The 115,343-nt window shown below is 65.3% G+C and carries 92 protein-coding genes and 1 pseudogene (2 of these 93 running past the window's edge); 54 read left to right on the top strand and 39 right to left on the bottom strand.

Translation table 11 applies throughout. The annotated features are described in order from the left end of the window. From ACX12F_RS01710 to ACX12F_RS01675, 8 genes are all read right to left on the bottom strand, one after another. A protein-coding gene (locus ACX12F_RS01710; RefSeq protein ID WP_138228299.1) for a WXG100 family type VII secretion target crosses the window boundary here: on the bottom strand, positions 1 to 139 show its 5' end (the start). 155 nt of this gene lie to the left of the window's left edge; only the first 139 of its 294 coding nucleotides appear in the window; its start codon is at positions 137 to 139; its stop codon lies beyond the left edge, outside the window. Between the two features lie 68 nt (positions 140 to 207). Beyond that, positions 208 to 1,788, bottom strand: coding sequence for a PPE family protein (locus ACX12F_RS01705; protein ID WP_459367993.1), 1,581 nt, complete (start codon positions 1,786 to 1,788; stop codon positions 208 to 210). 1 nt (position 1,789) lies between these two features. Next, positions 1,790 to 2,098 carry a PE family protein gene (locus ACX12F_RS01700; protein ID WP_459367992.1) on the bottom strand — a complete coding sequence of 103 codons (309 nt, stop codon included), beginning with the start codon at positions 2,096 to 2,098 and terminating at the stop codon, positions 1,790 to 1,792. Continuing rightward, positions 2,098 to 6,102 carry a type VII secretion protein EccCa gene (gene eccCa / locus ACX12F_RS01695; RefSeq protein ID WP_459367991.1) on the bottom strand — a complete coding sequence of 1,335 codons (4,005 nt, stop codon included), beginning with the start codon at positions 6,100 to 6,102 and terminating at the stop codon, positions 2,098 to 2,100. Before eccCa ends, ACX12F_RS01700 begins: the two co-directional genes overlap by 1 nt. Continuing rightward, positions 6,099 to 7,697: a type VII secretion protein EccB gene (gene eccB, locus ACX12F_RS01690; RefSeq protein WP_459367990.1), complete on the bottom strand. Its 1,599-nt coding sequence runs from the start codon at positions 7,695 to 7,697 to the stop codon at positions 6,099 to 6,101. Before eccB ends, eccCa begins: the two co-directional genes overlap by 4 nt. Beyond that, positions 7,694 to 9,565, bottom strand: a complete 1,872-nt coding sequence (gene eccA, locus ACX12F_RS01685; protein ID WP_459370211.1) for a type VII secretion AAA-ATPase EccA — start codon at positions 9,563 to 9,565, stop codon at positions 7,694 to 7,696. Before eccA ends, eccB begins: the two co-directional genes overlap by 4 nt. Positions 9,566 to 9,901: 336 nt before the next feature. Then, positions 9,902 to 10,789 (bottom strand): class I SAM-dependent methyltransferase, encoded by an 888-nt coding sequence (locus tag ACX12F_RS01680; RefSeq protein ID WP_459367989.1) that lies wholly within the window; start codon positions 10,787 to 10,789, stop codon positions 9,902 to 9,904. Positions 10,790 to 10,835: 46 nt separating this feature from the next. Then, a complete protein-coding gene (locus ACX12F_RS01675; RefSeq protein ID WP_459367988.1) occupies positions 10,836 to 11,714 on the bottom strand; it encodes an oxygenase MpaB family protein in 879 nt (292 codons plus the stop codon). Positions 11,715 to 11,791: 77 nt separating this feature from the next. Here ACX12F_RS01675 and ACX12F_RS01670 point away from each other — a divergent pair, with 77 nt between their 5' ends. The 3 genes from ACX12F_RS01670 (at position 11,792) to ACX12F_RS01660 (ending at position 14,119) form a co-directional block, all read left to right on the top strand. Next, the gene (locus ACX12F_RS01670) at positions 11,792 to 12,409 is read left to right on the top strand and encodes a TetR/AcrR family transcriptional regulator (RefSeq protein ID WP_459367987.1); all 618 of its coding nucleotides are present in this window, start codon (positions 11,792 to 11,794) and stop codon (positions 12,407 to 12,409) included. Continuing rightward, positions 12,406 to 13,215, top strand: coding sequence for a helix-turn-helix domain-containing protein (locus tag ACX12F_RS01665; RefSeq protein WP_459367986.1), 810 nt, complete (start codon positions 12,406 to 12,408; stop codon positions 13,213 to 13,215). Before ACX12F_RS01670 ends, ACX12F_RS01665 begins: the two co-directional genes overlap by 4 nt. 67 nt (positions 13,216 to 13,282) lie before the next feature. Beyond that, positions 13,283 to 14,119, top strand: a complete 837-nt coding sequence (locus tag ACX12F_RS01660) for an SAM-dependent methyltransferase (RefSeq protein WP_459367985.1) — start codon at positions 13,283 to 13,285, stop codon at positions 14,117 to 14,119. Between the two features lie 18 nt (positions 14,120 to 14,137). On the opposite strand, the gene ACX12F_RS01655 is transcribed toward ACX12F_RS01660, so the two are convergent. Both ACX12F_RS01655 and ACX12F_RS01650 read right to left on the bottom strand, forming a co-directional pair. Next, positions 14,138 to 14,749, bottom strand: coding sequence for a hypothetical protein (locus ACX12F_RS01655; RefSeq protein WP_459367984.1), 612 nt, complete (start codon positions 14,747 to 14,749; stop codon positions 14,138 to 14,140). Positions 14,750 to 14,858: 109 nt separating this feature from the next. Further along, positions 14,859 to 15,437 (bottom strand): VOC family protein, encoded by a 579-nt coding sequence (locus ACX12F_RS01650; RefSeq protein ID WP_459367983.1) that lies wholly within the window; start codon positions 15,435 to 15,437, stop codon positions 14,859 to 14,861. A 94-nt stretch (positions 15,438 to 15,531) separates the two neighbouring features. Here ACX12F_RS01650 and ACX12F_RS01645 point away from each other — a divergent pair, with 94 nt between their 5' ends. The 7 genes from ACX12F_RS01645 (at position 15,532) to ACX12F_RS01615 (ending at position 22,747) form a co-directional block, all read left to right on the top strand. Then, entirely contained in the window at positions 15,532 to 16,161 is a 630-nt protein-coding gene (locus tag ACX12F_RS01645) for a TetR/AcrR family transcriptional regulator (protein WP_459367982.1), read from the top strand. Beyond that, on the top strand, positions 16,158 to 17,297 hold the full coding sequence (locus tag ACX12F_RS01640; RefSeq protein WP_459367981.1) for an alpha/beta hydrolase family protein: 1,140 nt from the start codon (positions 16,158 to 16,160) through the stop codon (positions 17,295 to 17,297). Before ACX12F_RS01645 ends, ACX12F_RS01640 begins: the two co-directional genes overlap by 4 nt. After that, positions 17,288 to 18,256: a 2-hydroxyacid dehydrogenase gene (locus ACX12F_RS01635; RefSeq protein WP_459370210.1), complete on the top strand. Its 969-nt coding sequence runs from the start codon at positions 17,288 to 17,290 to the stop codon at positions 18,254 to 18,256. Before ACX12F_RS01640 ends, ACX12F_RS01635 begins: the two co-directional genes overlap by 10 nt. A gap of 93 nt (positions 18,257 to 18,349) precedes the next feature. Next, entirely contained in the window at positions 18,350 to 20,530 is a 2,181-nt protein-coding gene (locus ACX12F_RS01630) for an acyl-CoA dehydrogenase family protein (RefSeq protein WP_459367980.1), read from the top strand. A 121-nt stretch (positions 20,531 to 20,651) separates the two neighbouring features. Continuing rightward, positions 20,652 to 20,954, top strand: a complete 303-nt coding sequence (locus ACX12F_RS01625) for a hypothetical protein (protein WP_459370209.1) — start codon at positions 20,652 to 20,654, stop codon at positions 20,952 to 20,954. Between the two features lie 75 nt (positions 20,955 to 21,029). Continuing rightward, complete coding sequence (locus ACX12F_RS01620) at positions 21,030 to 21,779, top strand: SDR family oxidoreductase (protein ID WP_459367979.1); 750 nt, start codon at positions 21,030 to 21,032, stop codon at positions 21,777 to 21,779. After that, positions 21,779 to 22,747, top strand: coding sequence for a sigma-70 family RNA polymerase sigma factor (locus ACX12F_RS01615; protein WP_459367978.1), 969 nt, complete (start codon positions 21,779 to 21,781; stop codon positions 22,745 to 22,747). The genes ACX12F_RS01620 and ACX12F_RS01615 overlap by 1 nt, the downstream gene beginning before the upstream one ends. Before the next feature lie 2 nt (positions 22,748 to 22,749). Here the strand turns inward: ACX12F_RS01615 and fadD2 are convergent, their stop codons facing one another. Continuing rightward, positions 22,750 to 24,462, bottom strand: coding sequence for a long-chain-fatty-acid--CoA ligase FadD2 (fadD2, locus tag ACX12F_RS01610; protein WP_459367977.1), 1,713 nt, complete (start codon positions 24,460 to 24,462; stop codon positions 22,750 to 22,752). 76 nt (positions 24,463 to 24,538) lie between these two features. Here fadD2 and ligD point away from each other — a divergent pair, with 76 nt between their 5' ends. Then, complete coding sequence (ligD, locus tag ACX12F_RS01605; RefSeq protein WP_459367976.1) at positions 24,539 to 25,777, top strand: non-homologous end-joining DNA ligase; 1,239 nt, start codon at positions 24,539 to 24,541, stop codon at positions 25,775 to 25,777. A 165-nt stretch (positions 25,778 to 25,942) separates the two neighbouring features. Continuing rightward, positions 25,943 to 26,401, top strand: coding sequence for an STAS domain-containing protein (locus ACX12F_RS01600; protein WP_029120852.1), 459 nt, complete (start codon positions 25,943 to 25,945; stop codon positions 26,399 to 26,401). Between the two features lie 168 nt (positions 26,402 to 26,569). Here the strand turns inward: ACX12F_RS01600 and ACX12F_RS01595 are convergent, their stop codons facing one another. Next, positions 26,570 to 27,028 (bottom strand): PPOX class F420-dependent oxidoreductase, encoded by a 459-nt coding sequence (locus tag ACX12F_RS01595; RefSeq protein WP_459367975.1) that lies wholly within the window; start codon positions 27,026 to 27,028, stop codon positions 26,570 to 26,572. 55 nt (positions 27,029 to 27,083) lie between these two features. Between ACX12F_RS01595 and ACX12F_RS01590 the strand changes: the two genes are divergently transcribed. Together ACX12F_RS01590 and ACX12F_RS01585 are read left to right on the top strand one after the other, a co-directional pair. Then, entirely contained in the window at positions 27,084 to 27,461 is a 378-nt protein-coding gene (locus ACX12F_RS01590) for a MerR family transcriptional regulator (protein WP_459367974.1), read from the top strand. Between the two features lie 89 nt (positions 27,462 to 27,550). After that, positions 27,551 to 29,875, top strand: coding sequence for an amino acid permease (locus ACX12F_RS01585; protein WP_459367973.1), 2,325 nt, complete (start codon positions 27,551 to 27,553; stop codon positions 29,873 to 29,875). Positions 29,876 to 29,891: 16 nt separating this feature from the next. Here the strand turns inward: ACX12F_RS01585 and ACX12F_RS01580 are convergent, their stop codons facing one another. Beyond that, positions 29,892 to 30,509 carry a hypothetical protein gene (locus ACX12F_RS01580; protein WP_459367972.1) on the bottom strand — a complete coding sequence of 206 codons (618 nt, stop codon included), beginning with the start codon at positions 30,507 to 30,509 and terminating at the stop codon, positions 29,892 to 29,894. 333 nt (positions 30,510 to 30,842) lie between these two features. On the opposite strand from ACX12F_RS01580, the gene ACX12F_RS01575 reads away from it, so the two are divergent. Then, positions 30,843 to 32,030 (top strand): hypothetical protein, encoded by a 1,188-nt coding sequence (locus ACX12F_RS01575; RefSeq protein ID WP_459367971.1) that lies wholly within the window; start codon positions 30,843 to 30,845, stop codon positions 32,028 to 32,030. A gap of 91 nt (positions 32,031 to 32,121) precedes the next feature. On the opposite strand, the gene ACX12F_RS01570 is transcribed toward ACX12F_RS01575, so the two are convergent. Further along, a complete protein-coding gene (locus ACX12F_RS01570; RefSeq protein ID WP_459367970.1) occupies positions 32,122 to 32,925 on the bottom strand; it encodes a hypothetical protein in 804 nt (267 codons plus the stop codon). A gap of 423 nt (positions 32,926 to 33,348) precedes the next feature. On the opposite strand from ACX12F_RS01570, the gene ACX12F_RS01565 reads away from it, so the two are divergent. The 3 genes from ACX12F_RS01565 (at position 33,349) to ACX12F_RS01555 (ending at position 36,507) form a co-directional block, all read left to right on the top strand. Beyond that, positions 33,349 to 34,791: an LCP family protein gene (locus ACX12F_RS01565; protein WP_459367969.1), complete on the top strand. Its 1,443-nt coding sequence runs from the start codon at positions 33,349 to 33,351 to the stop codon at positions 34,789 to 34,791. A gap of 91 nt (positions 34,792 to 34,882) precedes the next feature. Further along, positions 34,883 to 36,049: a hypothetical protein gene (locus ACX12F_RS01560; protein ID WP_459367968.1), complete on the top strand. Its 1,167-nt coding sequence runs from the start codon at positions 34,883 to 34,885 to the stop codon at positions 36,047 to 36,049. A gap of 38 nt (positions 36,050 to 36,087) precedes the next feature. Then, on the top strand, positions 36,088 to 36,507 hold the full coding sequence (locus ACX12F_RS01555) for a nitroreductase family deazaflavin-dependent oxidoreductase (RefSeq protein ID WP_459367967.1): 420 nt from the start codon (positions 36,088 to 36,090) through the stop codon (positions 36,505 to 36,507). On the opposite strand, the gene ACX12F_RS01550 is transcribed toward ACX12F_RS01555, so the two are convergent. Beyond that, the gene (locus ACX12F_RS01550; RefSeq protein WP_459367966.1) at positions 36,494 to 37,075 is read right to left on the bottom strand and encodes a TetR/AcrR family transcriptional regulator; all 582 of its coding nucleotides are present in this window, start codon (positions 37,073 to 37,075) and stop codon (positions 36,494 to 36,496) included. The two genes, ACX12F_RS01555 and ACX12F_RS01550, sit on opposite strands and share 14 nt — an antisense overlap. Positions 37,076 to 37,381: 306 nt before the next feature. Between ACX12F_RS01550 and ACX12F_RS01545 the strand changes: the two genes are divergently transcribed. Both ACX12F_RS01545 and ACX12F_RS01540 read left to right on the top strand, forming a co-directional pair. Further along, positions 37,382 to 37,813 (top strand): MmpS family transport accessory protein, encoded by a 432-nt coding sequence (locus ACX12F_RS01545; protein WP_459367965.1) that lies wholly within the window; start codon positions 37,382 to 37,384, stop codon positions 37,811 to 37,813. Further along, the gene (locus tag ACX12F_RS01540; RefSeq protein ID WP_459367964.1) at positions 37,810 to 40,698 is read left to right on the top strand and encodes an MMPL/RND family transporter; all 2,889 of its coding nucleotides are present in this window, start codon (positions 37,810 to 37,812) and stop codon (positions 40,696 to 40,698) included. The genes ACX12F_RS01545 and ACX12F_RS01540 overlap by 4 nt, the downstream gene beginning before the upstream one ends. Positions 40,699 to 41,240: 542 nt before the next feature. On the opposite strand, the gene ACX12F_RS01535 is transcribed toward ACX12F_RS01540, so the two are convergent. Both ACX12F_RS01535 and ACX12F_RS01530 read right to left on the bottom strand, forming a co-directional pair. Further along, positions 41,241 to 41,456, bottom strand: coding sequence for a hypothetical protein (locus ACX12F_RS01535; RefSeq protein WP_459367963.1), 216 nt, complete (start codon positions 41,454 to 41,456; stop codon positions 41,241 to 41,243). A 163-nt stretch (positions 41,457 to 41,619) separates the two neighbouring features. Then, positions 41,620 to 42,375, bottom strand: a pseudogene (locus ACX12F_RS01530) (L,D-transpeptidase); the annotation flags it as partial. 308 nt (positions 42,376 to 42,683) lie between these two features. Here ACX12F_RS01530 and ACX12F_RS01525 point away from each other — a divergent pair. After that, on the top strand, positions 42,684 to 43,742 hold the full coding sequence (locus ACX12F_RS01525; protein ID WP_459367962.1) for a patatin-like phospholipase family protein: 1,059 nt from the start codon (positions 42,684 to 42,686) through the stop codon (positions 43,740 to 43,742). A 13-nt stretch (positions 43,743 to 43,755) separates the two neighbouring features. On the opposite strand, the gene ACX12F_RS01520 is transcribed toward ACX12F_RS01525, so the two are convergent. Next, positions 43,756 to 44,175 carry a DUF732 domain-containing protein gene (locus ACX12F_RS01520; protein ID WP_459367961.1) on the bottom strand — a complete coding sequence of 140 codons (420 nt, stop codon included), beginning with the start codon at positions 44,173 to 44,175 and terminating at the stop codon, positions 43,756 to 43,758. Positions 44,176 to 44,338: 163 nt separating this feature from the next. Continuing rightward, the gene (locus ACX12F_RS01515) at positions 44,339 to 44,941 is read right to left on the bottom strand and encodes a hypothetical protein (protein ID WP_459367960.1); all 603 of its coding nucleotides are present in this window, start codon (positions 44,939 to 44,941) and stop codon (positions 44,339 to 44,341) included. A gap of 550 nt (positions 44,942 to 45,491) precedes the next feature. On the opposite strand from ACX12F_RS01515, the gene ACX12F_RS01510 reads away from it, so the two are divergent. The 8 genes from ACX12F_RS01510 (at position 45,492) to ACX12F_RS01475 (ending at position 52,374) form a co-directional block, all read left to right on the top strand. Further along, on the top strand, positions 45,492 to 46,481 hold the full coding sequence (locus tag ACX12F_RS01510) for an ABC transporter substrate-binding protein (RefSeq protein WP_459367959.1): 990 nt from the start codon (positions 45,492 to 45,494) through the stop codon (positions 46,479 to 46,481). A 67-nt stretch (positions 46,482 to 46,548) separates the two neighbouring features. Then, positions 46,549 to 47,232, top strand: a complete 684-nt coding sequence (locus ACX12F_RS01505; protein ID WP_459370208.1) for a queuosine precursor transporter — start codon at positions 46,549 to 46,551, stop codon at positions 47,230 to 47,232. Between the two features lie 74 nt (positions 47,233 to 47,306). Beyond that, entirely contained in the window at positions 47,307 to 47,978 is a 672-nt protein-coding gene (locus ACX12F_RS01500) for a 5-oxoprolinase subunit B family protein (RefSeq protein ID WP_459367958.1), read from the top strand. A gap of 10 nt (positions 47,979 to 47,988) precedes the next feature. Continuing rightward, a complete protein-coding gene (locus ACX12F_RS01495; protein ID WP_459367957.1) occupies positions 47,989 to 48,882 on the top strand; it encodes a 5-oxoprolinase/urea amidolyase family protein in 894 nt (297 codons plus the stop codon). A 49-nt stretch (positions 48,883 to 48,931) separates the two neighbouring features. Next, positions 48,932 to 49,516, top strand: a complete 585-nt coding sequence (locus ACX12F_RS01490; protein ID WP_459367956.1) for a GNAT family N-acetyltransferase — start codon at positions 48,932 to 48,934, stop codon at positions 49,514 to 49,516. 135 nt (positions 49,517 to 49,651) lie between these two features. After that, a complete protein-coding gene (locus tag ACX12F_RS01485) occupies positions 49,652 to 50,800 on the top strand; it encodes a uroporphyrinogen-III synthase (RefSeq protein WP_459367955.1) in 1,149 nt (382 codons plus the stop codon). Then, complete coding sequence (locus tag ACX12F_RS01480; RefSeq protein WP_459367954.1) at positions 50,797 to 51,480, top strand: sirohydrochlorin chelatase; 684 nt, start codon at positions 50,797 to 50,799, stop codon at positions 51,478 to 51,480. The genes ACX12F_RS01485 and ACX12F_RS01480 overlap by 4 nt, the downstream gene beginning before the upstream one ends. Positions 51,481 to 51,561: 81 nt before the next feature. Next, complete coding sequence (locus tag ACX12F_RS01475) at positions 51,562 to 52,374, top strand: hypothetical protein (protein ID WP_459367953.1); 813 nt, start codon at positions 51,562 to 51,564, stop codon at positions 52,372 to 52,374. 73 nt (positions 52,375 to 52,447) lie between these two features. Here ACX12F_RS01475 and nirD read toward each other — a convergent pair whose 3' ends face one another. From nirD to ACX12F_RS01455, 4 genes are all read right to left on the bottom strand, one after another. Continuing rightward, a complete protein-coding gene (gene nirD / locus ACX12F_RS01470; protein ID WP_061001460.1) occupies positions 52,448 to 52,837 on the bottom strand; it encodes a nitrite reductase small subunit NirD in 390 nt (129 codons plus the stop codon). 13 nt (positions 52,838 to 52,850) lie between these two features. Then, positions 52,851 to 55,367, bottom strand: coding sequence for a nitrite reductase large subunit NirB (gene nirB / locus ACX12F_RS01465; protein ID WP_459367952.1), 2,517 nt, complete (start codon positions 55,365 to 55,367; stop codon positions 52,851 to 52,853). 127 nt (positions 55,368 to 55,494) lie between these two features. Further along, positions 55,495 to 55,908 (bottom strand): hypothetical protein, encoded by a 414-nt coding sequence (locus ACX12F_RS01460; RefSeq protein WP_459367951.1) that lies wholly within the window; start codon positions 55,906 to 55,908, stop codon positions 55,495 to 55,497. Then, positions 55,899 to 56,657, bottom strand: a complete 759-nt coding sequence (locus ACX12F_RS01455) for an isocitrate lyase/PEP mutase family protein (protein WP_459367950.1) — start codon at positions 56,655 to 56,657, stop codon at positions 55,899 to 55,901. The genes ACX12F_RS01460 and ACX12F_RS01455 overlap by 10 nt, the downstream gene beginning before the upstream one ends. 145 nt (positions 56,658 to 56,802) lie before the next feature. Here ACX12F_RS01455 and ACX12F_RS01450 point away from each other — a divergent pair, with 145 nt between their 5' ends. From ACX12F_RS01450 to ACX12F_RS01430, 5 genes are all read left to right on the top strand, one after another. Next, positions 56,803 to 57,090 carry an Rv0250c family protein gene (locus ACX12F_RS01450; RefSeq protein ID WP_459367949.1) on the top strand — a complete coding sequence of 96 codons (288 nt, stop codon included), beginning with the start codon at positions 56,803 to 56,805 and terminating at the stop codon, positions 57,088 to 57,090. A gap of 107 nt (positions 57,091 to 57,197) precedes the next feature. Next, the gene (locus ACX12F_RS01445; RefSeq protein ID WP_459367948.1) at positions 57,198 to 58,025 is read left to right on the top strand and encodes a succinate dehydrogenase subunit SdhC; all 828 of its coding nucleotides are present in this window, start codon (positions 57,198 to 57,200) and stop codon (positions 58,023 to 58,025) included. A 50-nt stretch (positions 58,026 to 58,075) separates the two neighbouring features. After that, on the top strand, positions 58,076 to 59,989 hold the full coding sequence (locus ACX12F_RS01440; protein WP_459367947.1) for a fumarate reductase/succinate dehydrogenase flavoprotein subunit: 1,914 nt from the start codon (positions 58,076 to 58,078) through the stop codon (positions 59,987 to 59,989). Positions 59,990 to 59,991: 2 nt separating this feature from the next. Beyond that, positions 59,992 to 60,744 (top strand): succinate dehydrogenase/fumarate reductase iron-sulfur subunit, encoded by a 753-nt coding sequence (locus ACX12F_RS01435; protein ID WP_459367946.1) that lies wholly within the window; start codon positions 59,992 to 59,994, stop codon positions 60,742 to 60,744. A gap of 164 nt (positions 60,745 to 60,908) precedes the next feature. After that, a complete protein-coding gene (locus ACX12F_RS01430; RefSeq protein ID WP_459367945.1) occupies positions 60,909 to 61,070 on the top strand; it encodes a hypothetical protein in 162 nt (53 codons plus the stop codon). A 175-nt stretch (positions 61,071 to 61,245) separates the two neighbouring features. Here ACX12F_RS01430 and ACX12F_RS01425 read toward each other — a convergent pair whose 3' ends face one another. From ACX12F_RS01425 to ACX12F_RS01400, 6 genes are all read right to left on the bottom strand, one after another. Beyond that, on the bottom strand, positions 61,246 to 61,731 hold the full coding sequence (locus tag ACX12F_RS01425; RefSeq protein WP_459367944.1) for a flavin reductase family protein: 486 nt from the start codon (positions 61,729 to 61,731) through the stop codon (positions 61,246 to 61,248). A gap of 70 nt (positions 61,732 to 61,801) precedes the next feature. After that, a complete protein-coding gene (locus ACX12F_RS01420) occupies positions 61,802 to 63,208 on the bottom strand; it encodes a sugar nucleotide-binding protein (RefSeq protein WP_459367943.1) in 1,407 nt (468 codons plus the stop codon). A gap of 14 nt (positions 63,209 to 63,222) precedes the next feature. Next, positions 63,223 to 64,221 carry a dTDP-glucose 4,6-dehydratase gene (gene rfbB / locus ACX12F_RS01415; protein ID WP_459367942.1) on the bottom strand — a complete coding sequence of 333 codons (999 nt, stop codon included), beginning with the start codon at positions 64,219 to 64,221 and terminating at the stop codon, positions 63,223 to 63,225. After that, positions 64,221 to 65,090, bottom strand: coding sequence for a glucose-1-phosphate thymidylyltransferase RfbA (gene rfbA / locus ACX12F_RS01410; RefSeq protein WP_459367941.1), 870 nt, complete (start codon positions 65,088 to 65,090; stop codon positions 64,221 to 64,223). The genes rfbB and rfbA overlap by 1 nt, the downstream gene beginning before the upstream one ends. A 36-nt stretch (positions 65,091 to 65,126) precedes the next feature. Continuing rightward, on the bottom strand, positions 65,127 to 66,632 hold the full coding sequence (locus ACX12F_RS01405) for a serine/threonine-protein kinase (RefSeq protein WP_459367940.1): 1,506 nt from the start codon (positions 66,630 to 66,632) through the stop codon (positions 65,127 to 65,129). Positions 66,633 to 66,800: 168 nt separating this feature from the next. Then, positions 66,801 to 67,664 carry a hypothetical protein gene (locus tag ACX12F_RS01400; RefSeq protein ID WP_459367939.1) on the bottom strand — a complete coding sequence of 288 codons (864 nt, stop codon included), beginning with the start codon at positions 67,662 to 67,664 and terminating at the stop codon, positions 66,801 to 66,803. A 262-nt stretch (positions 67,665 to 67,926) separates the two neighbouring features. On the opposite strand from ACX12F_RS01400, the gene ACX12F_RS01395 reads away from it, so the two are divergent. Together ACX12F_RS01395 and ACX12F_RS01390 are read left to right on the top strand one after the other, a co-directional pair. Continuing rightward, positions 67,927 to 69,651, top strand: coding sequence for an AMP-binding protein (locus ACX12F_RS01395; RefSeq protein ID WP_459367938.1), 1,725 nt, complete (start codon positions 67,927 to 67,929; stop codon positions 69,649 to 69,651). A 12-nt stretch (positions 69,652 to 69,663) separates the two neighbouring features. Further along, complete coding sequence (locus ACX12F_RS01390) at positions 69,664 to 70,305, top strand: GAP family protein (RefSeq protein WP_459367937.1); 642 nt, start codon at positions 69,664 to 69,666, stop codon at positions 70,303 to 70,305. 48 nt (positions 70,306 to 70,353) lie between these two features. On the opposite strand, the gene ACX12F_RS01385 is transcribed toward ACX12F_RS01390, so the two are convergent. From ACX12F_RS01385 to ACX12F_RS01370, 4 genes are all read right to left on the bottom strand, one after another. Next, positions 70,354 to 71,394: an alpha/beta hydrolase gene (locus ACX12F_RS01385; protein ID WP_459367936.1), complete on the bottom strand. Its 1,041-nt coding sequence runs from the start codon at positions 71,392 to 71,394 to the stop codon at positions 70,354 to 70,356. Positions 71,395 to 71,499: 105 nt separating this feature from the next. Continuing rightward, positions 71,500 to 72,657: an acyltransferase PE gene (gene pe / locus ACX12F_RS01380; RefSeq protein WP_459367935.1), complete on the bottom strand. Its 1,158-nt coding sequence runs from the start codon at positions 72,655 to 72,657 to the stop codon at positions 71,500 to 71,502. Next, complete coding sequence (locus tag ACX12F_RS01375; RefSeq protein WP_459367934.1) at positions 72,654 to 75,629, bottom strand: MMPL/RND family transporter; 2,976 nt, start codon at positions 75,627 to 75,629, stop codon at positions 72,654 to 72,656. Before ACX12F_RS01375 ends, pe begins: the two co-directional genes overlap by 4 nt. 31 nt (positions 75,630 to 75,660) lie before the next feature. After that, positions 75,661 to 77,100 carry a condensation domain-containing protein gene (locus ACX12F_RS01370; protein ID WP_459367933.1) on the bottom strand — a complete coding sequence of 480 codons (1,440 nt, stop codon included), beginning with the start codon at positions 77,098 to 77,100 and terminating at the stop codon, positions 75,661 to 75,663. Positions 77,101 to 77,460: 360 nt separating this feature from the next. Between ACX12F_RS01370 and ACX12F_RS01365 the strand changes: the two genes are divergently transcribed. The 11 genes from ACX12F_RS01365 (at position 77,461) to ACX12F_RS01315 (ending at position 102,677) form a co-directional block, all read left to right on the top strand. Beyond that, positions 77,461 to 88,542: a type I polyketide synthase gene (locus tag ACX12F_RS01365; RefSeq protein WP_459367932.1), complete on the top strand. Its 11,082-nt coding sequence runs from the start codon at positions 77,461 to 77,463 to the stop codon at positions 88,540 to 88,542. Positions 88,543 to 88,860: 318 nt separating this feature from the next. Continuing rightward, complete coding sequence (locus ACX12F_RS01360) at positions 88,861 to 89,787, top strand: hypothetical protein (RefSeq protein WP_459367931.1); 927 nt, start codon at positions 88,861 to 88,863, stop codon at positions 89,785 to 89,787. 111 nt (positions 89,788 to 89,898) lie between these two features. Then, positions 89,899 to 91,305: a glycoside hydrolase family 1 protein gene (locus ACX12F_RS01355; RefSeq protein WP_459367930.1), complete on the top strand. Its 1,407-nt coding sequence runs from the start codon at positions 89,899 to 89,901 to the stop codon at positions 91,303 to 91,305. 524 nt (positions 91,306 to 91,829) lie between these two features. Next, positions 91,830 to 92,798, top strand: coding sequence for a right-handed parallel beta-helix repeat-containing protein (locus tag ACX12F_RS01350; RefSeq protein ID WP_459367929.1), 969 nt, complete (start codon positions 91,830 to 91,832; stop codon positions 92,796 to 92,798). 535 nt (positions 92,799 to 93,333) lie between these two features. After that, on the top strand, positions 93,334 to 93,753 hold the full coding sequence (locus ACX12F_RS01345) for a hypothetical protein (protein ID WP_459367928.1): 420 nt from the start codon (positions 93,334 to 93,336) through the stop codon (positions 93,751 to 93,753). A gap of 443 nt (positions 93,754 to 94,196) precedes the next feature. Continuing rightward, positions 94,197 to 95,624: a DUF4012 domain-containing protein gene (locus ACX12F_RS01340; protein ID WP_459367927.1), complete on the top strand. Its 1,428-nt coding sequence runs from the start codon at positions 94,197 to 94,199 to the stop codon at positions 95,622 to 95,624. A 188-nt stretch (positions 95,625 to 95,812) separates the two neighbouring features. Further along, complete coding sequence (locus ACX12F_RS01335; RefSeq protein ID WP_459370207.1) at positions 95,813 to 97,153, top strand: tyrosine-protein kinase domain-containing protein; 1,341 nt, start codon at positions 95,813 to 95,815, stop codon at positions 97,151 to 97,153. 304 nt (positions 97,154 to 97,457) lie between these two features. Next, the gene (locus tag ACX12F_RS01330; protein ID WP_459367926.1) at positions 97,458 to 98,024 is read left to right on the top strand and encodes a hypothetical protein; all 567 of its coding nucleotides are present in this window, start codon (positions 97,458 to 97,460) and stop codon (positions 98,022 to 98,024) included. A 92-nt stretch (positions 98,025 to 98,116) separates the two neighbouring features. Next, positions 98,117 to 99,304 carry an O-antigen ligase family protein gene (locus tag ACX12F_RS01325; protein ID WP_459367925.1) on the top strand — a complete coding sequence of 396 codons (1,188 nt, stop codon included), beginning with the start codon at positions 98,117 to 98,119 and terminating at the stop codon, positions 99,302 to 99,304. A gap of 82 nt (positions 99,305 to 99,386) precedes the next feature. Next, positions 99,387 to 100,238: a hypothetical protein gene (locus ACX12F_RS01320; protein ID WP_459367924.1), complete on the top strand. Its 852-nt coding sequence runs from the start codon at positions 99,387 to 99,389 to the stop codon at positions 100,236 to 100,238. A gap of 354 nt (positions 100,239 to 100,592) precedes the next feature. Then, positions 100,593 to 102,677, top strand: a complete 2,085-nt coding sequence (locus tag ACX12F_RS01315; RefSeq protein WP_459367923.1) for an acyltransferase family protein — start codon at positions 100,593 to 100,595, stop codon at positions 102,675 to 102,677. A 191-nt stretch (positions 102,678 to 102,868) separates the two neighbouring features. Here ACX12F_RS01315 and ACX12F_RS01310 read toward each other — a convergent pair whose 3' ends face one another. The 3 genes from ACX12F_RS01310 to ACX12F_RS01300 all read right to left on the bottom strand — a co-directional run bounded on the left by ACX12F_RS01310 (position 102,869) and on the right by ACX12F_RS01300 (position 105,731). Further along, positions 102,869 to 103,633 (bottom strand): class I SAM-dependent methyltransferase, encoded by a 765-nt coding sequence (locus tag ACX12F_RS01310; protein WP_459367922.1) that lies wholly within the window; start codon positions 103,631 to 103,633, stop codon positions 102,869 to 102,871. 174 nt (positions 103,634 to 103,807) lie between these two features. After that, positions 103,808 to 104,737, bottom strand: coding sequence for a glycosyltransferase family protein (locus ACX12F_RS01305; protein WP_459367921.1), 930 nt, complete (start codon positions 104,735 to 104,737; stop codon positions 103,808 to 103,810). After that, a complete protein-coding gene (locus ACX12F_RS01300) occupies positions 104,730 to 105,731 on the bottom strand; it encodes a glycosyltransferase (RefSeq protein WP_459367920.1) in 1,002 nt (333 codons plus the stop codon). The genes ACX12F_RS01305 and ACX12F_RS01300 overlap by 8 nt, the downstream gene beginning before the upstream one ends. A 169-nt stretch (positions 105,732 to 105,900) precedes the next feature. On the opposite strand from ACX12F_RS01300, the gene ACX12F_RS01295 reads away from it, so the two are divergent. The 6 genes from ACX12F_RS01295 to ACX12F_RS01270 all read left to right on the top strand — a co-directional run bounded on the left by ACX12F_RS01295 (position 105,901) and on the right by ACX12F_RS01270 (position 111,165). Then, positions 105,901 to 106,491, top strand: coding sequence for a D-sedoheptulose 7-phosphate isomerase (locus tag ACX12F_RS01295; protein ID WP_459367919.1), 591 nt, complete (start codon positions 105,901 to 105,903; stop codon positions 106,489 to 106,491). Between the two features lie 19 nt (positions 106,492 to 106,510). Next, on the top strand, positions 106,511 to 107,089 hold the full coding sequence (locus tag ACX12F_RS01290; RefSeq protein ID WP_459370206.1) for a D-glycero-alpha-D-manno-heptose-1,7-bisphosphate 7-phosphatase: 579 nt from the start codon (positions 106,511 to 106,513) through the stop codon (positions 107,087 to 107,089). A gap of 15 nt (positions 107,090 to 107,104) precedes the next feature. After that, complete coding sequence (locus ACX12F_RS01285; RefSeq protein WP_459367918.1) at positions 107,105 to 108,148, top strand: GHMP family kinase ATP-binding protein; 1,044 nt, start codon at positions 107,105 to 107,107, stop codon at positions 108,146 to 108,148. A gap of 44 nt (positions 108,149 to 108,192) precedes the next feature. Beyond that, positions 108,193 to 108,864, top strand: coding sequence for a class I SAM-dependent methyltransferase (locus tag ACX12F_RS01280; protein WP_459367917.1), 672 nt, complete (start codon positions 108,193 to 108,195; stop codon positions 108,862 to 108,864). 381 nt (positions 108,865 to 109,245) lie between these two features. Continuing rightward, on the top strand, positions 109,246 to 110,145 hold the full coding sequence (locus tag ACX12F_RS01275; RefSeq protein ID WP_459367916.1) for a rhamnan synthesis F family protein: 900 nt from the start codon (positions 109,246 to 109,248) through the stop codon (positions 110,143 to 110,145). A gap of 159 nt (positions 110,146 to 110,304) precedes the next feature. Then, positions 110,305 to 111,165, top strand: coding sequence for a TylF/MycF/NovP-related O-methyltransferase (locus ACX12F_RS01270; protein ID WP_459367915.1), 861 nt, complete (start codon positions 110,305 to 110,307; stop codon positions 111,163 to 111,165). A gap of 187 nt (positions 111,166 to 111,352) precedes the next feature. Here the strand turns inward: ACX12F_RS01270 and ACX12F_RS01265 are convergent, their stop codons facing one another. After that, the gene (locus ACX12F_RS01265) at positions 111,353 to 112,813 is read right to left on the bottom strand and encodes a lipopolysaccharide biosynthesis protein (RefSeq protein ID WP_459367914.1); all 1,461 of its coding nucleotides are present in this window, start codon (positions 112,811 to 112,813) and stop codon (positions 111,353 to 111,355) included. Between the two features lie 141 nt (positions 112,814 to 112,954). Next, positions 112,955 to 113,827 carry a sulfotransferase family protein gene (locus ACX12F_RS01260; RefSeq protein ID WP_459367913.1) on the bottom strand — a complete coding sequence of 291 codons (873 nt, stop codon included), beginning with the start codon at positions 113,825 to 113,827 and terminating at the stop codon, positions 112,955 to 112,957. Between the two features lie 443 nt (positions 113,828 to 114,270). Between ACX12F_RS01260 and ACX12F_RS01255 the strand changes: the two genes are divergently transcribed. After that, on the top strand, positions 114,271 to 114,945 hold the full coding sequence (locus ACX12F_RS01255; RefSeq protein ID WP_459367912.1) for a class I SAM-dependent methyltransferase: 675 nt from the start codon (positions 114,271 to 114,273) through the stop codon (positions 114,943 to 114,945). Positions 114,946 to 115,292: 347 nt separating this feature from the next. Here the strand turns inward: ACX12F_RS01255 and ACX12F_RS01250 are convergent, their stop codons facing one another. Further along, a protein-coding gene (locus ACX12F_RS01250; protein WP_459367911.1) for a hypothetical protein crosses the window boundary here: on the bottom strand, positions 115,293 to 115,343 show its end. Its footprint extends 408 nt past the window's final position; 51 of the gene's 459 nt are visible here — the last part of the coding sequence; the start codon falls outside the window, past its right edge — the gene reads right to left on this strand; it ends in the stop codon at positions 115,293 to 115,295.

Raw genomic sequence — 115,343 nt, 5'->3', positions numbered from 1 at the left:
AGTCACCCTGGTGGAAGCCCTGGGCGGACTGTGCGGCCTGTTCGGCCTGGGCGATGGTGCTGCGCATCAGAGCAGCCTTGGCCGAGAAGGCCGACTCGGAAGCGACCAGCTGGGGGATGTGTGCGTCGAGCATGCTCATGGTGATTCCTCTCGGGGTTCTTCCAGATTTCTGTTGGTGGTCAGGCGTTTTGGTTCAAAGAGGCAGGTTCAGCGGTTGGCACCGCCTTCCGCTCCCCAGCTGCCCGGCAGCATGGGTTCGGTGACGCCGCTGCCGAATCCATTGCCGGCCAACCGGTTCAGGCCGGCGGCCTGCTGGTCCTGACGGGTCACCGTGCCGGTGTAGCCGATGGGTACGGCACCGCGGGCCGAGGCCAGAACGTCGGCGCGCGGGGCCCCGTCCGCTCCCAAGTCGTCCCCGAAGTCCGGATCCACTTCGGAGTTCATGTCCAGGTACTCGTCGCGGACGCCGTGCTCTCTGGCTGCGCGACGACGACGTGCGCGACGCCGCTCGGTGGCGGCCGCCGCGGCAGCCGCGGCGGCCGCAGCCGCGATGCCGGACGCGGGCGCCGGCGCGGTGGCGCCGTCCCGGAGCGTCGGTGTGAAGCCGCCGCCCGGGTCATCGACCGCGACCGCATACGCCATCAGTGGTGCGGGGGCCGCCGGTGCCGGTGCCGCGGCCGAAGCCGGAGCGGGCGCCGGCGCGCTCGCCGGGCTGGCCGGCGTGGCAGGCACTGTCGGCGCGACACTGACCACCGGCATCGGGTGATCGGCGGTCTGTAGTTGCGGCGGCGGCGGAAATGCCTCGGCGAGTTCGGGTTCCGGCACGAAGTCCGGCTCCAGCAGCGCCAGGAGACCGAGGCTGGACAGGCCGACGGCGATCAGGGCCGGACCCCACAGCGGTGCGGTCAAACCCACGCCCCACGTGGTCCAGCCGACGGGCTGGAAGAACGCCTGATAGCCCAGCGCGAAAAGCAGTGGACCCCAGGTGGTCAACGCCCCCGAGGGGTTGGTCAGGAAGTCGAAGAACATCTGCCGGATCTGGCCCAGCGGGTCCTGCAGGAACTTCCAGATCAGGTCGCCGCCGGGCAGCGTCTTGATGTAGTTGTACAGGTAGTCGGTGATCGCGTTCGACGAGTCGAGCGACGTGCCGGCATCCGCCGCCTGCACCTGGGCACCCGCCTGCGTCGCACCGGCCGTGGCTGTACCGGCCTCGCCCACGCCGGCCGCCAGCATCATCGGTGCCGGTGTGGTCGTCGGGGTTGCCGCCACCGCCGCGCCCGACACCGCCTGGTACGTACCCATGACGGTCGCGGCCTGCAACCACATACGGGCGTAGTCGGCTTCGTTCAGTGCGATCGGAATGGTGTTGATCCCGAAGAAGTTCGTCGCGATCAGCGCCGCGTTCACCACGTGATTGAGCGCCAGTTCGGGCAGCGTCGGCATCGCGGCCAGGGCCGTGCTGTAGGCCGCGGCGGCGGTCTCGTGCGCCGCGGCGTTCGCGGCGCTGTTGGCGCTGGCCTGGGCCAGCCAGGTGAGATACGGCGCGTGGGAGGCGAGGTACTGCTCGGCGCTCGGACCCTCCCAGGCCCCCGCCTGGACCTCACCCAATAGCGCGGTGAGTTCAGCTGCGGCCGAGGCATATTCGGCGCTCAGCGACTGCCAGGCCGCCGCCGCGGCCAGCAGCGTGCCCGGACCGGGTCCACTGGACAGCAGCGTCGAATGGACTTCGGGCGGCAGCGCCGCCCAGATTGGGCCGGTTGGCAGGACTGTCCCCATGGGGGCGGTCATCTCAGCCCAGCACCGTCACGTAGGTGGCGGCGGCTTCGGCATCGCCCGTCGCGTAGCTGATGCCGGCTTCGGTGACACCGCCTGCGGCACGGCTGAGTTCGGTGACGCCCTGAGTCGCGACGGCCTCGTGTTCGGCGCCGTGTGCGCTCAGGCTCATCGCCGTCTGCAGCGATACCGGATCCGCGGCGGGCGGGATCACCGCGGTGACCGCGGGCGCGGCCGCGGCGTGTGCGGCGGCGAGCCGAGCGGTGAGCGCCTCGACGGCGGCACCGGCTGCGGTCAGTCCTTCGGGAACAACACGCAAGGTCATCAGTGGAACTCCCCTCGTTGGTTGGGCCGGCCCTGGATTGGCTCGGCCACAAGTGGATTGATCAGCTGGACGTAGGTGGCTTCATCGCTGTCGCCGAGCACCATGGCGCGACCGGCGGGCAGGCGGTTGAACCGGTGGCCGCGGATGCGGCCGCTGTCCTGCGGGTTGCCGGACAGCATGATGGTGGTGGCCTGCAGTTCACTCAGCCTGCGCAGCAGCGGAGCGGTCATCACCGCGTGGGCGGAGCCGGCGGCGCGGGCGGTGACGATCACCCGCAGCCCCAATTCGGCTGCCTGGGACAGCAACCCCAGCAGTGCCGTCCACGGCCGCTGGCCGACGAACGGACCACTGACCGCGGGGGCATCCGGGATCTGGTCGACATCGTCGATGATCAGGTAGTGGACGTGGTTGCCCTCCCCGTTCCGGTAGGTCCATCCACTCAGCTCCGCAGCCGACAGACCGGCTGGGGGCCTGCGCTTTTCGAGCAGGGCAGCCAGTCCGAGCAGCGCCGGGGTGACCCGGTCGACGTTCGGGGTGTACTCGTTGTCCGCGAACAGCGGCTCGTCCACCAGATGCAGCCTGCGGTCGATCACGGTGAACGCCACCGACTCGTGCGTGGAGTTGTCCCGGATGGTGCGGATCAGGTGCCGTAGCAGCGTGGTCTTGCCGGACTTGGCGTCGCCCAGCACCATCAGCAGCGGATTGGTCGAGAAGTCGACCGCAACCGGTGCCAGGTCCTGTTCGCGCTGACCGATCACCACGGTCTCGGGGCTGTGATAGAGCGGCGCAAGGGTTTCCGGCACCAGGTCCGTCGGCAGCAGCCGCACGGGCGGCGCCGTCTGCCCCGGGTACCGGGCATTGACGGCCGGGATCGCGGCGAGATCCGGTTCGGCGAACAGGAAATGCTCGGCTGCCATGGTCAGACCGCGGCCGGGCTGGTCGGCCGGGACACCGTCCGCCGGACGGGACAGGGCCGCCACGCCGGGGGTACCCGGTGACCGCACATTGCTGTCGCGCGAGTCGGCCAGCTTGAGCTCGAGCCGCAGACCCAGGCCATCGCGCATCGCGAGCGGCACCTCGAGCCAATTCGGCGTCGTGATCACCACGTGGATGCCATATGCCATACCGGAGTTGACCAGTTCGGTCACCTTGGACAGCAACGGGTTACGGGTGTTGAACGTGTCGGTGTTGTCCCGGCTGAACGCGTACAGGTTGTCCACCACCAGGAAGACATCGCCGTAGCCATCAGCAGACGGGTCGCGGACGTCGAAATCCCCCGCCGCGGCGCGGGCCTGACGGGACGCGAGCAACTGCTCCAGCTCACCGAAGGTCCGACGGATACGTTCGGGCTCCAGCGGCGACGCCACGCTGCCGACATGGGCCAGTGGCTTGAGCGAGCGCAGGCCGCCGCCGCCGTAGTCGAGGCAGTAGAACGTGACCGCACGCGGCGAGTGCGTCGCTGCTGCCGACAGGATGAACGTCTGCAGGGCAGACGATTTCCCGGACTTCGGCCCGCCGTGGATGACCAGGTTGGCGGCCGCCGAGGTGGCATCGAAGACCAGCGGATCGCGACGCATCTGGAACGGCCGGTCGATCTCACCCAGCGGCCAGCGGCCGCGCCCAGCGGGAATCTCGGCGCCCGCCAACAGCTCCGGCAGCGCGATCGGCTCGTCCAGCGGAGCCAGCCACAGCCGCGGCGCCTGCGGGCCGTACTGGGCCAGCTGCTCCCCGATGGTCGCCACCAGCTTGCGCGGCGGACGCAGGTCCGGCGTCTCGTCGGTGACGATCACCGTGTCGGGGGCCGGGGTGACGTGGCCGGCCGGGAAGAGCTGTGGTTGCGGAACCGCATGCACCACCACGGCTTTCTCGGCACGCGGCGGGTCGTAGATACCGTCCACGTAAGTGCTGCGGAACTTCACCGGCACCGCGCCCGGGGTCGGGACCAGGAAGCCTTCGCCCTTGTGTTCCGGCCCGGCCTCGATGTGGTAGGCGTCCTCGACACCGATGATCTGCCGGCTGATCGACGGGCTGGCAACCTTCAGACCGATGCGGTACGAGGTGTTCTTGTCGATGTCCTTGATCCGGCCCACGTCCAGCGTCTGCGACGCGAACAGGATGTGGATGCGGAACGAGCGGCCCTTGCGCGCAACGTAATCGAACAGCTCCGCGTATTCCGGATGATCGGCGAGCATCAGCGAGAACTCGTCGGCGACCACCAGCAGCGTCGGGATGGGAGGCAGATCGATGCCCGCTGCGGCAGCCTGATCCCTGGCCCCCTCGTACTCCAGCACCGAGTTGAAGGCGCTGCCCTGCACCCGGCGGCCGGCCTCCATCAGCAGCTGTTCCCGCCGCGCCACCTCACCACGCAGGGTGTCCGCGAACCGGTCGGCCAGCGAGCGCTTCTCGGCCATGTTCGAGATGACGGCGACCACCTGCGGGAAATCCCGGAAGATGTCGGCGCCGGCCTCGCCCTTGAAGTCGGCGTAGATGACGATGAGACGCTCGGCCGAGTGGGTCGTCAACAGCGACAACAGGATCGACATCAAGGTCTGCGACTTGCCCGAGCCCGTCATACCGATCATCAGACCGTGCGGACCCATACCGCCTTCGGCTTCGTCCTTCAGGTCGAACATCAGCGGTTCACCGGTGGCGGTGACGCCGATGGGCACCCGCAGCTCGTCGGCCCGCGCGCGCGGCGCCCACAGGCCGGCGACGTCGAGCGCGGCCGCGTCCGGGATACCCAGCAGGGTGCCGAACGTGGCCAGTCCGGCACCGGTGCTGCGGGCCCGGTTCGGGTTGGAGTCCCAGCGGGCCAGACCGCGCGCCAGATGCGCGGCGGCCTGCGGCGAAAAGTCGTCAGCGACATCGAAGTACGACTGCCACCCGGCTGCCGCCCACCGCTCGATGCGACCGCCGGCCACGCGGAGCACGGGGCGCTCGGGGTCCGGGTACTCCGGCTGCTGGGTGCCGCGCTGCACCACGGTGACACCGGCCAGCCCGGTCCGCGGCAGCAGCCCGTCGACGTCGGCGTCCGGGTCGTCGACGACGATCAGTAGGTGCCGCAGCGGCACGGTCTCGGCGGCGCCGAACGGCTCCCGGTCCGCGAGTTCACCCGACAGCAGGCCGGCAAGTTCCGGCACGCCGGCAGTCAGGTAGCGAGCCGGGCCGACACCGTCGATCTGCCCCGGAATATCGCTGTGCGGCAGCCACTTCAACCACGACCAGGTTTCCGATTCCAGCGCCTCGGCATCCGCCGCCGCCAGGCCGACCCCGAGAAGGGCCGGATCATGCCAGGTCACCGCTTGCGCGATCCAGGCACGCAGCGCGCCCTGCACCTCGTCGGCGTCGCCGAGCACGGTGATCCGCGAGACCTTGGTCAGGTCGATACCACCGGGGACCGCGGGGACCGTCCGTTGGACATTGAGGAGTCCGCGCAATGCGCTGTGCGACACCGGCTCCAGATCGATCTCGGCGGCAGTGTCCTTGACCTGCAGCACTGTCTCGAGCCGCGCGTCGTGCAGCCCGGCGCGCACCACCAGGAAATCGGCGTCGTGCGGGTCGCGCTCCCATTGGCGCCGGGTACCCGCGACGGCGGCCAACTGCTCGGGTGCGGGGTGGGACCACTCGCGCGCCGCGCGCTGCTCAGCGGCCTGAGCCCGCACGTTGTCCCGCACCACCGACAGGTAGCGCAGGTAATCGGCGCGCTCGGCGTCGACCTCCTCGGTCCGGGTCTTGTTGTCCGAACCGCGGTAGAACGCGGTGGCGGCCAACAGCAGAACGAACGGGAAGAACAACGTCTGCGGCGAGATGACGCGCATGCCGGTGGCCACCAGGGCCACCACCATGCCGACGATCAAGATGACGATCAGGTAGGGCAACACCCGGCGCAACAGCGACGGTGGCACCAGCCGCGGCAGTTCCGGTGGCGACTCGATGGTGATGACGCTCGCGCGGGTCGCCGGGACGGGCAGGCGGCGCCGCGCTTCGAAGATCAGACGGCTCACGGGTTCTCCCTCACAGCGACATCGACGGCCGGGCTGGTCCTGTTCGGCACGAGCGCCGGAATCTGCCACGCGTCACTGCGCGACAAGGTCGGGCCGGGCGCGAACTGGCTGAGGATCGACCACGGCATCGGCAGCGGCGCCGCGGTAAGCCCCAGCGCGGCAGGGGTTTTGCGATTGGCATTGGTCGCATCGCCTTCGGTGGAGATGCCGTAGCGGACGCCCGTGTCGCTGATCCAGTAGCCGGACAGCACCGGGGTGCCGGCCTGACCGGTGGCCTGGACGAAGTATCCGGTGCCCGGGGCGATGGCCACCCGCTGCGCGGTACCGGCGAGGCCGGCCAAGGCCACGGTGCGCTCGCCGGCGGGCAGCGGCAGCGTCGCTCCGGACAGCAGGGTGAGCGAATTGGTCGTGGCGCCATCGTGTTTGGTCCAGCGGGCGCAGGTCAACGGGGCCTTGGCGGCATCGACCACGGTGAGCGGGTGCTCCGGGTACGCCGCGGTGTTGATCGCGGTGGAGACGGGGATGCGGGCCACCTGGTCAGCGCTGAGCCGCGGCGGCTGGTCGAGCCCGTACGAGTCGGTATTGCGCAGCATCGCCGCCACGACCGGTGAAACCGGTTGCAGGCCATCGTCGAGGACCGCGTAGTACTGGAGGGAGTGGTACCCGGTGTCTGCCGAATCGTCCGTGCTGATCGCGGTGACCACCGCACCGACCGGTGCCGCGACCGGCATCGGATACGGGGTCGGCTGGCCCGCGCCCGCGATCGCCGGCGCGGCGAGCGGGGCGGACTCCGGGATGGCGTTGAACAGGCCGTCGGCGATGGCCCGGGGCGCGGGCAGTGCAGTGCCGTTGGCGCCCAAGCCCAGTGCCGCCGTCACCGCACGGTTGTTGAGGTCGACCGCACTGCGCCTGCCGTTCCACAACAGCCAGCTGCCGCCGTTCACGCCGGCCGAGCCCACACCATCGTTGCGGACCAGCACGGCGTCGTTGGCACCCAACGTGGCCGCGCGGGAGCTGCCTTCGGCCAGCGGTCCGGTGATCAGCGTGACGCCCACGACATCGCCGGTGACCGCATCGCACACGGTCCAGTCGGCGTCACGAGAAGTGTTGGGCACCATGCGTTCCGGGGCACCGGGGATGCCGATGAGGCCGCCGCGCGGGAACTTGTCCAGTTCGGCGCTCGGGACCATGGTCGGGTTGTCCGGCCGGCCGGCGATGAGCCGGGCCGACGTGAGGTTCAGGACCGGGTGCAGTTGGTCGCCCACCCGCACATACAGCGCGGAGGTCTCGCGGTCGGCCAGGATCACGTCGTTACCCGCGACGCCGGCGGGCCGGATCAGCGAGAAGACAAAGCACCCCGCCAGCGCGGTGACGAGGACCAGCCCACCCACCAGCACGGAGCGGCTCTGGGTCCGCAGCGGGTCGACCAGCATCCGGGTGTCGTGCATGGCTACACCAGATGCGATGCGCCGCATCAGGAATCGCCAGCCCGACACCTGGTGGCGGGTGACGAAGCCCCGGCGGTAGCGGACCTGCTCCGGGTTCTCGTTCACCGGCGTGCGGGAACTGAAGGTCTTTCGTTCGTCACTACTCACTGCGTGGGCACCACCAGTCCGAGACCACGCAGCAACGGCGCGGCCGAGTTGCTGACGTCACCCGCGGTGATCGTCATGAGTTCGTCGTCGGTGAAGTCATGTGCGGCAAGGTGATCCAGCCGGTACTCACGTTCTTCCTCCGAGCGCTCCACCAGATTTCGCACGAAGCGGCCGTTGCCCGCGATGTCGAGGCTGCGGCGTGCGACGCCGGCCGCGTCGGGCGTCGTCGCCGTCGCGAGGTGGCCGAACAACTGCTGCATCTCGGCCTGCGCCGCGGGTTCGAAGACGCTGTCACGCTTTTCGGCCATCCGCATGGCGATCTCGGTGAGTTCGGCTGCCGAGTACGACGGAAAGTCGATGCTGCGCGTGAAGCGCGACCGCAGACCTTCATTAGTGTCCAGGAACATGTCCAGGTCCTTGCGGTAGCCCGCGATGATCACGACCAAGCGGTTGCGGTCGTTCTCCATGCGCGCCAGCAGGGTGTCGATGGCGACCAGACCGAAGTCGTTCTTCGCGCCGGTGGACACCAGCGCGTAAGCCTCGTCGAGGAACAGCACGCCGTCCAGGGCACTGTCGATGACGGCGTTGGTCTTGGCCTCGGTTTCACCGATGTGCTGGCCGATCAGGTCGGCGCGATGCACCTCGCGCACCGTCTCTTTGCGCAGCAGGCCCAGGCCACAGTAGATCTTGGCGACCACACGGGCGATGGTCGTCTTACCAGTTCCGGGAGGGCCGGCGAACACCAGGTGGTTGGTGCGCTGGGCCACGGCCAGGCCCCGCTCTTGACGCCGAATCGACATGGCCACAGAGCTTTTCAGCCGGGCCACCTGATACTTGACCTCTTCCAGGCCGATGAACTCGGCCAGCTCGGCCTCCGCCTCGACGAGCAGATGCGCCTTGCGCGACTTGGCGTCCGGGTCGACGAACTCGGCCTCGGTCGGCTCGGTCTCGGGATCCCACGGGTTGTGCCGGGCCTCGATGCGGGCCGCGGTGGTCGGGTCGATGCCAAAGCTGGTGTCGGTCAGGGCATGTTCGGCGGCGGTGTTGTCCGGATGGGCGGCGTACAGTTCGGCCAGCACATCGGTGGCCTCCTCATCCTCGCCCTGTGCACGCAGCGACAGGGCCTTGACGAACGTGCCGTCGACCGCGGCGACGGCGACGGGCCCCTCGGGGTCCTCCAAGTGCGACAGCGCCGGGGCGAACATGCCCAACTGCGCCAACGCGATCCCCAGCGCCACCCGCGCGGCATGCGCGTACGCCGCGTCGAGGTTCGGATCGCTCACGATCGGGGTCAGCTGCCGGACCACGTCCGACCAGCGACGGGTGCGGTGATACATCGCCACCCGCACCCAGCGCGCCGGTAACCAGCCCGGCTTGCGGTCGAGCAGCTCGCTGACCAGCTGATCGGCTTCTTCATATGCCCCCGCGGCGGATAGCGTTGCGGCATAGGCGAGTTGGAAGCCGTCCCGGTCGGCGGCCCGGAACTGCAGATACAGCCCGCTGTCGTAGGTGAAGCCCAGATCCCCGTCAGCGAGGTCGAGGGCGCGCCGCAGCACACCTTCCGTGGACACCGTCCGCCAGATCGCCTCGACCACGTCGGGCGTCGCCGCGCCTGCGGCCGCCAAACCGGTCCAGGCGTCGCAGTGCTCGCCGGCGATGCGCGTCAGCGTCAGGAAACCGCCCAGAGCGGCATCGAGGTCAGCCGGGCGCCGGCGACCGTCGACGCTCAGCCCGAGCGCCAGACAGCTGGTGGAAAACCGGGTCAGCACGTCGCGGTCGACGCGTGATGCCCGCTGCACCGCATCAAAATCCGCGACCACTGTGTTACTGCCCGCGCTGCTCGGTCGCACGTGGGTCCTTTCCGTCATCGACACGCCGGAGGACGATCCGCCACTCATATGGCGATCGCCTCCGCGCGCACGAGCGGCCGGCACTTGGCCGTGCGGCCGCTCTAAGAAGGAGTCGGCACCCGGAACCGATTGGTTCCCGGCAGGCCGAGGAATGGGCACTGTGTCGCGCCGGCGCCCCGTGCGCGAAGTGCGCCGGTGCGGATACCGCAAATGTGCCAGTGCCCATGTTGGTGTTCGCGGGGTATTAGCGACCCCGCATATCTCCTTAAGTATGCCTAAGCTAACTCAGCGAAGTTAGCATTGCATAACTTAAGTTGTCGAGACGCACCCCACCACGACGCCGGGTGACGACGCTCACTCCCTAACGGCGGTGACCAGGCTGTTCGACGCGATCATGGTGGCCGCTTCCGGATTCGTCGGGACGGGACGGCCGACCGCCCGGAAGTAGTCGACGAGCTCCGTGGCTTCCGCGCGCCATCCCCGCGCGCCGAACCAGTCCGCTGCCGGCGCGATCTGCTCGTTGTAGATCAGCTTGAAAAAGCCGTCCGCCATCTCGTCCGACGCAGCCCGCTTGGCCGCGAACACCTCGGCCGGCATCGGCTTGCCCTCCTCGATGGCCACCCAACTGCCGGGCGCCGCCAGTGCGTCGATACCGGTGAACAGCTGCTCCTGCGCGGTGGCGGGCAGATAGATGAGCAAACCCTCGGCGATCCATGCCGACGGCCGCGTGGGATCGAAGCCGGCGTCCGTCAGCGCCGTCTGCCAATCGTCGCGCAGATCCACGGCGATTTCCCTACGCTCGGCTTTCGGTGCGGCCCCGTTGCCGGCCAACACCTCTCGCTTGAACTCGAGCACCCGGGGTTGATCCAGTTCGTAGATGACGGTGCCGTCCGGCCAGTCCAGTCGGTACGCCCGCGAGTCCAGCCCCGCGGCGAGCAGCACGATCTGGCGCACTCCCGCGGCCGCGGCACGCTGGAAATACGTGTCGAAGTACTTGGTCCGCGAGCCCTGGAAGTTGATGAACGGTTCGCCGAACTCGGACGTCGCCAAGGGATGTTCCGGGGCCTCGCCGTCCAACACGTCGGCCCACACGCCGCCCACCGCGCGAGTGAACACCTCGGCATATTGGTCCACCGCAAGCGGATTGGGCTTCGCTGCTTCCAACGCGCGCGCCGCGGCAACCATCACCGCGGTCGATCCAACGCTCGTATTGATGTCCCAGCTGTCATTGTCGCTCCGCACCCGCGCGAGGGTACGCCGACAACATGGACATCGGCCGAGACCGGCCTCAGACCAACGGGCGTCCGGTACGGATACGCCAGTTCAGATCCATCAGCATCCAGTTGAAGGGGAAGCGCCGCAGCGGCCCGGGCAGCACCCGGTTGACCACCTTCACGAGTCTCATCAGCGAATTGAAGCGCTTCTGCCGCTTGGCATCCCACGGCAACCGCATCTCGTCGCGGAAGCGTTGCGGCAGAAAGCCGGTGGTGAGCAGCAGCGAGAACGACTCGAACCAGCGTTGCAGCGGCCCCGGGAGTTGCAGGCCCTTCATCCGCACCGCGGCAATGGGATACAGGTAGTCACGGACCGTGTCATCGATGTGCACCTGGTCCAGCGACTCTTGCCAATACTTGTCGAAGGCGGCACGGTCGGCGGGCCACATCTCCGGCGTCACCTGCAACGTGGTGCCCATCGTCATGCCCTGGCGGTAGAACTCCTCGGCGGTCTCGTCATCCAGCTCTCCGACGACCAGGCGATACACATCGAGCGCGCCCTTGAACAGGCACGCCGCCACCCAGAGCTGCAGGTTCTTGTCCATGGCGCTGTACTTCACCGGGCTGTCCGCGGTGGAGTAGACCTGCCGGTGCGCCGTGTTCACCGCGCTGCGGAACGCCGCTTTCTGCTCGTCGGACCCGAGGATCGCGACCGCGAGGTACGTGAACGTGGTTCGCGCCCGCTTGATCGGATGCAGGTCCGTCCGGCCGCTTTCCACCCGGCTCTCCACGACGCCGTAGCCGACGCCGGGCCGGGCCAGCTGCATGATCACGTTCGCCGGACCCGCCAGCAGCGCAGCGCCGACCAACCCGTCGGAGTACTGCACACCACGACGCACCCGGCGGCCCGGCGCACACGCGTTGACCGGTAGTTCGACCAGATCGACCGTCATTGGTCACTCCTCGCAAAAGTGAGAACGATTGATTCCAGATATTGCCCGCGGCGGGGTGCGAGTGTCAAGATGGCGGGGTGCCTCAGGTACGGCCGTACCGCGGAATCGACGCGGCAGAACGCCTGGCCCAGCGACGGGCCCGGCTGCTCGACGCCGGACTCGACCTGCTGGGCGCCGCCCCGCCGGTGCCCGAACTCACCGTCCGCGCCATCTGCGGCGGAGCCGGCGTCGCGATGCGTTACTTCTACGAAAGCTTCTCCGACAAGGACGTTTTCGTCGAAGCCGTCTTCGACCACGTCGTCGCCGACCTGGCCACCACGACGCAGGCCGCAGTGGCCGCCGCGCCACCCGACGAGCAGAGCCGCGCGGGTATGGCCAACATCGTGCACGCCATCGCCGATGACGCGAGGGTCGGCCGGCTGCTGTTCAGCGCCCAGCTGTCCAACGAGGTCGTGGCCCGAAAGCGCAATGAGTCGACGGTCTTCTTCGCCATGTTGCTCGGCCAGCATGCCGGCGACGCCCTGCAATCGCCCGCCGGAGACCGACGCCGGGCCAGTACCCATTTCGCGGTCGGCGGCGTCGGGCAGACCCTGAGTGCCTGGCTGGCCGGTGAAATCACCTTCACGCCAGACGAATTGATCGAACACCTGGCCCTGCTGCTGGACACGCTCGGCAAGCGGGCCGTGCGCCGGTGACCGGGCCGCAGCTGCGCCGGCCCCGGCCGCCGCTGAATCAGCACATCGAGTTCTTCGGCTACTGGTCGCACGGCGGCGAAGCCTCCGACCGCAGCAGGGCCCTGCCCCGCGGCGCGGCCACCGTCGTGATCGACGTCGGTGGACGGGATCAGGTCGACTTCTTCTCGGCCGACGGCACCACCCGGGTGCCGGTGGAACCCGCGTTCCTGACCGGGCCGGGCACGCTGTCGTATGTCACTCGCATCGACCCGGGCGAGTCCGTGCTGACCATCCACTTCCGCCCGGGCGGCGCGCTGCCCTTCTGCGGAATTCCGTTGGCGGACCTGGAGAACGCCAGCGTCAACCTGACCGATCTCTGGGGCGCCGACGCCCTACTACTGCGGGAGCGGTTGATCGCAACACCGAGCTGGCCGCGGCGCATCGAGGTCGTAGAGGACTTTCTGCTGGCCCGGCTACGGCCCATTCCCCGCACCCTCATACCCGTGCTCCATGCCGCCGAACATCAACCCTCGCTTCGGGTTTCCGAGGCCGCCGAGCTGACGGGGTTCTCCCCCAGGCGACTGATCGCGACGTTCCGCAACGAGATCGGGCTGCCCCCGAAGGCCTATCTGCGCGTGCGGCGACTGCAAGCCGCGCTGCGCCTGCTCGATGCGGGCGCCGGTGCCGGGGCCGACGTCGCGGCCGCCCTCGGGTACTTCGACCAACCCCACTTCGTGCGCGAGTTCCGCGGGTTCACCTCGATTACACCGTCTCAGTACACGCAGCGGCGCAGCGCCTTGCCCAGCCATGTCGGGCTGACGGGGTAAGACCGGGGTATCGAGCCGCGGCAAAAATATCCAAGCGTCGCGTGCGACAGCCCGGCACCATGGAGGGATGCACGAAGGAGCCATGCACGAAGGAGGCCGGGCCGTAGCCAACACCGGTCTTCTGGTCGCCGCGATCCGCGCCGACGAATCCCGACGTCCCGACAGTCTTTTCACCGATCCGTTCGCCGAACGCCTGGCCGGCGAGACCGGCCGCCGACTGCTCGCCGAAGCCGTCGCCGAAGCCGGCGACCGGCCGACCCGGCAGATCGTGGTACGCACCCGGTTCTGGGACGAGGCCCTGCTGCGCGCCACGCAATCGGTCCGCCAGGTCGTCATCCTCGCCGCGGGTATGGACGCCCGCGCGTTCCGGCTGTCCTGGCCCGCGAGCACCACGGTCTACGAGTTGGACCAGCCCGAGGTGATCGCCGCCAAAGCTGCGGCGCTGGACGGCGAGCAGCCGTTGTGCACGCGAGTGCCCATCGGCGTCGATCTCACCGGCGATTGGACGGATGCGCTGCGATCCAACGGTTTTGACGAACGGCAGCCGACGGGGTGGTTGATCGAAGGACTGCTGCAGTACCTCGACGAAGCCGCTGTACGCACGGTCTTCGAACGGGTGGACGCGCTGTCCGCGACCGGCTCGGTGCTGCTGTACGACGTCGTCGGCAAGACCCTGCTGGACGCGCAGCTGCTCGCGGCGGTGCGGCAGTCGATGGCGCGCAATGGCGCCCCGTGGCTGTTCGGCACCGATCAACCGGGCGAGCTGGCCGCGCGCCACGGGTGGTCGGCCGTGGTCACCGACGTGGCCGTGCCCGGCAATGCCTGGGGCCGGTGGTTTGCCCCCGCGGTACCCATGGACGTACCCGACGTGCCACGGGGCTACTTCGTCGAGGCGACGAAATAGCCACGGCTGCTCAGTCCTTCACGTGCTGAGTGTTTCCAGCCAAGGATGGCCGGGATGCACGCGGGCCAGCCATCGGGACAGCCTGGCTCGCCGGAATCGATCCAGCATCGGCAGTGCGCGCAGGAAGTCGGCCTCATCTTTGGGGCGCCGCTGTTTCGCCTTGAACAAGAGCACGACCTCGGGGATCACATACGGGATGCCGTCGTCGGTATGAAGAATCAGCTCGCCGTACGGCATGGTGATCGAGGCGTCACGTCGGCATATCCACTGGTCGCCGCGGTGTGGCTCGCGGAACACGTCAAGGCGATAGCGCCCCGTAGCCGGTTCGCGCAGCCAGGTCTGATGCATGGTGTCTGCTTCTTCGGGGAACGGCCACGCCTGTCCGTTCCCGACGACATCCCATTCGAAGTCGGGAAACGCATCGGCGATCTCGGCGAATCGTGCACGCGGAACTCCGATTTCGAGATCGTCGTGGGCACGTCCGAGCCCGCCGATGAAGAGGTCCAACGCCCACCCGGCAGCGACGTACCAGCATGCTGAGGTGCCCGCGAGACGCTCAGCGACTTGCGCAGGTGTCCAAGCCTGCCAGAGCCGGTCGCACTCTTCGGCCGATAGGGAACGTCCGGTCACCGACTACCGCCCTTCACCGAGCGTCGCCGAAATGTCGGCGACACGCCGACGGGACCACCGATAGCCGCCACTCTCGGTGTAGCGCCTGCGACCGGCATTGCCTTCAGAGTCAGGCCGGGGCCACCGCCGGCCGCCGGTCAGCCGCCGTCCGCGGCTCCGTCACCGCATCAGCCTCGGTGAATTCCTTGGTCCAGCAAGCGAACTCCAACGTGATGCCGTCAGGATCCTGGAAGTAGAACGACCGCACATAGACTCCCGAGTGCACCGTTGCCGACGCCTGCATGGGGCTCTCGTCGTGGTTGAGCACCGGGCCGACCCGGACGCCCTTTTCCTTCAGCCGCTTGCGGTACTCGTCGAACTTCTCGGCGGGGACGTGAAAAGCCAAGTGATTCAACGAACCGACGGCACTCATGAACTCCCCGATCCCGGGCAGCGCGGCCGGCTGCGAGATGCCGGGCTCACCATCCGGCGCCTGGGCGAACCAGAAGAACGCCACGCAGTCACCATTGCCGGCGTCGAAGAAGAAGTGCTGCCCCATGCCGCCCGGCAGGTCGAGCGACTTCACCAGCGGCATCCCCAGCACACCTGAGTAGAAGTCGACGGTCCGCGCCATGTCTGCGCACACAAGGGCGACATGGTTGATGCCGCCCAGCTCGAACTCGGTGTTCCGGTTGTCGGGCTTGATCATCGTGCCACTCCTGACGACAGGGTCTGGTCAATCACCGAAACTGAATCTAACATCAGGTTCAGATTCGATCAATGCCCCTCCGAAAGGACGTCGTGTGACCATCGCGCCCCGCGAACAGCTCCCCACCGTGCGGGGCCGCCAGACGCAGGCGGCGATCGACAGCGCGGCCCGCGCCGTCATTGCCCGCAAAGGCATTCTGGCGACGACCATTTCGGATATCGCAGCAGAAGCCGGCCGGTCCACGGCGTCGTTCTACAACTACTACGACTCGAAGGAAGCAATGGTCCATGAATGGGCACAACGCTTCCGCGACGAAGCCCGGGACCGGGCGCTGTCCGCGACCAGCCCGGAGCTGACCAACTGGGAACGCTCCCACCAGGCCGCCGCCGCGCATTGGGACACCTACCGGCACCGACTGGCCGAGGTCATCGCAATCTCCCAATTGGCCATGATCAACGACGATTTCGCGCAGTATTGGGCCGAAATCTGCGAACTGCCGATCTCCCTGGTCATGTCCATGGTCAAACATGCTCAGCAACAAGGCTTCTGCCCGGACGATAATCCTCGGCTTGTCGCCGTGGCTCTGGTATCGATGCTGAACCAGTTCTGCTATACCCAATTGTCAGGCAACGGCGCCAACACCGCAGACGACGACGCCTGCGTCACCACCTTGGCCAACATCTTCTACCGGACCATTTACCACGAGGGGAATCCGCGTACATGACCAGACCCGGAAGTTCGTCTGCCGCGGGAGTCACCCGGGAGTTCATCGGGATGGACTCGCCGACCGCGCTGCGCGCCGGGTCCGGCGGACACCCCTGCCAGGGCGTCTACTACCGGGGCATGGGCCGTAAACCCAAGGTGGCCATGATCGCCGCCCACTACCAGATCGATTTCTCCGAGCATTACCTCGCCGACTACATGGCCACGCGGGGCATCGGATTCCTCGGCTGGAACACCCGATTCCGCGGCTATGAATCCAGCTTCCTGCTTGACCACGCGCTGGTGGACATCGGTGTCGGGGTACGCTGGCTGCGCGAGGTAGCGGGCGTGGAAACCGTTGTTCTGCTGGGTAATTCCGGTGGCGGCTCCCTGATGGCCGCGTACCAGGCCCAGGCGCTCAGTCCGCACATCACGCCAGTGGAGGGCATGCGCCCGGCCGCGGGCATCTTCGACCTGCTACCGGCCGACGGTTACATCTCCAGCGCCGCCCACCCCGGCCGACCGGACGTCCTCACCAATTGGATGGACGGCTCGGTGACCGACGAAGCCGATGCGCTGGCAGCCGATCCCGAGCTCGACCCGTTCGACGAGCGCAACGGGCCGCCCTTCTCTCCAGAATTCGTCCAGCGGTACCGCGACGCGCAGGTCGCCCGCAACCACGCGATCACCGACTGGGTGGAAACCGAATACGCGCGCGTTCGGGCCGCCGGCTTCCGGGACCGTCCATTCACCGTCATGCGCACCTGGGCCGACCTGCGCATGATCGACCCGACCCTCGAACCCACCAAACGCCCGGCCAATCAGTGCTATGCCGGTGTCCCGGTTCAGGCCAACCGCTCGGCCAACGGCATCGCCGCCGCGTGCACGCTGCGGAGCTGGCTGACCATGTGGAGCCTGCGGCACGCCCAGACCCGCGCGGAGCCGCATCTGGCCCTCATCGACAATCCGGCGCTGGTGATCAACGCCGAACAGGATTCGGGTGTGTACCCCTCAGACGCGCAACGCATCTTCGACGCGCTGGTCACAAAGGACAAGACGCTGCGCTCCATCGACTCCGATCACTACTTCACCACCCCGGGCGCCCGCAGTGAGCAGGCCGACGTCATCGCCAAGTGGATCGCCAAGCGGTGGCGGTGACGCCGGCGCTCCGGGTGCTGGCCCACTTCACCCCAGGTCCTCGAGTCGCCGAATTCCTTGCCCCGCTGCATGATCTGATCGACGTACGGTTCTGCGCCGCGGACGACGACGCGGCGTTCTACCGCGAACTGCCCGACACCGACGTGCTGTGGCACGTACTGCGGCCGCTCGGCGCCGATGACTTGGCGCAGGGCCGACGACTCAAGCTGGTGCACAAGATGGGCGCGGGCGTCAACACCATCGACGTCGACGCGGCGACCCGTCTCGGCATCGCGGTGGCCAACATGCCCGGCGCCAACGCCCCCTCGGTCGCCGAGGGCACGGTGATGCTGATGCTGGCCGCGCTGCGGCGGCTGCCCCAACTCGACCGCGCGACTCGCCGCGGCAACGGCTGGCCGACCGACCCGACCCTCGGCGAGACCGTCCGAGACCTCGGCAGCTGCACCGTCGGGCTGATCGGTTACGGCAACATCGCCAAGCGGGTGGAGACCATCGTCACCGCCATGGGCGCGACCGTTGTGCATACCAATACCCGTGGCGCGCACGGCCACCCAGGCTGGCGCAGCCTGCCCGACCTACTCGCCACCAGCGACGTCGTCTCCCTGCACCTGCCGCTCACCGAACGCACCGAGGGCCTGCTCGATGCCGGTGCACTGAGCCGCATGAAGCCGGGCGCGGTGCTGGTCAACACGTCGCGCGGCGCCGTCATCGACGAGCCGGCCCTGGTGTCGGCCCTTCGGGGCGGACCCCTGCAGGCCGCCGGCCTCGACGTGTTCGCCACCGAACCCGTCGATCCGGCCAACCCACTGCTGACGCTCGACAACGTCGTCGTCAGCCCGCACGTCACCTGGTACACGGCCGACACCATGCGCCGTTACCTGGCCGAAGCAGTCGCCAACTGCGAGCGACTCGCCACCGGGCAGCAGCTCGCCAACGTGGTAAACCAGGTGCACTTCTAGACACCCGTCAAGTGGGTTACTCTCGGAACCAACCGACCAGTTAATTGGTTGGGTGCGCCGCACAATGCCCACAACCGGCCACAGGAGGCAACGATGCCCATCGCGATCATGTCCGAGCACAACGATCTGGCCGATTCGGTCCGATCCCTGGTGGCGCGCGTCGCACCATCCGAGGTGCTGCACCATGCACTCGAAACCCCGATCAGTAACCCGCCGCCGTACTGGGGCGCCGCTGCCGACCAGGGCCTGCAGGGCCTACACCTGTCGGAAGCGGTTGGCGGACAAGGGTTCGGCATCCTCGAACTCGCGATCACGCTGGCCGAATTCGGCTACGGCGCCGTCCCCGGGCCCTTCGTCCCGTCGGCCATCGCCAGTGCACTGATCGCCGCCCACGACCCCAAGTCCAGCCTGCTGCCGGGCCTGGCCTCCGGTGAGACCATCGCCGCGTACGCGCTGACCTCAGGTCTGAGCGCGGAAACTCAGGGCGACGGGCTCGTCGTCAGCGGTGCGATTCGTGCCGTGCCGGCCGCCGCTCAAGCTGCGCTCTTGGTGGTGCCCGTCGGCACCCAGTGGGTCGTCCTCGACACTGCAACTCTGCAGATCGACCCGGTGCAGAGTGTCGACCCCCTGCACCCGGTGGCGCACGTCCGCGCCGACGCCGTCGCTGTCGGCGCCGACCGGGTGCTGTCCGGCCTGAACCAGTCCCATGCCCGCGCCCTCGTCACCACGCTGCTGGCGGCCGAATGCGTCGGCGTCGCGCGGTGGGCCACTGACACCGCCGCCGAGTACGCCAAGATTCGCGAGCAGTTCGGCCGGCCCATCGGCCAGTTCCAGGCCATCAAGCACAAGTGCGCCAACATGATTGCCGAAACCGAACGCGCGACCGGCGCGGTCTGGGACGCCGCCCGCGCACTCGACGAGCACGCTTCCGGCGACGCCGATTCCGGCTACGAGTTCGCCGCCGCCGTGGCCGCCACCCTGGCGCCCGTCGCCGCGCAACACTGCACGCAGGACTGCATCCAGGTGCACGGCGGTATCGGCTTCACCTGGGAGCACGACACCAACGTCTACTACCGGCACGCCATCGCGCTGGTCGCCGGGTTCGGCCGCGCCGCCGACTACCCGCGCCAGGTGGTGGACCTTGCCACGACTTCCGGCATGCGGTCCATCGACATCGACCTCGACCCGGACACCGAGAAACTGCGCGCCGAAATCCGCGCGGAAGTGGCTGCACTCAAAGCAATTCCCAGCGGCGCCGAGCGCAATACCGCGATCGCCGAAGGCGGCTGGGTGCAACCGCACCTGCCAAGGCCGTGGGGCCGGGCCGCCGCGCCGATCGAGCAGATCATCATCGCCCAGGAATTCGCCACCGGGAAGGTCCGGCGGCCGCAGATGGGCATCGCGGCATGGATCATCCCGTCGATCGTGGCGTTCGGCACCGACAAGCAACAGCAGGACTTCCTGCCGCCGACATTCCGCGGCGACATGATCTGGTGCCAGCTGTTCTCCGAGCCCGGCGCCGGCAGTGACCTGGCCAGCCTGACCACCAAGGCCGTCAAGGTCGACGGCGGCTGGCGCATCACCGGCCAGAAGATCTGGACGACGGGCGCCCAGTTCTCCGCATGGGGCGCGCTATTGGCCCGGACCGACCCCACTGCGCCGAAACACCAAGGCATCACCTATTTCCTGCTCGACATGTTGAGCCCGGGCGTCGAGGTCAAGCCGCTGCGCGAACTCACCGGCAATGCCATGTTCAACACCGTCTTCATCGACGACGTCTTCGTGCCCGACGACATGGTGCTCGGTGAGGTGAACCGCGGCTGGGAAGTCAGCCGCAACACCCTGACCAATGAGCGCGTGTCCATCGGCAGCAGCGAGCCCCCGTTCCTGGCCAGCCTCGAGCAGTTCGTGGAGTTCCTGAGTGCCGGCGAGTTCGACGAGCTGCAACGGCACGAGGCCGGCAAGCTGATCGCCGAAGGCCACGCGGCCAAGCTGCTCAACATGCGGTCGACGCTGCTGACGCTGGCCGGCGGCGACCCGATGCCTGCCGCCGCCATCTCGAAGCTGCTGTCGATGAAGACGGGTCAGGGTTACGCCGAGTTCGGCGTCGCGTCATTCGGCAGCGACGCTGCCGTCGGCGATCCGCAGGAGCCCTCGGGCCGGTGGGACGAGTACCTGCTGGCGGGCCGTGCCACGACCATCTACGGCGGCACCTCCGAGGTGCAGCTGAACATCATCGCCGAGCGGCTGCTGGGCCTGCCTCGCGACCCGTAACGCCGCCCGGCGCAAAGTCGGAGAAACCCCCGTTTCGGTGCAGAAATGGGGGTTTTTCCGCACTGCTCGACGTCGTGCTTCAGTGCTACTGTTGACGTAGTCGGAAACATATTTGGTGGTGATCATCATGACCACGGGTGAGCTGACCACACGAGCGTCGCGGCTCCTGCGCACCGTGTTCATCGGTGCCATCGCGATCGCGTTCACGATCGTCCCGACGACTCTGCGCAGCCCGACCACATCTGTGCAAGCAGGCGGTGACCCGTGCGTCAACGGCGTCGTCCCGTGGAACCCTTACGTCGTGAACTGCAACCTGCCCGACCGGAAGACCCCCAAGGTGCGCGGTGCGGCTCCCGACGCGGGCGCCATCATCGCCTGCCGCGGCAGGCCGGTTTGCCTGTCCTGGTACGTGAACGGGCCCTGAATCTCGTGATGCGACGGATTTCCCTGCCGGTGCCGGTCTAGATCAAGACCGAACCATCAGCAGCAGGGAGTCCCCATGACCACCACAGCGGTAATCAACGGCGGCAAGACCGCCATCGTCAGCGGCGCCGGCCGCGGCTTCGGCCGGGCCATCTCCGTCGCGCTCGTCAGCGCGGGTTGGCACGTCGTCGGCGTCGCGCGCACCGAAGCCGACCTGCAGTCTCTGCAGGCCGAAGTCGGCGATCGCTTCACGCCCTGCCCCGGCGATGCCACCGACGAGGAACTGGGTGCCCTGCTGATCACTCACCACCGTCCCCAGCTGCTGGTGCTCAATGCCGGAGCGACCCCACCCACGGCGCCGCTATCCCGCCAGACCTGGGAAACCTTCAGCGAAAACTGGCACACCGATACCCGTCATGTGTTCGGCTGGACCAAGGCCGCGCTCAACGCGCCGCTGCCATCAGGAAGCACGGTCATCGCAATGTCCAGTGGTGCGGCCCTCCGCGGGTCTCCGTTGAGCGGCGGTTTCGCCGGCGCCAACGCCACGGTCAGGTTCATCTCCGACTACGCGACCGAGGAAGCGGGTCAAGCGGACCTGGGCATCCGCTTCGTGACGCTGTACCCCATGCTCAGCCCCACCGGAGTCGGTGCGGTCGGCGTGACGGCCTACGCCGCTGCGCAGGGCATCGATCCGGAGACCTTCATCGCCCGGTTGCAACCAGTGCTGACAGCGGACATCGTCGCCAAGACGGTGGTCGAGTTGGCCGCCGATTCGTCCCCCGCTGCCGGCTACGTGCTCACCGGCACCGGCGCGAGCCCGGTCTGATGACGACGACCGCCGAATTCACCGCGCTGACAGCACAATTCAGGCCCGAGCTGCTGGCGCACTGCTACCGGATCCTCGGCTCGATCCACGATGCGGAGGATCAGGTTCAGGAAACCTATCTACGGGCGTGGCGCGGATTCGGCCGCTTCGAAGGGCGCTCGTCGGTGCGGCGCTGGCTGTACACCATCGCCACGCGAACGTGCCTGAGCGCCATAGAGAACCGGGGCCGGCGGCCACTCCCGTCCGGTATCGGGCCGCCGGCTGAAGACCACCGCATCCCCTTGGGCGACCGCGCATCTGAAGTGAGGTGGCTGCAACCCATTCCGGACTCTCTTGTCGACCCACAAGATCCGGCGGTCATCGTCGTCAGACAGACCGGCCTGCGGCTTGCCCTCATCGCGGCGCTACAGCACTTGCCCGCCCGGCAGCGGGCCGCGCTGACGCTGCGGGACATCCTGGCGTTCCCGGCAGTTGAAGTCGCCGAAATCCTCGATACCACCGTGGACGCGGTCGACGCGCTGCTCCGTCGGGCCCGTCGCACCCTCGACACCGCGGGCGTCGCGGCGGACGAGGTCACCGAACCGGAGGACGACCGCACCCGGGACCTGCTCCAGCGCTACCTCGACGCCTTCACCCGGGCCGACGCCCACGCCCTGGTCGACCTGGTCCGCGCCGATGTCGAATTCGAAATGCCGCCCATCCCAACCTGGTTCAGTGGTTCAGCTGCCGTGATCGGCTTCTTGGGCAACCGCGTGCTGCGCCGGCCCGGCCAATGGCATGCGGTACCCACGCGCGCGAACGGACAGCCGGCTCTGGTGTTCTATACCTGGCGCGGCGACGGCACCATGCACGGCTACGGCGTGCAGGTGCTGACGCTGCGCGCGGGCCGCATCTCCCGCATCACCGCATTCAACGATCCTGCGCTGGTGCCGTCGTTCGGCCCGCCGGTCCTGCACCTCGAACGGTGAGCCTAGACGTCCATGTCACGCAGCGCGCGCTTGAGGATCTTGCCCGTCGGGTTGCGCGGCAACTCGTCGAGGAAGACGACCTCACGCGGAACCTTGTAGCGCGCCAGGTGATCTCGGACGTAGGTCTTGATGTCGTCCTCGCTGACGGTGGCGCCCTCGGTCTTGACGACGAAGGCCCGCAGCCGCGCGCCGAAGTCCTGGTCGTCGACACCGATGGCGGTCGCCTCCACCACCTCGGGGTGCCCGCTGATCAGGTCCTCGACCTCGGCAGGAAACACGTTCTCGCCGCCGGAGACGATCATCTCGTCGTCGCGGCCGCTGACGTACAGCAGTCCACGCTCGTCGAAGTAGCCGACGTCGCCCGAGGAGAGCATCCCGTCGATGATCTCCTTGCCACCGCCGCCGGTGTAGCCCTCGAACGGGAAGGTGGTGCCGACGAAGATGCGGCCGACGCTGCCCTGTGGCAGCTCCTTGCCGTTGTCGTCGAAGATCTTCACGCGTACGCCCTTGACCACCGGGCCCACCGTCGCGGGATTGATCGACAGGTCCTGCGGCCGCGCGATGGTGGCGAACGAGATCTCGGTCGAGCCGTACAGGTTGTAGATCACCGGGCCCAGATCCTTGAGCGCCCGCGTCGCCAGCTCGGACCCCAGCTGCGAACCCGACACGAAGACGATGCGCAGACTCGACAGGTTCGGCTTCGGCGACGTCTTGTCCAGTTCATCGAGAATGCGCGACAGCATCACCGGCACCACCACCATGGCGGTCACCCGGTGCCGTTCGATGTCGGCGAGCACCGTGGCCGGCTTGAACCGGCGGCGCAGCACGAGCGTGCTGCCGAGCAGCATGGCGATGGTCGAATGCAGGTACCCCAGCGCGTGGAACATGGGCGCGGGCAGGCTGGTGACCTCGCCAGACTTGAACGGTACCGACGACAGCACGCCACCGACCGGAGCCAGCGACGGCGGGGCACTTCGGTTGGCGCCCTTGGGAGTTCCCGTGGTGCCGCTGGTCAAGATGATGATCGAGGCCGCCTTGGCGACCTTCGGCGGCGCGAGGCTACTGGTCCGGGCAATGACCTCGGCCAAGGATTCGTCGGTGCTGCCCGACGGTTCCGGTTTGTCGGGGTTGTGCCCCAGGGCCCGCAGCTTGCCCAGCGGCGGCTCGGCGAGTGCGACGGCGTCGGCGTATTCGTCGTCGTAGATGATCAGCTGGGCGCCCTCACGCTCGGACACCTCTTTGATCTGCGGCCCTGAGAACTCGGTGTTGAGCAGGATGATTCGCGCACCGACGCGGGCCGCGCCGTACACCGAAATCAGGAACCACCGGTGGTTGCGGGCCAGGATGGCCACGCCTTCGCCGGCCTGAACCCCCTTGGCACGCAACGCGTTGGCGGTCGCGTTCACGGCGTCGTCGAACTCCTGGAAGGTGATATCGCCGTCGTCGTCGATGACGGCGACGCGGTGCGGGGTACGACGTGCATTGAGCGCCGGGACCATGCCGATCTCACCCCAGCGCACGATGTCGGCGAGCATCGCCGCGATGTGCTGCGGCGACTCGAGTTTGAGCGCGCCCGCTTCGAACATCTTCCTGGCGTAGTGCAGTTCGGCGGCGCCGCGGTCGGCCAATTGGGTGACCGACTTACCGCCCAATTTCTCGAACGACTCCTGGACCTTGCTTGCTATTTGCGACGGGAGGTCGGTCAGCTTCGCCATGAGCCAACAATATGTGACCCGCGCGTAACCCGGCTGCAACTCCCGCTCCAATTGTCGAGCCAATTACGCTATACCCATGGGTGACTCGCGGTCCCTCGACGTGGGCGGGCGCGAGGTTGTCGTGAGCAACCCCGACAAGGTGATCTTCCCTGAACCCGGCGTGACCAAGCTCGACCTGGTCAACTACTACCTGTCGGTCGCCGACGGCGCGCTGCGCGGCGTGGCACGGCGGCCCATGATCCTCAAGCGGTTCGTGAAAGGCATTGCGCAGGAAGCGGTCTTTCAGAAGCGGGCACCGGAGAAGCGGCCGGACTGGATCGACGTCGCGGAGCTGAAGTACGCCTCCGGCACCTCCGCCAAAGAAGCCGTCATCGACGAGGCCGCCGGGCTGGTCTGGGCGGTGAGCCTGGGCTGCATCGACTTCAACCCGCATCCGGTCCGGGCCGACGACTTGGAGCACCCGGACGAACTGCGTGTCGATCTGGACCCCATGCCGGGCGTCGAGTGGCCGCAGATTCTCGACGTCGCCATCGTGGTGCGCGACGTGCTCACCGACTACGGGCTCACGGCATGGCCCAAGACGTCGGGCTCGCGGGGTTTCCACATCTACGCCCGGATCGAGCGGAACTGGCCGTACAAGCAGGTGCGGTTGGCCGCCCAGACCGTGGCCCGCGAGGTGGAGCGACGGGCGCCCGAGCTGGCGACCAGCCGGTGGTGGAAAGAGGAACGCCAGGGCGTGTTCGTCGACTTCAACCAGAACGCGAAGGACCGCACGGTGGCATCGGCGTACTCGGTGCGGTCGCGGCCCGACGCCCGGGTCTCGACACCGCTGTTCTGGGATGAGGTCCCCACCTGCCGTCCCGAGGAATTCACCGTCGCGACGGTGCCCGACAGGTACGCGCAATTCGGCGACCCCTGGGGCGGGATGGACGACGCTGCCGGCGGCCTGGAGGGGTTGCTGGCGCTGGCCGAAGAACTCGGTCCGATGCCCAAGGCGGAGAAACCCGGGGGCGGCGCCTCGGCCGATGGACGGCGCGCGTCGCAGATGCCGCTCATCGAGGTTGCCCGCACCAAGACCCGCGATGAGGCGATGGCCGCACTCGAGGAATGGCGGTCGAAGCACCCAGAAGCGGCATCTGCCCTGGAAGCCATCGATGTTCTGGTCGACGGCATGCGTGGACCAAGCTCCATCTGGTACCGCATCAGGATCAATCTGCAGCACGTCCCCGCGGAATTGCGGCCGTCGCAGGAGCCGCTGATCGCGGACTACTCGCCGTGGGTGGGTTATCAGGGCAACCAGTGGCGCCGTCCGTGAGCGTTACCCCGCCGAGACCATGTTTGCTAGCTGCAGCTATCACACTTCTTAGCGATGATTTAGGACTTACTCCCCGGTACCTTAACTTGGCCACATAGCTTCGAACTCGAGCCGAAGAAACGACACAGCTGTCGGGCGTTCGGCAACATCGAAGGGAGGCATCACATGGCCATGGTCACCAGCGACTCGGCATCGACAGCCGCTTTCCGCTATGGCAATCCGGCCGTCGCCTGCGGCGACGCCGAGGTGCGCGCCCAGTGCCGCCAACTGGCGACGGTACTCACCGTCACCGGAGTCATCGACGAAACCGATGTGGACCTGGTTGCAGCGCAGGCACGGCGCTGCGTCCTCCCGGAAAAGCCGTTCATCCTGGACCTGAGCGGGGTCACCTCGTTCGCGGTGTCCTGCGTCGAACTGCTCGACAAGGTCAACGACAGCTGCATCGCTGCAGGTAATGAGTGGTCCCTCATTGCATCCCAGCCGGTTTCGACCGCTCTGCTGGCCTGCGGCGCAGAGTCCGCCTTCCCGACCGCAACCTCCGTCTCCGAAGCGCTGCACCATTTCTCGGACAGCATGTACGAGCGCCGTCGGTTGCTGCCGTTCCTCACCAAGAAGTCCGCGTAAGACAGGAACTGAACATGTTGATCGATCTCCGCTGGCTGAGTGCCCTGCTTCACCACCGTCGCAAGTCGCACCTCGCTACGCCGGCTTTCTGACACCTTTCGACCTCCAACACGGTGCCGACACCATCTGGTGTCGGCACCGTGTTTTGTCTGACGACCTCGCCGCAGCTCAGCCGAAGTCGATGCGCACGATCGCGCTGTCGTCCCAGACATTGCGGTTCCGCGCCCGCCGCCACTTCTCTCGCAGCGGCAGACCGGCGTGCACCTGCGTCACGCCCGGAATCCTGATCAGCGGCACCACATTCCACTGCCATCCGTAGCGCCGGTGCAGCACGCGGTTCGCATCGGCTGCGGCCGCATCGTCGAGCACCGTCGCCGTGCCCGCGAATACGGTGGCCCCGCTCAGCTTTCGGCCGCGGTAATCGCATGCAGTCAGTTCGACGCGGGCATGCGCCCGCAGGCGCGCTGTTTTCGGTCCACGCTTGGTGCGGAAGATGATCGAGTTGTCCTCGACCGCGAACCAGATCGGGGTGTCGACCGGCTCGCCGTTCTTCTTGTAGCTGCGCAGCAGGGCGTAACGGGTCCGGGTCAATTCACCAATGTCTGATCGCTGTGCGTTGGTAGCCATGCACACAGTCAACAACTTAGAGTTGGCTCCAAGTCAAGACCGAACCGGGAGTGCCATGGCCACGTTCACCATCGGCGAGGTGTCGGTGCGCGCCGACGTCGCCGCGACGACGCTGCGCTACTACGAGCAGATCGGTCTCATCCCGCCGCCGGCGCGCGTCGGTGGCCAACGCCGGTATGACGACGCCGTCATCGATCGGCTCAACGTCATCCGGGCGTGCAAGACCGCCGGGTTCTCCCTGGACGAGATTCAGCTGCTGTTCGCCGACGATGCCCCCGGTCGCCCCGCCAGTCGCGCGCTGGCCGAGACGAAACTCGCCGAGATCGACGCCAAGATCACCGAGCTACACCAGGCCCGCGCAATCGTCGAGTGGGGCATCCAGTGCACCTGCCCGTCGATCGACGCCTGTAGCTGCGGCATTCACCCCAGGTAAACCAGGGCCAGATCTTCGAAGCCTGTTCATCGGCTGGCAGTTCGCTGCGAGTCCATGGGCCGGGGCCCGCTGAGCCCTACGCTTCCGTGGTGACGACGCCGCCCAAACCACCACCCCTACCCGAGTCGGTGGGCTATACGTTCAAGCGATTCTTCCTGGGAAGGCCGCTCGTCAACGAGCAACTCCACGAGGAAAAGCTGTCCAACGGAGTAGCACTCGGCGTGCTCTCGCCGGACGCCATCTCGTCGAGCGCGTACGGCACCGAGGAGATCCTGATCGGCCTGCTGCCGTACGCCGGCCTGGCCGCCTTCACGCTGCTGCTCCCGATCACCGGCGTCATCCTGCTCATCCTGATCCTGGTCGCCGCCTCGTACCGGCAGGTCGTGATGGCGTACACCCGCGCCGGCGGCTCATACGTGGTGGCACGCGAGAACTTCGGACCACGCATCGCCCAGATCGCCGCTGCCGCACTGCTGATCGACTACGTGGTCACCGTCGCAGTACAGGCCGCGGCCGGCACCGTCGCGGTGGCCTCCGCAATCCCCGTGCTGGGGCCGTTCAGCCTGGAGATCACCGTCGGCATCGTGGTGTTGATCGCCTACGCCAACCTGCGCGGCCTCCGCGAAGCCGGTCGACCGTTCGCCGTACCGACCTATTTCTTCATCGCCATGCTCAGCCTCATGATCGTGGTCGGCATCGTCCGCGAAATCGTCGGCGATCTACCGGTTTACGACGTTTCCCACATGTCCGGCCTGGTGCCTATCGAACACGCCGACGGCCTCATCATGGGCGCCAGCATCCTCGTGATCTTGCGTGCGTTCGCCAATGGTGGATCATCACTGACCGGCGTCGAGGCCATCTCCAACACCGTCAGTGTTTTCAGAAAGCCGCAGGGTCCCAACGCCCGGCTGGTCCTGACCGTCATGGCCAGCATCCTCGGTTTCCTGGTCGCCGGAGTGTCGTACCTGGCCTATGAAACCCATGCTGCGCCATACGAAGCGGGCTATCCGTCCGTACTGTCCGAGATCGCTCGCGCGGTGTTCGGCACCGGGTGGATCGGGCACGTCTTGTACAACCTGGTGCAGATTTCCACCGCGCTCATCCTCTACACGGGCGCGAACACCAGCTTCAACGGCTTCCCGACACTCGCGAGTTTCGTTGCGGAAGACCGCTTCTTGCCCCGGCAGCTGACCAAGCGGGGGCACCGACTGGTGTTCTCGAACGGCATCATCGTGCTGACGGTGCTCTCGGTCGCATTGCTGGTATTCACCGGCGGGTCGGTCAACGCACTCGTGCCCTTCTACGCCATCGGCGTGTTCACCGGGTTCGCGATGGCGGGCTACGGCATGTCGAAACACCACCTCACGCACCGGGATCTGGGGTGGCGCGGCCGGGTTGCGATCAACCTCTCGGCCGCCGTTCTGTCGACCATCGTCGTCGGCATCTTCGCCGTGGCCAAATTCACCGAGGGGGCCTGGCTCGTCGTCGTCGTGTTCCCGCTCCTGGTCGGTCTGCTGATGCGGCTCAACCGCGAATACCGCGCCGAGGCAGCAATTCTCGAGCATTTCCGGACCAACCGGCCCGACACGGTACGGTTCGCCCGGCACCGGGTACTGGTCATGGTCAACGGTGTCGACCTCGCCGTACTGGAGGCGCTGCGATACGGCCGCGGGTTGCGCGCCGACACCCTCACGGCCGTGCATTTCATGGTCGACCCGCAGCACGCCAAGCTGCTGCAGAAGAAGTGGGAATACTACGAAATGGAGACCCCGCTGCGGGTCGTGGACTGCCCGGACCGCCGATTCGACCGTGCCGCACAGGAACTCGTCACCACCACGCTGGCCGAATACTCGAACACCAACGTCACCGTGTTGCTGCCCCGCCGCAGTTACGCACCGCTACTGGGACGGCTGCTTCATGACCGCACCGCCGACAAGATCTCCCGGGCCGTCAGCCGGATACCCGACGCCGCAGCGACCATCGTCCCGTACGACGTGCAGTCACGGATTCGGGAGGCTTTCCCCGACATGTTCGAAGAGCGCATCACGCGCAGCGCCGAGCGAGTGCGCACCCGCATCACCAAGGGCGACGAAGAGCGGATCGAGGAATACGAGCATCCGTCACCAACGCAGGCAACGGTTCCCGTCGACGGCCTCATCGCCGGCCTCCGCTCCGTCGTCGAAGGCCGGGTCTGCGAGGTCGATGAGGTCAGCGACAACGGGAGGCCCAGTCTGGCGGTCCTGGTCGGCGACGACAGCGGAACGCTGAAAGTGGTGTTCGGCTCGGGACACGGCCGCGACATCACGCCGGGCCAGTTGATCCGCGTCGCCGGCAAGCCGAAGCAGAGCGGAAATCGGCCCATCTATATGGCCGACCCCGGATACGAGATCCTCGAAGCACCCCGCGGCGACTGAGCAGGAGCGGGCGGGGTCAGTGCCCGCTTGACCGGGAGCCACCGACCTCCGCGGGCAACGGCGGCGGTAGCGGTGTCGTCGGCACGGGCGTGGGGGCACCGGTGACGGGCGTGGGTGGCGTGCCGGCCGGCGCCGGTGTGGCAACCGGCGCAGGCGTGGCAGCCGCAGTTCCGGTCAGCGGGCCGCCGCCGCGGAAGAAGGTCATGGGCTCGGATCTGATGGACTGCGAGCCTGCACTGATATCAAGCGACTTCGCGTTCATAACGTAGGTGATGCCGTCGCTCGTTGCGGTGTAGCCGCCTCGGCCGTCCGTCGTGGCGGCGACGATCAGCTTCGCGCCGTCACTGATGCGGACGCCACGGTATTGCAGCTGACCGCCGGCGCTCTTGCAGATGGCGACCCGGGAGGAGGTGGTACTCCCGAACGCCACCGCGGTGTCGCCGGTCGGACACCGTGCTGTCGAGTCGACGAATCCCTGGCTGTCGGTGGCAGGATCGGCCGACGCTGCCGGAACCCCCGTCGTCAGCGCCAGCGCCACACTCGCCAGGGCGGCGGCCGCCAGCCCCGCAGCACGGAATGCGAAGTCGGACATCGTCACCACCAGATCACACCACAGCCGGTTCGGCGAGTGCACACACCGCATCTTTGGCAAATTGTCGGCACTTCACCGCCCGACGCAGGCGAGCGCCGACAGCCGGGCAATCCACCCCGGCCGTCGACCGGACGGTGAATTCTTGGAAAACTTCAGCTTGATTTATTTACCTAGCTAGGCAAATTGTGCACATATGGGCAGGTCAGACAGTCAGCGCGAGATTTTGCCCAGCTAGAGGGGAGTGCCGGTATCGGCTACTTTCAGACCGCCAAAGTCCGATCTGTACCAGAAACACCGGGGACCATCATGCAAACTGTCGCTCGCCCAAGAGTTTTGCCAGTTCTTCAGTCGTCGCTCGTAGCCGGGATGTCCGCGGTGGTCGTCGCAACTGCGTCCGGCGCCGCCACTCCCTACGTGGCACCGTCTGCCCATCAGGCTGCGGTCCACACGGCGGCCGCCGTGTCGACGTACGCCGAGAAGTACTACCTGACGGCCAGCCCGCTCGACCTGCTGACGCTGCCGTTCCAGGAGTTCACCGCCTTGTACACGCAGGCCGCGGCGCTCATCAGCAACATCGTCACCCCAATCAACACGGCCTTCGCTACCGCGCTCGCGCCCGTCACCGCCGCCTGGGTCGCTGCCTTCTCCTCACCCAACGCCCTCATCACCGCGGTCAACACCGCTGCGAAAGCGGCGCTCGCTCCCGCGACCGCCCTGTGGACCGCGGTATTTGCGGGACCCGCCACGCTCATCAACGGCCTCAACAAGATCTTCGCCGGCATCTGGACGGGCGCGACCTCCCTGACCACAGTCCCGCAGACGATCGTGACCCTCGTCACGACCGCGCTCCAGCAGGTCATCGCGGCACCGGTGGCCATCGTCAATTCGATCGCCGGAGCTTTGGGCGCGCTCGCTGCAGTCCCGGCTGCCGCCACCCCGTTGGCCGCGGTGACACCGCTGGCCGCCGTGACAGCAGCTCCGAAGGCCCTGTCCGCGACGGCGCCCACCACGCCGACGACGTCTTCGGTCGAGACCCCGTCGCTCACGGCGAAGCCGGTTGCCGCTGCCGAGACGAGCACCCCGAGCACTTCGGCCGGCGCAGGTACGACGGATACGACGTCGCCGGCATCGAGCACGCCGGACAAGACGGCGGCGAGCACCGCTGCCACCACGGACAGCGCGACCGACACCAAGGGCACCACCAAGGCCACCGGGACCGACACCAAGTCCACCGACAAGGCCACCGGGACCGACACCAAGTCCACTGACAAGACCAGCGGCACCGACACCAAGGGCACCGACAAGTCGACCAGCACCGACAAGTCGGGCACCAAGTCCGACACCAAGTCGAGCACCGACAGCAGCACGAAGACCGACTCGGTCAAGTCCACGAAGACCGACTCGCAGGGCGGCAAGCACAGCGCCCCCGCGGGCACCGCGCCCAGCATTTCCGCCTCTTCGACCGGCGGCAAGCACCGCGCTCCCGAAGGCAGCGGCAGCAGCAGCAGCAGCAGCAGCTCGCACGCATCGAGCACGAGCAGCGGCGGCAGCCACGAGGGCTGACAAGTAGCGCAAAAACACTGAGGGCGGTGGCTTCGAAAAGCCACCGCCCTCAGTGCATTCCCGCCCACGTTGAGTGAGCAGGAGCCAGACCTCAGTAACCAGGAATTGCCGGCACGACCGGGGACGATGCCAGCTGCAAAGGCGCCGACGGCGCAGCAAGTCCCGGCGTCGGCGTCAGCGGCGCGGTGGCCGCCCCGAGCACACCCGGAACCGGAGCCGTCGCGGCTCCCAACGTGCCCGGCAACGGTGCCGTCACCGCGCCCAAGGTGCCGGGCACCGGTGCCGTGGCCGCGCCCAGGACGCTCGACACGGGAGTCGTAGCCGCGCCCAACGTGCCGGGCACCGCGCCCAACGTGCCCGGCACCGCGGCGGTGGCGCCCGAGAGGTCCGGCAGCCCAACAGACGGCATGGACGGCAGCCCTGGCGGCGTCACAGGCAGGCCGCCGTTCATCAGTGCCGGGATGTTCCCGTTGGCCAGCGCCGTCATGAACGCGGGGCACTGAGTCTGGATCGCGACCTGCGTGGCGAACCCGGCGAGCGGCGGCGCGATGCCGCCGTTGCCGCTCATCTGGGTTGCCGTGCTGGCCATCTGGCTGCCCGGCTGCACCAGTAGCGGGCAGATCGAGGTACCCACCTCGGCAATCGCGTTGCTGACGGGCCCGTTGTTGCCGATGCCGACATCGTTGAGCGCGTCGTGGACGACGTCCGCATGGGCGCGCGGACCCCACATGAGGGCGGCGGCGACGATCGCCCCCGCCACCACGACGGGTCGCAACACCGCGGCAGATGTCGCGATGACATCCACGGAGCCGACCTGTGTCCTTCCGGTCTTCGGCCGGCCCGGTCGGGCAGCCACCGGTCGTCTGCGGTACGTCACTTCAGTCGTTGCGGTCATCAGCACGCTCCCTGTTCCTGAGTGCTCGGCGCCACACTGGGCACTGATTTCACTTCGGTAACGGTGAGCTACAAATGTCACAAATACAACACGGACCGATAACCGTTCGAACCCTATGCGTTTCGCTACGTTGATCTCTGAGACCGGACTGAAATTCTGTCTCGTTTTCTTACAGACGCCTCAACTCAATAACCCCAGTAGTCACAATTGTCCCATTAGCACCTTTGGACACAAATTGAAAGCAGCGTCAATACCGGGTGTGTAGAGGTTGCCGGATCGCCGGTTCACCTACAGCTGCACACCAGTTTCGACTTGTACGCTTACGCCACCATTTCGCCTGCGCACTCGGCTGATCCGGCGCAGCACCACCCAGGGAGACCCGATGCACGACAGGCGTGCCACCACGGGAGGGCCGCGTTCCGCATGCGGTTCCTAGTCGCCCTGGTATCGACGTTCGCGCTGGCCCTGACCGGCGTCGGCTGGTGGATTGCGCACGGCGTCATCAGCGGCTTCACCATTTCGCACGCTCTCGGCATCGACCTGCCCGGAACCGGAAACGTCAACGGCTCCATGAACATCCTGCTGATCGGACTGGATTCCCGCCGCGATCAAGACGGCAACGAGCTGCCGCAGGAACTGCTGGACCAGCTGCACGCCGGCGACTCCGACAGCGGTGGTTACAACACCAACACCCTGATCCTCGTGCACGTCACCCCCGACAACCACGTGGTCGCCTTCTCGATCCCCCGCGACGACTACGTGCCCGTCGACGACATCTCCGGCTACAGCCACATCAAGATCAAAGAGGCGTACGGCCTCAAGAAGGCCGAGTTCGCTCAGAAACTGAACGACCAGGGCGTCACCGACCAGCACGAGCTCGAGTCGCAAGGCCGCGAGGCCGGCCGCAGTGCCACCATTGCCGCCGTGCGTGACCTCACCGGCGTGAAGGTCAACTATTTCGCGGAGGTCAGCCTCGCCGGCTTCTACGACCTGACCTCGGCGCTGGGCGGCGTCGATGTCTGCCTGAACAACGCCGTCCAGGACGACGAGTACTCGGGCGCCGACTTTCCGGCCGGCAAGCAGACCCTGAATCCGTCCCAGGCGCTGGCGTTCGTCCGCCAGCGGCACAACCTCGACAACGGCGACCTCGACCGGACCCACCGGCAGCAGGCGTTCCTCGCATCGGTCATGCATAAGCTGCAGAGCGGCGGCGTGTTCGGCGACATCAGCAAGTTCTCGAACCTGATGTCGGTGGCCCGCAAGGACATCGTGCTGTCCAGCGGCTGGACCAACGACGTGTTCCGGCGCCTCGGCTCCATCTCCGGTTCCAACATCGAGTTCCAGACCCTGCCGGTGCTGCGCTACGACAACGTCAACGGCCAGTCCGTGAACATCGTCGATTCCGCCGCCATCCGGTCCACCGTGTCTGCCGCCTTCTCTGACGACAAGGCCGCCTCGACCACACCCGCGGCGCCCACCAGCACCGTCGACGTGATCAACGGCGGCGACATGACGGGCCTGGCGGCCATGGTTGCGGCGGCGCTGTCCTCACACGGCTTCTCCACCGGCGACGTCCGCAGCGCGCAGGCCGGAGAGCCCACCTCGACCCAGATCGACTACGGACCGGGCGCAGAAGCCGACGCCAAACAGTTGGCCAGCCAATTGGCCATCACCGCCGCGCCGCGATCGAGCGACCAGGAGGCCCCCGGCCGAATCAGGGTCATTCTGGGCAACGACTACGACCCACCGAGTGCGATTTCCGACGTCTCGGCCACGAACGCGGCGGTGACCAAATCGTCGTCCGACGAAGCCGCGCCCGATCAGGGAAAGCCGCTCAGCGGCGACGGGGTACCGTGCGTCAATTGACGTTCGCGTAGAGCATTATTTGGTCCATAGCTAATGGTCAGATGGGTGTGACATACTGCACTTTGGCCAGAAAAGGGGAGGTGATCTCCGCGTGATGCCCCACGCGCGGCTGTTCGCCGCCTCAAGCCTCCTCGCAGCCGGCTTGCTGGCGTTGGGCCCCGAAGCCGTCGTGGCATTGGCCGACACCGGCAGTGGCAGCTCCGCAGGTGGTACCTCAGGCACCTCGGCCACAGGCACGTCCGGCGGTAGCACCACGACGGGCACCGGAACCTCGACCACGGGCGGCAGCACCTCCACGGGGCCGTCGACCACGGGTTCAACGACCCCCGGCACGACCTCGACCACCGGCTCCCCCACGGGCGGAGCCTCCTCGTGGAGTGCGCCAAACCTGTTGGGCGGCATAGGCGGCATGGCCGGCCAGTTCACCCGCATCATCCAGCACCCCACTGACGTGCTGAACAACATGCCAGTGATCGGCGGCGTCGCACCCGGCACCAAGCCCAGTTCCACCAAGAACGCACCGGCGGTCGCGCCCGGCACCTCGTCGACCACGGGTTCTTCGGCACCAGCCCAGGTGAGCTTGTCGGCGCAGCCCCCGGCCGGCCCGGCCCCGAGTTCGCAGAGCACCACCACGAACAGCAACGTCGCGGCCACTCCCCAGTCCCCGCTGGCGCAGCTCCCGCTGGCCGCCGCCCAGATTCCGCTGACGGCGCTCGACCTGGTCAAGACCACCATCCCCACCGTCGTCGATGCGGTGCCGATTCCCGGTCTCGCGGCGCTGCCGGCGTTCGCCGATGCCCTGATCAACCCGATCGAGAGCACCGTCCGCGAATTGGCTTCGGCCGCCTCGGGTCTGCCGTTCCTGCAGTACGTCCCGGGCATGCCCATCGCGCAGGTGCCGCTCGACAACCGCGGCATCCCTCGCGATGCGCCCCCGGTCCCGAAAACCTTTGCAGCAGCTACTGATTCGGTGCCGCGTGACGTCTCGCCGGGCGCTCCCGGCGATCCCGCCAATCCCGTCCCGCCGATCCAGCCCCGGGACACCTTCGCGGCCGAAAACCACATTGTCGCCTCGAAGGATTTCCGGCCGGGCTATCCGGATTACCTGCGGGCCGCCGGCCTCAGCGAGGTTGCCGCCGTCGCGGTCCCCGGGTTCGCCGGCATCATCACCCTGACCGCCGCCGGCGGGTTGGTCGGATACCGGCAGGCCCGCGCCACCGCATCGGCGCCCGCCCGCGCTGCTCGCTTCGTGAACTGACCCGGAATAAGCCGCCCGCCGATCTCGTTGGGAGCGACGTGACCGAACATGAACTGAGCCCCACCGACTGGGTGCGCAAGCAGACCGAACAGATTCTGGCGCAGGGCACCACCGATGGCGTGACCATCCTTGATCGGCCGGTGGTCTTGTTCACCACCACGGGAGCCAAGTCCGGCAAAAAGCGTCTGGTGCCGTTGATGCGGGTCGAGCACGACGGCCGTTACGCGTTGGTGGCGTCCAAAGGTGGCGCTCCCGAACACCCGTCGTGGTACCACAACGTCAAGGTCAACCCCCAGATCACGGCGCAGGACGGCGACAAGGTCGTGGAGCTGACAACGCGTGAGCTCGAGGGCGACGAACGACAGGAGTGGTGGGACCGGGCCGTCGAGGCCTACCCGCCGTATGCCGAATATCAGACCAAGACCGACCGACTGATCCCGGTCTTCATCGCCGAATAGCGTCCTGCTCTTCCACAGTAAGCAGCCGACGCGCCGCATGTAACAAGATGCGGTGGAGCTCGTCGTCAGGGATGTCCTGCAGTTCGGGGTCCATCGCGCTGCCGTAGATGCCCGAGATGACCAGTGACATGGTCACTCGGGTCTCGGTGTCTGCGCCGTCCATTCCCAGCACTGCCCGCAATCGCCGGTTGATGGCGCTGCACTCCTCGTGGGAGTTGACCAAGGTGTCGATGGCCGGGTCGCGATAGAAGACGGCCGTCACGCGCCGATGCCGCACCGCCAGTTCGACGAACCCGGCGATCGCGGTCGCCTTGCGGGCCGGCCCTCCCTGTTCGGCGTCGATCTCCGTGGCCAGCTGGTCGAGGTCGGCGAACACCGGCCGGATGACAGCCAGGACGATGTCGTCTTTTGAGTGAAACTGGTAGTACACGGAGGCCTTGCTGACCCCGAGGTGATCGGCGATCATCTGCAGCGATGTGCCGTTCACGCCGTGCTCCGCAAACAACGCCAGGGCAGCTTCGATCACCCGAGCACGCGCTGATCCGCGCGGCCCCACCGATTTGGCCAATCCCCGCTCCCTGTTCACCGCCGACCGGGGTCGGTCGCCGTGTTGTCGCGGTCACCGCTCTCACGGCGACGTCACGTGCGTCACACGGGATGCCCCGATGTGTGCACCGACCTGCAGCAATTGAATCGCTTAACTTGTCTAAGTTTACCTTGGTGGATACGCTGAGTCTGCCGATCGGCAGATTGAAATCTGACACAGGTGGCGGCGTCGCACAAACGCTGCCCTGCGCACCAGGTCACGGAATCCGCCGAGGCATGTCGAGCAATCGAGGAACGGGGACGTCAGTATGACCACGGAGATCGCCGGATGATCGGCACCGCGCTCAAGAAGGCGTGGATCCCGCTGCTCATCCTCGCCGTCGCCCTCGTCGCCGGCTTCACCGTCCACCGCGTACGCGGCTACTTCGGCCAGAACCCCGTCATCGTCACCCCACGCAACTTCGCCGACGACGCCAAACCGTTCAAGCCCAAGGTCGTCACCTACGAGATCACCGGCGACGGCACCTACGCCGACATCAACTACCTCGACCTGGACGCCAAACCGCAGCGCGTCGACCACGCCAAGCTGCCCTGGAAACTCGTCCTGTCCACCACCGCACCGGCAGCGTCGCCGAACATCGTCGCCCAGGGCGACGGTGACTCCATCACCTGCACCGTCCACGTCGACGACGAACTCAAAGACACCCGCACCTCCACGGGCGTCCACGCCCAGACCTTCTGCCTGGTGAAATCCGCATGAGCAACCACAGCCTCGATACCCCGACCGATTCGTTCCCGAAGGCCGAGACCCCTCATCGGCCCCTGATCCCCCGACTCATCCGCACCCTCGCGGTCCCGGTGATCCTCGCCTGGGTCGGCATCGTCGTCTTGGTCAGCACGATCGTCCCGGGGCTCGACGAGGTCGGCAAGATGCGCTCGGTGTCGATGTCGCCGCACGACGCGCCGTCGATGATCGCGATGAAGCAGGTCGGCTCCGACTTCAAGGAATTCGACTCCGACAGTTCGGCCATGGTGGTGCTGGAGGGCCAGCAGCCGCTGGACGCCGCCGCGCACGCCTACTACGACCAGATCGTCGCCAAACTCCGGGCCGACACCGCGCACGTCGAGCACGTCCAGGACTTCTGGAGCGACCCGCTCACGGCGTCCGGATCCCAGAGCGCAGATGGCAAGTCCGCCTACGTGCAGGTCTACCTGCGCGGCAACCAGGGCGAATCGCTGGCCAACGAATCCGTCGAAACCGTCGACAAGATCCTCAAGAGCGTGCCCGCTCCGCCGGGCGTGAAGAGCTATGTCACCGGCGCGGCCGCCCAGGCCTCGGACATGAACGTGGCCGGCGATCGCAGCCTCAAGGTCATGGAGGCCGTCTCATTCGCGGTCATCATCGTGATGCTGCTGCTGGTCTACCGCTCGATCATCACGGTGCTGATCGAGCTGTTGATCGTCATGGTGCTGGTGGGCGCCGCTCGCGGCCTGGTGGCCGTGCTCGGCTTCTACCACGTCATCGGGCTGTCGACCTTCGCCACGAACCTCTTGCCCATGCTGGCCATCGCGGCAGCCACGGACTACGCCATCTTCCTGATCGGTCGGTACCAGGAAGCGCGCACTGCCGGGATGTCCAAAGAGGACGCCTACTACGACATGTATCACGGCACCGCGCACGTCATCCTGGGCTCAGGTCTGACGATCGCCGGTGCGACGTACTGCCTGCACTTCACCCGCCTGCCGTACTTCCAGACGCTGGGCATCCCGCTGGCCATCGGCATGATCACGGTCGTATTCGCGGCGCTGTCGCTCGGCCCGGCCCTCATCACCGTGGTCACCAAGTTCGGTAAGACGCTGGAGCCCAAGCGCGAGATGCGGGTCCGGGGCTGGCGCAAGATCGGCGCCGCGATCACCCGCTGGCCGGGCCCGATCCTGGTCGCCACGATCGCCGTCGCGCTGGTCGGCTTGATCGCCATCCCGGGCTACAAGACAAGTTACGACGATCGTCAGTACATGCCCACCGATCTCACGTCCAACGAGGGCTACGCGGCCGCGACCCGGCACTTCTCCCCCGCCCGCATGAACCCCGACCTGCTGCTCGTGCAGAGTGACCACGACCTGCGGAACCCGTCGGATTTCCTCGTGATCAACAAGATCGCGAAAGCCGTTGTGGCCGTTCCTGGTATCGCACAGGTACAGGCCATCACCCGGCCCGAGGGCACTCCCATCCAGCACTCGACCATCCCGTTCCAGCTCGGTATGCAGAGCACCACGCAGGTGATGAACCAGAAGTACCAGCAGGACATGATGGGCGATATGCAGAAGCAGATCGGTGACATCCAGGTCAGCATCGACACCATGACCAAGATGCAGGCCATCACGGTTCAGATGTCGACCGTCATGGACAGCATGGTCGGCAAGATGCACGGCATGTTGGGCGACATCGAAGATCTGCGCAACCACATCTCTGATTTCGACGACTTCTTCCGGCCGATCCGCAACTACCTGTACTGGGAACCGCACTGCTACGACATCCCGGTCTGTTGGTCCATGCGCTCGGTGTTCGACACCCTCGACGGCATCGACACGATGACCGACGACTTCGAAACGATCGTCCCGGACATGGACAAGATGTCCGCACTGACGAAGCAGATGGTCACGGTCATGCCTCCGCAGATCGAGACCATGAAGAACATGAAGAAGTACATGCAGATGATGTACGCCACCCAGAAGGGGCAGCTGGATCAGCAGGCCGAGGGCCAGAAGAACTCCAGTGCCATGGGTGAGGCCTTCGACAAGTCCAAGAACGACGACTCGTTCTACCTGCCGCCCGAGGCATTCGACAGCGCCGACTTCAAGCGCGGTATGAAGAACTTCATCTCACCAGACGGTAAGTCCGTGCGGTTCATCGTGCAGCACGAGGGTAATCCGCTTACCCCCGAAGGCATTTCGAATATCGACGCCATCAAGCAGGCCGCCAAGGAAGCGATCAAGGGCACCCCGCTGGAGGGCTCCAAGATCTACCTCGCCGGTAGCGCCGCGACCTTCCGCGACATGGCCGAGGGCTCCGACTACGACCTCATGATCGCCGGAATCTCTGCTCTCGCACTGATTTTCGTCATCATGCTGATCATCACCCGAGCAGTGGTGGCCGCCACGGTGATCGTGGCGACTGTAGCCATCTCATTGGCCGCGTCGCTGGGTATGTCGATACTCATCTGGCAGTACCTGATCGGTCTGCCGCTGCACTGGATGGTGATTCCGATGTCGGTGATCATCCTGTTGGCCGTCGGCGCGGACTACAACCTGCTTCTGGTCGCCCGGTTCAAGGAAGAGATCCATGCCGGCCTGCACACTGGCATCATCCGCGCCATGGGCAGCACGGGTTCGGTGGTCACCAATGCCGGCCTGGTTTTCGCCTTCACCATGTCGTCGATGATCATCAGCGAGCTGCGCATCATCGGCCAGGTCGGAACAACCATCGGCCTGGGTCTGCTGTTCGACACCCTGGTCGTCCGGTCGTTCATGATGCCGTCGATCGCGGCCCTCATGGGCAAGTGGTTCTGGTGGCCGCAGATCGTGCGCCAGCGCCCGGTCCCGTCGCCCTGGCCGGCCGCCAAGAAGGTCGACGCGACCGTCTGACCCGTCATACCCGAAGCGCCGCGCTGAGACCGCCGTCTCGGCGCGGCGCTTTCGTATGCGCGTTGACCGTGTGTCGGCGCAGACGGCTGCTCGAACTTTTCCTGCGTCAGCGCAATCTCGACTGCTGCAAGGAATTCGGCCAGTCGTGTGCCCAGCGCGCCAGACCCGCCCGATGCGTAGCGCGATACGTCGTTTCAATCACGAAGCACCGGCAGTCACCCGATTGAAGACAGGTACCTTCCCTGGACGCCAGAGGTCCCTGGCTTCAATCACCGGCGGCAGATTGCCAGCACGATTGAACTCACGCACTCTGCCGGCATCAGGAAGTCTGACCGCACAATCGCGCGGGCCTTTGACTAGTCGTGAGACCCGTGTCCGCGTACCCGGACGCCTCTCGCGCAAAATGCCCGCCTCCATGCGACGGGGTTGTCGCACAAAGGCGGGCACTAGCGTGTGTCCAGGTTGGAGTGGCGGGGCCGTCCGGCCGGCTACCGCTAGCAGCGAGCGCCGAACTTCGGCACCGGCGCGAGCGGGCTATTGACTCAGGCGCCGAAGCCGCGGCCAGCGGACCACGCGAACACCGCGTAGGCCGCCGAAGACGACATCTTGTGAATCTCGGCTTCCGTGCCGCCGAGCTCACGGATGCGGTCGGCGAAAGTCGACTCGATGATGCCCGAACACGTCGACAACACATCGATCAACGATGCGCCCGCCGGCGCCGACTCGAACTGGTTCGGCAAATGCGCTACTGCTCCCACGACCACTCCTGACTTCAAACTGATTACTTCAGTTATCTAATTTTATCGGCTAAGTACCGGTCGTGACGAGGACTTTTGCTGGTGACTTTCACCAGCATACCAAAGGTATTGTGGTGTACATCACAGCGACACGTACCGACACGCAAACTTGATCGCACCGTTATCACCACTGGTCCCACGGCACACTCCAGTCGCCGTTCTGCCACAGCTGCAAGGGCTTGCCGCCGGTGTTCCGCACCTCGACCACGTCGCCCGGCACGGAGAAGTTGTAGAACCACTGCGCGTTGGCGCCGTTCAGGTTCAGACAACCGTGACTGGTGTCGGTGTTGCCCTGGGCCCACACCGTCGCATCGAGCTGGTGCAGGTACACCCCGTCGGTGCTCACGCGCACCGCGTACGGAATGGTCTCCTTGTACCCGAGGTGGCTGTTGATCGGGAGGCCGTAGGTCGATGAGTCCATGACCACCGGGTTGCTCTTGTCCAGCACGGTGTACACGCCGGGTTGGGTCCAGAAGCTCAGCGTCTTGCCGTTCACGGTTTCGGTGCCGCCGCGCCCCATCGAGGTCGGCATGGTCCGCACCAGCGCGCCGCCGTCGTACACGCTGACCTTCTTGGTCGCGTCGTCGGCGATCGATACATGTGAGGCGCCGATGGTGAATGTCGGCCCTCCGGCCACCGACACCACGGTGCCCGGCGCCCAGTACTGCGGCGGGCGCCAGTGCGCGGTGGTGTTGTTGACCCAGTTCCATGAGCCCGTGACCGGCGGGTTCGCCGTCACGACCAAGTCCCGCGCGGCGGCGGCCTCATCGACCGGGCCGGCGAAGTGCGCGACGATCACGGTGCCGATGCCGTAGGTGGCGCCGTCTCGAATCGGCGCTCCCGAGGTCATGGTGAAGGAGACCGGCGGCAGCCCCGGGGGTGGCGCATCGTCGTCTGCCGATGCCACCGCAGTGGGGACGAGAAGGACCGTGGACATTGCCATGACAAACGCGCGTACCGCCAACATGCGGTCACAGTACCGATGCTCCATCCGTCACCCCCCTCGCCGGTGAAACCTTCGCCGTGCCAGCAACATTAGGGACAGGTACTGAGGGCGCCTTAGTCTGCGCCTAAGAATCGGCTGAGTGCCTCGGTAACGCCCGCCACACCGCGTCGAGAGCCACTTCCGACATCACAATCCGTTGCACTCCAAGGCAAACCGCAGCCGTTCACCTAGCATCGAGACCGATGGTTCACAGGTCTGACGATTCCCCCGCGGTTCCGGTCAAGACCGCCGATCTGGTGCTGTCGGGTGGCGGCGTCAAGGCAATCGGATTGGTCGGCTCCGTCGTCGCTCTGGGTGACGCCGGCTACCGCGTCGGCCGGGTCTCCGGAACGTCGGCCGGCTCCCTGGTGGGCGCGGTCATCGCCGCTGCGAACCGCCGTCAGCCGGCCCGCTGCCAGCTCAGCGGCGACGACCTCCGCGAGCTGGCGATGTCGCTGCCGTACCGCAAATTCCTGGATTCCGTTGGCACCAGCCGAATTCCGGTGCTGGGAAAGTACTGGACCGCCTTCCACGGGCAGGGGATGTACCGGGGTGACGCCATCCACGACTGGGTCGCCGGCGAGTTGCGCAACCTGGGCGTAGAGACCTTCGGCGATCTGGCGCTCGACGACCGCGAACTGCCACCCGAGCAGCGCTATCGCCTGGTCGTCACCGTCGCCGACATCACCCGGGGCACGCTGGTCCGGCTGCCCTGGGACTACCGCGAGATGTACGGCCTGGATCCCGACGAACAGTCGGTCGCAGATGCGGTCAGCGCGTCGATGGCCATCCCGTTCTTCTTCCGTCCGGTGACCATCACCAGCGCCTCCGGCACGACGTCGACGCTGATCGACGGCGGACTCCTGTCGAACTTCCCGATGTACTCGCTTGATCGCACCGACGGCAAGGTCCCGCGCTGGCCCAGCTTCGGCATCACCGTCACGGCCCGGAGTCCCGCCCAGGGCGACGGCGACCCGGCCCCGGGCCTGGCACCGGTGGTCGATCTACCCGGTACACCACGCCTGCTGGAGAACCTCATCAATACCGCATTGCTCGGTCATGACCAGACCTATCTTCGGCAGCCATCCGTCGCGGCGCGCACGATAGTGGTCGATGCCGCCGGTATCGGATACCTGAATTTCGACATTTCCCAGGCGGATCGGCAGCGGCTTTATGACAACGGATACTCCGCCGCGATGGAATTCCTCAATACCTGGGACTGGCCCGCTTACCTATATCGATTTCACGCAGGTTCGGCGTGAATACTCCCGGGGCTCAGAAACGGGGACGCGGCACGCCGTCGGCACCGATGGTCAAACCGGGGCACAGATGCACCATCGCCATATCCATCACGAAAGTCGCGGAGGCTTTGTTGACCTTCAACGAATTCGAGATGTCGTTCACCGCGTCGCCGGTCGGCTCGCCGGCGTACACGAACATGTTGCAGGTCAGACGGCCCGTCTTCAGTAGGTCGGCGTCGCTGGCGCCTTTCAGCCGGCCGTGGAGCTCGGTGAGGTACGCGACCTCTGCCGCATTGGCCGCGGACTTGGTCGGCACACAGTCGAGCGGGTTACCCCTTTCGGCGCACGCCGCCATCTGGCCTGTCCCGACATCAGCCAGCGCGGGGACAGAAACGCCGAGACCAGCCACCGCCAGAGCCGCCAGCAGCTGGCCGGAAATCACACGCACAGTCATTGCCACGACACCTCCCGCCCGCCATATAAGACGCTTCCGTCAATTAATTCCGGCACCGCCCCCGCGGTGTCCGTAACGGAATAATAAAGATTGTTCGGGCATAGCGATAACCGAACGGCAAATGAACCTTTCACGACTTATCGCCGCGATAACAGCGGCGGAGTCAGACCGCGCTGCCGGTCACCCTCTGTGCGGTGAGTTGAGGTACCAGCCCGGCCGCGATCAAACGCAGTTGTCCCGACGGGTCCAGCGCATCGGGCCACGGTCCCGCCAGCGCGTCGAACTCTGCTTGATGACAAGAAACAGCCTGCTTGACCGCGCGCAGTGACACACTGCGGTCGCGGGCCCGACGACTGCACGCACATTGATGACCCGGGTGCTCGGAGCAGCCGGCCACATAACGATCGACCGCAGTTCGAAGAGTCGGGTGCACGGGACGGGCCAATGCGATGCTGCGCACCTGGCCCCTGCGCCCGATCCAGCTGACGACCACGTCTTCGCCCATGTCATCCAAGGCCTGGGCATACGCCCCCAGCTCGGCTCGCGGCGACGGGTCCCCGGCGCCGGCCGAGCCGACGATTTCGATCACCGCGTGGCCCTGCCAGTCAACGGGACGGAACCGTAAGGTCCGCCGGCCGGACCGCAGGACCTGACCGCCCGCACTCACCATCGCGCCGTCCGGCTGGACCGTATCGAAGAACCACCGCAGCCCGATGAGCAATTCGGGGAGGTATCGCGCCGCAACTCGCTCCTGCTGCCTCGACACAAGCCCTCGACTCACAGAGGGCTCAGTCCGACTATGTCGCCGCGGGACGCGCAGTCCCGCCGAGTCGGTCTCCATGGCACCTCCAGCAAATTCTTGCCGTTCGTCAAAGAATGACGTTGGTCCCATTAGAGCATGGACGACAGGTGGCCGACGATACTTCAAACGAAAGATATCCCGCAGTTCTCGCTAACGACATCAATCGAATCACAAGTAACGCGAAGACCACGCGACCCACTGGGAACGCAGGTCGCAGTACCGCAATTTGCCTGGGATTTATCGCAATCCTCGTTGCACAGACGACTGGCCGGCGGAAGCTGGCCACCAAGGAGACGGCTGGCGCACAGCTAATCCTTAGACCAGTTCCATACCTAAAGTACGTCGCGCACCTCCGGCCACACCCGCATCGCACCGCCCCCGACCCTTGCGATATCGGCAAACCAAATCCGCGATCTCGCCAGAGCCGTCGCCGCAGCCCGCGGCACACGAGCGGCACCGACCCTGTTCGCGTGTTAGCGGCGCCATTCCACCGGACAGGTGAAAGACTCGCGACGTGCACCAAATCCGCTCGCGCCGTAGCTTCCTGGCATTGGCCGCCGGCGCCGCCGGGGCCGCGGTAGTCGCCTCGTGCACCAAGCCACCGGCCTCGGGCACCGTCGCCGGCGACGGGTCGGTCACGATCAACCACGCCTTCGGCACCACCCGGATTCCCGGACCGCCCAAGAAGGTGGTGTGCGCCGGCCTCACCGGGCAGGACGAACTGCTGGCCGTCGGCGTCATACCGATAGCCGTGACCGAGTGGTTCGGAAATCAGCCCTTCGCGGTATGGCCGTGGGCCCAGCCCGCGCTGGGGCCGGCCCAGCCGACCGTGCTCAACCTGAACGACGGCATCCAGGTGGACAAGATCTCCGCGCTGAAGCCCGACCTCATCATCGCCACCAACGCCGGATTGGATGCCGACACCTACAAGAAGTTGTCGGCCATCGCGCCGACCGTCGCCCAGTCTGGCCAGGACGCCTTCTTCGAACCATGGAAGGACCAGGCCACCGCGATCGGGCAAGCCGTGTTCAAGGCCGACGACATGAAAAAGCTCATCGACGGCGTCGACGCCAAGTTCGCCGGCGCAGGCAAGGCGAACCCGCGTTTCAGCGGCCGAAAGATGTTGCTCGTCAACGGCCTTCCCACCGCCGACGGGGTGGAGATCACGCCTGCCGGGTGGCGCACCGAGTTCCTCGGTGAGATGGGCATCGCCATGCCGGACGGGCTGGACTCGTTCGCCAAGGGACAACACGCCTTCGTGCCTCGCGACCAGATGGCCACCGCGTTCCGCGGCGCCGACGTGCTGATCTGGACTCTCGACGCCGACGAGCAGCGACCCACGGTGCTGGCCGACCCGACGGTCGCGCAACTGAGTCAGGCCAAAGCCAATCGGATCGTCTTCCCCAACAAGGACTTGTCCGCAGCCATCACCTTCGCCTCGGTGCTGTCCTACCTGGCCGTGGCAGACCAGCTGCCGCCCCTGCTGGCTGCGGCGCTGGCCTGACCAAATCCGGGCCCAGACCCGGCTCCGGGTTGCACCCTTCGGCCTGCCTGCCAAGATGATCGGCGTGATCGCCACCGAGCGCCCCGAACAGCACGCCCGCTTCGCCCAGATCGGATCGGCCTACTATCCGACCCTCGTCGCGGTGTTCACGGCGCTCGTGATCATCTCCAACGTCACGGCCACCAAGGGCGTGGCTTTCGGTCCGATCATCACCGATGGCGGGTTCATCGTCTTCCCGCTCACCTACATCATCGGCGACGTGCTGTCGGAGGTGTACGGCTTCAAGGCGGCCCGGCGCGCGATCTACCTGGGCTTCGCCATGAACATCCTTGCCGCGCTGACGTTCTGGGTGACGATCTATCTACCGGCCGCCGACTTCTACCCGAACCAGGCGCACTTCGAGAACGTCGTGCACTCCTACACCCAGCTGATCATCGCGGGGCTGGCCGGCTTCATCGTCGGACAGACCATCAACGCGTGGGTCGTCGTGGCGATCAAGGAACGCACCAAGGAGAAGCACCTGTGGGCTCGACTGGTCGGCTCGACCTTCGCCGGCCAGCTCGGTGACACGCTGGTGTTCTGCGCCATCGCCGCCAACGCCATCGGCATCAGCACCTTCCACGACTTCGCCGTCTACACCGGCCAGGGCTGGCTGTACAAGACCGCCGTCGAGGTGGTTTTCCTGCCGGTGACCTACCGGGTGATCAGCCACATCAAGCGCCGCGAACCGACCTACGACATGGCCCTCTGAGTGATTGCTAAGGCTCCTCTGGCGAGGCGCTAAAGAAAGCGGAAATCACGGCTACCCGCGGGTAGCTTCGAGTGATGACCGTCACACAAGAAGCGGTGAACGCAACAACGCCCATGACGCTCCACACCGTCCGTAACTACGGCGACCAAGCCTTGCTGCTGGAATTCAACAGCACCACCGAGGTCTTGGCGTGGACCGACACGCTCCGCGCGGCGGGTTTGCCCGGCGTGCTCGACATCGTCCCGGCCTCGCGGACCATTCTGATCAAGCTCGCCGCACCGCGATATCAGATTCCCACCGGGCAGCGGCTGTCCAAGCTCCATCTCAGGGAACCGGCTGCCGTCGAAAACGGCACTCCCCAGCAGCCTGACGTGATCATCGACGTCGTATACGACGGCGTGGACCTCGATGAGGTGTCGAGGTTGACCGGCCTGGCCCCGAGCGAGGTGATCGCCGCCCACACCGGATCGCTGTGGCGCGTGGCGTTCGGTGGCTTCATGCCGGGCTTCGCCTATCTGGTGGGCGGCGACGAGCGGCTGCAGGTGCCTCGACACGGCGAGCCGCGCACCCGGGTGCCTGCCGGCTCTGTGGCACTCGCCGGCGAATTCTCCGGGGTCTATCCGCGAGAGACGCCGGGCGGCTGGCAGTTGATCGGCCACACCGACGCCAACCTGTGGGACATCGAGCGGGAGCAGCCGGAGTTGCTGGCTCCGGGTATTTCTGTGCAATTCCGGGCAATCGGTTAGGGGCGAGACGATGACCGCAACACTCGAGATTCTCAAGACGGGCCCGCTGGCGCTGGTCGAAGATCTGGGCCGCCCCGGCCTGGCCCACATGGGCGTGAGTCGCTCGGGCGCCGCCGATCGCCGCTCGCACACACTGGCCAACCGGCTGGTGGCCAACCCGAACGACCGCGCCACCATCGAGGTGACGTTCGGCGGCTTCTCCGCCCGGGTCCACGGCGGCGGGAAGGAAGGCGTCGCGGTGGCCGTCACGGGCGCCGATGCCGATCCATCGGCGAACGGAATCCCGTTCGGCACCAACAGCATTCACTACGCCCACGATGGCGAGGTGATCTCCCTGGGCGCACCGCACGCCGGTCTGCGCAGCTATGTCGCGGTCCGCGGCGGCTTCGTGGTCGACCCGGTGCTCGGCTCCCGCAGCTACGACGTGATGTCGGCGATCGGTCCGCGGCCACTGCAGGCCGGCGACATGCTGGCCGTCGGCGAGCACACCGCCGAGTTCCCGGAGGTGGATCAGGCACCCGTGGCCGCCATCGCCGAAGACCTGCTGGAACTGCTGGTGGTCCCCGGCCCGCGCGACGACTGGTTCGTCGACCCCGATGCCCTGGTGCATACGGAGTGGGTGGTCACCGACCACAGCGACCGGGTCGGGATGCGCCTCGCCGGCCGGCCTCTGCAGCACCGTTGGCCAGACCGGCATCTGTCCAGCGAGGGTACGACGCGTGGGGCAATTCAGGTACCTCCCAACGGGTTACCGGTGATCCTCGGCCCCGACCATCCGGTCACCGGCGGGTACCCGGTGATCGGTGTGGTTGCCGACCATGACATCGACAAGGTCGGCCAGATTCGCCCCGGCCAGCACGTGCGCATGCACTGGTCCAGGCCGCGTCAGCCGTTCGGTGCCTGAACCCGCGCAGGCACCAGCGCAGGCTGCGCAATCCTGGTAGAACGAGGGGGTGCACCCCACGGATCTCTCCCGCGTACACAACGTTCACACGGCGCGGCTGGTCCACACCGCTGATCTCGACGCCGAGACCCGCGAAGGCGCTCGGCAGATGGTCATCGACGCCTATCGGGAAGGCGGAGACTCCAGCAGTTCCTTTTCGGAAGCCGACTGGGAGCACTCACTCGGCGGGATGCACGCGCTGATCTGCCACCACGGCGCGATCATCGCGCACGGCGCCGTCGTCCAGCGCCGGCTCATCTACCGCAACACCGCACTGCGCTGCGGCTACGTCGAAGCCGTTGCCGTCCGCGAGGACTGGCGGGGCCAGGGGCTGGCCACCGCGGTTCTCGACGCCGTCGAGCAGGTGATCCGCGGCGCCTACGAGATCGGTGCGCTGAGCTCTTCGGACACCGCACGACCGATCTATACCGCCCGCGGCTGGCTGCCGTGGCGCGGCACGACATCTGTGTTGGCGCCGGCCGGGCTCAACCGCACGCCCGAGGACGATCGCTCCCTGTTCGTGCTGCCGGTGACGGTCGAGGTCGACACCACCGCGGACATCACCTGCGACTGGCGCGACGGCGACGTCTGGTAGCGCTGTGAGGTTTTGACCGACAAAAGCCCAGGTCACCACCGAGTGTGAGGGAAACTTCATCGTTTGCTCACCGGCGACACCGCTGAGCAACGGCTGGGTAACCAACCGGAAACACATGTTCCGTTCACTGAACACATGAGTGATCCCGATCGGGCCCCGCTCACCGGATTTCGGGTGGCGGTGACGTCCTCGCGACGTGCCGATGAGTTGTGCACCCTCCTGCGCCGCCGCGGCGCGACGGTGATCGCCGCGCCCGCCATCTCCATGGTGCCGCTGCCCGATGACGAGGAACTACGAACCAATACCCGGGCACTGATCGAAGTGCCGCCTGATGTGCTGATCGCCACCACCGGCATCGGGTTCCGCGGCTGGATGTCCGCCGCCGACGACTGGGGCCTGTCCGGCGAACTGACCGACGCCCTCAGCCGCGCCCGGATCGTCTCCCGCGGCCCCAAGGCCACGGGTGCGCTGCGCGCCGCCGGGCTGCCCGAGGAATGGTCACCCGAATCCGAGTCGTCCCGCGAAGTGCTGGGCTACCTGCTGCAGGGTGGTATCTCGGGTCTGCTGATCGCCGTTCAGCTGCACGGCGCCACCGACGAGTGGGACCCCTTCCCCGAATTTCTCGACGAACTGCGCCGCGCCGGCGCCGACGTCGTGCCGATCAGGGTCTACCGGTGGCAGCCGGTACCGCCCGGCGGTCCGTTCGACTCACTGGTCAACGACATCGCCGAGCGCCGGCTCGATGCCGTGAGCTTCACTTCGGCACCTGCGGTCGCGGCGACCCTGATGCGTGCGACCGAACTCGGCATCAATGAGCAAGTGCTGGAAGCGTTTCGGACCCAGGTGCACGCCATGTGCGTCGGACCCGTGACGGCGCGGCCGCTGGCCCGCCTGGGAGTCCCGACCTTCGCACCCGAGCGGATGCGCCTGGGCGCGCTGGCCCGCCACATCGCCGACGAACTGCCGGTATTGCAGGCCCGGAAGCTCCGGGCCGCCGGGCACGACTTGGAGATCCGTGGTACCTGCGTCGTCGTCGACGGTGTGGTCCGCGACCTGTCGCCTGCCGGCATGGCCATCGTCCGTGCGCTGGCCCTGCGGCCGGGCGCGGTGGTGTCGCGGCAGGAACTGCTGGCGGCACTGCCCGGCAGCGGCACGGACACCCACGCCGTCGAGACCGCGGTGCTGCGGCTACGAACCACGTTGGGCGACAAGGAGATCGTCGCGACCGTGGTGAAGCGTGGCTACCGGCTGGCGGTCGACGACTACTCGGCAGGTGCGCGGTGAACCCCGTCCTGGTGGCCCACGGCACCCGCAAGGGCTCGGGCGTGGCGATGATCGGTGAGCTGGCCGAGCAGGTCAGCGGTCTTCTGGATCGCCGGGTGCACACCGCGTTCGCCGACGTCATCGGACCCACTCCGGCCGAGGTGCTGTCAGGGCTGCCGTACGGCCCGGCTGTCGTCGTCCCGGCCTTCTTGTCGTCGGGGTACCACGTCCACAAGGACATTCCCGAGGGCATCGCGAAGAGCGGCCATCGGGATGTCACGGTGACGCCGGCGCTGGGGCCGTCCACCGCGATGGTCCGGGTGCTCGCCGACCGGCTGATCGAATCAGGCTGGCGGCCCGCGGATTCCGTCGTACTTGCCGCCGCCGGAACCTCGGACCCGCGCGCAGCCAGCGACCTGCGCCGGACCTGCGCCATGCTCTCGGCGACGCTGAGTAGCCGCGTCGAGCTCGCGTTCGCGATCAGTGGCACGCACTGGGTCGGTGACGTGGTGACCCGGCTGCGCAAGCGCGGCGCGGATCGGATCGCCGTAGCGTCATATCTGTTGGCCGACGGGCTCTTTCAGGACCGGCTGTACACCTGCGGGGCCGACGTGGTGACCGACCCGCTGGGCCGGCACCCCGGCGTCGCCAAACTGGTGGCCCACCGGTTCCGGACCGCCCGGTTGTCACTCGCCGCCTAGATTCTCCGCCGAAACGGTATTCCAGCAGGGCGCTACTCGCACTTTGTCTGCTGGAATACCGTTTCGGCCCATACTGGAGACATGGCCAAGCGGGCGGGCATTGACGTAGCGCTGGACACCTACCGGTTCCTTCGGGGCGGCATGTTGGTCATGGCCGTCCTGCTGGGTGCGGCGCTGGCCGTCGAGCGCACACACGCCACGTGCTGGCAGACCTCGATCAGCGCCTATTACTTCACCACCGCCCATGCCATCTTCATCGGCGCGCTGTTCGCCATCGGCGCCATGCTCATCGTGTACCAGGGTGCCAGCGACACCGAGAACACCCTGCTCAACCTGGCCGGGGTGCTGGCCTTCGTGATCGCCGTCGTCCCCACGACGCGGCCCGTACTACAGTGCGGCACAGCCGATCCCGTGGCCGTGAAAACCGGAGCGGCGGTGCTGTTCAATGCCTGGACGGTCGCGGCGGTGCTCGCCGGTTCGCGCGTCGCATCGTGGTTGTTGTTCCGGCCCGCCCAGCCCGACACCATGCTGGGTAGCGCCGCGAGGTGGCTGCAGCGCGCCGTGCTGGGGACCGGTGCCGTGGTTCTGATCACCGCTCCGGACTGGTTCCAGGTCAATGCCCACGGCATCGCCGCTGCCGTGATGTTCGGCGCCATTGTGCTGACGGTGTTCAGCTCGGCGTTCGGCACCGCCCCATCGTGCGGAAGCCGATTCCGTGGTGCCTACCAGACGATCTCACTGCTGATGGCCGGTACCCTGCTGACTACCGTGGTCCTCCACCTCACCCTCGATGGCTTCAACCATGCGGTGCTGATCGCGGAGATCGCGCTGATCGTCGAATTCACGGCGTACTGGGTGTTGCAGACCATCGAGGACAACAGCTGCACTCGCTGACTTACGCCGAAACGGCATTCCAGCAGACAAAGTGCGAGTAGACACCTGCTGGAATGCCGTTTCGGGGGGAGGACTACGCCGCGACGTCGACGCCCAGCGGTCCGATCTCGACCAACCCGGCCCACACCCGGATCGGGTAGACGGGCAGGCTCACCGAGGGATCATCAAGGCAGACACCGTCATCCAGGGCGAAGGCCTGCTTCTTGATGGGGCTCTGCACGCAGGCCCGGCCGGCGCGGTCCCCGACGAGCCCACGCGACATCACTGCCGCACCGGAGAACGGGTCGATATTGCCGACCGCGTACAGCGAACCGTCGTGCAGACGGAACAGCGCCGCCTGCGTGCCGTCGGGCAGCAGCACCCCGGCGCCGCGTCCGGGCACCAGCCGGTGGTACGAGCAGACCGCCGTCCACTCCGAACGGTCCTGGTACTGAGTCACTTCGGACAGGTCGTTGAGAGTCATCGTGGCCTCCTGATCAGCTCTTGGCGGGCGGGACGGTGGGCATGCCGATCGGCACCTTGCGGCCGTTGCGTTCGGTGAACTCGATGGTCGGGTCCGCGACGTCGGGCGCGTTGACGAACGAGACGAACTGCGACAGCTTCGCGCGGTCGTCGAGCACGCCCTTCCACTCGCACGAGTAGCCGTCGACGTGCCGTTCCATGGCGGCTTCGAATTCGCTTGCCAGACCGAGAGAGTCGTTGCAGACGACGTCGCGGACGTGGTCCAGCCCCATCTGGTCGACCCACGGCGCGGTGCGCTGCAGCCGGTCCGCGGTGCGGATGTAGAACATCAGGAACCGGTCGATGTAGCGGACCAGGGTCTCGTCGTCGAGATCGCCGGCCAGCAGCTGCGCGTGCGCGGGCGTCATACCGCCGTTGCCGCCGACGTACAGGTTCCAGCCGGTCTCGGTGGCGATGACACCGACGTCCTTGCCGCGGGCCTCGGCGCATTCCCGGGCGCAGCCGGAGACTCCCATCTTGATCTTGTGCGGCGACCGCAGTCCGCGGTAGCGCAGCTCCAGATCGATGGCCATCTGCACCGAATCCTGCTGTCCGTACCGGCACCAGTCACTGCCGACGCAGCTCTTGACGGTGCGCAGCGACTTGCCGTACGCCTGCCCGGACTCCATACCGCCGTCGACCAGGCGCCGCCAGATTTCCGGCAGCTGGTCCACCCGCGCGCCGAACATGTCGATCCGCTGACCACCGGTGATCTTGGTGTAAAGCCCGAAGTCCCTGGCGATCTCACCGATCAGGATCAGCTGCTCCGGGGTGATGTCGCCGCCCGGAACACGCGGGACCACCGAGTAGCTGCCGTTCTTCTGGATGTTGGCCAGGAAGTGGTCGTTCGAGTCCTGCAGGGCCGCCTGCTCGCCGTCGAGGATGTGGCCGCTGCTGGTCGACGCCAGGATCGAGGCGATGGCGGGTTTGCAGATGTCGCAACCCTTTCCGGTGCCGAACTTCTCGATCAGGCCCGAGAACTTCCGGATCTCGGTGGCCGAGATGATCTCGAAGAGCTCGGCCCGCGACTGCGGGAAGTGCTCACACAGCGCCTTGGACTGCTCAACGCCCTGGGCCTCCAGGAGTTGCTTGAGAAGCGGAACACACGAGCCGCACGAGGTTCCAGCCTTGGTGCAGGCCTTCAGGCCGGCGACGTCCGAGCAGCCGCCTTCGATCGCGCCGCACAGGTCGCCCTTGGTGACGTTGTTGCACGAGCAGATCTGCGCGGCGTCCGGCAGGGCGCCCACACCGAGAGCGCCTGCGCCCTCACCGGACCCGGCCGGCGCGATCAGTGCCAGCGGATCGCCGGGCAGCGCCTCGCCGACCATAGGGCGCAGCACGCCGTACGACGACGCGTCACCGACCAGGATGCCACCCAACAGTGTCTGGGCGTCGTCGGACAGCACCAGCTTGGCATAGGTCTGCTTCACCGGGTCGTTGACCACGACCTGCAGGCAGTCGGGCGTAACACCTTGGGCGTCACCGAAACTCGCCACGTCGACGCCGAGCAGCTTCAGCTTGGTCGACATGTCCGCCTCGGGGAATTCCGCAGCGCCACCGAGCAGACGGTCGGCGACCACCTCGGCGGTGGTGTAACCGGGACCGACCAGGCCGTAGCACCGGCCCTCGACCGCAGCCACCTCACCGATCGCGTAGATGTCGGGATCGCTTGTCACACAGGACAGGTCGGTCAGGACGCCACCGCGTTCGGCCAGCTCCAGGCCGGCGTCGCGGGCCAGTTCGTCCCGCGGACGCACACCGGCGGCGAAGATGACCAGGCCGGCGTCGATCAGGGTGCCGTCGCTCAGCAGCACGCGCACGCCCTCGTCGAGCGGCTCGATGGCGTCGGTGCCGACATCCAGGTGCACAGAGATGCCCAGCTTGCCGATCATGCGGGCCAGCAGCGCACCGCCGGCGTCGTCGAGCTGCTGGTTCATCGGACGCGGCGCCCGCTCGACGATGTGGGCCTGCATGCCGAACTGGCGCAACGCGTTCGCCGCCTCCAGGCCGAGCAGGCCACCACCGATGACCACACCGGTGTTGTTGCCGTGTTCCGCCGAACGATTCATGGCGGCACGGATGCCGTCCAGGTCGTCGAGCGTGCGGTAGACGTAGCAGCCGGGAAGCTGGTGGCCGGGCACCGGCGGCACGAAAGCGTAGGAGCCCGTGGCCAACACGAGCTTGTCGTACGCGATGCCGCGGCCCGACTCCGTCACCACCGTCTTGGTGGCACGGTCGATACCGCCGACCTTGTCGGCCAGCACCAGGTCGACCAGTCCGTCGCCGTCATACCCGTTGCCGGGCAACGCCAGCTTGGATCGATCCCAGTGCTCCGTGTAACCCGTGAGCCCCACCCGGTCATAGGCAGCATCCGCTTCTTCGGACAACACTGTGATGCGCCATTGGCCCGCGGCATCCCGCGAGCGCAGCGCCTCGACGAGACGGTGGCCGACCATTCCGTGGCCTACGACCACAAGGTTCTTCGCGTCCATGCCCCAAAAGGTAGGGAGCCGATATTGCGAATTGTGTTGCCGCGTGTGAATCGACCGTCACGCTCTTCTCACATGCAGCGGAAAAGGCCCGTGAAGTGAGTGGCCCGAGTCACAGACCTGCGCCGATCTACCCCACGCCGGCGGGTGGGGCCGGGGTCGCCGTGCTGTACGGGTTGTAGATCGTGGTGGTCGTGGTGGGGTAGGTCCCGTACCCGGCGGTGCTCGACGGCGTGTAGGTGGTGCTGGTCGACGGCGTCGTGCTGGTCTCGTCCGTGGTCGACGTGTCCGGTGTGGTTTCCGTCGTCGTTGTCGTGGTCGTTGTTGTCGTCGTCGTGGTGGTGCGAGTCGTCGTCCGCTTGGTGGTCGTGGGATGCGTCGTCAACACCGTCGGTTCATCTACCGGCCCGGATGGCTGTTCGGACTCCCCGGAGGTCTGAATCACCTGGTAGATCAGGATGATCAACAACACCGCGGCGGCAACGCCGGCGGCCCACCACAACCCGTGGTTCTCCTGGGCATCGTCGGGGTCGTTCACTGCCATCGCGCCAGAATATCGGCGGCCTGCACGGCCAGTGCCCGCTGGAGGAACGGTCCGAAGCTGATGCGCCCGACACCCAGCGGGCCGAAGGATGCGGGGTCGTCGGACTCCGGGATCGCAATGGCGTTGACCGGCAACGGAAGATCCGCGGCCAGCCGGCGCAGGGTGTCGTCATCGTGGCGGCCCACCGGATACAGGGAGTCGGCGCCGGCCTCGGCACACAGCTTCAGGCGCTGCACAGCGCGTTCGTACCGGTCGGCCTCGTCGCCGATCTGTCGCAGGAAAAGGTCGGTGCGCGCATTGATCACCACTTGGACCCCCGAAGCGTCTGCCGCCCTGCGCAATTCACCGACCAGGCCGGCGTGCTCCTGCGCGTCCCGGATGCGGCCACCGTCCTTGTGCACTGTGTCTTCGATGTTCAGACCCACCGCACCCGCGGCCAGCAGACCAGTGATGATGCGGCTCGGGGCCTCGCCGTAACCGGATTCGACGTCGACGGACACCGGCACGTCGACAGCCGAGGTGATCTGGGCGACGCGCGTGGTGAGGTCGTCGAATGACATGCCCTCGCCGTCGGGTTTGCCCACGGAGTCGGCCACCGGATGACTGCCGACCGTCAGCGCCGAGAACCCGGCGGACACGGCCAGCGTCGCCGACCAGGCGTCCCACACCGTCGGGAGGACGACCGGATTTCCCGGCTGGTGCAGGGCCAATAGTGCTTCGGCGCGCTGCGCCAGAACCGCGTCGGACATGCTCACACCGTACCGACAGGCATCCGTCGGACATGCCGACACCGCTGCCATAAACGTGACCTGTCTCACTTTCATCTCGAGATCTGACTACCATCCGGTGTCGTAATGTGATCCATGACACTCTTCGGTCCAAGGAGGTCGCCCGATGTCCACTACCACTGAGCTCGCCGAACTACACGAGTTGATCGGCGGCCTGCGTCGCTGCGTCAGCTCCCTGGCAGCCAAGTACGGGGACTCCCCCGCCATGCGCCGGATCGCCAACGACGCCGAGCGCATGATCAACGACATCGAGCGGCTGGATATCGACGTCGAAGAGCTGGAATTCAGCCGCGGCATCAAGCACCAGCACGCCAAGGAAAAGATCGCCATCCCCGATCACGACTACTCCAGCGACTTCTGGCGTGACGTGAACGACGGTGGCGTCGGCGGCTGATTTCGAGGTGGGCGCGGCTTCCCGGCAAGGAATGGTGCGCCCACCATCCGTCTCCGTCCCAACTTCATAGGTAGACCCTGCCCCCAACTGAAATCGAGGCCGTCTTCGTGAGCGCACCCGCCGCCAACCGTCCCGGGACCGGCGTTTTCTCCCCCACGCGTGCGCAGATATCGCAGCGCACCCTGCGGACCGATAACTGGCTCAAATCCCCGATTCTCATCGACCTGGGTTTCGCGGCATTCGTCATCTACGCGACGGTGCGCGCCTTCCAGCGGGACCACTTCTACGTCGCGGACTACCACTACCTGACGCCGTTCTACTCACCGTGCCTGAGCGTCAAGTGCGGTGCGGCCAGCGAGTTCTGGCCCCAGATTCTGCCGGCCGACGGACCGCTGTCGCTGCTTCCCTTCGCGGCCCTGTCCCTGCCGTTCCTGCTGCTGTTCCGGCTGACGTGCTACTACTACCGCGGTGCCTACTACCGCACCGTGTGGCAGTCCCCGACCGCGTGCGCCGTCGCCGAACCGCACGCCAAATACACCGGTGAGACGCGGTTCCCGCTGATCATCCAGAACACCCACCGGTACTTCTTCTACATCGCGGTCATCATCTCGGTGATCAACACCTACGATGCCATCGTCGCGTTCCGCTCGCCCAGCGGTTTCGGCTTCGGGCTCGGCAACATCATCCTGCTGGGCAACGTCATCATGCTGTGGGTCTACACGGTGTCCTGCCACTCCTGCCGGCACGTCACCGGCGGCCGGCTCAAGCACTTCTCGAAACACCCTGTGCGCTACTGGATCTGGACCCAGGTCAGCAAGCTCAACACCCGCCACAAGATGTACGCGTGGATCACCCTCGGCACCCTGATGTTCACGGACTTCTACGTCATGGCCGTGTCGGCCGGGTGGTTCAGCGACCTGCGTTTCGTGGGCTGAGTCAAACATTCTGATTTTCAACACTATTCACAACAAACTGGAGTTATTTCATGGCTGAACTCGAACGGCACGAGTACGACGTCGTCGTAATCGGAGCCGGCGGGGCGGGGTTGCGTGCGGTCATCGAGGCCCGGGAACAGGGTCTGCGCGTCGCGGTGGTGTGTAAGTCGTTGTTCGGCAAAGCCCACACCGTCATGGCCGAGGGCGGCTGCGCCGCGTCCATGCGGAATGCGAACTCCAAGGACAGCTGGCAGGTGCACTTCGGTGACACCATGCGCGGCGGCAAGTTCCTGAACAACTGGCGCATGGCCGAGCTGCACGCCCGCGAAGCACCGGACCGCGTCTGGGAGCTGGAGACCTACGGCGCCCTGTTCGACCGCACGAAGGACGGCCGGATCAGCCAACGCAACTTCGGTGGCCACACCTACCCGCGCCTGGCGCACGTCGGTGACCGCACCGGCCTCGAGATCATCCGCACCATGCAGCAGAAGATCGTCTCGCTGCAGCAGGAAGATTTCGCCGAAACGGGTGACTACGAGGCCCGCATCAAGGTCTTCCACGAGTGCACCATCACCGAGCTGGTGAAAGACGGCGACCGCATCGCCGGCGCGTTCGGCTATTGGCGTGAATCGGGCCGGTTCGTGCTGTTCGAGGCGCCGGCCGTGGTACTGGCCACCGGCGGTATCGGCAAGTCGTTCAAGGTGTCGTCGAACTCCTGGGAGTACACCGGCGACGGGCACGCCCTGGCCCTGCGGGCCGGCGCGACGCTCATCAACATGGAGTTCATCCAGTTCCACCCGACGGGCATGGTGTGGCCGCCCTCGGTGAAGGGCATCCTGGTCACCGAAGGCGTGCGCGGCGACGGCGGAGTGCTCAAGAACTCCGAGGGCAAGCGGTTCATGTTCGACTACATCCCCTCGGTGTTCAAGGGCCAGTACGCCGAAACCGAAGAAGAAGCCGACCAGTGGCTCAAGGACAACGACTCCGCACGGCGCACCCCTGACCTGCTGCCGCGCGACGAGGTGGCACGCGCCATCAACTCCGAGGTCAAGGCCGGCCGCGGCACCCCGCACGGCGGGGTCTACCTCGACATCGCCTCGCGTATCCCCACCGAGGAGATCAAGAAGCGCCTGCCGTCGATGTACCACCAGTTCATGGAGCTGGCCGAGGTCGACATCACCAAGGACGAGATGGAGGTCGGCCCGACCTGCCACTACGTCATGGGTGGCATCGAGGTCGATCCCGACACCGGAGCGGCCCGCACGCCCGGCCTGTTCGCGGCCGGCGAGTGCTCGGGCGGTATGCACGGCTCCAACCGGCTCGGCGGTAACTCCCTGAGCGACCTGCTGGTGTTCGGCCGTCGGGCCGGCCTCGGCGCGGCGCAGTACGTGAAGTCACTGTCGGCGCGGCCGACGGTCTCCGATGCTTCCCTGGCCACCGCGGCGCGCGAAGCCTTGGCGCCGTTCGACGAGCACGTCGGCGCGGAGAACCCGTACACCCTGCACACCGAGTTGCAGCAGTCGATGAACGACCTGGTCGGCATCATCCGCACCAAGGATGAGATCGAAGCGGCATTGAACAAGCTCGATGATCTGAAGCGCCGGATGCACAACATCACCGTCGAGGGCCACCGCCAGTTCAACCCCGGTTGGCACCTGGCCGTCGATATGCGGAACATGCTGCTGGTCAGCGAATGTGTGGCCAAGGCTGCGCTGGCGCGCACGGAGAGCCGCGGCGGCCACACCCGCGACGACTACCCGGAGATGAGCGCCGATTGGCGCAACATCTTGTTGGTGTGCAGCGCCCAGATGGACGGGGCAGGCGACTCCATTGTTCCGAACGTGACGGTCACCCCGGAACAGCAGGTGCCCATGCCGGCCGAACTGCTCGCCTGCTTCGAACTGTCGGAGCTGGAGAAGTACTACACCGACGCCGAACTGGCCGCCCACCCGGAACGGAGCTAGCCATGAGCAACAGCTACCAAGCCAATCTGCGGGTCTGGCGTGGTGACGACACCGGCGGCGGTCTCGACGACTTCAAGGTCGAGGTCAACGAAGGTGAGGTGGTGCTCGACATCATCCACCGCATCCAGGCCACTCAGGCCCCCGACCTGGCGGTCCGGTGGAACTGTAAGGCCGGCAAGTGCGGGTCGTGTTCGGCGGAGGTCAACGGCCGTCCCCGGCTGATGTGCATGACGCGGATGTCGACGTTCGACCCGGCCGAAACCGTCACCGTCACCCCGCTGCGGGCGTTCCCGATCATGCGCGACCTGGTGACCGACGTGTCTTTCAACTACGAAAAGGCGCGCCAGATCCCGTCTTTCGCGCCGCCGAAGGACCTCAAGCCCGGCGAGTACCGGATGCAGCAAGAAGATGTCGAGCGGTCACAGGAGTTCCGCAAGTGCATCGAGTGCTTCCTGTGCCAGAACACCTGCCACGTGGTGCGTGACCACGAGGAGAACAAGCAGGCCTTCGCCGGGCCGCGGTATCTCATGCGCGTGGCGGAGCTGGACATGCACCCGCTGGACACCCTGGACCGCAAGGACATGGCCCAGGACGAATTCGGCCTGGGCTACTGCAACATCACCAAGTGCTGCACCGAGGTCTGCCCCGAGCACATCAAGATCACCGACAACGCGTTGATCCCGATGAAGGAGCGCGTCGCCGACCGCAAGTACGACCCGATCGTCTGGCTGGGTAACAAGCTGTTCCGCCGGTAGGCGCCGACATGCGTCGAGATCGACGAAATGGTCGTTCCCAGCTCTCGGGAACGACCATTTCGTTCATGTCGAGCCGATTTGGCTTCGCATGCCGATCGGGCGGGGACAGCGATGTTTCGGCGTACGCTCGGAAGGGCAGCCAATCCGTGACGAAAGGCAGCCAGATGGGCCAACCAGAAACGCACAGCGTCAACGACATTCGGACCGCAATCCGCGAGCTCACGGCGCGCGCCGAGCTGGCACGCAAGGAAGGCCGGCCAGACGACGCCGCAGAACTCGAGCAGCGCGTCGCGGGGTACCGCCAGGAACTGGCCGCAAAACCCTAGCGCGGCATGCGTGAGCCGACGGCGTGTCGCCTCTACTTACATTGCCTTCGATTCGGAGCTGTCATCATCGGCTGACATCGTCAACACATGATGACAATGTCGCGATTTGTGACGAGTCTGGACCGAACATGCCGACGGTAGAGGCGGCACTCCTGCGCCGCGACCCGGCGGTGGCTCAAGCCTCCAGACGGCGGAATGCGCTGCGGTGGAAGACCATCGGCTCGACGTCGGGGTTGATGACGATGTCGCTGATCGCCAGCACCACGATGGTGTGATCGCCGGCGGGAACCAGCTGATCGATCGACGTCTCCAGCCACACGCTGGTGCCGTGAATGAACAGCGCGCCGTTGTCCCGCGCCTCGGTCTCCATGCCCGCGAAGCGGTCACCGGTCTTGGCGGCCAGGGTGCGCGCCGCGGTGTCGTGCTGCTGCCCGAGCACGCTGATTCCCAGCGCCGGCAGATCCTTGAGCTTCGGCCAGGTGGTCGAGGTGTTCTGCACGCAGAACGAGACCAGCGGCGGTTCCAGCGACACCGGTACGAACGTGCTCGCGGCCAGGCCCACTTTTTCGCCGCTGACGTGGGCGGCGATGGCGACGACGCCGGTCGGGAAGTGGCCGAACGCCGCGCGCAGGGACGCCGGGCTGAGATCTGTAGAGCTCATAGTCCGTCCATCTTCACACGGCACTCCCCGAGCACCCAAGCAAGCGTCCGCTTGGCGGGAAACGGCGCGGCTACCCGCTCAGATAACGCGACAACGAATCGTCGACGGCCTCGGGGGTGAATCCCGTCGCCACCAGCTTCTGATTGTCGAGCACGCTGCTGCGCGGCCGCGGTGCCACCGCTCTGGTCGCCGCGGCGAAGTAGTCCGCAGTGCTGACACCCGTCACCCGCTCCGGACTGTGACCGGACAGCTCGAATACCCGGCGGGCGATGTCCGCCCACGACATCGCCGGCCCGCCGCCGGTGACGTTGTACGTCCCGTACGGGGCGCCCGTCGTGGTGAGGTGCCGGACGGCCCGGGCCAGCTCCGAGGCGAACGTCAGCCGCCCGAACTGGTCGTCGACCACCGACGGGTCGACGCCACGTTCGGCCAGCGACACCATGGTGCGGACGAAGTTGTGGCCGTCGCCGATCACCCAGGACGTCCGCAGGATGTAGTGCCGCGGCACCGTCGCGACGAGTTGGTCGCCGGCCGCCTTGGTCTGGCCGTACACCCCGAGCGGGGCGATCGGGTCGTCCTCCCGATACGGGGATTCGGAGGTGCCGTCGAAGACGTAGTCACTGGAGAAGTGGACCAGCGTGAGGCCGCGCGCGGCCGCGATACGCGCCAGTGCCGCAACGCCGGTGACATTGACAGCCCAGGCACCAACCCGACCGCTCGGCGTCTCGGCGTCGTCCACCACGGTGTACGCGGCGGCGTTGATGACGGTGTCGTAGTCCTGCCAGCGGACGGCCGTCCCCAGGTCGCCGGTCAGGTCCACGTCGTCGCGCGTGACGAACTCGACGGCCGGGTCGGCGCCGTACTCGGCTCGCAGGGCCCGGCCGAGTTGGCCATTCGCGCCGAGTACCAGCGTCTTTCGTGGCGCGACGGGCTTGATGTCGGCCAGCCGGGGATGAGCCCGGTCCTTGGCCGACAGCTCGGCGCGCTCGAGCGGAATCGGCCAGTCGATGGCCAGCGACTCGTCGGCCAGATTTACCGAAACATAGTGGGCGTCAGACGAATAGTGGTCGTTGACCAGATAGACGTAGGCGGTGTCGGATTCCAGGGTCTGGAACGCGTTGCCGACCCCGCGGGGGACGAATACCGCGCGCGACGGGTCCAGTTCGGCGGTGAAGACCGTCCCGAACGTCGGGCCGTCCCGTAGATCGACCCACGCACCGAAGATGCGGCCCGTCGCAACAGACACGAACTTGTCCCACGGTTCGGCATGGATGCCGCGGGTGGTGCCCGCCGCGTCATTGAACGAGATGTTGTTCTGCACAGGCCCGAAGTCCGGCAGCCCGAGCGCCGTCATCTTCTCGCGCTGCCAGTTCTCCTTGAACCAGCCGCGGTTGTCGCCGTGAACCGGCAGTTCCCAGATGGTCAGTCCAGGGATCGGTGTGGTGTTGGCGGACAACGGTTTTCCGTACTCGGTCACTGGCTGCCCATCGATCACTGACCCTGACTGGCGTAGCGCGCCTCGGTGGCGTCCTTGACCGGGCGCCACCACGCCTCGTTGTCGCGGTACCAGGCGATGGTGGCGCTCAACCCGTCGGCGAAGTCGAGATATTTTGGCTGCCAACCGAGTCCAGTACGGAGCTTGGTCGAATCGATGGCGTAACGCAGGTCGTGCCCGGCCCGATCGGTCACGTGGTCGTAGGCGTCGGCCGGTTGACCCATCTGCATCAGGATCATCTCGATGACGGTCTTGTTGTCCTTCTCGCCGTTGGCGCCGATCAGATACGTCTCGCCGAGGCGCCCCTGCTCGATGATCGCCAGCACGGCGGACGAGTGATCGTCCACGTGAATCCAGTCCCGCACGTTGCGGCCCGCACCATAGAGCTTCGGCCGGATTCCGCACAGCACGTTGGTGATCTGCCGCGGGATGAACTTCTCGACGTGCTGGTAGGACCCATAGTTGTTGGAGCAGTTGGAAATAGTGGCTCGGACGCCGAAGGACCGCACCCAGGCGCGCACCAGCAGATCACTGCCGGCCTTGGTGGACGAATACGGCGACGACGGGTTGTACGCCGTGCGTTCTGTGAACTTGGCGGGATCGTCGAGTTCGAGGTCGCCGTACACCTCGTCGGTCGAGATGTGGTGCAACCGCGTGCCGTGCTTGCGCACTGCCTCCAGCAGTGTGAATGTCCCCACCAGATTGGTGTGCAGGAACGGTTCGGGATCGCGCAGCGAGTTGTCGTTGTGCGATTCTGCGGCGAAGTGCACAACGACGTCGGTCGTCGCCATCAATTCATCGACCAAAGCCGCGTCGGCAATATCGCCGAGGACGAACGTCATCCGTTGTTCCGGCAGGCCCGCAAGGGATTCGCGATTGCCGGCGTAGGTCAGCTTGTCCAGCACCGTCACGTGATGATCGGTGTGGTCCAGGACATATCGGACGAAGTTGGCACCGATGAACCCGGCACCTCCGGTGACCAGCAGCCGTGCCATCAGTACCCCCTGCTCAGCAGGTCCAGCAAGTACGTGCCGTAGCCGGACTTCACCAACGGCTCGGCGCGCTCCCGCAGTTCGTCGCCGCTGAGATAGCCACGGCGCCAGGCGATTTCCTCGGGCACGCCGATCTTCAATCCGGTGCGACGTTCGATGGTCCGCACGAATTCGGCGGCGTCGGTCATCTGGTCGAACGTCCCGGTGTCCAGCCATGCCGTCCCGCGGGGCAGCACCTGCACGCGTAACCGGTTCTGCGCCAGGTAGGTTCGGTTGATGTCGGTGATCTCGTACTCGCCGCGCGCACTGGGTTTCAGCTCACGCGCGATGGACACCACGTCATTGCTGTAGAAGTACAGACCCGGCACGGCGTAGTTGCTCTTCGGCGCCGCGGGCTTCTCCTCGAGGGACACCGCCCGGCCGGCTTCGTCGAACTCGATGACGCCGTAGGCCGAGGGTTCTGCCACCCAGTAGCCGAAGATCGCCCCGCCGTCGACGTTGTTGAACCGCTGCAATTGCGTGCCCAGGCCCGGGCCGTACAGCAGGTTGTCGCCGAGGATCAGCGCCACGCTGTCGCCGCCGAGGAAATCCGCGCCGATGGTGAAGGCTTGCGCCAGCCCGTCAGGTGACGGCTGCTGGGCATAGCTGATCGACACCCCGTATCGCGACCCGTCACCGAGCAGCCGCTCGAAACTCGGCGCGTCGAGCGGCGTCGTGATGACCAGGATGTCCGTGATCCCCGCCAGCATCAGCGTGGACAGCGGGTAGTAGATCATCGGCTTGTCGTAGACCGGGATCAGCTGCTTGGACACCCCGGCCGTGACAGGGTGCAGCCGCGTCCCCGCGCCGCCCGCCAGGATGATCCCTTTCACTCGGCCATCCTGACATACGCGCACCGCGTCAGGTGCTCAGCGAGCAGACTCAACCGCGGGCTCAGACGCCAGCACTTGACCGTTCTGCACGATCTCCAGGCCTGACGGCGAGACGTGGTACTCGGCCGAGTCGGGATCGTTGATCGCGACGTAGCCGTCGCCGGACGCATGCACGGTTCCCAATCGGATCTTCGCGCCGTCGGACAGCCGATAGCCCAGGTAGTACAGCACGCCGACGCTGCTGCGGCAGATCACGACCGCGGACTGGGCGGTGCGCAGGATCATCGCGGCCTCGTCCGCACCGGCGCACCGCGCGGCGCCGCTGTACGTGGTGAAGCCACGGGAATCGGCGTCGGGCAGCACCATTCGCGCTGTGGTGGGTACCAGCGAGGTGGCAGTCGCGGGTGCGGTGGATTCGACCGAAGACGCCGTCACGCCGGACGTCTCGACCATGGCCGTCGTGGCCTCCGCTGAAGTCGTTGCACCGCTGCGTCCGTCACGCCCGCGCATCAGCAACAGGCCGACGAAGACCAGGGCCACCACCAGCAATGCCGCGATTCCACCGAGGGCCCAGGCCGTCGGGCTCAGTCGGGATCGCGCCGCGGCCGGCGGATCCGGTTGGCGCACAATACCGGCGGGCGCACCGGCCGGACCGGATCGAACTGTCGGCGCCCCGGGTACCGCGGCGGCCGGTGGCAGCGTCGGCGCCGCACCACGCGCCAGCGCCGCGGCGAAATCCGCGCAGGACGGGAAGCGGTCAGCAGGCCGGCGGGCCATCGCGATCGCCATCACGGGGTCCAGATCTGCGAGATCGCGGCGGAACTCTGCCAGCTTCGGCACCACACCACTCACACGTTGGCTGATGAGCACCACGGGCGTCGAGTCGCCGCCCGGCGGCCGGCCGGTCAGCAGCTGAAAGGCCGTGGCGGCCAAGGCATACTGGTCTGCTCGCCCATCCAGGGCCTCACCGAGCAGTTGTTCCGGTGCGGCATAGCTGGGGGTGCCGAGGGTCATGTTCGTCGACGTCAGTCCATCGAAATCGTCGACGCGCCGGGCGATCCCGAAGTCGGCCAGCATCACCCGACCGCGACCGGGACCTTGTGCGCCCAGCAGGATGTTGGCCGGTTTGACGTCGCGATGGAGCAGGCCGCGGCTGTGCGCATAGTCCAGTGCGTCGGCAATCGCGGTGACGATCGCGAAGACCTGATCCCGCGGCATGCCACCGGGGCACTGCGTCCGCAGCACATTTCCGGCATCGGAACCTTCGACGTAGTCCATCGAGATCCACAGTCGCCCGTCGCATTCGCCGCGGTCGTGCACGCCCACGATGTGCTGATGCCACAGTGTCGCCGCGGCGTCGGCCTCGCGCTCGAAGCGCCGCCGATATTCGGCGTCGGCGGACAACGATGCGGGCAGCACCTTCAGCGCGTCAGTGCGTGGCAGCCGCGGGTGCTGGACCAGGTAGACCTCACCCATGCCGCCGGCACCCAACGATCTGACCACGGTGAAACCGGCGAAGACCGATCCATCGGGTAGCGACATGGTCGGATCGTAGCGGCCCGAACGCGGCTCCAACGTCGGCTTGTATGCCAATTCCGGCCAAATTGTCGGACACAGGCCAACATTGGATCCACCGACGACGAGGCGGCCGCCCGAGACCCGCTCGGATGGCCGCCCGTCACGTCGCCTACCTCTTGACAAACGCCCGTGTCAGGGTCCTCGACTCCGCTGAGCGGCCGACAGCTTCTCCCACGCCCGCAACACCACAGCCCCGGGGCTGCCCTGACCTTTCGCCGTCGCCTTCGTCACCCACACGACGCTCCACCCGCGGGATTCGAGCTCAGCGGTGTGACTGTGCACCCACTCGCGATAATCCGGAGCATCCGCTTCCTCGTCGCACTCGACGGCCACCTTCCACCGCGGCCAGCCCATTGCCGCCCGAGTGCAAACCAGTCCCCACTCGTCGTAGAACGGGATTTGCGTTTCGAGCCCCGGAACCCCGGTGCGGCGCAGCAGTCGCCGAGTCTGGGTCTGCAGCGGAGATTCCGACCCACCATCAGCCTGCGCCAGCGAAACACGCAATCGATCGACACCTCGAATTCCGCGATTCACCGCTGCCAGCGCCCACACCTGCGCCGGGTCGAGACCGGTCGCGTTCAGCAACGCATCCAGGACCGGCACCGCCTCGGCTTCGGGCAACAGCCGGCCCAAGTCGAACGCCGTCCGCGTCACGGAGGTCACCCGCATACCGCCGACCTCGCACACATCTTCTGGAGCGAGGACATACGAGCGCACCTGGAGTTCGGCCGGCGCGTGACGGTTGGTCCGCACGACCTCGGCGGGCGCGTTGACATCCAGCCACTTGGTGCCGTGCACAGCCGCCGCCGACAGCCCGCACAACACTGCGTCGGGCCCGGCGAACAGCCACGCCGCCTCGGCGCGCAGCCTCGGCGTCAACGCCACCTCGTTGGCGAGATAGACGCCCCGGTAGACGGCGCGGTACTCGGCACGGAGCTCTCGTTTGGTAAGCAGTCCGGTCTCCACGGCTGCGCTACCGAGAAACGGTCGGTTCATACGGCGAGCATTGCTGCGCCCACCGACAGATCGGATATCTCTGCCGTGGTTATCCACAGGAGTCGCACGACCCAACCCGGCTGCCGCCGCTCTCGACAACCATCAAGGCGGGGGTGCTACGACGAATGCGCATGTTCGGGCTGAGATTTCGCGGTTTTGTGGGTCAAACCTGCACATTCGTCGTAGCACTCCGCATCGCATGGAGCACGTGACCGGCAAACCAGTTACCACCGGTCTCACCATCGTTGAGTAACCTGGCGCCATGTCCGATGCGTCGATCCTGTCCGTGCTGCGCGAGCGCGCCGCCCTGACTCCCGACGACGTGGCGTACACCTTCACCGATTACGACCACGACTGGGACGGCGTCATCGAGAGCCTGACCTGGTCCCAGCTGTACCGTCGCACCCTCAACGTCGCGCACGAGCTCCGCATGCACGGCGCCCCCGGCGACCGGGCACTGATCATCGCGCCGCAAGGGCTGGCCTACATCGTCGGATTCCTGGGCGCCATGCAGGCCGGTTTCATCGCGGTGCCGCTGTCGGTCCCGCTACCGGGTGCGCACGACGAGCGTGTCAGTGCCGTCATCACCGATACCTCGCCGACGGTCGTGCTGACCACCGCCGCGGCCTTTGACATCGCCGCGCAGAACGTGGACGACGGTGCCTCGATGGTCGCCGTGATCGCCGTCGACACCCTTGATCTGGCTGCCGACCGGGACTTCGACGAAGAGGTGCCCCCGGGACCGGACATCGCGTATCTGCAGTACACCTCCGGCTCGACGCGGCTGCCCGCCGGCGTGATGATCTCGCATCGGAATCTGCGGGTGAACGTCGAGCAGTTGCTCGCCGATCTGCTGTCGCAGCACGGCGGCCAGCTGCCGCCCGGGGCGTCGCTGGTCTCGTGGCTGCCCTTCTACCACGACATGGGCCTGGTGCTCGGGATCGCGGTCCCGATCTTCTCCGGCCACAAGGGCGACCTCATGAGCCCCATCGCGTTCCTGACCCGTCCGGTGCGCTGGCTGCAGGCGCTGTCCCGCAACAAGCCGGCGTGGTCGGCGGCGCCGAACTTCGCGTTCGACCTCGCCACCCGCCGCGTCACCGACGAGGAGATGGCCGAGCTCGATCTCAGCGGCGTCATCGGCATCAACAACGGCGCGGAACGCATTCACCCGCCCACGCTCATCAAGTTCGACGAACGCTTCGCCTCCGTCGGTTTCCGGCCCGAGATGATGGTGCCGTCCTACGGGCTGGCCGAGGCGACGCTCTACGTGGCCAGCGGCGCGCACGGCCGACCGCCGGAGGTCGTCGAGTTCGCCGCCGAAGAACTCACCCAGGGCATCGCATTGCGTAAAGCCGGCGGGACGCCGCTCATGCGGTACGGGCGGGCGCCGTCGCCGCTCCTGGAGATCGTCGACGCCGACACCTGCCAGCCGTGCCCGGAGGGCGTCGTCGGCGAAATCTGGGCCCACGGCGACAATGTCTCCGCCGGGTATTGGCGCAAGCCCGAGCAGACCGGCTCCGCATTCGGCGCAACGCTCGTGGACGCTCCCGAGGGCACACCCGATACGGGTTGGCTGCGCACCGGGGATCAGGGCTTCATCTCCGAAGGCGACCTGTTCATCGTCGGCCGCATCAAGGACATGCTGATCGTGCGCGGACGCAACCACTACTCCGATGACATCGAAGCGACGGTGCAGAAGATCAGCCGCGGCCGGGTCGCGGCCATCGCCGTCACCGACGAACACACCGACCAACTGGTGACCATCATCGAGCTCAAGGCACGGGCTGCCGCCGACGAGCTCGAGAGGCTGAAAAACGATGTGGTCGCGGCGATTTCACGCGCTCACGGCTTGCAGATCGCCGACGTCGTCCTGGTGGAAGCCGGGTCCATCCCGACCACCACGAGCGGCAAGATGCGCCGGTCGGCCTGTGCCGAGCAGTACCGGCAAGGGCAGTTCGTCCGGTTGGACGGCGGGTCGGGCTCCTAGCCCCCGCTCCCCATGTGGATCACCCTGCTGGTGATGGCGGTCGCGGTCAGCCTGGAGCCGTTCCGCATCGGCATGTCCGTCGTCATGCTGAACCGGCCGCGCCCGCACCTGCAGTTGACGGCATTCCTGTGCGGCGGTTTCCTGATGGGCCTGTCCGTCGGTGCGGTGGTGCTGTTCGTCCTCGAGTCGCGATTACCTTCTTGGGCCTCGGCACATTTCAACCTGCCGACGGTGCAGATCGTCATCGGGGTGCTGGCCCTGGTGGCGGCGTCGCTGCTGGCCGTCACGACGGGCCGTGACCGGCAGGTGCCGGAGTGGCTGAGCCGGCTGCTCGACGGCCGGTCGCTGTGGGTGGCGGGCGTCGCGGGCCTGGGCATCGCCCTGCCCTCGGTCGACTACCTGGCCGCGCTCGCAGTGATCGCCGCCGCACGCGTCGAGGCCGATATCCGGATGGGCGCCCTGCTGGCGTTCAACGTGGTGGCGTTTTCCTTGGTGGAAGTCCCGCTGCTCGCCTATCTGATTGCGCCGCAACGCACCCGCACCGCAATGAGCAACCTGCACAACTGGGTTCGCGCGCGGCAGCGCCACGAAGTCGCGGGGTTGCTGGCGGCGGTGGGAGTGGTGCTGGTCGCGGCGGGTGCGGTGGGAATCTAGCTCCTGGTGCGCTCGGCATCCAAATGTCCACCGCACCGTCCCTGAGGCCTAGCCGGGGCAGCCTTCCCGGTTGGGGCCGTCGAGTGCCTTGGGTGCTCCTTCGATGGCTTTGTGGACCACGTCGAGCACCTTCGGATCCCAGGTCAGCGCTGTGTTCCAGTCCAGCCCGGCAAGATTGGACACGTAGATCGAATGCGTGTCGTCGAAGATGTAGCAGTGCCGATGGGGAAGCACTGAATCGCTGATGTTCTTGGCCAGCGCGCTTTGCAACGCCACCAGGCCGTCGTTAGGCCAGATCGTCGGATCCGCCTGACCCGGTTTGGTGAACCGCTGCCCTGCGATCAGCACCACCGGGATCTTGTCGAGCACCCCGGACTGGAATTCGTTCCAGCCGTCCTTGCCCATCAGGTACTGCGAGTTGACCTCGCGGCCGGACCCGGACACCAGCTGCTTGACCTCCGCGGCGAAGCTGGTCATCGCCGACTCGCAGAATTTGTCGCCGAGGCAGTCGGTCAGCGGGCGCATTCCATTGGCGTACTCGGACAGATACGACCCCTGCCAGGGTGTGCCTATGGTGGTCAGCGACCGGACCTTCACCGGTGAGTTCGTCGTCGTCAACACTCGGATCGCCGCCCGGGAGTACAGCCCGCCCATTGAGTGCGCCACAACGTCGATCTCGTTGACGCCCTTGTCGGTGTGCAGCCAGTTCAGGAAGCGGGCCAGATGCTCGCCGGCCGTGTCGATGCTGCCCGTGGAATTCACAGTCATGTTCTCCGGCAGCGTCACCGGGCAGACCCCGAACGGGCCGAAGCCGGTCTGGTCGGTCACCTGCCCACGGCCCGCCATCGCCGGTGAGGTGTAGACCACATAGCCCTGCTTGAGCAGGTACTCGCGCAGCGCGGTGTCGGTGTTGCCCGCGGCCAGTCCCGTCACGCATGCCTGATCCGGGGCGGTGAACGGCGACGTGGCAGCACCGCCGGAGACGATCACCACCGCCGTCGATGCGGGCCGCTTGTCCGAGCCGCCACCTCCTCCGCAGGCAGCCAGGATCAACGCCAACAGCGACAGCAGGACGGTCAGTTTCCGCACCAGCAGGATGGTAGCGGCGCGAAGGCGTCGCGACTGCGTATCCGAAACGGCGGACTTGGCCGGAAACCCGTCGGGTTCGTCCCCTCAGTTCACGAGCAACGGCTCCTAATGCGCGCTCGGCCCGTGGCTCAGGACGTAGTTGATGCCGGACATCAGCTGCGAGACCGGGTCGGCGGCACCGCCGAAGGCGGCCTGCGTCGCCGGGGCGGTGGCGGCCGCGGGGTCGTAGCCGTTGACGGGATCAACCGTGACCGGTGCGGTCGCCGGGTCGTCATTGCGCGAATATCCCGCATCCACCATGGGTTTCATCACGGCGTCCAGGTGATTCATGTCCGCTTCCGACATGCCCAGGTACTTGAACGGCACGACCAGCGGCAGGTGCTGCTCGGGGATCATGTACGTGGTGGTCGTCGCGCCGCGGGAGTTGACGGTCTTGATGACGTTCTGCGGCGGCACGTTCTTCGGGTTGGTGAACGCCACGGCGGTATGGCCGGTGGCCAGGCCGACGACGGCGTTCAACAGCGCCATGAGGTTGTCCGGCCGGTCGGGCCAGTCTGCGATGCTGTCGTACGCGGAGATGAATTGGTAAGTGTCGTACTGACTGTCGACCACCGGCGGCATCCGGAAGTCGAGCGCCGGGACCGTGCTACCCACCGGGAAGTTCTGGCGCAGGAAGCTCTGGGTCCACGGGTTGATCGCGAGCGGGTCGCCGTAGGTCGCGAACGACAGCTCGTTCGGCGCCGGCGCGGCCGGGTCATAGGCCAGCCGGTCCTGTACGGCGTGCACGACCATGGCGCCTTCGGACAGGCCGATCACGGTGCCCGGGCCGCCGTCCCCGACCCGGCGAATCACGTTGTCCTGCCCGATGTCGACGGACTCACCGATGCTCGGGCCGTTCAACCCGATTGCGGGCATCTTCTCGTGCAGTTCCTCGATGCCCGGGATGAAGCTGAGCACGTGGCCCTGCACCTGGCCGGCGGGGTAGTCGACGATCTCGCGCTTGAGACCGGGGAACCAGTCGGCGCCGGTACGACGGATGTATTCGTCGTACGGGATGCCCATGACGTGGGCGCCGCCGAGCGCGTACCCGCGGCCGGGGGTACCGATCGGCGGGATGCCGGGCGTGATCGGCTCGCCCGCACCGGATCCGAACCCGGGCCAAGGCTCGTCGGCCGTCGCGATCCAGTCCGCCATGGGCCCGGAAGCACCGACCGTCAGCAGCGTGGCGGCAATAGCCATCGAGCGGGCAAGTAGCTTGTTCATGCGTTGCTCCCCTGCGTTTTCGGTCGAGACGGCCACCAGTTCGCTTCTCCGACAAGCGTGGCCATGGCGGGCACGGTGATGGTCCGCACCAGGAAGGTGTCCAGCAGAATGCCGGCGCCGATGACGAATCCGCCCTGGATCACCGTGCCGATGCTGGAGAAGAGCAGACCCCACATCGAGGCCGCGAAGATCAGGCCGGCTGCGGTGATGACACCGCCGGTCGACGACAGCGTGCGAATGATGCCGTACCGCATGCCATGTGGCGACTCGTCACGCATTCGCGAGACGAACAGCATGTTGTAGTCGGCACCCACCGCGACCAGCACCACGAATGCCAGTGGTGGGACGGTCCAGTGCAGCGGCTGGTGGAACAGGTACTGGAACACCACAACCCCGATACCGAGCGCCGCGAAGTACGAAAGCACCACGGAGCCAACCAGATACAGCGGCGCGATCAGCGACCGCAGTAGCAGCATCAGGATGAGCAGCACCACCGCGATGGTGACGATGATGATGAACCGGATGTCGTTCTGGTAATAGTCGCGAGTGTCCTTGAGCGCCACCGGATATCCACCCATGGACACCGTCGCGTCGGACAGCGACGTGTTCGGCTGCGCGCCGCGGGCGGTGTCGCGGATGGTGTTGACCTGATCCATCGCGGCGGCGCTGAACGGGTCGAGTTTGGTGAGCACCAGGTACCGCACCGAGTGGCCGTCCGGCGAGATGAACATCTTCGACGCCGACTTGAAGGCTTCGAGCTTCAGTACCTCGGGCGGGATGTTGAAGCCGGCCTGAGTCGGCCCGCCCGCGTTCTGTTTCATCGACAGCAGGAACGCCCCGGCCTGGTCGAGGCCCGACCGCATCAGCTTGATCTGATCGACAACCTCGTCGACCCCGTTGGCGACTTCCCGGCTGCCGCTGGCCGACCGGTCGGCGCCCTGGCGGAGCTTGGTCAGATTGGCCTGCGCGCCGGCGGGGCTGTCCATCCCCATGCTGCGCATCACCTTGGTCAGGTTGGTCAACGCACCCTGCAGTTGCTGCACCGACGCATTGAGCGTCTTCTGGTCCTGCATGGTCTGCAACTGCCCGGCGAGCTTGTTGATCTCGTCGATGGTGCCGTCCTGGCGCGCTTCTTCGAGACGCTGGAAGTGGCCGCGGGTTTCGGCGCAGGACACGTCGAGGTCGCACACCGCGTTGTTCTGCAGCGCCGCGAGCACCGGGCCCACCCAGCCGAACATGTCCTTGGCCGCCGTGTAGTTCAGTCCCAGCGTGTTGCCGAGCTTGCTGACGCTGTTGATCAGCTTGGCCGCGACTTCGACGTTCTGAACCAGCTTGTCGCCGCCGTACTGGCTGCGCATCGCGGTGAAGGCGTCGAGCGTCGTCTGGAGGCTGCCCGCGATCTGGGTGACCTGGCCGCGCACGTCGCTGAGGTTGGTCGCGAGGGTGTCGGCACCCTTGGACAGCCGGTTGATGTCGCCCGTCCGCTCGCCGATCATGTTGGCCCCGTCGGTCAGCCGGTCGCCGACCAGACCCGCCTGGAAGGTGGCCCGGAACTCCGGCGGCACCTCGCCGAGCGGGCGGGTGATGCCGCTGACCATCGCGACGTCCGGCAGTTGGCTGATGCGCGAGGCCATCTGTTCCAGATCGGCAAGGGCCTGCGGGGAGCGCAGGTCGCGCGGCGACTGCACCAGGACGTACGACGGGACGGACTGGTTGATGTTGAAGTGGTTCTCCAGCGCGGCGTACCCGATGGAGCTCGGGGCCGACGCGGCCACGGACTTGCGGTCGTCGTAGTTGAACTTCGCGAAACTCGCGCAGGCCGCCAGCAGGATCAGCACCAGCAGGCTGGCCACCAGGTGCAGTCGCGGCCGGCGGACGATGCGGGCACCGGACCGGCGCCACAGCTGCGCGGTGATCTCGTTGCGCGGCTTGATCCAGCCGCGCGGCCCGACCAGCGTGATGATCGCGGGCAGCAGCGTGACAGCGGCGAGGAAGGCCACCAGGATGCCGATGGCCGACGAGACACCGACGGTGGAGAAGACGCCCATCTTGGCGAAGCTGATGCCGAGGAAGGTGACGCCCACTGTCGCCGCCGATGCGGTGATGACCTTGCCGACGGAGGTCAGCGCCTTGCGGACGGCGTCGGTCGAGTCGGCGCCCTGCCGCACGTAGTCGTGGTAGCGGCTGATCAGGAACACCGCGTAGTCCGTGCCCGCGCCGAAGATCATGGCGCTCAGCAGGATGATCGCCTGGTTCGAGACCCCGAGGCCGGTCAGCTGCGACAATCCGGCGACCACGGCTTGCGCGATCACCAGCGACATGCCGATGCCGGCCAGCGGCAGCAGCATGGTGACGGGGTTGCGGTAGACGACGAGCAGGACCAGCAGCACCAGGACCGCGATGGCGATCTCGATGGGCATCCGGTCCTTCTCCCCCGCGACGGTGAGGTCGGCGACGGTGGCTGCCGGCCCGGCGAGGTGAATCTTCAGCGGGCTGCCCGCGGTGCTGTGCTTGACGATGTCCGCGACGCGGTTGTAGGCGGCGTAGGACTGCGGCGTGCCCAGCGCGCCGGCCAGACCGACCGGCAGCACCCAGGCCTTCTTGTCCTTGCTGGTCAGAAAGTTGCGCAGCGGTGGGGTGCTGATGAAGTCCTGCAGCATGACGACGTCGTGTGGGTCGTCGCGCAGGGCGTCCACGAGCTTGCGGTAGGTGCCTTCGTCGGCGCGCTCGAGCCCGCGGTCGTTGATGAGGACGACGAGCAGCAGGTCGTCGGTGCCGGGCTCTTTGAACGCCTCGGTCATGTGCCGGGCCGCGACGCTCGACGGCGAATCGGCGGGGAGCATGGCCAGCGGATGCTTCTGGGCCATCTCGTTCAGGCTCGGTACGGACAGCGGCAGGACCGCCGCAAGCGTGATCCAGAGGCCGATCACCACCCAAGGCCACCGCACCACAAAATCGGCTAGCCGTCGCAACTGAGGCCCCTTGTCGAGCCCGCCCGACGGGTCACCAGTTCCCGCCGTCGGCGATCCGCGTGCAGACCGATTTCATCGCCTCCAGGTACCGGGTCACGGACTTCTTGGCGATGGGATTGTCCGGATACATGACCTCCATGACGGTGCCGCCTTCGTAGCGGAACACGTAGATGGTCAGCTGGTAGGAGTAGCGGCCGTCGGAGTAGATGCCGATGTTGTTGGCGTACCCCATCTCGGTGGCCGCGAGGATGGTGTTGAGCGGCGCTGCGCCACCGTGCAGGAAATTGGACACCGGGAAGTTGGGCCGCGGCCAGTCCAGCCAAGGGGCCAGTTCCAGCACGCGGTAGTACGGCACGCGCGCCATGTTCAGGTTGCCGTCGAACGACTCCTGCGCCGCCCAGGCGGCTTCGTTGAAGGTCGCGGCGGCGATGGGCACCGTGATGGGCACCAGGCCGGTGAACCAGCCCTGCGTCATGAAGTTGTCCGTCGTGCGCCGGGTGTCACGCGGGGTGAGCCCGTAATACGTTGCGGCACCGGTCAGTTCGTGTTCGACCTGGGCCATGCAGGCGAACAGGCCGCCGACGAATCGGGCCCCGGCCGCCTCACAGGCAGCCTCGAATCGGGCCGTCTGGTCCGGGTCCAGCAGCGATTCGCCGACCATGTCGCCGACCGACGGCTCCATGGCGTTCCCCAGCGGCAACGGGAACTCCGGCATGCTGTTGTTGTTGTTCTCAGCAAACTCGATCCAGGCCTGCACCTCGGGCGAGTCGACGGTCAGTGCCGAGGTGCGCTCGTGCTCGGCGACGCACCATTCGTCGAAGCTGCCGGCGTCGGGCAGAGCAAACGCTGAGCCCCCTGTTGTCAATGCTGTGTACCGGCCATGAGCCTCCAGCATGGTGATGCCGATGAGTGCGGCGTCCCCGTGGACGTGGTCGATAGCGGCATAGAAGTTGAAGCTGTCTTCGCTTTGCACGATGCCGAAGGAGAAGCAGCCCCACTCGAGCGGCGTCGGAATGTCCACCAGATGCTTGCGGACTTCTTCGACCGCCAGTTCACCGTGATTGACGGGCTCGAACTCGAGGTCCTCGGGATCGGTAATTGTATGGCGAAGGATCTCGACCGTGCCATTTCCCGTCGCTCCGCTCGCCCCGGTGTCGGTGTACTCGAACCAGCTGCGGTACGTGTCGTGCCTGCGCAGGTAGGAGTTGAGCGCCTCGTTCATGGCCGCGATATCGCACTGGCCGGGCACTTCGCACGTCGCGATGATCTGGCGGGAGTATTCGAGGCCCGAGCCGGTGCGCTCGACGACACCCCGGATGTGCTGGCCCTGCATGTAGCTGACCGGAACCGGGCTCACAGGCGCCTGCCGGGCCACTTCACGAGCCGTGTCGGTGGGATGCCAAGAGGTCAGGACTCCTGGGATCGGCGTCCAATCATCGATCTTTCCGATCGTGATCTTCCCGATGCGCAATGACTTTCCTCCCAGGTTTGGACACACTGAGGTCCGGCAACGCTGTTGGCGCCATCAACATACCCCGGCAACCTTTGCGGATGCCGTTACGCCTGGTAGGGCGGTCCGCGCTGACCGACCAGCACCGCTGCAGTTAATCCTCGTGCTTCAGCAACCTACATGTAATACTGGCCCGCAGACGATGAGCTGGCCGTGGCCGTTCGGAAGATCAACTGGCCATTCATAGAATGAGCTGGCCGTTCAGTAGATCTGCCGACCATTCGACAAGGCCGGCCGTTCGCAACATAAATTCTGGCGCTGAGCACGGTCTCCTTGCGTGGGATCGGACATCACCGGCAAACGCGGGAGGACATTTTTTTCATGGCAACGATCGAAGGTCCGGAAGCGTCCAGCTTTGCGATCGTCGGATATGCCGCGCGATTCCCCGGAGCAACCGACGCCGAGTCCTTCTGGGAGATGCTGCGCGAAGGCCGGGACGCCGTATCCGAGGTGCCCCGGGATCGCTGGGATGTCGACGAGTTCTTCGACGCCGACCCCGACGCCCGCGGCAAGATCATCACCCGCCGCGCCGGCTTCATCGACGACGCCGTCGGCTTCGACGCGCCGTTCTTCGGGGTGTCCACCCGCGAAGCCAAGATGATGGACCCGCAGCAGCGGCTGCTGCTGGAGACGGCGTGGCGCGCGGTCGAGCACTCGGGCACCGCGCCCTCAGCGCTGGCCAACACCCCGACCGGCGTGTTCATCGGTCTGGCCACGCACGACTACCTCGGTATGGCCTCGGCCGAATTGGCCTATCCCGACATCGAGGCCTACATGGCCATCGGCACCTCCGGTGCCGCCGCCGCGGGCCGCATCAGCTACCGGCTGGGCCTGCAGGGGCCGGCGGTCACGGTCGACACCGCGTGCAGCTCGTCGCTGGTCGCCGTCCACCAGGCGTGCCAGGCCCTGCAGCTCGGCGAGTGCGACCTGGCGCTGGCCGGCGGCGCGAACGTCATCCTCAGCCCGGCGACCATGATCACGTTCTCGCAGTCGCGCATGCTGGCCCCGGACGGCAAGTGCAAGACGTTCGACGCCTCCGCCGACGGCTATGTGCGCGGCGAGGGCTGTGGCGTCCTCGTCGTGAAGCGGCTCGCGGACGCAGTCCGGGACGGCGACCGGATCCGGGCCGTCATCCGCGGCAGTGCCATCAACCAGGACGGTGCCTCGGGCGGCCTGACCGTGCCCAATGGCGTTGCCCAGCAACGCGTTATCGCCGAAGCACTGGAGCGTGCGGGCCTGACACCAGGCGACGTCGGATATCTGGAGGCGCACGGCACCGGCACCTCACTGGGTGACCCGATCGAGGTCCAGGCCGCCGCCGCCGCGTACGGCACCGGACGTGACGCGACAGATCCGCTGCTGATCGGCTCGGTCAAGACGAACATCGGGCACCTGGAGGCCGCCGCCGGCGTCGCCGGAATCATCAAGGTCATCCTGTCGCTCGAGCATCAGGAACTGCCCAAGCACCTGCACTTCAAGAACCCGTCGCCCCACATCCCGTGGGACCGCATCCCCGTCAAGGTCGTCGATGAGGCCACCAGCTGGGAGCGCGGCGACCGGTCGCGCGTCGCGGGCATCAGCTCGTTCGGCTTCTCCGGCACCAATGCCCATGTGCTGATTGAGGAAGCGCCGTCGGTCGTCCCCACGGAGACCCGCACCGAAGAGCCCGACGACCGGCGCTTCATGGTACTGCCGCTGTCCGCCCGGACCCCGGCCGCCCTGGTGCAGTCCGCGGAGGACTACCGCACCTGGTTGGCCGCGCACCCCGAGGCCACCCTGTCCGACGTCTGCGTCACCGCCGGTGCGGGTCGCGCCCACTTCGAGCACCGCGCCGCGCTCGTGGTGAATTCCCTGGATTCCGCCCGCGAATTGCTCGGTGCCCTCGCCGACGACCGCCCGGCACCGGGCCTGGTGCGCGGCACGACCGCCGACAAGCCGAAGACCGCCTGGCTGTTCCCGGGACAGGGCAGCCAGTTCGCCGGCATGGCCAAGGAGCTGTTCGAGACCGAACCGGTGTTCGCCGAGACCATGGCGCAATGCGCGGCCGCGGTCGCCGACGTGCTCGAAAAGCCCTTGCTGGACGTCATTTTCGATGACAGTCCCGGCGCCGAGGAGACGCTGCGGCAGACCAGCTATGCCCAGCCGGCGATCTTCGCCGTCGAGATGGGCCTGGCCCGCCTCTGGCAGTCGTGGGGCTTCGAGCCCGACGTCGTGCTGGGCCACAGCGTCGGCCAGTACACCGCGGCCTGCGTCGCGGGTGTGTTCAGCCTGGAAGACGGCATGCGCCTGCTCGCCGAGCGCGGCCGGCTGTTCGGCAACCTGCCCGCAGGTGGCCGGATGGCAGCGATCTTCGCCGCGCCCGAGCGCGTCGAGCGGCTCACCGACGAATACCCGAGCCTGTCGGTCGCCGCGTACAACGGCGCCAACACCGTGCTCTCCGGCCCGGGTGCCGACTTGGAGCGCGCCGTCGCAGGACTAACCGGCGACGGCATCCGCTGCGACTGGCTGGAGACCAGCCACGCCTTCCACTCGGCACTGCTGGACCCGGCGCTCGACGAATTCGAGTCGTACGCAAACCAATTCACGTTCAACGCGCCGCAGCGCATCCTGGTGTGCAACCGCACCGGCGACACCCTCGGCCGCACCGCCAAGCTGGACGGCCAGTACTGGCGCCGGCACGCGCGCCAGCCCGTCGAGTTCTCCAAGGGTGTCGAGACCCTGGCCAAGCTCGGTTGCGCCGTGCTGCTCGAAGTCGGTCCGCAGCCGGTGCTGACCGCCGCGGCTCTGCGCGCCTGGCCCGACCCGGCGACCGCGCCGCGGGCCATTGCGTCGTTGCGCCGCAAGGGCGCTGACCATCGGCAGATCACCGAGGCCCTGGCCACCATGTACACCGCCGGACACCTGCCCGACTTCGCGGCCGTCCGGCCCGGCTCTACGCACACGTTCGACCTGCCGACCTACCCGTTCCAGCGCAAGGCCTACTGGTTCCGCGACGACCGGCTGGCGCCGTCGGCCCTGGCGCACCAGGGCGGCGGGGCCACCACCGAAGCCGTCCGTCTGCTCGAAGACGGCCGCATCGACGAACTCGCGACGCTGCTGGGTGGCGGCGATCAGTCCACCACCGAGGTGCTGAACAAGCTTGCCGCGCAACATAACCGGCAGCGCAGTGCCCAATCCCTCTCGGATGCCCGCTACGAAATCCGGTGGGACACGATTGCGGCCGGCGACGCCGCGGAGGTCGGCGAAGGCTCGGCGTGGGTCCTCATCGGTGACGTGACCAATCAGGGCGCGGTACTTGACTCATTGACCGAGGCCCTGACCCGGCTCGGTCACCGGCACCGGGTCCTCGGCTTGCCGGGGTCCGATGCCGACGAGCAGCAGCTCGAGGCCGACCTGCGCGCCGCCGTCGACGACGAGCCGGCACTGCGCATCCTGCACGTCGCGGCGCTCGATACCGATCATGCGTCCATGCAGGCGCTGCTGCGGATGCAGCACCGCGTCCTCAGTGGCACGCAGCGCCTGTTCCGCGCGGCGGCTGCCGCCGAGTTGCGGGCGCCTATCTGGATGATCACCCGTGGCGCGCAGCGAGTGCTCGACACCGACACCGTCGCACCCGAGCAGACCGGGCTGTGGGGCTTCGGCCGCTCGGCAGCGCTGGAGTACCCGCAGGTGTGGGGCGGTCTCGCCGACCTCGCCGAGGGCAGCACCGAGGAATGGTCGCGGTTGCTCACCCAGGTGATCGCGGCCGCGCGCGGCGAAGACCAGATGGCCCTGCGCGCCGACGGCGTGCACGTGCCTCGCCTGGTCCGCCGTACCGGGCAGCCGAACCCGACGCAGCTGGAATTGCGTTCCGATGCAACGTATCTGGTCACCGGTGGCCTCGGAGCGCTCGGCTTGGAGATCGCCGGGCACCTGGCCGCACACGGCGCGCGGCAGCTGGTCCTGACCAGTCGGCGCACGCCGAGTGAGGCAGTGCAACAGCGCATTGCCGCACTGGGCGAACAGCACGGCTGCCAGACCCGCGTCATCACCGCCGATGTCGCGAACCCGCACGACGTCGCCCGCCTGATGTCCACGCTGCGTGCCGAGTTGCCGCCGCTGGCCGGTGTCGTGCACGCGGCCGGGGAGAACAGCACCACCGGCCTGGCCACTCTGGAAGACGCCGAGCTGGAACGGGTGTTCGCCGGAAAGGTCTGGGGCGCTTGGTATCTGGCCGAGGCAGTAAGTGGTCAGGGTCTCGACTTCTTCCTGTCCACGTCGTCGATCTCCGCGGTGTGGGGCAGCTATGGACAGACCGCCTACAGCGCGGCCAACGCGTTCCTGGACGGCCTCACCTGGCGTTTGCGTGAGCAGGGCGTGGCCGGTATGAGCGTCAACTTCGGCCCCTGGGCGGCCGGTATGGCCGACCCCGATGCCCGCGCCCAGTTGGAGCGCCGCGGCGTCCGCACCCTCTCCCCCGCTGACGCCCTCGCCGGCATGGCCGACGTCATGGTGGCCGGCGGCTCCCCCGCCGAAGCCGTTGTGGCCCGGATGGATTGGGCCAAGTTCCTGCCGATCTACTCGCAGGCCGGCTCCCGGGCCCTGCTGGCCGAGGTGGCCCGCGAGGTACCCGAATCCGCGAGTGCTTCCGGCACCGTCGGCGCGTCCGGGAACACGCGATTTGTCGAGCAGCTCATCGCGGCGCCGGTGCAGCAGCGTAAGAAGCTGGTGCTGGAGTACCTGCGGGATGCCGTCGCCGAGGTGACGCGCATCGAGGCCTCCGAAATCCGTGAGGAGACCGGGTTCTTCGACCTGGGCATGGACTCTCTGATGGCCGTCGAACTGCGCCGCCGCCTGGAGCAGGCTGTCGGCAAGGAACTTCCGGCGACGCTCGCGATGGACCACCCGCGGCTCACCGATGTCGCGGACTATCTGCTCAGCGACATTCTCAACCTCAGTGATACAGCCGGCGCCCACGCCAGATCCAAGGCCGTCACCCAGGTCAAGTCCCTCGCTGCTGCCGACGAGCCCATCGCCATCATCTCGGTGGCATGCCGCTTCCCCGGTTCGCCCGATCCGGATGCGTTCTGGCAGGTGCTTTCTCAGGGCGTCGACGCGATCAGCGAGATCCCTGAAGACCGCTTCGACGTCGACGAGTTCTACGACCCCGACGCCATGACGCCGGGCAAGATCTACACCCGCTCCGGCGGTTATCTCGAGAGCGTCGACACCTTCGATCCGGAGTTCTTCGGCATCTCGCCGCGCGAGGCCGTGTGGATCGATCCGCAGCAACGCCTGATGCTCGAGATCGCCTGGGAAAGTCTGGAACGTGCCGGCTACGCCCCAGCGGCGTTGCGCGGCAGCCGAACCGGCGTGTTCATCGGCGTCGGCGCCAACGAGTACTCACACCTGTTGTCGGGTGGCTCGGTCGAGAACCTCGAGCCGCACTTCATCACCGGCAACGCGCTCAACGCCATCGCCGGTCGCGTGTCGTTCACGCTGGGCCTGGAGGGTCCGGCCATGGCGGTCGACACCGCCTGCAGCTCGTCGCTGGTGGCCGTTCACCAGGCCTCGCAGGCCCTGCATGCGGGCGACTGCGACATGGCCCTGGCCGGTGGTGTCAACGTGCTGCTGAGCCCGGCGTCCATCGTCGCGGCGTCCCGCGCGCGGATGCTGGCGCCCGACGGCCGCTGCAAGACGTTCGACGCCGCTGCCGACGGCTACGTCCGCGGTGAAGGCTGCGGCGTGCTGGTCCTCAAGCGCCTGAGCGATGCGCAGCGCGACGGCGACCGCATCGCCGCCGTCATCCGCAGCACCGCGGTCAACCAGGACGGTGCGTCCAGTGGCCTGACGGTGCCCAATGGTGGTGCGCAGCAGCGTCTCATCAACACGGCTCTGGCCCGCGCCGGGCTCAGCGGCGGCGACGTCGACTACCTGGAAGCGCACGGCACCGGTACCCCGCTCGGTGATCCGATCGAGGTGCAGGCCGCCGCGGCCGCCTACGGCGCCGGCCGGGACGCGAACCGGCCGCTGCTGATGGGTACGGCGAAGACCAACATCGGGCACCTCGAATCCGCGGCCGGCGTTGCCGGCCTGGTCAAGGTCGTGTTGTCGCTGGAGCACGAAATGCTCCCGCAGACCCTGCATTTCAACAAGCCGTCGCCGCACATCCCGTGGGACTCGCTGCCCGTCCAGGTGGTGGACAAGCCGACGCCGTGGCACACCGACGGTCGTCCGCGCCGCGCGGGCGTCAGCTCCTTCGGGTTCACCGGCACCAACGCCCATGTGCTGCTGGAAGAGGCGCCGGTGGTCACCTCCGACGAAGACGTCGCAGATAACGTCAAGCCCGAAACCGCGGCCGCCGAACCCGTCAGCGTGCTGCCGCTGTCGGCGCGCTCGGCTCAGGGGCTCACGGCGCTGGCGCAGCGTTACCGCGACTGGCTGGAAGCACACCCCGACGCCTCGATCGCCGACGTCTGCTTCACGGCCGGCTCCGGCCGTTCGCACTTCGAGCACCGCGCCGCGGTGGTCGCGAACACCGTCCACGACGCCAAGAACCTGCTGGAAGACCTGGTCGCGAACAAACTGCGGCCAGGCGTGCTCAAGGGCGAATGCACCGACCCGCCGACCACCGCGTGGTTCTTCCCCGGCCAGGGCAGCCAGTACCCGGGCATGGCGCGCGAATTGTTCGAGACCGAACCGGTTTTCGCCGACGTGGTGCGCCGCTGTGCACAGGCGGTGGATCCGATCCTGCCGCGCCCGCTGCTCGAGGTCATGTTCGCGAACGACCGAAATAATGCGGCAGAGGCTTCAATCTCTCTGCGCAACACCGCGTTTGCGCAGCCCGCGATCTTCGCCGTAGAGATGGGCCTGGCGCGGTTGTGGCAGTCGTGGGGTATCGAGCCCGACGCGGTGCTGGGCCACAGCGTCGGCCAGTACGCGGCCGCCTGTGTGGCCGGTGTGTTCAGCCTGGAGGACGGCGCGCGGTTGATAGCGGAGCGCGGCCGGCTGTTCGCCAGCCTGCCCGCGGGTGGCCGCATGGTGGCGGTGTTCGCCGATCCCGAATACGTGGAGCGTGCCGCTGAGGCGTTCCCCCGGGTGTCGGTCGGTGCGTACAACGGCCGCAACACCGTGCTGTCGGGCCCGGGTGAGGATCTGGAGCAGATCGTCGCCACCTGCAGCGAGGACGCCACGCGCTGCACCTGGCTCGAAACCAGCCACGCCTTCCACTCGGAACTGCTGGACCCGGTGCTCGACGAATTCGAGTCCTTCGCAACGCAGTTCCAGTTCGCGGTGCCGACGCTGCCGCTCATCTGCAACCGCACCGGTACTGTGCTGACCGCCGAGACGCCGATCGACGCGCAGTACTGGCGCCGGCATTCGCGGCAGCCCGTGCAGTTCACCGAAAGCGTCAAGACCGTCGCGGCCCTGGGTTGCTCGGTGCTGATGGAGATCGGCCCGCAGCCGATCCTCACCGCCGCCGCGCTGCAGTGCTGGCCCGAGTCATCGGAGACCCCGCGGGCCATCGTGTCCCTGCGCAAGGGCGCCAACGCGCAGCGGCAGATCACCGAAGCACTGGCCACGACGTACATCTGCGGGCACCGGCCGGACTTCGCGGCCAAGAACCACGGGCCCAAGAATCTGAGGCGGCGGGTCGAACTCCCCACTTATCCCTTCCAGCGGCGCCGTTTCTGGCCCAAGACCGCAAATGTCGCCGGCATGAGCTCCGGCGGGGCGGCGGCGACATCCGGAATCCTGGGCAGTGCAAAGGATCTGGCCACCGGCGACACGATCTACAGCAACGTGCTGTCGGTCAAGACGCAGCCCTGGCTGTCGCACCACGTCATCTACGGCACCGTCGTGGTGCCGGGTGCGACGTACGCGGCCATGGCCCTGGCCTCGGTCGGCGCGCCGGCGCGGGTCAAGGAGGTCTTCTTCTACGAGCCGATCATCCTGCCCGACAAGGCCTCTCGCGAGACGCAGCTGACCATCCGCGCCCTGGAGGGCGGCGAGGGCTGGAAGTTCCAGGTGCACAGCCGGCCGAACGGGGTCCGGGAAGCCGAGTGGTCGCTGAACGCCGACGGCACGCTGCTGGCCGGTGCCGACGAAGCCGACGCCTCGGACAATGTCGCCGGTTCGATGGAGGACGTCGTCGAGCGCATGGAGCGGCTGCGTCCGCAGCAGCTGTTCGAGACCTTCAACGACATGGAATTGGCGTGGGGCCCCACCTGGTCCACCTCGCTCAAGTCGCTGTGGGTGCGGGACGGCATGGCGATCGGTGACGTGGCCGTCGGCGATGAGCTCGCCGAGCACCTCAGCAGCGAGCCGATTCACCCTGTCCTGCTCGACCTCTGCACCGGTGTGGCCTTCCCAGCCTTCCCGGCGCTGCTGGCCGCCGAGCACGGCATGCACGACCTGTTCCTGCCGCTGCGGTACGGCCAGGTCGAGCTGCGCGAGAAAATGCCGCGGCGCTTCTACGCCCGGGCGCGCTGGCACACCAGTGAGCTGACCAACGAGACGCAGGTCTTCGACATCGACTTCCTGGACCGGGACGGCAAGCGGCTCGGCGGTATCACCGAGTTCACCGTGAAGCGGGCGCCCCGCGAGGCGCTGATGCGCGGGCTCGGCGGCGACACCACCCGCCTGCTGTACACGCTGGGCTGGCAGGAGGGCGCGACGCCGGGTTCTGCGGAGGAGGCTGGAGCCAAGACCGCGGGTACCTGGCTGGTCGCCGGCTTCGATGAACTGGCCGCCGGCCTGCCCGGCGCCGTCAAGCTCGACCAGACGCTGGACGCCGCCGCCTGGCAGCGGGCGATCACGACCGCCGCCGAAAGCGGCTCACCGGTCACCGGAATCGTCTGGCGCGCTTCGGGACTAGCCGACGGCGCCGACAGCACGTCAGAAGCAGCGGCGCGGCTGGAGACCGAGGTCGGCACCGTACTCAGCGCGATGCAGACCGCACTCGCCGAGGAGAAGCTGAACCTCACCGGCGGCCTGTGGATCGTCACCGAGCGCGCTGTGGCCACCGAGCCCGGCGAGCCCGTCGACCCGGTGCAGGCAGCGCTGTGGGGCCTGGGCCGCACCGTCATCAACGAGCAGCCGACCCTGCGGCTGAAGCTCGTCGACCTCGACGGCGCCGACGACAACGCCACCAACTGGCTGGCTGGCATTCTGGGCACTCCGGTGGCCGAGTCGGAATTCGCGCTGCGGCAAGGCAAGTTCCTCGTACCGCGGCTGATGCACTGGGCACGCAACGGCCACCTGCCGATGCCGCGATCGGACGACTACGTGCTGGCTCCCTCCGAGCGCGGTGCGATCGACAACCTGCGGCTGACCGAAAAAGAGGTGACGCCGCCCGAGCCGCACGAGGTGCAGGTCCGGATCGAGGCCGCCGGCCTCAACTTCCGCGATGTGCTCAACGTGCTGGGCCTCTACCCGGGCGATCCCGGGCCCATCGGCGGCGACCTGTGCGGTGTCATCACCGAATTGGGTTCGGAGGTCACCCGATTCGAGGTCGGGCAGCGGGTGTTCGGCTCCATGCAGGGCGCCTTCTCCAGCCGGCTCAACGTGCCGGAGCAGTTGCTGGCCGTTGTCCCCGAGGGCATCAACCCGGTCGACGCGGCGACGCTGCCCGCGGCTGCGCTGACCGTCCGGCTCGCGTTCGACTGGGCGCAGCTCAAGCCGGGCGACCGCGTGCTGATCCACGCCGCCAGTGGTGGCGTCGGGTTGGCGGCGGTGCAGATGGCGCGCCAGAAGGGCGCGATCGTTTTCGCCACTGCCAGCACCTACAAGCGTGCGACGCTGCGCAACATGGGTGTCGAGCACGTCTACGATTCGCGCACAACCGATTTCGCGGACCAGATTCTCGCCGACACGGGCGGTGAGGGTGTGGACGTGGTGCTCAACAGCCTGACCAACGAGGGCTTCGTCGAGGCCACGGTGCGAGCGACCGCCCAGGGCGGCCGGTTCGCCGAGATCGCCAAGCGGGACATCTGGACTCCTGAGCGCATGGCGGAAGTTCGGCCGGACATCAACTACGAGATCGTCGCGCTGGACGTGACGATGATGACCGACCCGGCACACATCCAGCGGCTCATGGAAGAGGTGGCCGACGGACTTGCCAAGGGCGAGTGGACGCCGGTGCCCGCAGAGGTTTACCCGCTGACGGAGGCCAAGACCGCGTTCCGCCGGATGCAGCAGGCCCGGCACATCGGCAAGATCGTGGTGCAGATGCCGAAACCGCTACAGCCGCATGGGGACCGGACCTACCTCATCACCGGTGGCCTCGGGGCGCTCGGCTTGCACACCGCGGCGTACCTGGCTCAGCTGGGTGCCGGCGACATCGTGCTGACCAGCCGGCGTGAGCCGGATGCCGACGCGCAGCGCGCCATCGACGCGATGATGGAGCGCTTCCACTGCCGGGTGCACGTCTTCTCCGGTGACGTCGGTGACGAGTCCTCGGTTGCGGCGTTGCTCGACCGAATCCGTACGGAACTGCCGCCATTGGCCGGTGTGGCGCACCTCGCGGGCGTGCTCGACGATGCGCTGCTCCCCCAGCAGGATCTGGAGCGCTTCCGGAAGACCCTGGGCCCCAAGGCGTTCGGTGCACTGCATCTGCACAAGCTGACGCAGGACGACGATCTCGACTTCTTCATCGTCTACTCGTCGGCGTCGGCGGTGCTGGGTTCACCGGCGCAGGCCAACTACGCCACCGCCAACGCGCTGCTCGACGGCCTCGTCGCGCACCGCAGGGCACTGGGGCTGCCGGCGACGGCCGTCAACTTCGGTCCGTGGGGCCGGGGCGGCATGGCCAGCTCGCAGGCCGTGACCGCGAATCTGAGTGCGCAGGGCATGATGCCGCTCGAGCCGTCAGCGGCGCTGGCGGCGCTCGGCGAGGTGATTCGGCACGGTGCCGCGCAGGCGACGGTCCTCAAGGCCAACTGGCAGCGGGCCGCCAAGATGCTCGGCGGCATCCGTCCGCCGCTGCTCGACCAGGTGTTGCCGACCAGCGACACGGCGGCCGCCGGCGACAGCGAGCTGCTCCGCCAGCTGCAGGAGATTCCGGACGCCCAGCGCGCCGGGTTCATCACCGAATTCCTGCAGAAGGAGGTGCAGGGCTTCCTGCGCCTGGCCCAGCCGCCCGCGGCCACGAGCCGGTTCCTGGACCTCGGCACCGACTCGCTGATGGCCGTCGAGCTGCGTAACCGGTTGTTCGGGCAGTTCGGCGGGAAGTTCGACATCAGCCCGACGGCGATCTTCGACTATCCGACCCTCGGGGAACTCGCCGGGCACCTGGCGTCGCAGCTGCCGCCGTCGGATGCCCCGGAGGCGCCTGCTGCCGAATCCGAGGCGCGGGCCGGGTCGGACGACGCGCCCGAGACGCCTGCAGCCGCGACCGAGACCGAACCTGGGGCGGCGGACTGATCGCGTGAAGGTGAGGGGTGTGCATGCCATCTGGCGAGGCACATCCCTCACTTTTTGATATCTCACGCCTGGGATATCGCGCGAGGCCGAGGGCGGCCACGGACTGCGCCACAGATCGCATCGATTGGCCCAACAGTTATTGACGCCGTCGATACACTCGCTCCACGACGCAGCGACTGTCCGCTCGTCGCCCGCGTCAAGGGGGGCAGCCACGGATCATTGGATTTCGCGAAACTCTGCCCTGGGCGCCCCTGGGCGGTGGGGAGACCGTAGCGCCTTGCTTGTGTCCGATGCCGCCAGGCCGAGCAGGTGAAGTCAATGCGGCGTCTCGCGGTCTTAAGCTACCTCATGTATTTCCTGCTTGCGGCGAACTGTTGCGCTGCGGCCGGAAGTCCGGCACCGGGCCGTTCAGTATGCCCACCCAACCAAATCGTCGCCTGGGGCGACTCACTGACCTACGGCTTGACTCAGATCGATGGCGTGTGGCAGCAGGCCAAACCCACTATGCCCGAGACCATCGGCACCGATTTGGGCGTGCCAACCAAGAATCTCGGCCTGCCTTCGCTCGGGTCAGCTGAAATCGCGGTGCGGCAGGGCGGCCTGAGACCGCGAGTGGCCTTGAGCGGCGGGCGGATTCCCGCAAAGTCGACCACGCCGATTCACGTGAATGCGATAAGTCCCACCGATGGTTGGAGTCAATACCCGACTGCGGGGTCGTTGAAGATGCATGGTGTGCTGGCCCGAGTATCCGGAACGTTGGAGCACACGCTGATCCCGGGTGTCGATGACTTCACCTTTACTCCCGATGCTCCTGTGGACTCTGCAGTGCCGCTCCCCATGGGGTCCACGTTTACTGGCACCGATGGTGAGGAGTACCGAGGCTGCCTCGCGGTCATCTGGGCAGGCACGAACAATTCAACACAGCCGTCGGCAATCACTCGCGACATCGCCTCGATGGTCTCCGCTCTGTCCTCCCCACAGCATTACTTGATCATCGGAACCGTCCCCGCCACTATCGATTACCTGGCGAACGCATATGGCCCGAGGTTCGTTGATTTGCGTAGCTGGCTCGCTACGGACGGCCTGGCCGCCGCGGGCGCTGTGCCCACCGCCGCGGACACGGAAGCCATTGCGGCGGGGGTAGTGCCGCCGTCATTGACGGTGGACGGCACGCACCTCACACAGGCGGCCTACACCGCAGTCGGGCACTACCTCGCGTCGTTGATTGCACAGGCGCTGAACTGAATTGGGGCGACAATTGCAGGTCGGAATCACGCAGGCGCCACTCCTATCTGCCTGGGCGAGCTTCCCAGGCGAAGCTAGTCGCCCAACCAGACAGTGGAACGTAGGTCTGGCATGAAGTGGCGCAAGACGTTGTTGGCAGCGGTCATCATTGCGGTGACGAGCGTGTCCGGTTGCCTCTCACGACAGGGACCGCCCGCGGAGGATTCGACCTGGAAACGTAGCTTCTACTGGGGCACCGCGACTGCGGGTTACCAGGTGGAAGGCGATGCACGCGACAGCAATTGGCGCCGGTACGTCGACCGCACGGCGGGCAAGCCGGTCGCTGCGGGGTCCAGCCCCGGGGTTCTTCCGGTCGACCCATACAAGGAGGCCGATGACTTCCGGCACCGTTACCGCGAGGACATTGCCAACGCGCATGCCATGGGCGTCAACACGTTCCGGTTCGGCATCGAGTGGGCGCGGGTGATGCCCGAGCCGGGTAAGTGGGACGAGAAGGAACTGGCCTACTACGACGACGTCGTCGCGACGCTACGCGCGAACGGCATGACGCCGATGATCACGCTCATGCACTGGGTGTACCCCGGCTGGGTCGCCGATCGTGGTGGCTTCCTCAACAACGTCGCGGCGTTCGACGACTTCGCCACCGCGATCACCAAACGCTATGCGGGCCAAGGCGTGCTGTGGGTGAGTATCAACGAGCCCCTGGCCTTCGGCGCCATGGAGGTACGCACCGGCGCCATCAAGCCCGAGCAGTTCGCGACCTTCCTCGACCGCGTCGCGGACGCGCACCGCGCGGTATACCGCGCCGCCCACGATGCCGACCCGAGGGCCAAGGTCACCACCAACGAGGCCTACGTCTCGACGGAGGTGGTGGCGGAGTTCCTCAAAGCCGATGCGATGGGCCTGCGGAAGATGGGCTTGGACTGGCTGGTTCGGGAGTCGTTCTTCGACCGGGTCAAGGACACCCTCGACTACTTAGGGTTCGACTACTACACCGGAACAGCGCAGGATAATCCAGCTGCCGCCCCCGGAGCGGCGGCCGGGTGGAACATCAAGCTGCAGCCCGAGGACATTTACTACGTGGCCCGCCACTACGCCCAGCGGTATCCCGGGTTGCCCATCTACGTCGTCGAGAACGGCATGGTCACCGACAACGGCAAACCGCGAGCCGACGGCGTGACCCGGTCCCAGTACCTCAGCGACACCGTCTTCTGGCTGCAGCGCGCCAAAGCCGACGGCATCCCCATCATCGGCTACAACTACTGGTCCCTGGTCGACAACTACGAGTGGGGCAGCTACCGCCCCCGGTTCGGACTGTATTCGGTTGATGCCGTGGGTGATCCAGCGCTGCGCCGGGTGCCGACCGATGCCGTACCGACCTACACGCAGATCACCCGCGACGGCGGCACCCCACCGGGATACCGGCCGGTGATCCCGGCAGCGCACTGCTCGACGACCGTCGGCGCCGATAGTTGCGCGCCGCTGGATGTGAACGGGCCGCTGTCGCCGTTGAAGTAGTCTCGCTTCGCGTGGAGGCCGATAGGCTCGCGCAGGCCTTTCACATCTAGCTACAACCAGCGCTCCGGTAACCTTGGCCGGTGGACTGAATTTTCGCTGCCGCGCACATCGATTGAACGGATCGAACACGAACAATGGGAATTCCATTCTCGCGCCGCGCATTTATTCGGGTTACTGCCCAGAAGACGGCAGCTACCGCCGCTGGTCTACTCGCCGGAAGTCCGATCCAAGCGCGAGCGTATGCCGTTCCGATACCGACTTACTACGTATCGAACGCCGGCGACGACAGCAATGACGGACTGAGTCAACAGTCCGCTTGGGCGACCGTCCAGAAAGCCAACTCCGCACTCCCAGGAGACCGATCAATCGTCCTGTTTCGGCGAGGCGACACCTTCTACGGTGAATTCAGCCCGCCAGCGGGATGCGAAGTAGGGGCATACGGTAGAGGGGCCAAGCCCACACTCACTCTGTACAAACTGCTCGACAAGCCCTCAGCATGGCACGAGCATTCTCCAGGAGTGTGGATGATCGACCTGGGGTCTCCGGACACGCACGGCGGGTACAACACCACAAGCGACGCTAATATCGGCTTCCTCCTAGTGGACCAAGCCGTTAAGCCGGCCCTCAAATTCGACGTCTCAGAGCTACACCTTCCCTGGGACTTCTGCTGCGACCGTTCGAGCAGCACGCTGTACGTAAAGGCATCCGCGAATCCCACGACGTTGGCCAGCGAAATCAAAGCCGCCCCTCGCGGAGACGGATCCGGGGCCGCCATCTACTGCTTGGAGTACAGCAACAACATTCATCACATACACGTCACCGGTTCGGGCGGGCACGGTATTCGCGGACTCGGTAGCGGTATAAGCATTCACGATTGCCTGATCGACTATATCGGCGGTTCGATACTAGATATCGGTGACGGACATACCCGCTTCGGCAACGGTATCGAGAGCTGGATCAATGTTTCACACTGGACTATCCAGAACAACGAAATCGCACACGTTTATGACGTAGCGTGGACTGCTCAGGGCAACGATCCCAACGATGGTCCCGTCTCCTGGGAGGACCTCGTCTTGCGCGACAACTACATCCACGACTGCGGTCAGACGGTCGAATTCTGGTCCCAAAGCAGCAACCCGGCTTCGCAGGGCTTCGTGCGGGTCCTCGTTGAGGGCAACCGGTGCGAACGCGCAGGATACGGCGCGTTTTCGGAGGTTCGGCCCGATCAAGACGTCCGAGTTCAGCTACTCACATATCTGCTACAGACGCCCGTCGATATTACGATCCAAAACAACGTATTCGACGATGCGTATGCCGCATTCAGTTATCACGGCACAGAACCACCGGCAGGGTATATAACTCGCAATAATAAGATCATGATGAGGGCTGGCCGACTCATAGAATTTAAGCGCCCGGAGACGGTAGAACAGGCCGCTACCTGGCAGGCGCTAACAGGCCGCGAAGTCGGCTCCACGATCAGCATTCTGCACTAATCAGAGTTGACTCCGAAATGTAGATTTGCACTACGCTTATTCAGCATTGCTTCCGCAACCACCGACTACGGCACTCAGTGTCAGATGTTCTCCGGGATCGTATAAACCAGTCGAACAGGAGACCGACGCTATGTACGTGGCGGCGGCGGAATGCGCTGCACTGTGAGTGCGGCGGTGTTCGAACCAAAGTGCGACTGTGCCGGAAGCCGTTTCGTTCCATCTCAATTCGAGCCGACTTGCACCCGGTTCCGAACCCGCATACCGGTAGTTGTGCCGGACTGCAGCAATACGTTCCAGACTGACCGCGCAAGTACCGCTCGGACGTTGCCCAAGCCGGTCCCGACGCCCGTTCACAGCACTCCCCACAGCGTGAGCATCACGGCACGGTGCGAGTGTGGAGGCAGGACCCTGGGCAGCGCACCGGGCGCTCAGCACACGCGCCGAATTCCGCGCGCACCCGCACCATTGGCTATTGACGCCGACCATAATTTCTGCGACGCTCTTAAGAGGATCTCATCGTCGGAAGGCTCGGACAATGTCTGTTCTCGCGATGCATGTTTCGAACGCTACAGCTAGGTTGCAGGTAGGCATGGCCGCCTGCGCGGTGGCTGGAGCCGCCACGCTTACTCCGGTGGTGGCGCAAGCCGCACCGGTTCCACTTGCCCCGATAACGCACGTGGTGGACAACGTCATTCAGAGCCCACTCAAGTTCCTGCCACAGGCCACCTGGTGGCAGAACGAGCCCTGGTGGTGGTTTGGCCCTACGCCGAACCCCACACCGCCGGCGCCAATCCTGGTAGGGAGCTTCACCCCGCTGTCGATCATCCCGGGCTTTCTCCAGCCGCTGTGGAAGCAACTCACGGCCAACATTAATTTCTCGGCCTGCTTCCTCGGCTTTGGCGCAAAGATCGGGCCGTACGGCACCATCACGGTCTCGTTGACGCGGGGCTGCTGAACTTCCCGCGGTTTCGTTGAGCAACCGGTTCTTCTGTGGACAGAGCAGGGGATGCTGACGACGATGCATCTGACGATGGCGGCAGCATCGGCAGTGGTCAGTACCGTCGTGCGTGGAGCCGCCATCCTGTCCGGCTACTCGGACTGGCACTCCTTCTCGCTGTAATTGGATTTCTGTGCTGGTTGGGATTCGAAGGGTACTCAGCTAAATCCGACTTGGAACGAGCGCGTACGAGCGCCCAGCACTCGAAAGAAGCGCTCTCCAGCGGTGATCTCGACGCTGCCGTGCGCTTTGCCTCCGACGCGGAGGCAGCCGCCCGGCACGCGGACAGTGCGACGCGCTCAATTCCATGGGTCCTCGCCACGCACGTGCCATGGCTCGGGAGTCCATTCAAGACAGCCCAACAGATCTCACAAGTGGTGCTGGGGCTATCGAGTGACGTGATGAAGCCCGCAGCGGAGTTGGGCGCGGCGCTTTCTCCGACCCATCTGATCAAGGGTTCGCACGTCGACGTTCAGACCCTTCGGGACAAAGAACCGGCGTTGGCCAAGATCGCGTCGGAAGCGCGAAATCTGCAATCGGAAGCCGCCGCGGTCACAGAGCCTGCGTACCTGTCCGCACTTCGGAACGCGCGTTCCGACCTTCAAGCACAAATGGCCAAAGTCACCGGCCTGCTCGACAAAGCCACCCTCGCCGCCAAGCTTGCCCCGCTGTTGATGGGCGCAGACGGACCGCGGACGTACTTCATGGGATTTCAGACCAACGCCGAAGCCAGGGGAACAGGCGGAATACTCGGCGGATTCGCAATTCTTCATTTCGACAACGGTGCGCCGACGGTAAACGCATTGGGGCCCAACACCGAGTTGACAGGACCGTTCAAACCACTGGACCTCGGTCCGCAGTTCGACCAGGAATACGGCTACGTCAACCCGAGCACCGACTACCGCAACAGCAACCTCAGCTCACACTTTCCATATGCCGCGCAGATTTGGCGCTCAATGTGGTCTCAACAGACGGGTACGGATGTCGACGGCGTGATCGCCATCGACCCCGTTGCCCTCAGTTACGTGCTCGGCGCGACCGGGCCGCTGACCATGCCCGATGGCGAAACCATCACCACCGACAACGTCGTCGAACTCACCGAATCGACGGCCTACCAACGCTTCCCAACGGATCAGCGTGCGCGCAAACAATTCCTGCAGGACATCGCGACTACGGTCGTCAAGAGAATGACAGGTGCCATCGACTCGCCGCGACGACTGCTCGACGCACTCGGGAAGGCTGTGAGCGAGCGCCGGATCTCCATCTGGAGCGCCTCGCCCGACGAAGAAAAACTGCTTGAGCAGACACCACTTGCCCACACGATCCCTGATGACACATCCCCATATGCCGCAGTTGTTTTCAATAACCTCGCTGGCAACAAACTTGACTACTACCTGAGGCAGGAAATCACCTATGCGGCTGAGGGCTGTGTGGGCGATACTCGCGTCACGACGGTAACCGTTAAGTTAAGAAGCGTCGTACCGGATACGCCTCTGCCCCAATATGTGGCTGGCTCACTGGGCATTAAGAGCGGCGTCCCGATCACGTTGCCCAGCGGCTCTATGTTGACGTCAGTTCGGCTTGTCGCGACCAAGGGCGCACGGCTGATGGGCGCCTTCTCCAACGGCCAGCAAGTGCCAGTATTCTCCGGAATAGACCGCGATCACCCAACTTTCGAGATCCAAGTGGCCATTCCGCCCAGGCAGTCGGGAGTGCTGACCTTTCGCCTGTCTGAACCGACGAGCCCCGGGGCAGCTCGGGTTCCCCTACAGCCGCTCGTCGAGCAGACAGCGCCGGTGATCAAGGTTCCCGAATGCGCGCAGAAATGATTGCAGTTCCGCGTTTTCGCCAGCGAACTTGGCATATATTACGACACATCATCGACGCGCTGAGCTACCCGAACGTCGGCTGACCAGATCTTCCAACCACAACGTCTGGAGCCGAAGCGCTAGGCGATTAGACGGAGGGAGCAGAATTGAGTCTCCAAAATTTTGTCAGAATCCTGCGGCTGAGATGGATGACAGTAAGCGTCGTGGTTATTCTGGCAGTACTGGCCGCAATAGCGCTTACAGTCACAACAACTCCACTCTATAAATCGTCTACGCGGCTATTCGTTTCGACATATGCCGGCAGTTCGCTGATGGACACGTACCAAGGCAATCTCCTTTCTCAAGAACGAGTACGGTCGTATACCATCCTGCTCACCGGCGAAGCCCTTGCGCAGCGCACTGTGAGCGCGCTCCATCTTGATATGTCCCCGCAGGCATTGCGGCGCGAGGTAAGTGCTCGATCGAAGATGGGCACAGTCCTCATCGATGTGGACGTCCTCGATCCGTCCCCGGCTCGTGCACGAGACATCGCGAACACGCTGTCAGACGAGTTCGTCAAGATGGTCCGAGAGCTCGAAACCCCCGGTGACGGGAGCCTGCCCGACACGCGCGTGGTGATCGAGCAGCCTGCGGTGATCGCCAACTCTCCAACAGTTCCGAATCTGCCGCGAAACCTGGCATTGGGGCTGTTCGCCGGGATCCTGCTCGGCATCGCATCCGCTCTCGGACGGGACCTCATCGATAACACTGTCAAGCGGCACGAAGACCTCGAGGGCATCAGCGGCGTTGCCGTTGTAGGTGACATCCCGATGGACAAGGAGCGACGAGCGACCCCGGCAATCGCGTTCGGCACCGAGAATTCGCAGATTTCGGAATCGTTCAGAAAATTGCGCACTAATCTCAGCTTCCTGTCGGTCGACAATCCACCGCGGGTAATCGTTGTGACGAGTTCGATTCCGAATGAAGGAAAATCGATAACGGCAGTCAACATCGCCTTGGCGTTGGTCGAAGTCGAAAAGAACGTGCTTCTCATTGACGGTGACATGCGCCGGTCGGTTGCGCACAAGCATCTGAATGTCGATGGTGCAGTGGGGTTGAGCACCGTTCTCAGCGGTGCCGTGTCTCTGTCAGACGCGCTGCAGGATACACAATTCTCCGGTCTCACGGTTCTGGCCGCAGGCGCAACGCCGCCGAATCCGAGTGAATTGTTGGCATCGCACGCGGCCAAGAATCTCCTTGAGGAGCTTCGCGGAAAATTCGACTACGTAATCGTCGATACCTGTCCATTGCTCGCAGTCACCGATGCGGCCCTGCTGGCAGCGAATTCGGACGGCGCCCTATTGCTCGGGCGCTACGGCCAGACGCGGCGCGATCAACTCAGAAACGCTGTCGACGCCCTTCAGAACGTCGGCGCCACACTGCTCGGCACAGTGTTCACAATGACACCTCCGCGTGACCGTTCGTCGTACGGCGGCGCCTATTACTACTACGGCGACCGCCGTAGCGACCAAAAATCCCGCAAGACCTAACCCACCCCACGAGATGACCCTACGCAGCGTCGGCTCGACATTCGGCGACTTTGCCGCGGAACGTGCACCATTGGCGGTCACGAGAAGTTGGTGCCTGATCGCCGCTCTTTTGACGCTCACCGCATGCACGCCCAAACCCCCACCGTATGAATCCCGCGGAACCTTGCCGCCGAGCACCACAAGCCAGTCGGCCCTGCCTGGGCAGCCCGCGCCAGATTCGTCACCAAGTCAGGCGTCATTTGTCGAAGAATTCAATAGACCGAATACTACAAGTGGACTCGGCGACGGTTGGGAACTGCGAGGCATGCCTCAGAACGGAGCACCCTTGCTACCGGCAACGGACGGATACATCAAGGATGGATCTTTCACTTACGCCGGAAAAGGCGATGCGATTGCAGTGCGACAATTTCGCGCTGCTTTACGGAGTATCGGCGCAGAAGGCCGATTCAGCCGGATCAACCCGACCAGGCCGGACACCACGATGATGATCGGCACCGGCGGAGACAACAACCTCGAAACTGACATAGTGGTGTTTCTCGCCAACCGGACTTCTTGGGAGTTGAGAAGCCGTTTGGTGAAAGGCACGCTCAAAACTGTCGCGGCCGGGAACTTTACCCATCCGTTGGAGCTCGACCACCCCTACAAGTTCATCCTTAGTTGCACGGGCGACCATGTGACCGTCGAGGCTCCAGGACTCACCATATCCAAACCACTTCCACGACCCATCACACCTGGTGTGTATGGGTTTTGGCGCGAGTCTCCAAACCGAATTCCCGCCGGCGAAGTCTTTGACTTCGACAAAGTATGGGCTCTCGAAGACGGAGTAGCGACGACGCCTACGGCCCCGTCCACGACGAGCCCGGCAAACTGAGTACAAGGGTACGAAGCGACATGCACAGACTCCCGCTTACGCGGTTCACCGCACCCCAGCTGGCACTTGTCGCCTGGCTGCTATCCATCACCATGGTGCCGATCTGGATCAGCGTACATTTTGTCGCCACCACGCCGATATATTCCATAGTTGCCGCAATAATCATTGCGGTTGCAATCATCCTGGGCTATCGCATCCGCTTCACGCTGTTCGATGGCTACCTCGTGGCGATCTTGGTCGTAGCATCCCTGGCGATCGACGAGGTCAACCAGGGTGTGTGGGCAGAAATGGCGATTCGGTGGGTGATTCCGTATTTTGCCATCCGAATACTTGCAACTGCCACCGGTCTCCAATTTACAATTAATGCGCTCAGTCTGATTCTTGCTGTCGTGGGCGGTCTGGCGGTAGTTGAGTTCTTCTTTTCTTGGCACCCGTTCGTCAACTGGACAGTTGATTGGAACGCCAAATCCCCTGAGTTTGAAACCTGGCACCTCATACAGTCCCGCGGCGGGACCGATCGAAGTACATGGGCTTTTGGCCACTCAATCGCGCTCGGCGGCTCTCTTGTGCTTTCCATACCGTTCATCGCGCGGTCGTCCTTTCGCGGTCCGTGGAAAGTTATCATGTTTGCCGCAATCGGTAGCGGCATAGTCACCACCGGAAGCAGAGGCGCGATAATGGCAGCGGGGGTGACCGGTTGCTTGACCATCGCTTACCTCGCCAAGCAGCAAGCCGGCCGAACTATAGCCGTGCTCACAGCCGCCGCATCAGCGTTGCTTATCGTGCCCAAGATTATGCCAATCATCGAGGAGTGGGCAGCGGGAACCTCAACCGAGGAGCAGGTCAGCGCCATCTATCGAAGCTACTTGTACGAAACGTATCTCCCTGAAATTAGATGGTTCGGAAGATACCCAGACTTCGTTCCAGGCAACACATCGCTTGATTCCGTCGATAGTGCTGTTCTCTATCTCGGTATCACCTGGGGCTGGATTATTACCGCAATGATCGTGCTGCCGTTGCTCGTCATCGTGCTGCGCGTCGTAGCGGGCCGGGGATCTGCGGCAGAGATCGCACTGGTCGGCCAGATACCGCTATTCCTGACCGTTGGCCTGATAACACAATATGAAAGTCTGGTCTTCATCGTCGCGGGATTGGCCGTTCAGTTCATAAAGAGCAAGCCAATCGTTTTGGCACACTCAGATGATCGATCGGACGTTCCACAAGATGTCGATTTGAAGGGTCGTCCGATCAAACCAGATAATGCAGCCACCGGTAGTTGAGCCGTCTCCTTGCACAGGCAGTCGAGATGGTGACGCAGCTCGTCCTTACACCGACGCCGATGTACAACCACGAGGATCACACATGGACAGTCGCCGAGATGCGATCATTGGCAAGCTCGTGCGGGCGGCAGCGAAGGACTCCTCATTAGTTGGCTTGATTGGTAAACGCCTCATGGCGCGGCTGCCCGCCAGCCGGGGATACTCTCTCATGCAGCAGGTTCAGCTGGGTATCTTGCCGCGCCCGGCCTATGCGTACACGGCGATATGCGCCAGTGAAACCGCGGTGCGACTAGGTTACAAAGAAGTCACTTGGATCGAGTTCGGCGTCGCCGGCGGAGCGGGACTGCTGACATTGGAGAAAATCAAGTCTCACGTGGAGAGGGCGCTACCGATCGACGTTCGTATCATCGGATTCGACATGGGGTCAGGATTGCCGACGCCCGTCGACTATCGCGATTTGCCATATGCCTGGAAAAGCGGATTCTACGAAATGAACATCGCCGCTTTGAAAAGCCGTCTGTCGACGGCTGAACTCATCGTAGGACCCATCTCGGCAACGCTGCCGACCTTCATCGCGGAAGGATCGCCCACAGCCCCGATTGGGATGATTTCTTTCGATCTAGACTACTATAGCTCGACCGCCGAAGCGTTCAAGATATTCGATATCGGAATAGATTCCATTCTGCCGCGAGTGTTCTGCAATATGGATGACGTCATCGGGTCTGGCGAAGTGTTCTCGGATTACACTGGAGCGCGTCTAGCCATCAGTGAATTCAATTCGCTAGGCGAATCCCGCAAGCTGTCCAGGTGTCACGACTTCGCGCAGTTCGCCTACGAAAGATGGCAGGAGAAAGTCATGGTGTACCACGATTTCGGGCACACACGATATTCCGAATATGTCGGCGACGATGCCGGCGGACAACTCCCGATCTGATGCGATCGGGGGTGACCGGCACGGTGGGCACCCGCAGAATCGAGCGCCCGGCCCATCTCATCACGATATCGTGGCGCCCGCGACTGAGCGTCTGTCGTCGCAGATCGCGGTAGGCCAAAGGGATACGAGCTCAGCGTCGCCGGTCCGGCCGCGCAAACATCACCTAACTTTTCTCGCTTCAACCTTCTCTCGCTTCAACAAATCGCAGAAAATTGACGCCCGCGGAGCTAGGCTTCCCCGGAGGCGAGGAGACCAACTGTGGCGTCAATACTGAGGAAGTATCGGCGATTCAACCGGCGGCGGTATCGCGCCGCCGCACATTCGCATCAGCGGCTGGATCTTCAGGGTCTGCGCATGTTTGCGATGCTGACGATTTTCGCTACCCACCTGTGGCATTGGCCAGAGGGAGGGTTTGTGACACTCGACGTGTTCTTCGTGATTTCGGGGTTTCTGATCACCGGTAATCTGCTGCGGAGCGCAGAGAGACAAGGCAGGGTCCCTTTCAAGACGTTCTATTGGAACCGAATTCGCCGGATCATCCCCGCGGCCACCGTTGTTCTGCTACTCACGTATGCGGCATCGACGTTGGTATTTAAGCCATTCCGCACACACGAAGTGGGCGTGGATGTGCTGTTCGCATTCGTCTTCATGGCGAACTGGCACTTTGCCGCAATAGGTACCGACTACTTCAACGCGGATGATTCGGTGTCGCCGCTCCAACACTATTGGTCACTCTCGGTTGAGGAGCAGTTCTACTTCGTCTGGCCCGCGGTGATTTTCCTGATCAGCCTCGTCGTTCTGCACAAGTCATGGTCCCATCGGCGCAGGATGCAGCTGGCCGGTGGCGCCATGACAATAGTCATAGTCGTTTCGTTCGCTTGGGCTGTCTATGAATCTGCCGCGTGGCCGGCACGCGCGTACTTCGATACCTCCACGCGGGTTTGGGAGTTGGGCACCGGTGCTATATTGGCCACCGCCACCGGCGTCTTGGCCCAGATTCCAACGATGGTCAAGCCAGTTCTGTCCTGGGCGGGACTGGCTATGATCGTGGCGAGCATCATATTCATCACCAACCCTTCGATGGGTTTTCCAGCGCCGTGGGCGCTCCTGCCTGTCGCTGGTTCGGCACTGGTGATCGCAGCCGGCGTTGGTGGCGAACCTCAATATCAGCCATTCCTGCGGAATCCAGTCAGTACCTACCTAGGAAACATCTCGTATTCGCTGTATCTGGTGCACTGGCCGGTCATCATCTTGCTCGGAGCGCTAATGGAGCCCTCCGCGGCGTATTACGCCACCGCCATCGCACTGACTCTAGGATTGTCGATCGCGTCGTACCACTTCATCGAAGAGCCCCTGCGCCGCATCGATTTGGATCAGTTGCGCAAAGCACGGCGCGCACTGGAACGTGGCCGGGTCGCGCTACGCCGCCCCACCAAATTTGCTGCGATCACGGCCGCCACCCTGCTGACTCTGGCGCTGACCGCCTACGTCCAGCGACCGGACGCCTACCGACATTCAGCCGTCCAACCAGACGTTCTCTCTGTCGCCGCATCGCACGACGACACCTTCATAGAGCCCGCTGACTCACCAAAGGCCAACCAACTCCACGAGGAGATCCTCGCGGCGCTGAGGGTCCTCAACTGGCCTCAACTCCACCCTTCGGTTGAAGAAACCGTCAAAGCGCTCACTACTCCCAATGAAGTTCACCAATGCGGAACCACGGTGCCTCTACCACCTGAATCATGCACCTGGGGTTCCGCAACAGCAGACACCCGCGCTGTGGTCATCGGAGATTCGGTCGCACTCGGCTACCTTGGCCCGTTACGCCAGATTGCGTTGGACTCCAATGGCGGATTCCAAGTACATAGCGAGGCGCAGTACGCGTGCTATTTCATCGAGCAAGCCATATCTTACAGTGACCAGCCATTGGTTGACGCATGCGCGAGAAAGAAGGAGCTGGCCGTCAACTACATCAATAGTGTGCGACCTGACATTGTAATAATCTCCCACTTCGCTGGCCCCAAACGATTGGTCAGCACCGGCGAACTACTCAGCCCGCAGGATTGGGCTGACTCACTACGAACATTTATCGATAGATTCCGCTCGAGCACAAAGAAGATCGTCTTCATTGCACCGCCACCTGGTGGAGTGTCGATAAGTGAGTGCTACGGAAAGCACTCAAGCTCTCCGGAGGATTGCATATCCAAGGTCGGCGAGAGTTGGAAATCAGTCGCTAATGCGGAACGGCAGCTCGCGGAGAGCATCGGTGGAGCATGGATCGACTCGCAGCCCTGGTTCTGCGCCTCTGGGCGCCTTTGCCCCAGCTTCGTGGGCACAACACTTACCAAGCACGACATTGCGCACATGACGATTGAGTATGGAGAGAAGATCCGACCGGTCATCCTGGAGTCCCTGACGACATCCGGGATACTCGGTTAGCACTAGAGCTGCTCTCGCTGGTTGATCCGTTTGGCGGCGTGCGCATTTCTTCTGCCCGGCACTCCGCCGCAGCATTCACCGCGACAGGGAGACTTGGCGGCCAGGGCAACCGCGCTATCCAGGGCCAGGGGTAGCGCCGTAGAAACTGCGCATTACTGCTGTAGCGCACCGATCCACCCGTCGCCGACCGCTCAGATCAGATAGCCACCGGAGCCGGCGGTCGGCGGTCGGCGGAGCACCAATACGCAATCGGATAAGCCCAGATCCAACCGCCCAAAACTCAGCAGTCGGGAAACGGCACCCAGTGCCGCGAAGCTCACGTCGAGCAACCGGCTGCGCGCCCGCAACCCCGTCTGCACCGGCCCTTCGTAGATCTCATCGTATGCGATTTCAAGATCATGCTGGGTGGCCCAGGCGCGCAGCCGTGCCGGAGCGATGCTCGCGCGAAAAAAGGTGGGAAATTGGTCCCATTCGTCAGTCCGACGTTTGTCGCCGACGATGTGCCGGTAGAAGAGCGCGTGCACGAAGAAGGGAGTGCACTTGGTGAGCATGCCTTTCAGCGACCAGAGGTGCGGGAAAGCGAGCACCAACCCGCCGCCCGGATTCAAGGCGGCGGTCATTCTGTCGAGTGCCGCAATCGGCGCAGGCAAATGCTCGATCACGTCCCAACAGAGAATCAGGTCGTAGCCCGACACGGGCACAGCCATAGTCTGCAGGTCTCCGAGGATCTTCTCGTCCAGCGCTGTGTTGCGATCAAGCTGCCGTTGTTCGATGTCAATGCCGACAAGTACGCGCCGATTTGGCAAGTCGACTCGGCTGAGCGAACCGCAACCGGCCTCCAGTACACGCGGTCGTTCGATGCCGTCCAGCACTTGGTCGACGACATCTTGAACGCGGGGATGCGGGTCTCCATGGCGTCCTCGCAACTGCCGGGGAAGGTTCAGCGCATTGACCACCGTCTCATTTTACGGCCCAAAACTTACCTTGCGGGCAAATTCATCGGACTTGGCCCTCCACGGAGAACAGAGGAGATCCGAGCTGCCCCTGTGCAATTCGCTCTCGCTAGGCTGACCGACTCGGTACGGCGGACTCGATCGTTCATGCCGCCATTTCACCGTATTGCCCATCGCCTATGAAGCAGAGCTGGAAAACTGCCGAAACCCATGCCAAGTCCCTCGAATAGCACTGCACACCTTCGGGATTCGACCCTCGCCCTCACGAAGCGCACGGGCAATGAGCCGCAATGACTCCACTGCACCGCGACCCGAGATCAGCCGGCGTCGTGCTATCCCGGTGTCGCGTGCGTAGACGAACCGATTGCGGGCTGCCCAGTAGTAGAAGAGCCGGCTCTGTCCGCAGCCCGACGAAGCCCCCACCGCATGCCACAGCCGCGCTGCCGGAACCACCCCCAGCCGGAGCCCTAGACCTCTGGCCTTCCAGGAGAACTCGGCGTCCTCCCAATAGAGGAAGTAGCCATCAGAAAAACCGCCGACCGCACGAAAAACAGAAGCTCGCATCATCGGCGCGGCACCCGTCACAAATTCGGTCTCAAACGCCTCCCGCGGCACAAGCGCGGTGGGGGCGCCGTACTGGCGGTGCGCCACCCGTATCGCGACTCGGTCAACATCACCCCCGCAGTACCAAATCCACTCTGTGCCACCGGCTCCGCTGAAGATGAGCGGAGAGATGACATCGAACTCGCCTACATCTAGTGCACTCTCGAGGCGTTCCAGACAGCCGGGCTCGAGTCGGGTATCGGGATTGAGGAGCCACAGCACGTCGGACGACTCGATCCCGTTCTGACCGGCCAACACATTCATACCCGCACCGAACCCGATGTTCTCGTTGTTGGCGTGGAGGGAAACCGAATCCAATCCGGACAGATTGTCGCGAAGTTCGCGAAAGTTCCCCGGCGCAGAGGCATTATCGAGCACGTGGACCGCCACCCTGCGTCCACGCGGTGTACGCGGCGGAAGCCGTCGCACCAGACTTGACGTCATCGCCGGCGTGTTGAAATGAACTGTCAGTACATGCAGCGTGCCATCGGCCGCGCTACTCATGGACCGCCACCCGGTCCGTCCTGATGAGCAGATCGCGCCATGCTGCGGCCGCCCGTTCCGAGTAACCCTCCGCAGAACGGATCTGCGACTCCCGAGCGGTCGTCGCCGCTGCCACAGCCTGCAGCCAGGAGTCTGGGTCAGTCCAGTTATCCACCGCGCCTGGAAAATTCGGCCCGAGGATCGTCGTCAGAAAACCCGTACACCGTCCGACGGTGGGCACACCAGCTTCGAGCGCACGCAGCGCCACTCCACTCTGAAAGTAGTGCTTGTAGGGAAGTAAGACTGCGGCGGCGGACCCGAGCAGATCAAGGAACTCGGTCTCACTGATGAAGCGGTTGACGACATTCCAGCCAGGTATAGGCGGCCATCCACGTCCGGCCACCGTGGGTGTCCAGCCGGCGGCTCGCAGGGCCGGCGCAATCACAGACATGACGTCCAGATCGCGTGCAGGCTTGTACTGACCGAGGACCAGAATGGAAGTCCGGCTTGCCGGCCCCCCCACCCGCTCCGGCACTCTCATCGGATGCGGCACCAGGTGGATGCGATCTGGACCAACGTGCCTGACCGCAGCATCGAACGCCTCGGGACTCATCGTGACCAGATGCGGCCATCGGGAACCCGATAGCCGAATGGCACTGGCCGCAGCAAGCGGGGTCAGCCCGTCCTGCCGAGCAACCGCTTCAGGATCATGCATCGCGATGAACGTCTGCTGCGTGCGATGGCGCCACAGCGACATTTCCCACCAACCGGTCAGGGGCCAGGCAACGACGTTGGGGGCTCCCGAATGAACGTATCGGCGAACATTGCGTACGTGAGCGCCGAGCGCCTGCACTTTTGCGAGACGGTTCGCGCCCACCTCCCCGTTACGAGAGGGCAGTCGGACGCACGCGATGCCGCCGGCGCCAAGCGATTCGGCCAAGCGTTCGACAAAATGTTCGGAGACGTTGTGCAGCGGACTGTAGATCCGTACGCAAGCGTTACCGAGCTCGCTCAACTGACCTTCGCCACTTTCGAAATCACTTCAGTTTCCCTGGCCTTCCGCACGTGCAACTCGTCGCGGACGTCTATTCTCGGCAGAATAGCAGCAGCGCGTCGACGGCAAGGCTGAATACGACTGTTGTGAGGGCAGGCTGCAATATTTCAAGCGTCCGTCAGGAGTGCGTATGAGGAGCACCGAAGAAATATTCACCGAGACCATCGCGGTCAAGCAGCGCATCCTCGGTGATCCTGTCTTGCTGGCGACCGTACATGCGGTTGAGGCTCGGATAATCGACCGCTATCGATCTGGCGGCCGCCTCTTCATATGCGGCAACGGAGGCAGCGCGGCCGATGCCCAACACTTCGCAGCCGAGCTAACGGGCCACTTCATCTTCGATCGGCCACCACTCGGAGCCGAAGCGCTACACGGAAATTCGTCGCACGTTACCGCCGTGGCGAACGACTACGACTACGACACGGTCTTCGCCCGCGCCCTTGAGGCGTCGGCGCGACGGGATGACACCCTGGTCGCCATCAGCACCTCCGGTGATTCTCCAAATGTGCTCCGAGCCGCGGAGAAGGCCCGAGAACTCGGTGTCAAAGTGGTGGCCATGACGGGGGCGACCGGCGGCAAACTCGCCGAATTCGCCGATTTCTTGATAAATGTCCCGTCGACCGATACTGGTCGCATTCAGGAATCACATATAGTGTTCATTCACGCCATTTCAGAACATGTCGAATACGCGCTCTTCGGATCACTTCAGCACAGCTGCTGAATATTCGATCGTCCGAGACATCGTTCGCGCTCGAACTGGCCGCGAATGGTGTCTGTTCATTGATCGAGACGGTGTCATCAACCGACAGATCGTGGGCGATTACGTACGCAGCTGGGCTGATTTCGAATGGTTGCCAGGGGCTGCGACCGCGGTGGGCGAGCTCTTGGAGTGGGCGCCTCACGTAGTGATAGCAACGAATCAACAAGGCATCAGCAAGGGGCTGATGTCCGTCGACGACGTCGCGGATATCCATCGGCATATCCGAGTGGCAACATGTCGTAATTCATTGGAAATAAACGCGTTTCAGGTGTGTCCTCATCTTGAGTCCGACCACTGCCCGTGCCGCAAGCCCCGGCCCGGACTTCTCCTGGAATGGCTGGATCACCACCCCGACGTCGATCCGACACTGAGTGTGATGGTCGGCGACGGTGCCAGTGATATTGCATTGGCCCAGAACGTCGCCACCCAGACTGGCGGATGCATCGGCATCCATATCGGGCCGCCGGCGGACTCGGCTGTTGGCGCCGCTGCCGTCTCCTTCAATTCACTCCGAGAATTTGCGTCAGCGGTAATATCTGTTGCAGAGGAACTCCGCTAGGGAGGAACAGAGCTCATGAAAAGAGTGCGTGGGCGCGCCCCATTGCGTTTGGGCTTGGGCGGCGGTGGCACCGATGTTGATCCGTACTCCTCGGAGTACGGCGGACGAATACTGAACGCGACGATCGACCGCTACGCATACGCGTTCGCGGAAGCTGGGTGCGGCGAACACATCGCCTTCCAGTCGCCGGATCGCGACTGTTCCGGCGAGGCCGACATCGCCGAGCTTGGTTGCCTTGAAGAGAAGTTCCCACTTCACGTCGCTGTGTACCGGCGCGTGATGGCCGAGTTCAACGGCGGGACACCGTTCTCGTTACGCCTCGCCACGCAAGTAGACGCCCCGCCAGGGTCTGGTCTAGGTTCGTCGTCCGCTCTCGTTGTGGCCATGCTGATCACTACCTGTGAGCTGATCGGTGTCACACCGGGTCCCTACGAGCTGGCACGGCTGGCGTGGGAAGTCGAACGGATCGATCTCGGGATGGCCGGCGGTTGGCAGGACCACTACGCGGCGGCATTCGGCGGGTTCAACTACATGGAGTCGCGACGTGGCGGGGAAGTGGTTGTGAATCCGCTACGCATTCGTCGTGAGGTCATCGCCGAACTGGAGGCATCATTGCTGTTGTACTTCGGCGGAGTGTCCAGACTGTCGTCTGAAGTGATTGCCGAGCAACAGAAGAACGTGGTCGATGGACACGAGGACGCGCTTGACGCGACCCACACCATCCGCGCCGAGGCGCTCGAGATGAAGGACCTATTGGTGGTTGGCGACATCCCAGGCTTCGCCGATTCGCTCTTGCGTGGGTGGGAGGCGAAAAAACGCTTGGCATCCCGCATTTCGAACTCCGATATTGAACGCGCCTACGAGGTCGCCGACTCACACGGCATGATTGCCGGCAAGGTGTCGGGCGCCGGCGGCGGCGGCTTTCTCATGATGATCGTCGAACCGCATCGCCGGATCGAAGTGGTGCGAGGGCTCGAGAAGGAATGCGGCGGCTCAGTAGCCCCATGTCTGTTCACCAAGAGCGGCGCGGTCACGTGGCGGATCCCCGAGCACAAGTAGCCAGCAATGTCCAACAATTCTCACCACCAAGAGCTACCGCTGACATGACCCTGATCAGCGACCGGGCCAAGTCACTCGGCCAAGTCATCATGCGCGCGAACAACCGGCGGCGGTTCCTTAGCAAGCTGCCCACGGGCGCTGAGGTGTTCGACATCGGGTGCGGCAACGATTCCCCATACCTCTTCAAGTCTATTCGCCCGGATATTCGCTACATCGGACTCGATGTCGCTGACTATCACGTCGATCATGACCCCAAAGAATATGCCGACCAGTACCTCGTCGTACCGCCGAGCGAGTTTCTCAGTGCGATCGAGCAGCGCGAAGGCGAGTTCGACGCGGTCGTGAGTTCACACAACCTCGAGCACTGCTCGGAGCCTGACGGCGTTGTCACAGCGATGGCGCGCGCGCTGCGACCCGATGGCCGCATCTATCTCGCATTCCCGGCTGCGGACACCGTGAACTTCCCGTCAAGAGACGGCACGCTGAACTTTTACGACGACGACACGCACGTGCAGCCACCGGACTATCGACGCGTCATCGGCTTGCTGACTGCTGCAGGCATAACGATTAACTTCGCGGCAGAGCGCTTCCGCCCCCCGAACTGGGTACTGGTTGGCCTCATCAACGAACCGCTTAGTCGCATTCGCAAGAAAGTGTTGCGCGGGACGTGGGCGTTGTACGGGTTCGAAACCGTGATCTGGGGAACCAAGTCGTGATCCTTCATCAGGTCCGCCAAACCTACGTGCAAATTCGGCCACGCTCGTACCCTGAATCTGCACCGGCCTCATAGAGTTCAGGCTGTGCCGGCCAACCCCGGTTGGGTCTGCAGCTTACGTCCAAACACAGCGAGGGCCCGTCCTCCCCATAGCGCTCGTGAAAGATACCGCTCGTGAAAGGCGCCTCCGTTTCGCGATGTATGTCCCCGACGAAGAGCGGCTGACCGCAAGCCCGCGTAGCACCCCCAACGGGGATTCGCCGACCTCAGAGCCCCTGTGTGCTGAATTCCCGGTCGACTACCGATCAACACAAGGGATCCGATGAGGTCGCGAGAACTAGCCCGATTTCTGTCGGACCACGCAGGCGCCGCGCGGTACCGCATGACAGGCAATGCGCTGGCGTTCGTGCACGAAACTCACCAGGAACTCCCGACCCAACCCGACTGCGGCAGCCGCACTCTAGTACTGTTCGCGCATTTCGACCTACAGGGCATTGTCGATCCCTACGTTGTCTACTATCTGGAAGCCCTGCACCGATTGAATGCAACGATCGTTTTCGTGTCCGGGTCACCGAGGATCACAGCTGATTCGGTTGCGTCTATTCGATCACTCTGCGCGGGTATATATACGCGTCGCACGCTGTCACTGGACTTCGGGTCATGGCATCTCGCGTGGAACATCCTCAAAGAATCCGCATGGACGCTTGGCCAGTTCGATCGCCTGGTCATAGCCAACGACAGCGTGTTTGGGCCGCTCTATCCCATCGAAGAGATGTGGGGCTCGTTCGACGGTGCCGATATGTACGGCGCCATCGAGAGCTTTGAACAAGTGCGGCACCTCCAATCATTCTTCCTGGCATGGGACCTCAACCGTCGCACACGTCCTTTCCTTGAAGATTTCTGGAACGGGTTCGAATACACAGTGAACAAGTGGGAGTTGATCAAGAAGTATGAACTGGGGTTATCCGTACGGGCACGCGAGGCAGGACTCGTCACAAAACCGTTCCTCTCCGCCGAAACCATCCAGAGAGCCCGACAGGAATCGGCCGAATTCGCTTACGCCCCGTGTTTCGTGGAGCGCGGCAACAGCACACTGTTCTTCTGGGACGGCCTGATCGAAAAGTTCCGATTCCCCTTCCTCAAAGCGTCATTGCCACGCCTCAACTATCCGTGGCATGACGCTTTGGCAGACCTCGACGAATTCATCGAAACACACACACCGTACCCAGCGAAGCTAATCCGCTCGAACGTCGAGAGGTTGGGCTTAGAACAAAATCGGTAACTGTGAATACAACGCTGGAACCTGGACAACAGGCGAGCATCACGAGGGCTACGAAACAACCGCTTCACCGCAGTGATAAGGAGTAGAAAAAGAACCGCGGCAAACCGGAGCAGGCTACGGCAACCTGCCGTAACAAGGCGCGAAAGGCGGTAGCATTCGATGGCCGACGATCAGGGAATCGGGACAGGACAGCACAGCATGACGGACACCCGCGAACAACAGCTATACATCGAGCTTCTCAAGCGCGTGCTGACCCGATACGGGTTCAGCGAAGGTGCCCTTCGGGAAGTTCGCCCGAGAAAGAAGATCTACTTTCATCCGCTGGCCAGAATACTGCGAAAACAAGGGTTCGTGCTGGCGCGCCCGGAGCCCTATGATCCGGTTCGGCGCGAATTAGGACGCGACTGGCCTGCGCACGCGGAGACGATGGTGGGATTGCGTAGGCTCGACAATCTACACGATTGCATTAGAAACATCGTCGACGACGGTGTTCCCGGCGATCTGGTCGAAACTGGGGTATGGCGCGGCGGATCCTCGATATTCATGAAGGGTGTCCTCACGACCTACGGCGAAAAGCGAGATATATGGCTGTGCGACTCATTCGAAGGCCTGCCACCTCCCGATGAGGTCAACTTTCCGCACGACGCTGGAATCCGCCTCGACCAAGCATCCTTCTTCTTAGGGGTGACCGAAGACGCCGTCAAGCGAAACTTCGAACGTTACGGTCTGCTCGACGACAACGTGCACTTTGTCAAAGGATGGTTCAAAGACACCCTAAACATGCTTCCCGTGGAGCAGATTTCGCTGCTCCGCTTGGATGGCGATCTCTATGAGTCGACGATTCAGGCACTTGATCCGCTCTATCCGAAGCTCTCGGTCGGTGGTTATTGCGTCATCGACGATTACGGCAACATCGAGGCGTGCCGGCGCGCTGTTCATGACTATCGGTCCGCGCATGGTATCCAGGATGAGATCATCGACATTGACGGCTATGGCGCCTTTTGGCGCAAGACCTTGTGACGAGCGGCAGTCACCCGGTGAGGGTGTTGAGGAAATCAGTCGCTGACTGGAATGCGGAGAGTACGCTGCGGAGTCGGCCCGCACACAGCGGGCGCGCACCGCGCCAAACACGCGTCCCACGCTCATTTGGCTGCGCATCAACCAATTCCGCCCGTCCACCGCAACCGTTGGCGCGGCGTAGCCACCGTCAGGTGGCGACCTCGGTCGCGCGCCCGCCGAGGCGACGGCCAATCTCCGACAACTCGTCATACAAAGTGCGATGGCACAACCGCACGACGAGCACGCCGGCGGCCACGCTGAGCGCAGCCCCAACAACCAGCACGCCGATACCTTCGCTCGGTACGAACCGCGCGGTGGCGAGATATACCGCTACCATCCACGCTCCCGCGTGAACGGCAGGTACAAGCGACAAAATTTGAGCTCGTACCGGCATATGCAAGACCCGCTTTCGGATGATCCACTCGATCGGAAGCAAGAGGCCGGTCGCGGTTGAAAGACCAACAGCAACGCCGAAGACCCCAAAGGGTAAACCGGCAAGAATCCCTACGGTCGTGACGGCAGTGACCAATAGAGCATATCGAAGCGCGAACGTCGCTCTTCCAAATCCAAGCAGTAGCGATGCGGTCGAGCATTTGTAGACCGCCTGCACCGCACCCGCCAAAGTCATGACCTGAATAATTGGTACCGCGGAACGCCACTGCGGCCCGAAGAAGATGGCGATCCATTGAGGCGCGGCCACCGCCACGAGCGCCATAGCCGGTACGAAAAGTATGGCCAGCGCGCGTATGGTTCGGGTCATTTGAATGCCCGCACCCGCGGTGTCGCTGGTCATCCGAGAAAATCCGGATAGCAGCACGGGTCCCACGCTGGCTGTCGCCAGCGAGACGGGCAGCATCAGCAACCGGTAGGCTAGAGCGTAATTCGCGAGAGCAATCGGCCCCCAACGCCATCCGATCAGGACATTGTCCACGTTCGTCGCGACAGAGTTCAACAGCACACCGGTCGCAGATGCTCGCCACGAGAACCCGAATAGTTCCAGCACGTGGCGCATGCGCAGATTCGGCCTATACGCCACACCCAGAACACTAATAACTAGTAAGCCGATGAGGTCGGTACTGATTAGTTGGATGACTACCGCCCACGCATTGTGCCAGATCAGCGCTGCTACCAACCCGAGTGCTCCGCCAGAGATCACTCCCAGCGTATCGACGACAGCGATGGTTCGAAACTGCATAGTCCGGATGAGCATCGCCCGCGGGGTGATGGCTGCAGACCGAATCACCAATTCGATCGACAGGACAGCCAACATGGGTCCGAGCGCCGGAGTATTCATGAATGAAGCCCACAGCGGAGAAATGGCAGCAGTCGCGGCAGTGAGAATTGTGCCGATTGCCAAGTTGATGGAGACGGTCGCGCCGGGCATTTCGGGCGGGAGCGACGGACGCTGAATCAACGCCGCCGAGAACCCCTGGTCAACCAAGATGCAGACGATGGCAATCAGGACTGTGGTTTGCGCCGCTACCCCGTATTCGTGGGGCCCAAGCAGACGTGCCAGCAGGACTGTGAAGATCAGACGAGAGCCTTCGCGCCCGAACATCGAGATGATGCTCCACCGCATTCCGGCACCCAGGCCGCCTGTAGCCGTCATTTCAGCAGATCACTGTCGTGAAGCCCATAGGTGCATTCGGCCGAGGCTACTCAACCGGACCTGGCCCCAGGGCCTCAGGAGAATCGGATCGCCGGAAGACACTCGCGCGGTCGCAGATAGCCTGGAATGTTTCAAACTCAATCACCGCGTGACATCCCTCGAATGACTGCGGACATAGATTTGCGACCGGAGCCGCGCAGTCGACTTCAGTTTTGGTTGAGTGTTGATCAAGCGCTCAGTATTTGGCGATTCTTCCGGAAGAACCGGCGTTTGAAAATCTGGATGCGGTCCGTCCAGACTGACTATCACTTCAGCTAGATCTGCCTGATTGCGAGTGAGCACAGCATTCGCGGGAGGCCGCGCAATGCGGCGTACCTTGGCAGTGGAATCCAATTTGGGTTCCGTCACATCAAGTCCAGATTCCGCGCAGAACTCAAGTAATTTTCCGAACCAAATATCTGGTTGTTCAGTCAGCTGCGCGTAGTCGGCAAATAACACTGGATGCCCCGCCGCAGTAGTAAGCATATGGCGAGAATGACGCTCCCAAATCGCCAGGCATAGCTCCATACTCAACCCGTCCCGCCGCGAAATACTCGCGGCTACGCCCAACGGGTCGCGGTAAGGGAGTAGTAGCGGTTCAATACCGAGCACTCGATCCCAGAATGGCAGCAAGACCGTTAGACGCGGGTCTTTCCAAACCCAACCCCCTTGGCCTCCGAAAGCGTTACGAAATATCTGTCTCGCGCGACTGGTGCAGCTGCCGATGGAGGCAAGGTTTTTGGACTTGTTGCGCTCAGCAGGGCACGGCGTCCACCAATTCTGACTCGTGGCGGAAAGAAGACGGTCGTTGAATTCGACAAGACTCGCACTTTCCCAATATCCGTCCGGGTTCCATTCGTTGCCACTCATCATGTCCGCGCCGCGCGGAGGACGGAGCCCAGCTTGTTCGGCTAACGCCGCCGCCGTGGAAGTACCACTCCTGCCGACGCCGGCAATTATCAGCCCAGCCACCATCTGTAAACCTCATCGATAGTGCCCAATCGGAGCAGCCGATAGCCGGATCAGGACCACGGATATGACCAGTACCTGGTAGGCCGTTAGATTACCGATCTAACGGCCAACCTGCGCCGGTTTTCAGAGAAATTACTATCAGACGCCGACCAAGCCGGGCCAACTCACGGGGCTACTCGGGGACTCGCTGCCCTCGACGCAGAAAAGTTGTGCTACAACACCATTGAATGCCTTGCCATCACGATCCGCACAGCTCATTGCCCCAATGTCATCGCCGCCAATCAAGTTGAAACCCATCATCGCCGCGAGGAAAAGCGCGCTAGCCTCTTCGCGTTGGGCTGAGGCCGCACTAAGATTTGCGCCGGATTGCCTGTGCGCTGCCAATTAGTTGAGAACTTCACCCGTTAGCGGCCACTATCAGTTAATCGTTAGGTATTCTTCGTACCGTGACCTCCCGGTGGAGCGAATCGCAGCGCGATGTTTGGGCAGCCTATGCCGAAAAGGGGGCGGCCTACTTTGGGAGTGAGCGGGCCGACTACGTCGCTGAGCTCCCGCCAGGTGCGAATGTGCTCGAGATTGGGTGCGGCTCCGGCGCGACCGGAGCGTCGGCACTCTCGTTGGGTCGGGCTGCGAGCTACTGCGGCGTCGAGCTGGAGCCGTCGGTCGGAACGGACGCGGCAGCCAAGCTAACCGAGGTAATCGTCGGAGACGTAGAGGCTATCGACCTGCCATGGTCGCCGGCATCGTTCGACGCGCTGATCCTGAGCGAGGTTCTTGAGCACCTGCGTGATCCATGGGCCACGTTGCGGAAGCTGCGGCCGCTGCTGAAGTCCGGAGCCCTCGTTTTCGCAAGCTCACCGAACGTCGCCCACCAACGGATAATCCGAATGCTGATCGCGGGCGACTGGCGCCTCGAAAGCGAAGGCCCCATGGACGCGACGCACCTGCGGTGGTTCACTCCATCGTCGTACGCCGCGATGTTCACTGAGTGCGGCTTCGTCGTTGACACCGTCCAACCGCTTTCGCCTCTGACGACAAAGCAGCGGATGATCACCGCGTTTACCCGGAGGCCATATCTCTTCTGGTGGCAGATCGACTTGCGCGCACACGTTCCATCGTGATGTCGTGCTGCCGCCCTCGTCGGGTCGGCTGATCGCCGGGAGCCAAGGGCTTCGAGCGGCCGCGCCGTGACCAACACGGCGAGTGCGCTGGCGTCGGGCCGTCCACTGTCGACAGCATAGCCCGTGCAGCGGATATATCGCTCGCTCATACACCGATCGGTGTCGATGCGTATCGCTGCGATGACAGCGACAGGCTCGTTCAAGCTAGTCGAATGTGACTGAGCCGCAAGGTATGCAGCGGCCTGACACGCCTGCTAGGTATTAGGTCCGCCAGCAGTTCGCCCTGGATCCCGTAGACGAAGGCCCGGCCCTGCGCCAATTACTAAACCAAGGGCGAAGACTCGACGTTAGACGGCCCCTTCACAGCCCTTCAGTGGGAACCACTCAGGATGCGATGC

This window comes from Mycolicibacterium sp. HS_4_1, assembly GCF_054515875.1.
Note: the sequence above shows the minus strand (reverse complement) of the source record. Positions and strands in the feature narration are given on the sequence as shown.

What these genes read in the sequence shown, in the direction of transcription:
- ACX12F_RS01400 (WP_459367939.1), bottom strand. Translation starts at nt 67,664, where the DNA reads ATGAACCGACCGTTTCTCGGTAGCGCAGCCGTGGAGACCGGACTGCTT.
- nirB (WP_459367952.1), bottom strand. Translation starts at nt 55,367, where the DNA reads ATGGACGCGAAGAACCTTGTGGTCGTAGGCCACGGAATGGTCGGCCAC.
- ACX12F_RS01595 (WP_459367975.1), bottom strand. Translation starts at nt 27,028, where the DNA reads ATGGCTACCAACGCACAGCGATCAGACATTGGTGAATTGACCCGGACC.
- ACX12F_RS01475 (WP_459367953.1), top strand. Translation starts at nt 51,562, where the DNA reads ATGGCCAAGCGGGCGGGCATTGACGTAGCGCTGGACACCTACCGGTTC.
- ACX12F_RS01355 (WP_459367930.1), top strand. Translation starts at nt 89,899, where the DNA reads ATGAAGTGGCGCAAGACGTTGTTGGCAGCGGTCATCATTGCGGTGACG.
- ACX12F_RS01460 (WP_459367951.1), bottom strand. Translation starts at nt 55,908, where the DNA reads ATGGCAGTGAACGACCCCGACGATGCCCAGGAGAACCACGGGTTGTGG.
- ACX12F_RS01455 (WP_459367950.1), bottom strand. Translation starts at nt 56,657, where the DNA reads ATGTCCGACGCGGTTCTGGCGCAGCGCGCCGAAGCACTATTGGCCCTG.
- ACX12F_RS01320 (WP_459367924.1), top strand. Translation starts at nt 99,387, where the DNA reads ATGGACAGTCGCCGAGATGCGATCATTGGCAAGCTCGTGCGGGCGGCA.
- ACX12F_RS01265 (WP_459367914.1), bottom strand. Translation starts at nt 112,813, where the DNA reads ATGACGGCTACAGGCGGCCTGGGTGCCGGAATGCGGTGGAGCATCATC.
- ACX12F_RS01485 (WP_459367955.1), top strand. Translation starts at nt 49,652, where the DNA reads ATGAGTGATCCCGATCGGGCCCCGCTCACCGGATTTCGGGTGGCGGTG.
- ACX12F_RS01335 (WP_459370207.1), top strand. Translation starts at nt 95,813, where the DNA reads ATGACAGTAAGCGTCGTGGTTATTCTGGCAGTACTGGCCGCAATAGCG.
- ACX12F_RS01620 (WP_459367979.1), top strand. Translation starts at nt 21,030, where the DNA reads ATGACCACCACAGCGGTAATCAACGGCGGCAAGACCGCCATCGTCAGC.
- nirD (WP_061001460.1), bottom strand. Translation starts at nt 52,837, where the DNA reads ATGACTCTCAACGACCTGTCCGAAGTGACTCAGTACCAGGACCGTTCG.
- eccA (WP_459370211.1), bottom strand. Translation starts at nt 9,565, where the DNA reads ATGACGGAAAGGACCCACGTGCGACCGAGCAGCGCGGGCAGTAACACA.
- ACX12F_RS01330 (WP_459367926.1), top strand. Translation starts at nt 97,458, where the DNA reads ATGCCTCAGAACGGAGCACCCTTGCTACCGGCAACGGACGGATACATC.
- ACX12F_RS01350 (WP_459367929.1), top strand. Translation starts at nt 91,830, where the DNA reads ATGATCGACCTGGGGTCTCCGGACACGCACGGCGGGTACAACACCACA.
- ACX12F_RS01425 (WP_459367944.1), bottom strand. Translation starts at nt 61,731, where the DNA reads ATGAGCTCTACAGATCTCAGCCCGGCGTCCCTGCGCGCGGCGTTCGGC.
- ACX12F_RS01395 (WP_459367938.1), top strand. Translation starts at nt 67,927, where the DNA reads ATGTCCGATGCGTCGATCCTGTCCGTGCTGCGCGAGCGCGCCGCCCTG.
- ACX12F_RS01570 (WP_459367970.1), bottom strand. Translation starts at nt 32,925, where the DNA reads ATGACCGCAACGACTGAAGTGACGTACCGCAGACGACCGGTGGCTGCC.
- ACX12F_RS01315 (WP_459367923.1), top strand. Translation starts at nt 100,593, where the DNA reads ATGTTTGCGATGCTGACGATTTTCGCTACCCACCTGTGGCATTGGCCA.
- ACX12F_RS01405 (WP_459367940.1), bottom strand. Translation starts at nt 66,632, where the DNA reads ATGTCGCTACCCGATGGATCGGTCTTCGCCGGTTTCACCGTGGTCAGA.
- ACX12F_RS01260 (WP_459367913.1), bottom strand. Translation starts at nt 113,827, where the DNA reads ATGGTGGCTGGGCTGATAATTGCCGGCGTCGGCAGGAGTGGTACTTCC.
- ACX12F_RS01435 (WP_459367946.1), top strand. Translation starts at nt 59,992, where the DNA reads ATGAGCAACAGCTACCAAGCCAATCTGCGGGTCTGGCGTGGTGACGAC.
- ACX12F_RS01630 (WP_459367980.1), top strand. Translation starts at nt 18,350, where the DNA reads ATGCCCATCGCGATCATGTCCGAGCACAACGATCTGGCCGATTCGGTC.
- ACX12F_RS01280 (WP_459367917.1), top strand. Translation starts at nt 108,193, where the DNA reads ATGACCCTGATCAGCGACCGGGCCAAGTCACTCGGCCAAGTCATCATG.
- ACX12F_RS01705 (WP_459367993.1), bottom strand. Translation starts at nt 1,788, where the DNA reads ATGACCGCCCCCATGGGGACAGTCCTGCCAACCGGCCCAATCTGGGCG.
- ACX12F_RS01650 (WP_459367983.1), bottom strand. Translation starts at nt 15,437, where the DNA reads ATGATCAAGCCCGACAACCGGAACACCGAGTTCGAGCTGGGCGGCATC.
- ACX12F_RS01275 (WP_459367916.1), top strand. Translation starts at nt 109,246, where the DNA reads ATGACAGGCAATGCGCTGGCGTTCGTGCACGAAACTCACCAGGAACTC.
- ACX12F_RS01565 (WP_459367969.1), top strand. Translation starts at nt 33,349, where the DNA reads ATGCGGTTCCTAGTCGCCCTGGTATCGACGTTCGCGCTGGCCCTGACC.
- ACX12F_RS01700 (WP_459367992.1), bottom strand. Translation starts at nt 2,098, where the DNA reads ATGACCTTGCGTGTTGTTCCCGAAGGACTGACCGCAGCCGGTGCCGCC.
- ACX12F_RS01285 (WP_459367918.1), top strand. Translation starts at nt 107,105, where the DNA reads ATGAAAAGAGTGCGTGGGCGCGCCCCATTGCGTTTGGGCTTGGGCGGC.
- ACX12F_RS01520 (WP_459367961.1), bottom strand. Translation starts at nt 44,175, where the DNA reads ATGACTGTGCGTGTGATTTCCGGCCAGCTGCTGGCGGCTCTGGCGGTG.
- ACX12F_RS01390 (WP_459367937.1), top strand. Translation starts at nt 69,664, where the DNA reads ATGTGGATCACCCTGCTGGTGATGGCGGTCGCGGTCAGCCTGGAGCCG.
- ACX12F_RS01600 (WP_029120852.1), top strand. Translation starts at nt 25,943, where the DNA reads ATGGCCATGGTCACCAGCGACTCGGCATCGACAGCCGCTTTCCGCTAT.
- ACX12F_RS01270 (WP_459367915.1), top strand. Translation starts at nt 110,305, where the DNA reads ATGGCCGACGATCAGGGAATCGGGACAGGACAGCACAGCATGACGGAC.
- ACX12F_RS01430 (WP_459367945.1), top strand. Translation starts at nt 60,909, where the DNA reads ATGGGCCAACCAGAAACGCACAGCGTCAACGACATTCGGACCGCAATC.
- ACX12F_RS01660 (WP_459367985.1), top strand. Translation starts at nt 13,283, where the DNA reads ATGCACGAAGGAGCCATGCACGAAGGAGGCCGGGCCGTAGCCAACACC.
- ACX12F_RS01640 (WP_459367981.1), top strand. Translation starts at nt 16,158, where the DNA reads ATGACCAGACCCGGAAGTTCGTCTGCCGCGGGAGTCACCCGGGAGTTC.
- pe (WP_459367935.1), bottom strand. Translation starts at nt 72,657, where the DNA reads ATGAACAAGCTACTTGCCCGCTCGATGGCTATTGCCGCCACGCTGCTG.
- ACX12F_RS01500 (WP_459367958.1), top strand. Translation starts at nt 47,307, where the DNA reads ATGACCGTCACACAAGAAGCGGTGAACGCAACAACGCCCATGACGCTC.
- ACX12F_RS01345 (WP_459367928.1), top strand. Translation starts at nt 93,334, where the DNA reads ATGTCTGTTCTCGCGATGCATGTTTCGAACGCTACAGCTAGGTTGCAG.
- ligD (WP_459367976.1), top strand. Translation starts at nt 24,539, where the DNA reads ATGGGTGACTCGCGGTCCCTCGACGTGGGCGGGCGCGAGGTTGTCGTG.
- rfbB (WP_459367942.1), bottom strand. Translation starts at nt 64,221, where the DNA reads ATGGCACGGCTGCTGGTCACCGGAGGTGCCGGGTTCATCGGTGCCAAC.
- ACX12F_RS01295 (WP_459367919.1), top strand. Translation starts at nt 105,901, where the DNA reads ATGAGGAGCACCGAAGAAATATTCACCGAGACCATCGCGGTCAAGCAG.
- ACX12F_RS01495 (WP_459367957.1), top strand. Translation starts at nt 47,989, where the DNA reads ATGACCGCAACACTCGAGATTCTCAAGACGGGCCCGCTGGCGCTGGTC.
- ACX12F_RS01325 (WP_459367925.1), top strand. Translation starts at nt 98,117, where the DNA reads ATGGTGCCGATCTGGATCAGCGTACATTTTGTCGCCACCACGCCGATA.
- ACX12F_RS01590 (WP_459367974.1), top strand. Translation starts at nt 27,084, where the DNA reads ATGGCCACGTTCACCATCGGCGAGGTGTCGGTGCGCGCCGACGTCGCC.
- ACX12F_RS01340 (WP_459367927.1), top strand. Translation starts at nt 94,197, where the DNA reads ATGAAGCCCGCAGCGGAGTTGGGCGCGGCGCTTTCTCCGACCCATCTG.
- ACX12F_RS01525 (WP_459367962.1), top strand. Translation starts at nt 42,684, where the DNA reads ATGGTTCACAGGTCTGACGATTCCCCCGCGGTTCCGGTCAAGACCGCC.
- ACX12F_RS01545 (WP_459367965.1), top strand. Translation starts at nt 37,382, where the DNA reads ATGATCGGCACCGCGCTCAAGAAGGCGTGGATCCCGCTGCTCATCCTC.
- ACX12F_RS01305 (WP_459367921.1), bottom strand. Translation starts at nt 104,737, where the DNA reads ATGAGTAGCGCGGCCGATGGCACGCTGCATGTACTGACAGTTCATTTC.
- ACX12F_RS01540 (WP_459367964.1), top strand. Translation starts at nt 37,810, where the DNA reads ATGAGCAACCACAGCCTCGATACCCCGACCGATTCGTTCCCGAAGGCC.
- fadD2 (WP_459367977.1), bottom strand. Translation starts at nt 24,462, where the DNA reads ATGGCGAAGCTGACCGACCTCCCGTCGCAAATAGCAAGCAAGGTCCAG.
- ACX12F_RS01450 (WP_459367949.1), top strand. Translation starts at nt 56,803, where the DNA reads ATGTCCACTACCACTGAGCTCGCCGAACTACACGAGTTGATCGGCGGC.
- ACX12F_RS01440 (WP_459367947.1), top strand. Translation starts at nt 58,076, where the DNA reads ATGGCTGAACTCGAACGGCACGAGTACGACGTCGTCGTAATCGGAGCC.
- ACX12F_RS01365 (WP_459367932.1), top strand. Translation starts at nt 77,461, where the DNA reads ATGGCAACGATCGAAGGTCCGGAAGCGTCCAGCTTTGCGATCGTCGGA.
- ACX12F_RS01675 (WP_459367988.1), bottom strand. Translation starts at nt 11,714, where the DNA reads ATGACGGTCGATCTGGTCGAACTACCGGTCAACGCGTGTGCGCCGGGC.
- ACX12F_RS01615 (WP_459367978.1), top strand. Translation starts at nt 21,779, where the DNA reads ATGACGACGACCGCCGAATTCACCGCGCTGACAGCACAATTCAGGCCC.
- ACX12F_RS01360 (WP_459367931.1), top strand. Translation starts at nt 88,861, where the DNA reads ATGCGGCGTCTCGCGGTCTTAAGCTACCTCATGTATTTCCTGCTTGCG.